The organism is Serratia sp. MMO-28, assembly GCF_037199905.1.
GTDB lineage: Bacteria > Pseudomonadota > Gammaproteobacteria > Enterobacterales > Enterobacteriaceae > Chania > Chania oryzae.
Genome location: NZ_JBBCVB010000014.1, coordinates 56,620 through 151,798, shown reverse-complemented (window position 1 = coordinate 151,798; position 95,179 = coordinate 56,620). Strand labels below are relative to the sequence as shown.

The window sequence follows — 95,179 nt, the reverse complement described above, 5'->3', positions numbered from 1 at the left end:
ATGAATTACTGCTTGGTCACTCTTCAAGACTTGATATTTTTGTGCTGCCGAAGCAGCTGGATATCGTCTTGTGAGTGCCCACACAGATTGTCTGATAAATTGTTAAAGAGCGTGGTTACCGACATGTTTCTCGGTAACGCGGGAGGCAGATAATACGCTTTCCCGCTGAAGAGTCAACCTTTTTTCTCTGTTGAGAACGGTGTTTTCACCGGGTTGATTCTTCCTGGCTAGGCGACCTTGTCAGTCGTTGTTCCCGGTCAGTGGAGGCGCATTATAGGGAGTTCCGCGCCGGCCGCAACCCCTAAATTCATTTTTTTTACTGACCGCCGAATGTTTAAGCAAAACGCATTTAAAGCGGCAATTTTTTCAACGATTTGAAGCCGTAAGCCTGTAAAACGGGCAATAAAGCGTCAGTATCTTCGTTCAGTGCCATGCAATAAGCCAGATTCTCTTCCTGGGTTGAGATCAGGCCTTCTTGCGCCGAGATAAGCCAGGCTGCCCGACGGGCGATGGCCGCACCGGAATCCACCAGCCGCGTTCCCTCTGGCAAGACCTGCATCAGCTCTTCAGCTAATAGAGGGAAATGGGTGCACCCCAGCACCACCGTATCCGGTGGTTCACGCATATTCAGCCATGGCTGCAAGATTTTCTTCAGCGCCGCCAGCGGTACCTCTTCACCATGCAGCTTGGCCTCTGCCAACTCCACCAATTCAGAAGAGCCCAACAGTTCGATTTTACAATCGGTCGCGAAACGGGAGATCAGATCATGAGTATAGGAACGCTGAACCGTACCCCGCGTCGCCAGCAGGCCAACAACACCATTGGCGGTTAATTTGGCAGCAGGCTTGATTGCTGGCACCACACCAACCACCGGAAAAGCAAAACGTTCACGCAACGCAGACAGGGAAACGGTGCTGGCGGTATTACAGGCGATGATAACAATCGCCAGAGGGTGGCGCTGCTGAACCGCACTGACAATTTCCAGTACCCGCTCAACAATGAACTCTTCGGATTTCTCACCGTAAGGAAATGCCACGTTATCGAAGGCATAAATATAGTGGAGATCCGGCAGCAACTGCCGAACCTCCTGATACACCGATAACCCACCGACGCCGGAATCAAATATCAGCACCGTCGGGCGTGGTGCCACGGTGCTTTTAGAAGGTATAGCTTCCAGTGAGGTAGTATTCTCTTCCTGGAGTAACGTACCCATAAGCCGTCTCGTAATCTTTATCAAACAGGTTAGCAATTCTACCACGAACTGTCAGATGAGATGTGACCGGATACGAAACTGCGAGATCCCACAGGCTGACCCCACCCAGTTTGACCGTGCGCATCGTAGAACCACTGTAATCGCCATCATAACGCTCACCCAGATACTGGTAAGTCACCGCCCAGTCGAAGTCTTTGAACTGCCAATCCAGTTGGTACTTGAGCTGCTGTTTGGAACGACGCACCAGCACCTCATTCGTCTTGGCATTGCGTGGGTCAACATAGTCATAGCTGATCTGATGGGTAAATAGCCCGGTATCCAAGGAAGCCGTAGCTTCAATGCCTTTAATCGTCGCCTGATCCACGTTGTAATAGGCAGGCACAACACGGCTGGAAGAATAACTGATCAGATTATCGATATCGTTACGATACCCGGTTACCCGCCAGCTAACTGGGCCGGTTAGCCCCTCAAAACCCCCTTCCCACTGGTGGCTTTCTTCCGGCTTCAATTCTGGGTTACCGCCAAAGTCACCGTATTGCTGCCCCAGCGTCGGCGCTTTGAATGCGGTGCCATAAGAAGCAATCGCCCGATAGCCCTCAACAAACTCCCACGCGGCGCTGGTTTGCCAGGTATTGTGCCAACCGAATTGCGAGTTGTCGTCACCACGCACTGCTCCTTCCAGGGTCACTGCATCAAGCTGCTGTTGTGCTGTCAGATACAGCCCGGTATTACGTTGACTCTTACTGTCGGTGATATAAGCAGTGCCCGGCTCCAGCTTCTGTTCTTGCCAATCCACGCCGGTGCTGATGCTGCCGTGAGCAACCTGGACATTGTTTCCCCACTGCACATTATATTGTGTCGTGTCATCCAGGGTTGATGACGCAGAGTGGCGGCCGTATTTCGGGTCGTAATTATAGTCTTTACTGTGGCTATAGCTGGCAGTTAACTGCGTGGCATAAATCCCTTCCCGATAACGCAGGCCGCTATCCCATGATTGACTGTATAGCTGACGGGTATCGGGTAACGCATCAGGATGCAGAGTATCTAGGCCGCTATAGCTACCGTCATAAGCCGTACGATTATCGTAACCGTAACCACGCACAAAGCCGCCCAACTGCTCGCTAAACTGGTGCTGCAGCTCGCCATACAGCGATTTGCTCATGAAGCCATCGCGATCGGGTTGCGCCGGATTACCTGAGCTATCTGGCAGGTTGGCCACCACGTCAAACCCTCTGGTATAGGTATAGTTACCCGCCAAGGTTGCGATGGTGTTTTGCCCCAGTTGCTGCTGCGTGGCAGCGTCGTACTCCTGATAACCGTGCGAGCCGACACCGGCAGAGAGCGAAGAGCCCTTCTTCTCGCGGGTAGTAATGATGTTGATCACCCCACCGATGGCGTCAGAACCGTAGACGGCAGAGCGAGAGCCGCGGATAAACTCAACTTTTTGCACCAGCGAAATCGGGATCTGGCTCAGATCGGATGAACCACTGATCCCCGCCTGATTCAGGCGCACACCGTCAATCAGTAACAGCACGTGCTTAGATTCCGTACCGCGGATAAAGACCGAGGAGCTCTGCCCCAAGCCACCATTTTGTGCGATATCCACTCCCGGCAGGCGACGCATGACATCCGCCACGCTCTTGGCCTGCCAGCGCTCAATATCATTACGGGTGACGATCGAAGTGGGTGCCAGCACGGAAGAAACCGGCTGCGGGAAGCGATTGGCGCTCACCACCAGGGTATCGCTGTCATTGGTTGTGGTGTTGTCTTGCGCCCAGCCAGAAATTGCCGTCACGGAGGAAACCACCGCCAGCAGAGTATTTTTTATCATTGTCATTAAGAAAAGCATCCAAACTTAATTGGCGGATGCCGCAGGATCACAGCCGATAATTCGCGACGGCTATGGATTTTGCGACGTACACCGGCAGGTTTTCGGGCTTAGGATTTGCAGATTGCCGTGGGCAACCGGCACCGGGCGATGACTTCCCATCCAGCAGTGGACAGTGTCTGCGTTAAAACGCTATCGCCGTGACTTCCCCATACCGCTGCGCGTCAGCTCCAGATTCACACTGGATTCCCTTTTCACTCGCTGCTTGAGGCCGGATGGCCATGCTACGATCAATGTAAATAGATTTCTAGACTGCCAATAAGGCTACAAACATAACAACACTGGACTTCACGGCTTGATTCCCTACAATCGCCGCAGATCTAATTGCCTGACGAGAAGAACCATGACGCCCGAGATTTTGCCCATTGAACGCTATGATGACCAACTGGCGGAGAAAACTGCCCGTCTGAAGACGATGATGTCACCGTTCATGGCACCCGAGCCGGAAGTGTTCCGCTCGCCCGTCAGCCACTACCGTATGCGTGCGGAATTCCGAATCTGGCATGATGCAGACGAGATGTACCACATCATGTTCGATCAGCAGACCAAACAGCGTATCCGCGTCGACAGCTTCCCGGCCGCCAGCGAGCTGATTAACCGGCTGATGCGCGCGCTGATCGCCGCTATCAAACCCAACCCGGTGCTGCGCCACAAGCTGTTCCAGATTGATTACCTCTCGACACAGAGCGGCAAAATCATTGCCTCGCTGCTGTATCACCGCAAACTGGATGAACAATGGCTGCAGGATGCCGCAGCCTTGCGTGATGCCCTGCGTGCACAGGGCTTTGATGTGCAGCTGATTGGCCGTGCGTCGAAGATGAAAATCATGCTGGATCAGGATTATGTCGACGAAGTATTGCCGGTTGCAGGCCGCGACATGATTTATCGCCAGGTTGAGAACAGCTTCACCCAGCCGAACGCCACAATGAACGTACACATGCTGGAATGGGCACTGGATGTCACCCAGGATTCGCAAGGCGATCTGCTGGAGCTGTATTGTGGTAACGGCAACTTTTCACTGGCACTGGCGCGCAACTTCAAGCGCGTACTGGCCACCGAAATCGCCAAGCCTTCCGTTGCCGCAGCCCAGTACAACATTGCGGCTAACCAGATCGACAACGTGCAGATCGTTCGCATGGCGGCAGAGGATTTCACCCAGGCGATGAACGGGGTACGTGAATTCAACCGGCTGAAAGGGATTGATTTAGCGAGTTATGATTGCGAGACGATTTTTGTCGATCCACCGCGCAGCGGGCTGGATGACGATACCCTGAAAATGGTGCAGGCCTATCCACGCATCCTTTATATCTCCTGCAACCCGGAAACGCTATGCGCCAATCTGCAAACCTTGCAGACCACCCACAACATCAGCCGCCTGGCGTTGTTCGATCAGTTCCCTTACACCCACCATATGGAATGCGGTGTGTTGCTGGAACGCCGCTAGCGGGTTATCTGGCGGGCTCCAAGCCCGCCCATTAAACATCGCTTTTACTGCGAGAGCGATTCGCGTTTCTTCAACTGGAACCCAATCCAGAACACTAACGCCACACAGATGATGGATGGCAGGAAGTTGGAGCCAATCTGCGGATACTCCACCCGCACGATCGTGCTGTATGCCAGGATCCCCAACAGGAAGCAGGCAGCGGCCAGCTTCGGCATCCCATCCGGCATTGGCCGGCTCAGGTAACGCTGATGCAGGCAATACACTGCCAGCACCAACGCAATCAATGGGAAGATTGAAAACGGCACCACCGAGCTGAACAGCGCGGCAAAAGAACCGTTAACGGACAGACCGGCAACCAGCGCCAGCAGTAAAGTACCATTCTCACGACAGGTTTTTTCCATCACTTTCACCTTTTTATACGCGGGATGCAGAGGTTTTTTCTTGCTCGCGGCGATACCAGTAGTAGACTCCTTTGGAAATCATCCGCAATTGCAGCACTAATCGCTCTTCCAGCTTACGCCGTTGTTCGAGATCAATATCCAGCGCTTCCGCACCGGCACTGAACACAATGGTCACCATCGCCTCTGCCTGTGCTTCGGTAAAACTGCGAGGCATGTGGTTTTCCAGCTCGAGGTAATCCGCCAGTTCAGCAATAAAATGTTGGATCTCACGCGCTACCGCCGCGCGAAATGCCGCAGAAGTCCCAGAACGTTCGCGCAGCAGCAGGCGGAACGCGTTGGGGTTATTACCTATAAACTCCATAAACGTGGATACCGACGTGCGGATCACGCTGCCACCCTTGGCAATACGTTGGCGTGCCTGGCGCATCAGTTGGCGCAGCATCAGGCCGCTTTCGTCGACCATGGTGAGCCCCAGTTCATCCACGTCGCGAAAATGGCGATAGAACGACGTCGGCGCGATACCTGCCTCCCGCGAAACTTCGCGCAGGCTTAGGCTGGCAAAACTGCGTTCGGCACTGAGCTGGCTAAAAGCCGCTTCAATGAGGGAACGACGCGTCCGTTCTTTTTGTTGTGCTCTGACGCCCATGTGCATATTCAGATAAATTCCATCCACTCAGTCTAACGCCGTAGAGCTGGCAATATAGCAAATTTATTGCAACAGCATTTATACAAACGCGCTCTGCGCGGTGCCAACGGCGCTTTATAGGGAGTTACTTAGGAAACGGCAAATATCCCGCGCCAACGCGTTTTCTGTAACAAGAGTGATGTTATACCTGATTTACCCTTCTGATTCGTCAAAATACCCGGTTACGCTACAGACAGTGCCTGGTGCTCCTGCCTACATTTACTGTCTACTGTCACCCATCATGCTTATAGGAACGACGTTAGGGGCGAAAAAATCCGCCCCTCTCAATTACTGCAATGCCTTTAAAATTTGCATCGCGGCTTTTACCCGCTCGGTATTCGGATAGTTTTTATTCGCCAACATAACGATCCCTACCTGCTTTTCAGGGATAAAAGCGACATAGGCGCCAAACCCACCCGTTGCTCCCGTCTTGTGAACCCACGACGCATCCACACGAGGATGTGATTGTGCATCCAGCACCTGCTGCGGCCCGATCGCGATCGCGTTATCGGCACCTTTCACTGCCATGGCGGCCTGAGCGGGCCAGTTAAGCATCTCCCAGCCCAGCCCCTGATATAAGGCCTCGGTGCGATAAAAACGCGTTTGCGCCAGATCCAACGCTTGCTGTAACGTCTTATCTGCAACCTGCTGCGGGTCCATATTCGCCTGCATCCAGCGCGACATATCTTTTATGGAGGACTTCACGCCATAGGATTCTGCATCTAGCATGCCCGGTGATACACGTACGGGTTTGCCATCGCGATAGCCCCAGGCGTAAGCATTTTTGACCGCATCCGGTACAGTAATAAAGGTGTGATTGAGCTTAAGCGGCGTGAACACGCGTTGTTGCATGGCTTGCTCAAAGGAAAGCCCGCTGGGTTTTGCCGCTAAAAGCCCAAAAAGCCCGATACTGCTGTTCGCATACTGACGCGTTTTTCCCGGTGACCACTGTGGTTGCCACTGTTGATAGAAGCTTACCAGCCCAGTCTCGTCAGTGACTGCGTCCGGAACCTGCAACGGCAGGCCACCTGCGCTGTAAGTCGCCAATTGCAGCAGAGTGATGTCGCGCCACTGCGGCGTGTTAAGTGCTGGCCAGTGTTTGCTGGCCGGATCGCTAAGCGCAATCTCGCCTTTTATCACGGCGACGCCGCCCAGTACCCCGGTGAAAGTTTTGCTCACAGAGCCCAGTTCAAAGAGGGTGTCTTCTTTCACCGGACGATGTTGTGCTTCATCAGCCATACCCCAGGTAAAGTAGTAAGGCTGGCCTTTGACGACGACCGCCACCGCCATGCCGGGGATACCTTGCTGCTGCATCAGCGGTTTTATTGCCTGATTCACGGTAGTTTCCACATCAGGAGTGGCTGCAATACTCATAGAACATACCGATGCCAATGCCGTCGCTATCAACGTTCGAGAAATTAATTTCACTGTGTTTAACCTTCTGGGTTGTTGTTTCGCGTGCAGTTTGCCCAGTTTGACAGGCCGCAACAAACTGTTAATTTTAGCGTCTGATAAAAGAAAATCTTACAGGTGAAATCGTGGTTCGCCCTTACATTCCGCTCAATGCGCTCAGATCTTTCGAAGCAGCCGCGCGTCATTTAAGCTTTACTAATGCTGCGATTGAACTGCATGTCACCCATGCGGCGGTCAGCCAGCAGGTGAAATCACTAGAGCAGCTACTGGGTTGCCAATTGTTTGTGCGTGTTTCGCGCGGGCTGATGTTAACCACCGAGGGCGAAAGCCTGTTGCCGGTGTTAAATGACTCTTTCGATCGCATTGCCAATACCCTGGATCGCTTCTCTGCCGGGCAAGTGCGCGAAAAACTCAAAGTGGGTGTGGTGGGAAGCTTTGCTGTAGGCCTGCTGTTGCCGCGTTTGGACGATTTCAACCGCCGTCATCCGCATATTGAACTGCAGCTCTCCACCCACAATAATCGCGTTGATCCGGCCGCCGAAGGCCACGATTACACCATTCGCTTCGGTAGCGGTGCCTGGCACGGCACAGAGGCGCTGTTTATTTGCGATGCCCCACTGTCTCCGCTGTGCACTCCAGCGATTGCCCAGCAGTTACAGCAACCTGCTGACGTGCATAAATTTACGCTGCTACGCTCTTTTCGCCGTGATGAGTGGAGCCACTGGTTGCAGAGCATTAACGAACATCCACCTTCGCCCGCGCACCCGGTGATGATATTCGACTCTTCCTTGACCATGATCGAAGCCGCGCTTTTGGGAACAGGTATCGCGCTCGCCCCCTGTAAGATTTTCAATCACCAACTGCAAACGGGGAGACTTATGCGCCCCTTTCCCGCTGAAATCAACCTTGGTGGCTACTGGCTAACGCGGTTGCAATCGCGAGCCGAAAGCCCTGCCATGACGGCGTTTTCCGCTTGGCTCAGCGCACAGTTTAGGGTGGGATAACGTGATTTCGCAGGCAACCGGTTGTTAAGCCTATCTTAAACTGGGCCTGGAGAATACGCGCAGCTGAATACCTGCCGGTACAAGAAACCGTCTTGAAAAGGCTACTGGTCATTGGGCACACAGCGCTATGATGTTAAGATACCGTTGTAATCTTGTATAAGAACAGGTCTATCCTACATGCAACAGCACTATCAATTTGACGCCATTGTTATTGGCTCGGGCCCTGGTGGTGAAGGCGCCGCTATGGGGCTGGTGAAACAAGGTGCCCGCGTGGCCGTGATCGAACGGTACAACAACGTGGGCGGCGGCTGTACTCACTGGGGCACCATCCCCTCAAAAGCCCTCCGCCACGCGGTCAGCCGCATTATCGAATTCAACCAGAACCCGCTTTACAATAACTCCCGCACCCTCAGTGCCACTTTCCCTGATATTTTACGCCACGCCGACAGCGTTATTAACCAGCAAACCCGCATGCGCCAAGGATTTTATGAGCGTAACCAATGCAAACTGTTTGCTGGCGATGCCCGCTTTATCGACGCCAACACCGTCAGCGTTAGCTATAAAGACGGCACTCAGGACACCATCCGCGCCGACCATATTGTGATCGCCTGCGGTTCACGCCCTTATCATCCGGCCAGCGTTGATTTTACGCATCCGCGCATTTACGACAGCGATTCCATCCTGGAACTGAACCACGAACCGCGCCATGTGCTGATCTACGGTGCTGGAGTGATCGGCTGCGAATATGCGTCGATCTTCCGCGGTTTGAACGTCAAAGTGGACTTAATCAACACCCGCGATCGCCTGCTGGCGTTTCTCGATCAGGAAATGTCGGATTCACTGTCTTATCACTTCTGGAACAATGGCGTGGTGATTCGCCACAACGAAGAGTTCGAGAAGATCGAAGGCACAGAAGATGGCGTGATTGTGCACCTCAAATCCGGCAAAAAAGTGAAGGCCGATTGCCTGCTGTACGCCAACGGCCGCACCGGTAACACCGATTCGCTGGGGCTGGAGAATGTCGGTCTGGAGTCTGACAGCCGTGGCTTGCTGAAGGTCAACAGCATGTACCAGACGGCGGTGGCCCATATTTACGCCGTGGGTGACGTGATTGGCTACCCAAGCCTGGCCTCAGCGGCATACGATCAAGGCCGCATCGCCGCGCAGGCCATTTCTTCCGGTGCCGCCAGCGGGCACCTGATCGAAGATATCCCAACCGGCATTTACACCATTCCGGAAATCAGCTCTGTCGGTAAAACCGAGCAGGAACTGACCGCCATGAAGGTGCCGTATGAGGTAGGCCGCGCGCAGTTCAAACACCTGGCACGGGCGCAGATCGCCGGGATGAACGTCGGTAGCCTGAAGATCCTGTTCCACCGCGACACCCTGCAGATCCTGGGGATCCACTGTTTCGGCGAGCGTGCGGCAGAGATCATTCACATCGGCCAGGCGATCATGGAGCAGAAAGGTGAAGGCAATACTATCGAGTATTTCGTCAATACCACCTTCAACTATCCGACCATGGCCGAAGCCTATCGGGTTGCCGCGCTGAACGGCTTAAACCGCCTGTTTTAAAGCAGAGCCGAGGTAATTCTGCATGTGCTCGCGGATCGCCTCGGCCAACTGCTCATAACGGCCACGCAGCGGGGAACCAGGGCGATACACCAACGCAATGGTGCGCTTCGGTTCCGGCTTGTAGCAATCGAGATAACAAACGCCATCGCGCTCACGTTCAGGTGGCACCGCCAGCGCTGGCAACAGCGTAATCCCACTGCCTGCTGCCACCATGTTGCGCAGCGTTTCCAGGCTGGTCGCGCGGAAATGGGTATCTTCATCTGCCCCGGCCTGGAAGCAAAAACCCAACGCCTGATCGCGCAGGCAGTGGCCATCTTCCAGCATCAGCAGTTTTTCCCCGGCCAAATCCGGCATTGCCACACGGTCACGCTGTGCCCATGGGTGATCGGCATACACCGCCAGCTTCATCGGTTCGTCAAATAACGGCACTTCGATAAAGGCTTCGGTTTCTTTTACCAACGCCAGAATCGCGCAGTCCAGCTTGCCGCTGTCGAGCTGTGCCAGCAGTTGATGGGTTTGCGCTTCATGCAGATACATTTCCAGCTTGGGAAAGGTTTTATGCAGCGTTGGGATAATCTGCGGCAACAGATAAGGCCCCACGGTAGGGATCAGCCCGATATGCAGCGGCCCGGACATGGCTTCGCCCTGCTGGCTGGCCATTTCCTTCAGAACTTTGACTTCGCGCAGCACGGTACGCGCCTGCTCCACCAGCAGCAAGCCCGCCTGAGTGAATAACACCTTACGGCTGGTGCGCTCAAGCAACATCACGCCCAGCTCATCTTCCAGCTTGCGGATCTGCCCACTCAATGTCGGCTGGCTAACATGGCATGAATCGGCTGCGCGCCGGAAATGGCGATGCTCGGCCAAGGCGATCAGATACTCTAAATCACGAATATTCATTATTTCCCTCCAAGCCATGATAGCTCATGGCGATAGATAAGATAGCAACGAGTGATTAGATCTATCAAGCCCGAGCAGGAATAATGTTCCGCAACGAAGCAAGACCGCACAGAATTAAAAAAATCATTTTTCTAATTAAGGGGTTAATCCATGTTTACCAGTCAAGAAGGCAAAAAAGTCCCGCAGGTTACTTTCCACACCCGTCAGGGCGACCAATGGATTGATGTCACCACCGATGACCTGTTTAAAGATAAAACTGTAATCCTGTTTTCTCTGCCAGGTGCGTTCACGCCAACCTGTTCCTCCAGCCATCTGCCGCGCTATAACGAACTCTACAGCGTGTTCAAGCAGCACGGCGTTGACAGCATTTTGTGTGTCTCGGTTAACGACACTTTTGTGATGAACGCCTGGAAAGCAGACCAGCATGCTGAAAATATTACCTTTGTGCCAGACGGCAACGGCGAGTTCACCAAGGGCATGAACATGCTGGTTGAGAAAGCTGACCTGGGCTTTGGGCCACGCTCATGGCGTTACTCCATGCTGGTGCGCAACGGCGTAGTAGAAAAAATGTTCGTTGAGCCCAACAAACCAGGCGACCCGTTTGAAGTGTCCGATGCTGACACCATGCTGAAATACCTGGCTCCAGAGTTCAAAGTGCAGGAATCCGTATCCCTGTTCACCAAACCGGGCTGCCCATTCTGTGCTAAAGCCAAACAAATGCTGCAAGAGCGCGGCATGCAGTACGAAGAGATCGTGCTGGGCCAAGATGCCACCACCGTAAGCCTGCGCGCTGTCAGCGGCCGCGCTACCGTGCCACAGGTGTTTATCGGCGGTCGTCATATCGGTGGCAGCGACGATCTGGAAGCTTTCCTGTCAGCCTAATCAAAAAAATACCCGACGGGTTTCATCCGGCACTCAACAATGTGCCGTTTGAAAAATACGTGAACTTTTGGCGGGCGCTGGCCCGCCCTTTTTATACCTGATGGGATACTCAGGGTATTCTGGAGTGGATATGAAACAGCTGAATGTTGATGTCGCGGTGATTGGCGGCGGCACGGCGGGATTAGGTGCCTATCGCGCAGCCAAACTCACTACCCCGAATGTTGTGATGATTGAAGGTGGCTCTTACGGCACCACCTGTGCTCGCGTGGGCTGCATGCCCTCCAAATTATTGATTGCTGCCGCGGACGCGGTACACCAGATTGAGCGCGCCCCGGGTTTTGGCGTACATCCTGCAGGCAAAACGATCGTCAATGGCCGCGAAGTGATGGCTCGCGTCAAACGTGAACGCGATCGCTTTGTCGGTTTTGTGTTGGAAGGCGTCGACAGTATCCCGGCAGCCGACAAAATTCAGGGGTATGCCCGCTTTATCGACGACAATACCCTGCAGGTGGACCAACATACGCGCATCGTGGCACAACGTATTGTCATTGCGACCGGCTCACGTCCAAGCTGGCCTGCGCCGTGGAACCAGTTGGGCGATCGCCTGATCGTCAATGACGACGTCTTCAACTGGGATGATTTACCGCAGTCGGTCGCCGTGTTCGGGCCAGGCGTCATCGGCTTGGAGCTGGGCCAGGCGCTGCATCGCCTTGGGGTAAAAACCAACGTGTTTGGCGTTGGCGGTGCCGTTGGCCCACTAACCGACAGCGCCGTGCGTGAATATGCCGCTAAAACGCTGGGGGAAGAGTTCACTCTCGATCCCGACGTGCAGGTAGACATCATGCAGCGCGAAGGCGAAAAAGTGTTTATCCGCTATCAGGATCAGCACGGTCAGACACAGGAAATAGCGGTGGATTACGTGCTGGCGGCTACTGGTCGCCGCCCGAATGTCGACAACCTCGGCCTGGAAAATACCAGCCTGGTACTCGATGCCAAAGGCGTTCCACAGGCAGATCGCCTGACCATGCAAACCAGCGTACCGCATATCTTCATCGCCGGGGATGCCAGCAATCAACTGCCGCTGCTGCACGAAGCCAGCGATCAGGCGCGTATTGCCGGGCAAAATGCTGGCAGCTACCCGGAAGTGAGCCCAGGGCTGCGCCGCAGCGCGATTTCTGTGGTGTTCTCCGATCCACAAATCGCCATGGTCGGCTCCACATTCCGCGAGCTGAGCCAGAAATTTAGCGCCTGTGGCTGCTTTGAGGTGGGTGAAGTGTCGTTCGAAAATCAGGGCCGCTCACGCGTGATGCTGCGTAACAAAGGTATTCTGCACGTCTACGGTGAGCAAGGCACTGGCCGCTTTTTAGGGGCTGAGATGATCGGCCCGGATGTGGAGCATATTGCTCACCTGCTGGCCTGGGCGCATCAGCAGCAGATGACCATCAACCAGATGCTGGATATGCCATTCTACCACCCGGTGATTGAAGAGAGCCTGCGTACCGCACTGCGCGATCTGCAAGCCAAACTGAAATTGGGTGAAGCCGAGGCGGAACGCTGCCAGCGTTGCCCTGGTGAATAACTGCAAGACATCAGACCGGGCCCCTGCGCCCGGTTTTTTGCGTAATGCCCCCCAGATTGCTCATCCTCTGGTTGCCGAAACCTTCTTCTACCGTCATTTTTATCCGCAGACAGCTTGAATGATACTATTAATGATACTATATTGAGAGCGCACGGATGAAAGAGCTTAGCGACGTCATAGTCAGTCTTCGCCAACGGCAGACCAATATCAAATTTCATGAACTGGTAAAAATCTGCAACCGTTGGTTTGGAGCCCCACGAATGAGTAGTGGTAGTCACAAGGTTTACAACATGCCCTGGCCGGGGGATCCGCGAGTTAACATTCAACGTGCGGACAGCGGTATGGCAAAGGTTTATCAGGTCAGGCAGGTGATAGCTGCACTGGTCAGATTGGAGGAAGAAAATGGCAATACATGAGCATTACACTTACCGGATCACCTGGTCAGCAGAAGACGGCGAATACGTTGGGCTATGTACAGAATTCCCCTCTCTGTCCTGGTTGGCATCAACCCGCACCGGTGCACTGGATGGCATTGAACAACTGGTGGCGCAGGTGGTGGCAGATATGCTTGCCAACGGCGAAACGCCACCGGAGGCACTCGCGGAGAAAAAGTTCAGTGGGAAACTGGTACTGCGCCTGACGCCAGAACAGCATCGGCGCCTGGCGATCAGCGCCATGGAGGAAGGTGTCAGCCTGAACCGCTACCTGTGCGCGCGGTTGGCTGGCTAGTGATACGGTATCAGTCAGGGCCGAGCCGGCTCGGCCCTGCTAAGCTCATCACGCCAGCCGCTTCTTCGCCTCATGAATCGCACTTGCGACCTGCTGCGGTGAAACACCCCCCTTGGCCGCGCGCTTATCCAGGCAGGACTGCAGTGCGAGAACCGGATACACGTCGTCACTAATCACCGCATTGAATTTCTGCAGGTCTGCCAACGGCAGATCTTCCAGCGGTTTGCCCTGGCGGATCGCTTCCACTACCGCTTCACCCACAATGTGGTGCGCTTCACGGAACGGTACGCCTTTAGCCACCAGGTAATCAGCCAGTTCGGTGGAGTTGGCATAGCCCTGCTGCGCCGCTTCCTGGCAACGTGGGCGCTTCACCTGAATACCATCCAGCACCAGCGCCGCCATCTGCAAGCAATCCATCCAGGTGTCGAGCGCATCGAACAACCCTTCTTTGTCTTCCTGCATGTCTTTGTTGTACGCCAGCGGTAGCCCTTTCAGGGTCATCATCATGCCGGTCAACGCACCCTGTACACGCCCGCATTTTCCACGGATCAGCTCCAGGGCATCCGGGTTTTTCTTCTGCGGCATCAGGGATGAACCTGAAGTCACGCGATCGGAAAGCTCAACAAACGCCGCCTCACCGCTGTTGAAGAAGATCAGGTCTTCAGCAAAGCGCGACAGGTGCACCATGCTGATGGCCGCGTTGGACAGCAGTTCCAGCACATGGTCACGATCAGAAACGCTATCCAGGCTGTTACGGGTGGCAGAGGCAAAGCCTAACCAGCCAGCCAATTGCTCACGATCGATCGGATAAGCCGTCCCTGCCAGCGCACCGCTGCCCAGCGGGCTGACATCCAGGCGCTTCAGCGTATCCTGCAGGCGGCTTTCATCCCGCGCCAGCATTTCGACATAGGCTAAACACCAGTGCGCGAAAGTGACCGGCTGCGCACGCTGCAAGTGGGTATACCCCGGCATCACCGCATCCTGATTGGCTTCGGCGGTTTCCACCAGCGCTTGTTGCAGTTGGACAATCGCCTGATGCAGTTCACTGACCTGGTGCTTGCACCACAGTTTCAGATCGGTAGCCACCTGATCGTTTCGGCTGCGGCCGGTATGCAACTTTTTACCCAGATCGCCGACTTTATCGATCAGCTTCTGCTCTACCCAACTGTGAATGTCTTCCGCATCGCTTTTGACGATCGCCAGCGGATCGGCCTGCACTTCTGCCAACAGCGCATTCAGTGCCTGCTCAAGCTGCTGCTGCTCTGCCGCCGTCAGCACATTGACGGTCACCAGCGCTTTTGACCAGGCAACGGAGCCCACTATGTCCTGTTCCGCCAGGCGATAATCGAAACGCAGAGAATCGTTTAATTGTTTGAACCGCTGATCCGCTGCCTGGCTGAACCGTCCGCCCCAAAGTGCCATAATCTTGCTCCTGAATAAGTATGCGAAAGGGCGCAGCATGCTGCGCCCCTCAAATTGACGCTAAACCAAGGTTACTTTTTCTTCTCGTTCAACGCGCGAATACGGGAAGAGAGCGAGAACAGGCGGATAAAGCCGCCCGCATGGCTGTGATCGTAAACCTCGTCTTCGCCGAAGGTCGCAAACTCTTCAGAATACAGGCTATTGGCGGATTTCTTCTGAATCGCCGTCACCTGGCCTTTATACAGTTGCAGTACTACTTCGCCGTTCACCTCTTCTGCCAGCGCCTGAGCGGCTGCCTGAATAGAACGGCGCAGCGGCGCAAACCAACGGCCATCGTACACCACGTAAGACATTTCCAGGCCTAACTGCTCACGCCACTTGAAGCTGTCGCGATCCAACACCAGTTGCTCGACGCCACGCAGCGCAGCCACCATGATGGTGCCCCCTGGGGTTTCGTAGCAGCCGCGAGATTTAATCCCCACCAGGCGGTTTTCCACGATGTCGATACGGCCAACGCCATGCTTGGCACCCAACACGTTCAGGGTTTCCAGGCACTTGTACGGGCTCATCGCTTCGCCGTTCACCGCCACCACACGGCCCTTCGCCACGGTCACCGTCACGTGCTCAGGCTGATCCGGCGCTTCCTGCGGATCGACGGTCCACACCCAGCAGTCTTTGTTCGGCGCATTCCACGGGCTTTCCAGCACGCCACCTTCGGTTGAGATATGCCAGGCGTTTTCATCACGGCTGTAGATTTTTTCCAGCGACGCGGTGGTCGGGATATTACGCTCTTTCAGGTAATCCAGCAGCGCTTCACGGGAACGCAGGTTCCACTCACGCCATGGCGCAACCACTTTCAGATGTGGAGCCAGCGCGGTATAGGTGGTTTCGAAACGCACCTGATCGTTGCCTTTACCGGTTGCACCGTGGCACAGCGCGTCTGCACCCACTTTCAGCGCCAGCTCAACCTGAGCTTTAGCGATGATCGGGCGCGCCATGGAGGTGCCCAGCAGGTAGCTGCCTTCATACAGCGCACCGGTTTGCAGCACTGGGTAAACATAGTCACTGATAAACTCTTCACGCAGATCAACCACGTGACATTCAGAGGCACCGGATTGCAGAGCTTTCTGCTCAACGCCTTCCAGATCGCTGCGCTCCTGGCCGATATCTGCCACGAAAGCCACCACTTCGCAGCCACCGTAGTTCTCTTTCAGCCATGGAATGATGGCCGAAGTATCCAAGCCGCCAGAGTACGCCAGAACGATTTTCTTGATGCCTTTGTTTTGCATTGTGTTATTCCTTTTTAATTCTAAATTTAAGCGAGGATCCGGGTGCCAATCGACACACCATTAAACAGAGCAGGAAGCTTTTCGGCATTGCGCCAGCTGGCGATATCCACCGGGCGACCAAGAGTACGGGCCGCATCCAGTGCCGCGTTCACCTTCACTACCATACCATCAGTAATGATGCCCTGAGCAATCAGTTGTTCTGCTTTTTGCGCCGTCATTTCCGCGATGCGTTGCCCTTTACCATCGAGAATGCCACTGACATCCGACAGCAGGATCAAATCCGCACCTAAGGTCGCGGCCAGCGCCGTGGCAGCCTGATCGGCATTCACATTCATCAGTTGGCCTTCGGCGGTAATACCGATGGAACTGATCACCGGCAGATAGCCCGCCGTCAGCAGCGTATTGAGCAGCGCAGGCGAGCCCGGCTGCGCATTGCCGACGTGACCCAACGCCGGGTCGAGCTGCGTCACCGTAACGCTGCCGCCGTCTGCCAGGCTCAGCCCAACCGCACTGATTTTATGTTTAACCGCCCACGCTAACAGCGTTTTGTTGGCGCTACCGGCCAGTGCACCGGTAATGATGTCGATCTGATCGGCAGGCGTTACGCGCAGACCGTTCTTCTTCACTACCGGCAGAGAGAGCTGCTTCATCAGTTCATCCACTACGCAACCGCCACCGTGGACGATCACCAACGGGCGCTGATGTTCCCGGCGATAGATATCCAGCGCGGTAAACAAGCGCTCCAGCGCTTCTTCGCTATCCAGTAACACACCACCGAGTTTAATAATTAATGGGTTCATCGCTTTGCTCACGGCTGTACCCTTCATCTTTCAAGCCGTAGCGTTGTTGGCTGTCTTCTTTCACCCCAGTCACTGGCTTGTGCAAGCTCCTGGAGATTCGTTCAATTGCCACCTAGCTACAACGTGAAAGCTTTTGGGTAAATATTAAATTAATGATTGGGTTTCCGGGAACCCAAAACGGATATTCAGGCACTGCACCGCCTGAGCGGCCGCACCTTTCAATAAGTTGTCTTCCGCAGCCACCGCGATCAGATGCTCGCCCTGCACGGCAAAACCGATATCGCAGAACGGCAGCCCCACCACCGATTTCAACGCAGGCACCCCTTTGTCGTACAGCCGCACCAGCGGTTTATCGTCGTAGGCCGCGTGATAGGCCGCCGCCACATCCTGCGCGGTAACGCCCGTTTTCAGGCGGCAGGTGATGGTTTCCAGAATGCCACGCGGGAAGCTGCCCAAGTGCGGCGTAAAGATCACCGGGATACCCAAGTGCGCGGAAATTTCCGGCTGGTGACGATGGTTGAACAGGCCATAAGGTTGCAGGCTGACTTCGCAGAAGCTGGTGGTGACGCTGGCTTTGCGCCCGGCACCGCTGACACCACTGACGGCGTTGATCACCGGCCATTGGTCCAGATTCAGCAGTTGTTTGTCGATCAACGGCTTCAGCGCCAACTGAGCCGCCGTTGGGTAGCAGCCCGGCACAGCGATCAATTGCGCTTCTTTGATTTTTTCGCTCTGCCATTCCGCCAGGCCATATACTGCCTTGGCCAGCCAGTCGGCATGCTGATGTTCAAAGCCATAATATTGGCGGTAAAAATCGCTGCCCTGCACACGGAATGCGCCTGAGAGATCGAACACCACGCAGCCCGCCGCCAGAAACTCCGGAGCGATGTCGTGGCTGACTTCATGGGCCGTGGCGAGAAACACCACGTCGATCCCCTTTGCTGCTTCCGCCACGTTCACCAGCGGCTGCAACGGCAGATCAACGATGCCTTTTAACTGTGGATGCAACTCAGAAAGCAATTTTCCTGCATCTGCACTTTGCGCTGAAACCGCTAAAGCGGTTATGTTCATGTGTGGGTGGCGATTCAGATAAGCCGTGAGCTCCGCTCCGGCGTAACCGCTGGCACCAACAATCAGCGTATTCAACATGTGGCCTTTCACCTTTTTGGCTTACAGTAGAGGCACTTGCGCCCCGAGAGCAGGGCTTGGTCGCGTTGTTGCGCCGTTCACCCACGTGGTCGAGCGTTGATGTTTTTATCAACATCCGGGGTTCGAGTTCCCTTACGCTCCAGCTTAATGTATTTTTATTCAAAATAAATGCATGAATATTGATACTATCCTAACCAAAGGCTGTCAACAGTGAAGATGAAATTACCTCCATTTATTGAGCTGTACCGGGCGTTGATCGCCATTCCGTCGATCAGCGCCACCGATGGTGCCCTCGATCAGAGTAATGAAGCATTAATCAACTTGCTGGCCAGTTGGTTCACCGATTTGGGCTTCCGCGTCGACGTGCAACCCGTACCGGATACGCGCAACAAATTTAACCTGCTGGCGAGCATCGGCACCGGCAGCGGCGGCCTGCTGCTGGCGGGCCACACTGACACCGTGCCTTACGATCAGGGCCGCTGGACGCGCGATCCGTTCACGCTGACCGAGCACGACAACAAACTGTATGGGCTGGGCACCGCCGACATGAAGGGCTTCTTCGCCTTCATTCTGGACGCGGTACGGGATATCGATGCCAGCAAACTGACCAAACCGCTGTACATTCTGGCCACCGCAGACGAAGAAACGACCATGGCCGGAGCGCGCTATTTTGCCGCTTCCACTCAAATCCGCCCGGATTTTGCCATTATTGGTGAACCCACCTCGCTGCAGCCGGTGCGCGCGCACAAAGGCCATATCTCCAACGCTATCCGCATCGTGGGCCAATCGGGCCATTCGAGCGATCCGGCACGCGGCGTCAACGCTATCGATCTGATGCATGAATCCATCGGGCATTTGATGGCGCTGCGCAAAACGCTGCAGGAGCGCTACAACAACCCAGCGTTTGCGGTGCCTTATCCCACCATGAACTTCGGCCATATCAGCGGGGGCGACGCGGCCAACCGCATCTGTGCCTGCTGCGAACTGCATATGGATATCCGCCCATTGCCAGGCATGACGTTGGACAACATCAACGAACTGCTGCACGACGCGCTGGCACCGGTCAGCCAACGCTGGCCTGGGCATTTGTCGATTGATGAACTGCATCCGCCGATCCCTGGCTACGAATGTCCAACCGATCATCATATGGTGGCAGTGATTGAGAAACTGCTGGGTTCGCGTACCGAAGTGGTGAACTACTGCACCGAAGCGCCGTTTGTGCAAGAGGTGTGCCCGACGCTGGTGCTGGGGCCGGGTTCGATCAACCAGGCGCATCAGCCGGATGAATACCTCGACACGGCGTTTATCGAACCCACACGCAAGCTGCTGGGGCAGTTGGTCGATCATTTCTGCCAGCAATAGAAAACGGGGCGATGCACTGTCATCGCCCACGCCCTTCAGGCGCAGAAAATAAAGCCGATAAGCTAAGCTGATAACCAGCGACGCGTAATTAAATTTCAGAAAATGCGTCGATTTTGATGTTTTTTTGCTAAAAATAGTGTCAATTAACGGTTGGGCAGGAACGTAGTGAGATAAAACCAGCAGTCTTTACCTAACACGTGAAATTTACTTACAAGATGAAAATCATGTACCCACGATTTCAATTTGTGGTTAACCATGCTGCAACGTTGATAACAGGGGTATACAGAGAACTGGGCCAGGGGTTATATGAACGAACAATATTCGGCAATGCGAAGTAATGTCAGTATGCTCGGCAAATTGCTCGGCGACACCATCAAAGAAGCGCTGGGCGAGCATATTCTCGATCGCGTTGAAACTATCCGTAAGCTTTCCAAATCTTCACGTGCTGGTAATGAAGCGCATCGCCAGGAACTGCTGTCGACGCTGCAGAACCTGTCCAATGACGAATTGCTGCCAGTCGCGCGCGCCTTCAGTCAGTTCCTTAATTTGACCAACGTGGCCGAGCAATATCACAGCATTTCGCCGCACGGCGAGGCGGCGAGCAACCCAGAAGCCCTGGCTCAGTTGTTTACCCGGCTGAAAGACAAACAGCTCAGCACCAAAGAGCTGCAAAACGCGGTGGACGACCTCTCTATTGAGTTGGTACTGACCGCGCACCCAACGGAAATCACCCGCCGTACCCTGATCCACAAACTGGTTGAGGTAAATACCTGCCTCAGCCAGCTCGACCATAACGATCTGGCCGACTACGAGCGCAATAAAATCATGCGCCGTTTGCGCCAATTGGTGGCGCAATCCTGGCATACCGACGAGATGCGCAAAAACCGCCCATCACCGATCGACGAAGCCAAATGGGGCTTTGCGGTAGTAGAAAATAGCCTGTGGGAAGGTGTGCCTGCGTTCCTGCGCGAATTTAACGAGCAGTTGGAAAACTCCATCGATTACCGCCTGCCGGTAGAAGCCGTGCCCATTCGCTTCACCTCCTGGATGGGCGGCGACCGCGACGGTAACCCGAACGTCACGGCTGAAATCACTCGCCATGTGCTGCTTTTAAGCCGCTGGAAAGCCTGCGATCTGTTTACCCGCGATATTCAGGTGCTGGTCTCTGAGCTGTCGATGACCGAATGTACCCCGGAACTGCGTGAATTGGCCGGTGGTGCCGACGTACAAGAGCCGTATCGCGAACTGATGAAACGCCTGCGCAGCCAACTGATGAGCTCCCAGGCGTATCTGGAAGGGCGGCTGAAAGGCGAACGCGTGCTGCGTCCGCACGATCTGCTGGAAAACAATGAGCAGCTATGGGAACCGCTGTACGCCTGTTATCAATCGCTGGTGGCCTGCGGCATGGGGATCATCGCCAACGGTCAACTGTTAGACACCCTGCGCCGCGTGCGCTGTTTCGGCGTGCCGCTGGTGCGCATCGACGTGCGCCAGGAAAGCACCCGCCATACCGAAGCCATCGCTGAACTGACCCGCTATCTGGGGCTGGGTGATTACGAAAGCTGGTCTGAAGCCGATAAGCAGGCCTTCCTGATCCGCGAACTGAACTCCAAGCGCCCGCTGGTGCCGCTGAAGTGGGAACCGAGTGCCGATACTCAGGAAGTGCTGGAAACCTGCCGCGTGGTTGCAGAAGCGCCACAGGGTTCGATCGCCGCCTATGTGATCTCCATGGCACGCACGCCGTCTGACGTGCTGGCGGTACATTTGCTGCTGAAAGAAGCCGGATGCCCCTTCGCGCTGCCGGTAGCACCGCTGTTCGAAACCCTCGACGATCTGAACAATGCCGATGACGTGATGACTCAGTTGCTGAATATCGACTGGTATCGCGGCTTTATTCAGGGCAAACAGATGGTGATGATCGGCTATTCCGACTCGGCGAAAGATGCTGGCGTGATGGCGGCCTCCTGGGCGCAGTACCGCGCACAGGACGCGTTGATCAAAACCTGTGAAAAAGCCGGTGTGGCGCTGACGCTGTTCCATGGCCGTGGCGGTTCGATTGGCCGTGGCGGCGCACCAGCCCATGCTGCTCTGCTGTCGCAACCGCCGGGCAGCCTGAAAGGCGGCCTGCGCGTCACCGAGCAGGGCGAGATGATCCGCTTCAAGTTCGGCCTGCCAGAAGTCACCATCAGCAGCCTGGCGCTGTACACCAGTGCAGTATTGGAAGCCAACCTGTTGCCGCCGCCGGAGCCGAAAACAGAGTGGCGTTCGCTGATGGATGAGTTGTCCGAGACCTCGTGCAAAATGTATCGCGGTTACGTGCGTGAAAACCCGGACTTCGTGCCCTATTTCCGCGCCGCAACGCCGGAGCAGGAACTGGGCAAACTGCCGTTGGGTTCGCGCCCGGCCAAGCGCCGCCCGAACGGTGGCGTTGAAAGCCTGCGCGCTATTCCGTGGATCTTCGCCTGGACGCAGAACCGCCTGATGCTGCCCGCCTGGCTGGGTGCCGGTGCAGGTTTGCAGGAGGCGGTGAAGGCCGGCAAGCAAGACCAGTTGGAAGCCATGTGCCGCAACTGGCCGTTCTTCTCGACCCGTATCGCGATGCTGGAAATGGTATTTTCCAAAACCGATCTGTGGCTGGCGGAATACTACGATCAGCGCCTGGTGGATAAATCGCTGTGGCCGTTGGGTAAACAGCTGCGCGATCAGTTGGAAAGCGATATCAAAGTGGTGCTGACCATTGCCAACGACGACAACCTGATGGCAGATCTGCCGTGGATCGCCGAATCCATCGCGCTGCGTAACGTTTACACCGATCCGCTCAACGTGCTGCAGGCTGAACTGTTGCACCGTTTACGCCAGCAGGAGCAGCCGGACGCGCGGGTTGAACAGGCGCTGATGGTGACTATCGCCGGCGTGGCCGCCGGGATGCGTAATACGGGTTAGTTATTCCACCGGTCGACAAAAAGCGCGGTGAATGCACCGCGCTTTTCAATAACTCTCAAAATATCAGGCAATTGCCGGACGAACCCCTAAGGTGTGGCAGATGGCATAGCTCATTTCCGCACGATTCAGCGTATAGAAATGGAAATCCTTCACCCCTTCGCGGCTGAGGATCTTCACCATATCCATCGCAATATTGGCACCAACCATTTTGCGGGTTTCCGGATCGTCATCCAGCCCGGCAAACATGCTGGTCATCCAGCTTGGCACGCGCACGTTGGTCATGGCGGCAAAGCGCTGTAACTGCTTGAAGTTGGAAACCGGCAGGATCCCCGGCACGATTTCCACGTCAATCCCGGTCGCCACGCAGCGATCGCGAAAACGCAGGTAACTCTCTACGTCAAAGAAAAACTGGGTAATCGCCCGGTTGGCACCCGCATCAATTTTGCGCTTCAGGTTGATCAGGTCCGCCTGAGCGCTTTTCGCTTCCGGGTGCACTTCCGGATAGGCCGCAACAGAGATGTCAAAATCGCCGACGTCTTTCAGCAGCGTGACCAGATCGGCAGCGTACATTTCCGGCTTGCCGCTGCCCGGTGGCAGATCGCCGCGCAGGGCAACGATATGACGGATACCGCTGTTCCAGTAATCGGCAGCAATATCCCGCAACTGCGCCGGGCTGGCGTCGATACAGGTCAGATGCGGTGCGGCATCCAGACCGGTACGCTCTTTAATACCTTTGATGATGCTGTGGGTGCGATCGCGCTCACCGGAGTTGGCACCGTAGGTCACGGAGACAAATTTAGGCTTGAGACTGCTCAGACGATCGATCGACTGCCACAGGGTGTCTTCCATTTCGCTAGTACGCGGCGGGAAAAACTCGAACGACACATTAATCTGGCCGCTTAACTCCGCCAGACTCTGATTCAGCGCTTCCCGCTGGTTTGCGTGAAAAAAACTCATACCCTGTCCGCCTCTTATCGATCACTATTTTGCTTTATTTTAGTAAGCGTCTATACGTTTAGACGTCTAGATAGAAAATGCCGTATGTGGCCTAAAGAGTCAACAGGAAAATGAGGGGGATACGATGAGTAATCCTCACCCAACATGAGAGAGTTTCATGATCGTGCTAACGGCGGGAAAAAAACCGGGCGCCGTATGCTGCGCCCGTTGAGGATTAAAGCAGTTGCGCCAGGCGGTTAAGATCCGACTGAATCGCACCGGCAGTCACATCGCGCCCCGCCCCTGGCCCACGAATGACCAGCGGGTTATCACGATACCAGCGGCTCTCGATGGCAAACACGTTGTCGCACGGCAACAGCGAAGCCAACGGGTGTTCTGGCCGCACAGCTTCGACGCCGACGCGTGCCTTACCGTTGGCGTCAAAACGCGCGACGTGGCGCAGCACCAGCCCCATTTCGCTGGCGGCTTCGAAACGTTGCAGCATTTGCTGGTTCAGCGCATCGCCGTTTTCAAAGAACTGATCGATGGACCCTCGCTCCGCTCCGGCAGGCACCAGAGACTCCACACGTACCTGATTCGGTTCAATGTCGTAACCCGCCTCACGCGCCAGGATCACCAGCTTGCGCATCACATCCTGCCCGGAGAGATCCACACGTGGATCCGGCTCCGTCAGGCCCTGTTGCCAGGCCTGCTCCACCAGTTCGGTGAACGGTACCGTGCCGTCAAACTGCAGGAACAACCAAGATAAGGTGCCAGAGAAAATACCGCTGATCGCCAGGATACTGTCGCCGCTGTCGCGCAGATCGCGCACGGTATGGTTCACCGGTAAACCGGCACCCACGGTGGCGTTATACAACCAGTGGCTACCGGTTTTAGCGAACGCATCACGGATCTGGCGGTAGTTACCACTGCCTGACGCCCCCGCCAGTTTGTTGGCACTGATGACGTGGAAACCGTAACTGGCAAAATCCAGATACTGTTCTGCCAGATTGTCACTGGCGGTCACGTCAAGCACCACCAGATCGTCAAACGGATGGGCACGCATCCACAGAAACAGCGACTCTTCATCCAGTTCCTGGGCTTCTTCTTCAAAGAACGCCAGCGCGCGGCTGGTATCCAGCCCCTCGTAATTCAGCAGGCTGCGGCGGCTATCCACCACGCCTGCCAATGTGAATTCAAAGCCGCTGCGCGCCGAGAGGTTTTTCTGCTCGCGGGCAAACAGTTCCAGCCAGCGTGAACCGATGTTGCCCTTGCCGAACAACACCAGACCAATGCGTTTTTCCGCACGGAACAGCGTCTGATGCAGGCCCTGAATCAGCAGCCCAGTCGGCCCCTGGCGCAGCACCGCCACCAGGCTGATGCCATCCTCTGCCTGCCAGATAAACTCCACCGGCTGATCGTTCAACTGCTGGTAAAAACGATGGCTGTGCAGCGGATTCTTGCACACGCCCGCCCCCACCAGCGCCACCAGCGCCAGCCCTTCACGCAGTTGCAGCTCACCCGGTAACACCGCCTCTTGCAGAATACGTAAGACGCTGTTCACCACTTCCGAGGTGTAGCACAGTTGGATCAGGTTACGGTCAGGATGGATACCCACGGCTAACGGTTTGACCTGCCCAAGCTTGAGCACCTGTTCCAACTCCTTCTGCGCCAGCTTGAAGTCGTGCCGCGGCGCCACGCTGAATTCAATCAGGCAAACGTCATCATGGCTGGTCACGATTTTGGCACCGGTACCCGAAGCCAGCACGCGTTCGATGCGTGTCGACCCTTGTTCCGGTTGGTAGCTGCAGCGCAGTTGCAGATCGATGTCACTGCCGGAAACCGGCTGCAGCGTGCGGGTATGCAGTACCGGCGCCGCCAGGCGAGCCAGTTCGCTGGCTTCATCCAGGCGCAGCAGCGGCAGCAGGCAGGCATCTTTCACCTTGCGCGGATCGGCACTGTACACCCCGGCGACGTCGCTCCAGATGGTGACGCGCGCCACACCGGCCAAAGCACCGATCTGCGTAGCCGAGTAGTCACTGCCGTTACGCCCGAGCAGCACGGTTTCACCGGCGTCGTTACGTGAAATAAAACCGGTCACCACCAGGCGTTTGCCAGGATGCTGTGCCAACAGTTGCTGCAATAAAGGGTAGGAGCGGCCTTCGTCCACCTGCGGTTGCGCCGCACGTTCAGCACGCAGAAAATCACGCGCATCCAGCCATACGGCCTGCATATCCTGCTTGTTCAACACGGCGGCCATCAGGCGTGCCGACCAGATTTCACCATGGCCGACCACTTCGGCGTACACCGCGTCATCGACTTTACCGTCCAGCAAGGCTGCCAGACGCTCAAGATCGTGAATGAATTCGGCAATCAATGGCTCGGCCGTTTCCGGTGGTAACAAGCCGCCGATCAGTTCGCTGTGATAACGGCGCAGCGTTTGCTGCACCTGATAGGCGGAAAGGCGATCGCTCTGGCTCAGCTTCAGCCAGCTAATCAGCTGGTTGGTGGTGCTACCGGCCGCCGAAACCACCATCATGTCACCGGCTTGGCTATATTCAGCCATAATCCCGGCGACCCGCAGATAACACTTCACATCAGCCAGGCTACTGCCACCAAACTTGTGCAGTTGACGCCCGTTCACCGCCCCTGCTACCGCAATTGCATTCATGCTTACCTCGTTGCCGCCGCCTGGAAGGCTTGTTCCAGATCGGCAATCAAATCATCACAGTCTTCAATACCCACGGAAATACGCAGCAGGCTTTCGGAAATACCGGCTGCCGCACGGGCTTCTGGTGCCATCCCGGCGTGAGTCATGGTCGCCGCGTGCGAGATCAGGCTTTCTACCCCACCCAATGATTCCGCCAGCGTAAACAGTTCCAGGGCCGACAGGAAACGCCGTAACAGCGCTTCGTCACCGTCCAGTTCAAAGCTGAGCATGGCACCAAACCCACGTTGCTGGCGGCACGCAATTTCATGGCCAGGGTTTTCTGGCAGAGAAGGATGATACAGCTTTTTGACCAGCGGTTGCTGCTGTAAATAGCTGACAATCGCCCCGGCGTTGTGCTGTGCCGCCTTGATGCGCGGTGACAGGGTACGGATGCCGCGCAGCAGCAGATAGCTGTCGAATGCACCGCCGGTAACACCAATGTTATTCGCCCACCACGCCAGTTCCACCGCCAGTTGCGGATCCTTGGCAATCACTGCGCCGGCAACCACGTCAGAATGGCCGTTGAGGTATTTTGTACAGGAATGCACCACCAGATCGGCACCCAACGCCAGCGGCTGTTGCAAGGCCGGGCTGAGGAAGGTGTTATCCACCACCGCCAGCGCACCGGCAGCATGCGCCGCGTTGCAGATGGCTGCAATATCCACCACGCGCAGCAGTGGATTGCTTGGGCTTTCGATCAGCACCAGCTTCGGCTTTTGCGCCAGCGCCTGCTGCAACGCGGCCTCATTCCCCTGATCGACAAACAGCACGCGATAGGCACCGCGCTTACTAAGGCTATCGAACAGGCGATAGCTGCCGCCGTAACAGTCGTGCGGAGCCACCAGCAGATCGCCCGGTTTCAGCAGCACGGTCGTCACCAGATGGATCGCCGACATCCCGCTACCGGTCATCACCGCGCCAGCCCCGCCCTCCAGTTCCGCCAGCGCACGTTGCACCACATCGCGCGTCGGGTTACCACGGCGTGAATAATCATGGGCACGGGGCTGGTTGAAATCGGTGAAATTATAAGTGCTCGAAAGGTGGATCGGCGGGACAACGCAGCCGTACTGTTCGTCGTCATTCAGACCGCTACGCACGGCAATGGTGGCTGGTTTACGCGTCATAGGGTGGCTCGGCTCTCGGAAAGTGGGTAAATGAGGCCTAAAGATTACCTGCGGCGCAAATAGACGTCAATACATCTGGACATCTAAACTTCTTTGCGTATAGATTGAGCAAAGCCGCAATACCCGCTAAAATTGTAGCGGTTTGTTATGGCGATAAGATGTTAAGGCAAAAATACCGCTGTAAAGGTTTAGCAAGAGTCGCAATTCGGTGAATCTTATCGCGCAGAATCGACATTTATTAGTGAGAACAGTGAAGATCGGGCATAATTGGCCGGTTTCTAGAATGTATACCCCAAATAATGCGGGTTGCTTGTCGGCGGCAAGCGAGTGAGTCCCTGGGCGCATAGCCGACGATGCAGCCAGGATGAACGCGTGCAGCCAACACCCAAGCAACGTGAAGTATGAAAGGTATAGTCATTTTTCTGACAATTTTTAAGGTATCCCATGGCTGAGTGGAACGGCGAGTATGTCAGCCCTTACGCTGAACACGGTAAAAAAAGCGAGCAAGTAAAAAAAATCACGGTATCCATTCCGCTGAAGGTCCTGAAGATCCTGACCGATGAACGAACCCGTCGCCAGGTCAACAACCTGCGCCACGCGACCAACAGCGAATTGCTGTGCGAAGCATTTCTGCACGCCTTTACCGGCCAGCCGCTGCCAAACGATGAAGATCTGCGCAAAGAGCGCAGCGATGAAATCCCGGAAGCCGCGAAAGTGCTGATGCGTGAATTGGGTGTGGATCCCGATACCTGGGATTATTGAGCCCGGCCTGCCCATGCAGGTAGCAGGAACGAAAAAAGGCGCCGAGGGCGCCTTTTTCATCTGACAGTAAGAAATCTTATTTCTTAGTGCCTGGTACGCTGAAACGCTTGTTGAAGCGGTCTACGCGGCCACCGGTAGCAACATCACGCTGCTTGCCAGTGTAGAACGGGTGGCATTCGCCACAAACGTCCAGGTTCAGATCGTGACCCACGGTAGAGCGGATTTTGATCACGTTACCGCAAGAGCAGCTAGCAGTAACTTCTTCGTATTTTGGGTGGATACCTTGTTTCATGGGAAACCTCAGTTAAGGCCGTGTCGCTATCCAGCCCTGTTCCGCCAGACACCACACGTGGTTGATAAATTTTGATACGGAATTATATCAAAGGCGGCAAATTATACAGAATTAAATGGACTGCGCAAACGGAACCGCACATTTATACCCGCCTTCCTGCAACGCGAATTATTTAGGGTATCGTGGCCTGCGGTGTAAACTAGCCAACACTTTTTTCTATCTGGATCGCCACATGCCCGTTGTACAGGTCGCTTTACCGGTTCCCCTCGCTCGTACCTTCGATTATCTGCTGCCAGAAGGTGTGCAGCCGGTCATCGGCGCGCGCGTTGGCGTGCCCTGGGGAACGCAACGGGCGATCGGGATTGTGGTCGGTTGCAGCGAAACCAGCGAACTGCCGCTGGAAAAGCTGAAACCCATCGACAGCCTGCTGGATAACGGCTCGTTGTTCTCCCCCAGCCTGTGGCGCATCCTGTTGTGGGCCAGCGAGTACTACCATTACCCGATCGGTGAAGTGTTGTTCCATGCATTGCCGATCCTGCTGCGTCAGGGTAAACCGGCTGAAACAGCCCCACTGTGGCAATGGTTTGCCACCGAACAAGGGCGTGCCACACCGCCGGAAAGCCTCAAACGCGCCCCCAAGCAACAACAAGCGCTGGCGGCATTGTTGCAACGCCCGATCTATCGTCACCAGGTCAGCGAACTGGCCTTAACCGAAAGCGCGCTACAGGCATTGCGTACCAAAGGGTTGAGCGATCTCCGTGCTCAAGCGCTGGCAACGCAAGACTGGCGGCCCGGCTTTGAGGTCCTCGGCGAACGGCTGCGGCTCAATACCGAGCAAGCCACTGCGGTCGGTGCTATCCGCAGTGAGGACGATCGTTTCGCCGCCTGGCTGCTGGCCGGGGTGACAGGCTCTGGTAAGACCGAAGTCTATCTCAGCGTACTGGAAAATATTCTGGCAAAAGGCAAGCAGGCGCTGGTATTGGTGCCGGAAATCGGCCTGACGCCGCAGACCATCGCCCGTTTCCGCGAACGGTTTAACGCGCCGGTAGACGTGCTGCATTCCGGCCTGAACGACAGCGAACGGCTGGCGGTGTGGCTGCGCGCCCGCAGCGGTGAGGCCGCCATTGTGATCGGCACCCGTTCGGCGCTGTTCACCCCATTTTCGCGCCTTGGGGTGATTATCATCGACGAAGAACACGACAGCTCTTATAAACAGCAGGAAGGCTGGCGCTACCATGCCCGTGATCTGGCGGTGTTCCGTGCCCATGAAGAAAACATCCCCATGGTGATGGGATCTGCCACTCCGGCGCTGGAAACGCTGCACAACGTGCAACTGGGTAAATACCGCCAGCTAAAACTGACTCAGCGGGCGGGTAATGCCAAACCAGCCAATCAACACCTGATCGATCTGAAAGGTTTGCCGCTGAAGGTCGGATTATCACAACCCCTGCTGAAAAGCATGCAGCACCATTTGAAAAACGGCAATCAGGTGATGCTGTTCCTCAACCGCCGTGGTTATGCTCCTGCGTTGTTATGCCACGAATGCGGCTGGATCGCCGAATGCCAGCGCTGTGACCACTACTACACCCTTCACCAGAATCAACGCCAGTTGCGTTGCCACCACTGCGACAGCCAGCGCCCGGTGCCGCACCAGTGCCCGCACTGTGGATCCACGCATCTGGTCTCGGTCGGCGTAGGCACTGAGCAATTAGAGAACGAGCTGGCGCCGCTGTTCCCAGAAACAGCCATTACCCGTATCGATCGTGATACCACCAGCCGCAAAGGTTCGCTGGAACAACATCTGGCCGATATTCACCGCGGCGGCCCACGCATCCTGATCGGCACCCAAATGCTGGCAAAAGGCCACCACTTCCCCGATGTGACGCTGGTTGCACTGCTGGACGTCGACGGTGCCCTGTTCTCCGCCGATTTCCGCTCTGCCGAGCGTTTCGCCCAGCTGTATACCCAGGTTTCTGGCCGGGCCGGGCGTGCTGGCAAACAGGGAGAGGTGCTGTTGCAAACCCATCACCCGGAACACCCTCTGCTACAGATCCTGTTGCAACAAGGCTACGATGCCTTTGCCAAACAGACGCTGGCGGAGCGCAACAGCGTATTTCTGCCGCCTTATACCAGCCACATTATCGTGCGTTCAGAAGATCACGATAACCAGCAGGCCCCGCTGTTCTTACAACAGCTGCGCAATCTGCTGGAAGCCAGCCCGCTGAAGGACGACTCGCTCTGGGTCATGGGCCCGGTTCCGGCATTGCAGTCGAAGCGTGGTGGCCGTTTCCGCTGGCAGTTGCTGCTGCAACACCCTTCCCGGCGTTTGCTGCAGCATCTGATGAAAACCACGTTGCCGCTGATCGGCACCCTGCCACAGGCACGGAAAGTAAAATGGATGCTGGATGTTGATCCCATCGACAGTTGAACCCGGAGCAATCTGATTCAGCCACTGGTGTGCAAACGTTTACCCTGGAAATTGCGAGCTAACGCGAAAAAACCTCCTTATGTCACACTTTTTATGAAATTTAGGTAACAAAAGCAGGCCGTAATCTGTTTAGAATGTCTGTGCGGGGATTTCTTTCACCCGAGCAACCTGATGAAAGCTTTAAACGTGGATGGCGCTAACAATAACAACACCACCGCACGCCAGAATGTATGAGTCAATCCCAGTTGTCGCGTTGGCATGTGGCTAACGCAAGGAGAAAGGCGTTGGAACACAAGAAAGAACTATCCATGGCCACCATGAAAGACGTCGCTGAAATGGCTGGCGTTTCAACGGCAACCGTGTCGCGTGCGCTGATGAATCCAGAAAAGGTGTCAACGCCGACGCGCCAGAAAGTGGAACAGGCCGTGCTGGCCGTGGGTTACTCCCCTCATGCCCTCTCACGCAACATCAAGCGCAATGAATCCCGCACCATCCTGGTGATCGTCCCCGACATCTGCGATCCGTTTTTTGCCGACGTGATCCAAGGGATCGAGCAAACTGCAGCACAACAGGGTTATCTGGTGCTGATCGGCGACTGCGCGCAACAGAATCAGCAGGAACGTACCTTCGTTAACTTGATCATCACCAAACAAATTGACGGTATGCTGCTGCTCGGTTCCAACCTGCCGTTTGACGCCAGCAAGGAAGAGCAGCGCAACCTGCCACCGATGGTGATGGCCAACGAATTTGCACCGGAGCTGGAACTGCCAACGGTGCATATCGATAACCTGACCGCCGCCTTCGAAGCCGTGCACTATCTGCACCAGCTTGGCCACAAGCAGATCGCCTGCGTGGCGGGGCCGGAACACATGCCGCTGAGCCACTACCGGCTGCAAGGTTACATTCAGGCACTACGCCGTAATGGTATTGGCGTTGAAAGCAGTTATATTACCCGGGGTGATTTCACCTACGAAGCCGGCGCTCAGGCACTGAAAACGCTGATGGCGCTGCCAAAACCCCCTACCGCCATCTTCTGCCACAACGATGTCATGGCAATTGGGGTGTTATATCAGGCTAAAAAGCTGGGCTTGCGGGTACCGCAGGATCTCTCCGTTGTCGGCTTTGACGATATCAAACTGACGCAGTATTGTGATCCCCCTTTAACCACGGTGGCACAACCGCGTTTCCAGATCGGCCAGCAAGCAATGTTGCTGCTGCTGGAGCAGTTGCACGGGCAAACGGTAAACAGCGGATCGCGCCTGTTGGACAGCGAATTGATTATCCGTGGCAGCACTGCGGCCCCGAAACGCTAGTCAAACATTTTTGGGTTAAGTAACATGGCGGACCCAAAGCCTATCAAATAGGTATAATTATTGTTGTGGTCGCGGCTGCCAAAGCATTCACTGCCCGGCAAGCATGACCCGTCAAACAGCCTAGAGGATAGGCTTTAACCTCATCAGAACACAGCGGAATTAGAGTGGCACAGAGAGACTATGTAAGCCGCGGGCGCTCAGGAGCAGCGCGGCGCAAGACCCCCAGCCGTAAAAAACGCAGTTCCCCGAAGGTATCCAAAACCGTGGTGGCGCTCGCTGTCGCCCTTCTGGTGGTCTTTATCGGTGGCCTCTATTTCATTACGCACAACAAGCCGGACGATGCACCGCTCCTGCCTGCGCACGGTATCCGCCCTGGTAACGGCCTGCCGCCGAAGCCGGAAGAGCGTTGGCGCTATATCAAAGAGCTGGAGAATCGCCAGATTGGCGTGCAATCACCCACTGAACCTACGGCCGGCGGTGAGATCAACTCTAAAACCCAACTGACCGACGAGCAGCGCCAACTGCTGGAACAGATGCAGGCCGATATGCAACAGCGCCCGACGCAGTTGTCTGAGGTGCCTTATAACGATCCATCGCAACTGCGCAATAATGGCCACCAGCAACAGATACCGCAACAGCCAGTGCAACAGCAGATGCAGCAGCAACCGGTGCAGCAGCAGGTGAACCCGCCGCGCAACCCGTTCAATAACGGTGTAGTACCGGTGCAGCAGCACCAACCGAAGCCGCAGACGGTCACGCCACCGGCCCCCACCCGGCAGCCAGAACCGAAACCGGAACCGAAGCCTCAACCAAAGCCGGAAGTGAAACCGGAGGCAAAACCGGAAACGGCCAAGCAGGAAACCAAACCTGAGCAGAAACAGAAGTGGATGGTGCAATGTGGTTCGTTCCGTGCTTCGGATCAGGCCGAATCGGTACGCGCGCAACTGGCATTTGAAGGCATTGAAAGCCGCATAACCTCAGGCGGTGGCTGGAACCGCGTGATGTTGGGCCCCTACAGCAGCCGCGCGGCCGCAGACAAAACCCTGGCCCGTCTGAAAGCTTCCGGCATGTCAAGTTGCATTCCCCTCGCCGTTGGGGGTTGAAAAGCGCCACCGCACCCCCAACTATACTCTCAATATATGCCCCGTTGTTTCTGCCTCGGCAGAGACAACGGGGTCTTCTTTCCGTCTGCAACGAGGGTCTGCTCGTGACAACAATTGTAAGCGTACGCCGCAACGGCCAGGTAGTGATCGGTGGCGATGGCCAGGCCACACTGGGCAACACGGTCATGAAGGGCAACGTCAAGAAAGTCCGTCGCCTGTATAACGATAAAGTGATTGCCGGTTTCGCTGGCGGTACTGCTGACGCCTTCACGCTGTTCGAGCTGTTTGAGCGCAAGCTGGAGATGCACCAGGGCCATCTGGTGAAAGCCGCCGTTGAGTTGGCGAAAGACTGGCGCACTGACCGTATGCTGCGCAAACTCGAAGCCCTGCTGGCGGTGGCGGATGAAAACGCTTCGCTGATCATCACGGGTAACGGTGATGTGGTGCAGCCAGAAAATGATTTGATCGCCATCGGCTCCGGCGGCCCTTACGCCCAGTCGGCGGCCCGTGCGCTGTTGGAAAATACCGAACTGAGCGCCCGCGAGATCGTTGAGAAATCCCTTAACATCGCCGGTGACATCTGTATTTACACCAACCATTACCACACCATTGAAGAATTACCTTCCAAAGCGTAAGGATCGAATACTATGTCTGAAATGACCCCGCGCGAAATCGTCAGCGAACTCGACAGCTACATCATTGGCCAGAACAAGGCCAAACGCGCTGTTGCCATTGCCCTGCGCAACCGCTGGCGCCGGATGCAGCTCAACGAGACGCTGCGTCACGAAGTGACCCCAAAAAATATCCTGATGATCGGGCCGACCGGCGTCGGTAAAACCGAGATCGCCCGCCGCCTGGCCAAACTGGCCAATGCGCCGTTTATCAAAGTAGAAGCCACCAAGTTCACCGAAGTAGGCTATGTTGGTAAAGAAGTGGATTCCATCATCCGCGATCTGACCGATGCCGCGGTGAAGATGGTGCGCCTGCAATCGATCGAGAAAAACCGTACCCGTGCCGAAGAAATGGCCGAAGAGCGTATTCTCGACGTGCTGATCCCACCGGCCAAAAACAACTGGGGCCAGCCAGAAGAACAGCATGAACCTTCTGCCGCACGTCAGGCATTCCGCAAAAAGCTGCGTGAAGGCCAGTTGGATGATAAAGAGATCGAAATCGATCTCGCCGCCGCACCGATGGGCGTCGAAATCATGGCTCCTCCGGGCATGGAAGAGATGACCAACCAGTTACAGTCGATGTTCCAGAACCTCGGCGGGCAAAAACAGAAACCACGCAAGCTGAAGATCAAAGAGGCTTTCAAACTGCTGGTGGAAGAAGAAGCCGCCAAGCTGGTGAACCCGGAAGAGCTGAAAGAGCAGGCGGTGGAAGCCGTTGAGCAGCACGGCATCGTGTTTATCGATGAGATCGACAAAATCTGTAAGCGTGGTGGCCAAAGCTCCGGCCCGGACGTTTCCCGCGAAGGCGTGCAGCGCGATCTGCTGCCGTTGGTGGAAGGCTGCACGGTGTCTACCAAGCACGGTATGGTGAAGACCGATCACATCCTGTTTATCGCCTCCGGCGCTTTCCAGACCGCCAGCCCTTCCGATCTGATCCCGGAACTGCAGGGCCGCTTGCCAATCCGCGTTGAGCTGCAAGCGCTGACAACGGAAGACTTCGAGCGTATTCTGACCGAGCCCAGTGCATCGCTGACCGAGCAGTACAAAGCGCTGATGGGCACCGAAGGCGTGACGATCGACTTCACTGCCGAAGGTATCCGCCGCATTGCCGAAGCCGCCTGGCAGGTGAACGAAAGCACCGAAAACATCGGCGCACGCCGCTTGCATACCGTGCTGGAGCGTCTGATGGAAGATATTTCCTACGATGCGAGTGAAATTAACGGTCAATCCATTACAATTGACGCCGATTACGTGCGCAATCACCTGGATGAACTGGTAGCGGATGAAGATCTGAGTCGTTTTATCCTATAATCGCGCTATCCCCAAGTGGCTTCACGTTGCAGGAAGACGGTCACCCCCCAGCAACGTGAAGAGCGATGGGTATATCACTGTCCTGTCGATCATTGAACATCACCGCCAGCCCTCTGGCTGCGTGAAAGATCAAGGATATGTGTGGGAGGCTCTGCCTCCCACATTTATTTCGAACGGACACCGCCTTTTGACTTACTGAAGCGAAACATGAGCTTATCAACCCCCACCACCCCTGCTAAAGCCTGGCTGGAAAGTTTACGACCGCGCACCCTGCCGTTGGCGTTTGCCTCCATCGTTGTCGGTTCCGCCATCGCCGCCTGGCAAGGCAGCCTCAAGCCGGGTGTCGCCCTGCTGGCGCTGCTGACCGCTGGCCTGTTACAGATCCTCTCCAATCTGGCGAATGATTACGGCGATGCAATAAAAGGCAGTGATAAGGAAGATCGTATCGGCCCGCTGCGCGGTATGCAGAAAGGGATGATCACCCAGGCTCAGATGAAGCGGGCGCTAGTGCTGACGGTTATTTTGATCGCCATCTCCGGCTGCTGGCTGATTGCTGTTGCCTGCGAAAAACCCAGCGATGTGGTGGGCTTCCTGGTCTTGGGTGGCTTGGCGATTGTCGCAGCCATTACCTATACCGTGGGTAATAAACCCTATGGTTACCTGGGGTTAGGCGATATTTCGGTGCTGGTGTTTTTCGGTTGGCTCAGCGTGGCAGGCTCGCATTACCTGCAGACGCATACCTTTGACAGCATCGTGATGTTGCCGGCGACCGCTTGTGGTCTGTTGGCGGCGGCAGTGCTCAACATCAACAATCTGCGCGATATCGAAAGCGATCGCCTCAACGGTAAAAATACCCTGGCGGTGCGCCTCGGGCCGCAGAAGGCACGCTATTATCATGCCTTCCTGCTGATTGCCGCAGTGGTGTGCTTCGCCCTGTTTACCCTGCTCAATCTGCACAGTCTGTGGGGCTGGCTGTTTGTGCTGGCCATACCGCTCTTGTTGCGCCACGGCCTGCGCGTGCTGCGCGATCCCACCGCCATCGGTATGCGCCCGATGCTGGAGCACATGGTGAAAGCGGCATTGCTGGCTAATCTGTTATTCGCCATTGGTGTAGTGCTCAGTTAAAAACTGATGATTTTGCCAACAGGGCGCATAAAGGGATATACTGATTATTCCAGCGGCAAACTGACGTAAAATCCTATGAAATACGATACTTCCGAACTTTGTGATATCTATCAGGAAGAGGTCAACGTAGTTGAACCTCTGTTCTCTAATTTTGGCGGGCGTACTTCATTTGGCGGGCAAATCACCACGGTGAAATGCTTCGAGGATAACGGCCTGCTGTTCGAACTGCTCGAAGAAAATGGCCGTGGCCGCGTGTTGCTGATCGACGGCGGTGGCTCTGTGCGCCGCGCATTGATCAACGCCGAGCTGGCGCGCCTGGCAACCCAGAATGAATGGGAAGGCATCGTGGTTTACGGTGCGGTACGCCAGGTGGACGATCTGGAAGAGTTGGACATCGGTATTCAGGCTATGGCGGCAATCCCGGTGGGGGCAACCAGTGAAGGCGTGGGTGAGAGTGATATCCGCGTCAACTTCGGGGGCGTCACCTTCTTCTCTGGCGATCACCTCTACGCCGACAATACCGGTATCATTCTTTCTGAAGATCCTCTTGATATCGAGTAACTGCAGAATATGAAGAAGGGCGCCTCGGCGCCCTTTTTGATCGTGGCTAACGGACGGTGTTAAACCTCTTCCATCTTGCCCAGCAGTGCACGCAAGCGTTCTTGCCAAATATGCTGTTCTTCTTTCAGTTGCTGATTCTCACGCGCCAGCGCTTCGTGGTTACCCGCAGCGTTCTGAACGTCTTGAGACAGGGCATTATTCTTCTCTTTCAGTTCTTCAATTTCCATCTGCAACAACGTGATGGTATCAATCGCCTGCTGAACTTTTGCTTCCAGTTTTTCAAATACTTCAAATGACATTCTTCAGTCCCCTCATGGTAGCAAGGCGTACATCTATAAGTAGCGCCGCAACGTCGGTTGCAGCTACTGCGAATATGCATCGCGCCAAATGACACGCGCTTATGGAAAACGCGCTTGTCTCAATAAAACGCTTCTTTCAATAAAAACGATTGTATGTAGCCTGCCTCCCACTGTCTAGCAACATACCGGCCCAACACGCAGTCTGTTGCAATTTTCCTGCCACCACTTGCAGAAAAAACTGAAAATCCACTTCTACTACTTCGCTGTTGTTAACAAACGGTAATCAAATCAGTGGTCAGATCACACTTTCATAGTTCATAAAAGACACCAAATAACGCGAATACGCTCAATTTTATGACGAGCCACACACATTTTGATTTCGCTATTTCTCGTTTATGTTCGTTAACGATAAATTCACATCACGTCCTCAACCAATAAGTGGACGAGATGAAAGACTACTGTACCCACAGGCTACAGCGCGCAACGTGCCAAGCCTGTATACCCAGCAGGGTATAAACCTATAACCGTCGTCTGCAGGACAATAATATTATGAGCCAAACTACCAGTCCGACTTTAAAGGGCCAGTGTATCGCGGAATTTCTCGGTACCGGCCTGTTGATTTTTTTTGGCGTAGGCTGCGTTGCAGCGCTGAAACTGGCGGGTGCCAGCTTCGGTCAGTGGGAAATCAGTATTATTTGGGGCCTGGGCGTTGCCATGGCCATTTATCTGACCGCCGCGATCTCCGGCGCACACCTGAACCCGGCAGTGACGCTGGCGCTCTGGTTGTTTGCCTGCTTTGACGGCCGCAAAGTGCTCCCTTACATCGTGGCGCAGATTGCCGGTGCCTTCTGCGCTGCGGCACTGGTCTACGGATTGTATTACAACCTGTTCTTCGATTTTGAAAATGCCCATCAGATGGTGCGCGGCAGTGACGAAAGCCTAGCACTGGCCGGTATCTTCTCTACCTACCCGAACGCCCACATCTCCGTCGGCCAGGCTTTCCTGGTGGAAACGGTCATCACCGCCATCCTGATGTGCCTGATTCTGGCCCTGACCGACGATGGCAACGGTATACCGCGTGGCCCATTGGCCCCACTGCTGATCGGTATTCTGATTGCCGTCATCGGTGCCTCTATGGGACCATTAACCGGCTTCGCACTGAACCCGGCCCGTGACTTCGGCCCGAAACTGTTCGCTTATCTGGCAGGCTGGGGCAACGTGGCGTTTACCGGTGCGCGCGACATCCCTTACTTCCTGGTACCGATCTTTGGCCCTATCGTCGGTGCTGGCCTGGGAGCCTTTGGCTACCGCGCCCTGATTGGTCGCCATCTGCCTTGTGACGTTTGCGTTGAAGAAGATCAGCCCACTGCCAAGCCAGAACAGCGTAATGCGTGATTGGCATAGTTCTATACCCAATGGATTTCAAGATGCAGGTAGGCGGCAACTGAGTGAATCCCGATGAGCTTACTCAGGTAAGTGATTCGGGTGAACGAGGGCAGCCAACAACCCTGCAACTTGAAAGACGACGGGTATAACGGTTAACAACAACAGGATTAAGCTCATGACAACAGAAAAAAAATACATTGTCGCTCTCGATCAGGGAACCACCAGTTCACGTGCCGTAGTGCTCGATCACGATGCCAACATTGTTGCAGTCTCACAGCGTGAATTTACCCAGATCTACCCTAAGCCAGGCTGGGTAGAACATGATCCGATGGAAATCTGGTCCTCACAGAGTTCTACGCTGGTGGAAGTGCTGGCCAAAGCCGATATCAGTTCGGATCAGATCGCCGGTATCGGTATTACCAACCAGCGCGAAACCACCATCGTCTGGGAAAAGGAGACCGGCAAGCCGATTTATAACGCCATCGTCTGGCAGTGCCGTCGTACCGCAGAGATCTGCGAACAGCTCAAGCGTAACGGGCTGGAAGAGTATATCCGCCACAACACTGGGCTGGTGGTTGACCCGTATTTCTCGGGCACCAAAGTCAAATGGATCCTCGATCACGTCGAAGGTGCCCGCGAGCGAGCCAAGCGCGGCGAACTGCTGTTCGGCACCGTCGACACCTGGCTGGTATGGAAAATGACCCAAGGGCGGGTGCATGTGACCGATTACACCAACGCCTCGCGCACCATGCTGTTCAACATCCGCCAATTGGATTGGGACGAACGTATGCTGGAGGAGCTGGATATTCCACGCGCCATGCTGCCGCAGGTTCGCCCGTCTTCCGAAATTTACGGCCAGACCAACATTGGGGGTAAAGGTGGCACGCGTATTCCGATTGCCGGGATCGCCGGTGACCAGCAGGCGGCGCTGTACGGCCAACTCTGTGTGCAACCGGGCATGGCGAAAAACACCTACGGCACCGGCTGCTTCCTGCTGATGAATACCGGTACCGAAGCCGTGCGCTCCAACCATGGCCTGCTGACCACGATCGCCTGCGGCCCGCGTGGTGAAGTGAACTATGCGCTGGAAGGCGCAGTGTTTATCGGTGGCGCTTCGATCCAGTGGCTGCGTGATGAGTTGAAACTGATCAGCGACGCGGCCGACTCCGAATACTTTGCCACCAAGGTCAAAGACAGTAACGGGGTGTATGTGGTGCCCGCCTTTACCGGCCTGGGCGCACCCTACTGGGATCCCTACGCCCGTGGTGCCATCTTCGGCCTGACGCGCGGCGTGAACAGCAACCATATTATCCGTGCGACGCTGGAATCTATCGCTTACCAGACTCGCGACGTGCTGGATGCCATGCAGGCCGATGCCAATACCCGCCTGCAATCGCTGCGTGTGGACGGTGGCGCGGTTGCCAACAACTTCCTGATGCAGTTCCAGTCTGACATTCTCGGCACCCGTGTTGAGCGGCCTGAAGTACGTGAAGTGACGGCGCTGGGTGCCGCTTACCTGGCAGGCTTGGCGATCGGCTATTGGAACGATCTGGATGAAGTGAAGAGCAAAGCCAACATTGAGCGTGAATTCCGCCCAGGTATCGAAACCACCGAGCGTAATTTCCGTTACAGCGGCTGGAAAAAAGCCGTGGCCCGTGCGCAGGCGTGGGAAGATCACGACTAAGCTCACTGGCTGTTTTATCCTGAACATGCGCTGCCCACGGGCAGCGTTTTTTTTGCCTGGCTCTGCCGCCGCCGCCCTGTGGTAAACTTTGCGGATATTTTCTTCCCTTTAATCACTCACAGGTTTGCCATGAAACGTGAATTAGCCATCGAATTTTCCCGCGTTACCGAGGCCGCCGCTCTGGCGGGTTACAAATGGTTGGGGCGCGGCGACAAAAATGCTGCCGATGGCGCTGCCGTCAATGCCATGCGCATTATGCTCAACAAAGTGGATATCGATGGCCGGATCGTGATCGGCGAAGGTGAGATTGATGAAGCCCCGATGCTGTACATCGGTGAGCAGGTCGGCACTGGCCAAGGAGACGCGGTTGATATCGCCGTCGATCCAATTGAAGGCACCCGCATGACCGCCATGGGCCAATCCAACGCACTGGCGGTGCTGGCCGTGGGCGATCGCGGGGCTTTCCTGCATGCACCTGACATGTACATGGAAAAACTGGTGGTTGGCCCGCTGGCACGGGGGGCTATCGATCTCAACCTGCCGCTGGCAGAAAACCTGCAAAATATCGCCATCTGCCTTGGCAAACCGCTGGCAGATCTGACGGTGATCACACTGGCAAAACCCCGCCACGACGCGGTAATCGCCCAGATGCAGCAGCTTGGCGTGAAGGTGTTCGCTATTCCTGATGGTGACGTGGCCGCCTCTATTTTAACCTGCATGCCGGATAGCGAAGTGGATGTGATGTATGGTATCGGCGGCGCGCCGGAAGGCGTGATCTCCGCCGCCGTGATCCGCGCGCTGGATGGCGACATGCAGGCCCGCTTGCTGCCGCGCCACCGGGTGAAAGGCGACAGCGCAGAAAACTGCCGTATCGGTGAGCAGGAATTGGCGCGCTGTAAAGAGATGGGCATCGAGGCCGGTAAGGTGCTGATTCTGGATGACATGGCCCGTAACGATAATGTGATATTTTCCGCTACCGGCATTACCAAGGGCGATCTGCTGGAAGGCATCACCCGCAAAGGCAACATCGCCACCACCGAAACCCTACTGATTCGCGGGAAGTCACGCACCATCCGTCGCATTCGCTCGACCCACTATCTGGATCGCAAAGACGCTACGCTGCACGAATTCCTGCTGTAACGCCCAAGGGCACAGGCCGTGCCCATACTCTCTTCTCTGTCTGGCCGTATGCCCTTGATATGCCATACGGCCAGATAGCGGCCAACAACAAACCCAGCCTCGCCATCAGAGCGAAACTGTCGCCCACTATTATTACCTTTGCTAATGTGTTCACTCATCATTACACCCATTTACAGAAAAAGTGCCAGAGATCAACCATAAAGCATCATCTTTACGCCACATGATCTAATAACTCTGAATTTTTAGCATATTTTATGCCGAGACTGATTCTCGTAAAACTGGCAGAAATGACCTGAAATTTCGTAAATTAAACTGTACGTATAATACAAAAGGGTTAAGAATGTCAGGATAAGTGCAGTAATCCGGCTTTAGCATTTAATCGATAATTATTTTCATCAACTTGAAATAATATGACTGCCACAGGGATTGGGTTTATGAAAACACCAGAACTGATTTTATTGCAGCTAAAAACCTTAGGCCCCCACTCTGCCAAAATGTTGGCTGAACAGCTTGAGATCACGCCGATGGGTATCCGTCAGCATCTGCAGTCCCTGGAAAAACGTGAGTTGGTTTGTTACGAGGAAACGCGCACTAAAGTCGGCCGCCCTACGCGCTATTGGTCGCTCACCCAGCAGGGCCATGCCCAGTTCGCCAATAGCCATGACCGGCTGGCGAAAACATTGCTGGAGTCGGCCCATGAGCTGTTTGGCGCCGAAGGTATAGAGCAGCTAATTCTGGCACGGGAAGAAAAGCTCTTCCGCCGCTATGCGGAAGAGCTGGCAGAGGAAGAAAACCCTCTCGGTAAGCTTTCTCGCCTGGTGCGCCTGCGTCAGCACGACGGTTACATGGCGGAACTGCTCGATCATCCACAGGGTAAGCTGTTGGTGGAAAATCATTGCCCGATTGGCGTGGCCGCCAATGCGTGCAGCAAATTGTGCAACTCGGAGTTGCAACTGTTCCATCGTCTGCTTGGCCAGGGGTACCAGATAGAGCGCACGGCCCATGCCATTTCCGGCTCACGACATTGTGCATATTTGATTCAAACGCAGGAGCTTTAAACAGTATGGCTGAATGGGTTAATGGCAAAGTCACGCAGGTCACACATTGGACGGATGGCTTGTTCAGCATCACCGTCAATGCCCCGATCGACAGCTTCACCGCCGGGCAGTTTGCTAAACTAGCGCTGGAGATCGACGGTGAACGCATTCAGCGCGCCTACTCTTATGTCAACGCCCCCAGCGATCCCAACCTGGAGTTCTATCTGGTCACGGTGCCCGAAGGGAAACTCAGCCCGCAGCTCCAGCAGTTACAACCGGGTGCAGAGGTGCAAATCACCAAAGAGGCTGCCGGTTTCTTTGTGCTGGAAGAAGTGCCGGATTGCGACACCCTGTGGATGCTGGCTACCGGCACCGCCATTGGCCCTTATCTGTCAATGCTGCAGGAAGCCCAAGGCCTGGAGCGATTCAACAACCTGGTGCTGGTTCATGCGGCACGCTTTGCCCGCGATCTCAGCTACCTGCCATTAATGCAGCAACTGCAGCAGCGCTATCACGGCAAATTACGCATTCAAACCGTGGTCAGCCGTGAAGAAGTGGCCGGATCGTTAACCGGGCGTGTGCCGGGCCTGATCGAAGATGGGCAGCTGGAAGCCGCGGTGGGGCTAACCCTCGATGCCGAAACCAGCCATGTGATGTTGTGCGGCAACCCGCAGATGGTGCGTGACACCCAGCAAATGCTGAAAGAGCGCCATCAGATGCGCAAGCACCTGCGCCGCAAACCGGGGCATATCACCAGCGAACATTACTGGTAATTCAGCGGAACTTTACCGGCTCGGGCTCCGGGCCGAAACGGTTCTCCCCCGGTGTGCCGACAAAAGCGCCGAGATCGAGCGCCATCATCACCATAATCAGCGAAGGGATAAAACGACCAACGCCCCACTGCCAGATCGGTGCCAACATCTGCCAATTCCCCGCCGCCAGTACCCATGCCAGGATCAGCAACAGTGCCCACCAGCCCGCCTTGTTGCGATCGTGCAGGCGTTTCACCAACACCGCCGCCGTTGGCCACAGCAGAACCACAATAAAAAAGGCAATCGACTGGATCGCGACCAGTTGATAGTTAGCCAGCGTAAAAGCAGCCGCCATCAGCGCCAGCCAGATACCGATCCAGAGCAAGAAATCACGCCGCCCAATGCGGCCCTTAAATGAAAAACACCACTGTTGTAAGGTCATTAATTCATACTCTCTTGGCTTATCCATCCCCTGATTACCCGAAGCGGTAACGCCAAGTCATCAGGGCATATATTCTGCGGCGCAGTGTACCATAGGCCCTCTCAGGTTGAGATTTCTGCCTGGTAGAAAGCGGGCCGTTGCACATGCAGCTTGAAGTATGACGAGTATATCGCTTTAATCGGAGTAATCCTTGTTACCGATGCCGCCTATCATGCTGAGAAAAATCATCGTTATTGCCTGCCTGTTATTCGGTCTCGGCAATGCTTGGGCCGATCCGCCGGATGCCGTTGCTGGTGCCCCACCAAACGTGCCTTATCTGCTGGCCGGAGCACCAACATTTGATTTGACGGTGGTGCAATTCCGCGAAAAATATAACCGCGATAATCCGGGATTGCCGATCGGTGAGTTCCGCGCTATTGCCTCACAGGAAGATGACTCCCCTCTGCTGACCCGCGCCGCCAGTAAGCTTAATGAAAACCTGTATGCCTCTACCGCGCTGGAAAAAGGCACCGGTAAAATCAAAACGTTGCAAATCACCCATTTGCCGGTGCAGGGTAATGAAGAAAAAGCCGCTCGGGCGATCGCGGTCAATTACATGGCCGCGCTGATGCGCCAATTTGAACCGGCGCTGACCGTGGAAGAAAGCATCATCAAGGTGAACAATCTGCTGGAAAAAGGTAAAGGCCTGCACTTTTATCAGCATCAGGTGGGGGCAATACGTTATGTGGTTGCAGATAACGGCGATAAAGGGGTAACTTTCGCTGTTGAACCGATTAAGCTAGCACTATCTGAGCCCTGATACCCCGGCAATTAATGACAAAAAGCAAAGCCTTTGCGCTTATTCATCTCTATACTGTTGGGCAGGTAAATTGCCGGTCCGGCAGTGGTTATTTCGACTCTCGCGTCTTTTTTTGGAGAAAAACACATGCGTCATCCATTAGTTATGGGTAACTGGAAGCTTAACGGCAGCACCAATATGGTCAACGAACTGATCGCTGGCCTGCGCAAAGAACTGAGCAGCGTTGACGGTTGTGGCGTTGCTATCGCACCTCCGGTGATGTATCTGGATCAGGCCAAACACGCACTGGCTGGCAGCCGCATCGCACTGGGCGCCCAAAACGTAGATGTGAATCTGTCTGGTGCCTTCACCGGTGAAATCTCTGCCGACATGCTGAAAGACATCGGCGCACAATACATCATTATCGGCCACTCAGAGCGCCGGACTTATCACAAAGAAAGTGATGCTGCGATCGCCGAGAAATTTGCCGTGCTGAAAACAGCAGGCTTGATCCCAGTGCTGTGCATCGGTGAAACCGAAGCAGAAAACGAAGCGGGTAAAACGGAAGAAGTCTGCGCACGCCAGTTGGATGCCGTGCTGAAGACTCAGGGTGCGGAAGCGTTCAAAGGCACCGTGATCGCCTATGAGCCAGTCTGGGCCATCGGTACCGGCAAGTCTGCCACCCCTGCGCAGGCACAGGCAGTTCACAAATTTATCCGCGATCATATCGCCAAGCAGGATGCTGCCGTAGCCGCTGAAGTGATCATCCAATACGGCGGTTCTGTAAACGACAAAAATGCCGCAGAACTGTTTACTCAGCCAGATATCGACGGTGCGCTGGTGGGTGGCGCATCACTGAAAGCCGACGCTTTCGCCGTGATCGTCAAAGCCGCTGCCGCAGCGAAAAAAGCCTGATTTTTCCGGCCTGAAATAGCAAAACCCCGGCTTGCCGGGGTTTGTTGTTTATACCTGCAACGAATTACCGTTTACTGATCTCATCAAACACGCCGCCGGTAGCAAAGTGGACCTTCTGGGCGTTGGTCCAGCCGCCAAAGGTATCATCCACGGTGAACAACTTCAGTTTCGGGAACTGCTCGGCAAATGTGGCGGCGACAGCCTCATCACGCGGGCGATAGTAATTCTTCGCGGCAATGGTCTGGCCTTCGGTGGAATACAGGTATTTCAGGTAGGCGTTAGCCACATCGCGCGTACCGCGCTTGTCGACCACTTTATCAACCACCGACACGGTCGGTTCAGCCAGGATCGATTCGCTTGGGGTAATGATTTCAAATTTGTCTTTACCCAGCTCTTTTTCTGCCAACAGCGCTTCGTTCTCCCAGGCGATCAGCACATCCCCGATGCCACGTTCAACAAAGGTGTTAGTGGCACCGCGCGCACCGGAATCCAGCACTTCAACGTTTTTATACAGGCTTTTAACGAACTCCTGCGCCTTGGCTTTATCGCCATTATTGTGGTGCAAGGCATAGCCCCAGGCTGCCAGATAGTTCCAGCGAGCACCGCCAGAGGTTTTAGGATTCGGCGTAATGACCGACACGCCTGGCTTCACCAGATCGGGCCAATCGTGGATCTGCTTCGGGTTACCTTTGCGTACCAGGAACACGATGGTGGAAGTGTAGGGGGCCGAGTTGTCTGGCAGACGTTTGATCCAGTCTTTCTCAATACGACCACGCTCGGCGATAGCATCTACATCATAAGCCAGTGCCAGCGTAACCACATCCGCCTCAATACCGTTAATCACCGAGGTGGCCTGCTTACCGGAGCCGCCGTGCGACTGGCGTACCGTCACCTTATCACCGGTCTGCTGTTGCCAGTATTTACCGAAGGCCGTGTTATATTCCTGATAGAACTCGCGGGTTGGATCGTATGAAACATTCAGCAATTGAATATCTTTCGCTATGGCACCGGATGCCAACAGCAGTAAAGCCACACCTACACCCCATTTACGCATTGCACACTCCCCCAGAAAAATGACCGCAACCTCAGCAGGTTGATTTAGCATTAACTGAGAGCCTGCCAGAAATTTCCTTAACCATTAAAGAATAAAAAATTTTTGGCTAGACCATTCTGGAATATGAAAGGCAGCGCATAAAAAAGCCTCCTGTGAGGGAGGCTTATTGGCAATCAACAGATACTTATCAGTACAGCTTTTTCGCCGTTTCCAGCCAGTCGAGGTGGAACGTACGCTTCATGTTTTCGATAGCATCAATAATGTCATGGTGCACCAGCTTCTCGTTCTGAATACCCACACAGCGGCCACCATAGCCCTGCAGCAGCAGTTCAATGGAGTATGCGCCCATACGGGAAGCCAGAATACGGTCATAAGCTACCGGTGAACCGCCACGCTGGATGTGCCCCAACACGGTGGCGCGAGTTTCACGGCCCGTTTCCTGCTCGATATAACGCGCCAGCTCATCAACGTCACAGACGTGTTCAGTGATCGCCACGATGGCATGTTTTTTACCTTTGGCAATACCGGCTTTGATCTCTTCAACCAGATCGTCACGGCTGAATTCAATTTCCGGCAGCACGATAAATTCACAGCCCCCGGCAATCGCGGCAGACAACGTCAATTCGCCACAGTAGCGCCCCATCACTTCAACAATGGAGATACGCTGGTGCGATGAAGAAGTGTCGCGCAGGCGGTCAATCGCTTCAACCACGGTTTCCAACGCGGTGAAGTAACCGATGGTGTAGTCTGTTCCCGCCACATCGTTATCAATGGTGCCCGGTAGACCAATGCAAGGGAAACCTTCTTCGGTCAGGCGTTTCGCCCCCATGTAGGAACCGTCACCACCAATAACCACCAGCGCATCAATGCCATGTTTCTTCAGGTTTTCAATCGCCTTGGCGCGTACGTTTTCATCTCTGAATTCAGGGAAACGCGCAGAACCCAAGAAGGTGCCGCCGCGGTTGATCATGTCAGACACGCTGTAGCGGTCCAATTTCTCCATGCGATCTTCGTACAAACCAAGGTAGCCATCGTGAATACCAAAAACTTCCAGACCTTCTGTGAGTGCAGCACGCACAACGCCACGGATGGCAGCGTTCATACCTGGCGCGTCACCGCCACTCGTCAGTACACCGATTTTCTTGATCATGACTACCTCTGAACTTGTAAAGAATTCTGTATTCGCCGATTGCCCAGGGCTCTTCCCAACCGGGGAAAACCAGCTTTCCGGCTTTTATTGCTGGATATTATAACAAAAAGAGTTAGCTGAATTGATTCAGGTCACGCATTGTCAAGGAAAAGCGGCGTATAGCACACCGAGCTAACGCGATCTTCCCGCAATCGCCCCCTTATTGACCCAATTCAACTAATTATAGTTCCCAATGGCCCTGCCGGCCTACCGGCACCACAGAGCAGGGATCCTGGTGAATAATCACATCTGCTCCTGGGAAACGGTGCAATAGCGCCTGCTCAACCTGCTCGGCCAGAATGTGAGCCTGCACTAACGGCAGCGAATCTTCCATTTCCAAGTGTAACTGGATAAAACGTGTCGGCCCGGACTGCCGGGTGCGCAAGTCGTGCGCCCCTCTCACCCCTGGCCAAGAGGATACCACGTCGATAATCGCCTTGCGCTCTTCATCCGGCAAGGCCCGATCCAGCAGGGATTGTACCGCTTCATACCCCATACGCAACGCGCTATAGAGGATATAGACCCCAATCCCCAACGCAAACAGCGCATCCGCACGGTGAAACCCGTACCAGCTTAGCCCGAGCGCCACAAGGATAGCACCGTTCATCAGGACATCTGACTGATAATGCAGCATATCTGCTCGTACCGCCTGGCTGCGCGTTTTTCTTACTACCCAGCGCTGATAGGTGACCAGGATCAGGGTGCTCACCAGCGCAATCAGCGTTACGGCCACACCAACACCGGGAGCGTTGAGCGGTTGTGGTGAATAAAGATGCTGAAAACCGGTCAGGAACAGGAACAGCGCAGAACCGGAAATAAACATGCTCTGCGCCAGCGCCGCTAATGACTCGGCCTTACCGTGACCAAAGGTATGCTCCTCGTCGGCGGGTTGCAGTGAGTAACGCACCACCAACAGGTTGGTTAACGACGCTGCGATATCGACCAGAGAATCCACCAGCGCCGCCAGCAGGCTCACCGACCCGGTTAGATACCAGGCAACGATTTTGATCAGCAGCAAGACAGAAGCCATCGCGGTGGCGGCTAAAGCAGCGGATTTCACCAGACGCGCATATTGCTGTTCCATAAAAAACCCCGACGAAAACTCATGGCGTTAGTATAACGGAATGTCGGGTAAAAAAAGCCCCGCCGTAAAGGCTTTCTTTTGCTGCCGCAGGCCAACCCATAAACGGATTAACCTCTATTAGCTTCATCCGTTTATGGGTTGTCAGGACTGATCTAGACTTAAATTAACATTAATGATAATTTATTTTTATCTGCTCTGGATATATGGAAAAGGAATTGATATGAGTGACATTAATGAAATAGCGTCACGTATTGCAGACGTTATTATACCCCCCGATACCGCGCTAGGGTTAATACACGAAATAATTTCAGTTCCCACAGATCTCGGTTATCTAGCATATGGATATTTGGATACGGGATCACGCTACTCACATGAAACTGAAAGAATAAGAATAGTGAGGGCTATAGATAACGGCATTCTTAACTATGACCGCATTCTTGATGCGATACAGACTGTGTTTAAACAATTTAATAAACATATTTCAGAAAGAGAACAAAATAAAATATATTCTAGTAGTGTTTCATCCGTCGTTGGCCGAGCGGCTACTAACTCTATAATTTCGTCTAGAATAGCGGCAGCTATTGCAGGGCAGGCGAGTTTTTGGGTAAGTATACGAGGCGGAGCTATTGGTAATATTTTACTGATAGGTGGAATGATGGAACGCTGTATAAGAACTTCGGAACAGTTGAGTTTAGATGAACCAGAAGTTTATCAGCTATTGCGAAGCAAGGATTACGACCTACTTTATTTTTTATTTGAACCCGCCCTCAAACCTTTTGTTGATGCTTTGTCTGTAAAACGAAAGCAAGGGACACCTACATTTAACAAAATATTAGAGTTAGTTGAAGATAAGGTAAATAGCCATCATGGAAAATAAAACCTCATGGATTAGAAGAAAAATAATAGACAATAGCATTACTATTCTTGGGGGACTTGTTGGAGGTGCTGCTGTATGGCTGTCATTATTTTTTATTTTCTACTTTGACTCTTGGGTAAAAAGAATTATTTCTATTTTAGCCATGTGGATATGCATCTATATTCTTGCTAAGTTTTTTGATAAGTTTAACTCAAAGCAAAATCGCAAATAACTTAATTCAACCTATAAGGAAATAATATATCAAATCCTGCTTATCTTTGGTTAGTTGATGCAAATGGCTCACCTATCGTCGGAGGTTCATTAGTGTCTGGCAGAGTTGGAGCTATTGAATTAAGAACGGTTAGCCATCATATGTTTATTCCTACCGATACTAATACAGGAAAACTTACAGGTACAAGAGTTCACGCACCGTTTTCTATGCAAAAAGAGTTCGATAAAACAACACCTATTTTATATCGATCATTAAGTGAAGGACACACTTTGAAGTCTGCAACAATAAAAATGTATCGTGTTTTAGATTCAGGTCTTGAAACTGAATATTTTAATATCATCTTAGAAAATGTTAAAGTAACGTCAATAGCACCGAATTTACATCCAAGTGGTCAGACAGGAACACACCTTGAAACCATTCAATTACGTTATGAAACTATTACATGGAAATATTGTGATGGGAACATCATCTATAAGGATTCATGGAATAATCGCGCAATAGCGTAATTTTTATAAAAATAACATCTGTAAACCGCCTCAAAATGGCGGTTTATTAAACACGTGCTACCCGATCGGCAACAGCCGATCGCCGTCTAAACGGAAGACATGGCCCGGCCCAAAGTTCACCACCGCCCCAGATAATCTAAACCCGCTTGGTGGGGGGGTTATCGGTATGACTACATTGACCACATGTTGACTACACCGATAATGCGGACTGCCGCTTACGGCGGCTATAGAGTATATTGATTTATAAGGTATTTTTTATAAGTACCTGATAAAAAAAGCCCCGCCGTAAAGGCGGGGAAGACAGGGATGGTGTCTATGGCAAGGAAAAAACAGGGGACTACTTTGTCGTACTCAACTTCTGGGCAGAAGTTTGTTGCAAACCAGAAATTTGTTGCTCCATCTGCTGCATGCGCTGCTGATGCTTCTGATCTAAAACACTTTTTTGTTCTGGCGTCAGCAGGTTATACATCTGGTTGCGGATGCGGGCCATTTCGACCTGGCGCTTAACCTGTTCCTGAGCCATCTTTTCCGCCTGAGCTTGCACGGCGGCTTCATCAAATTTGTCGGCAATCACCAGCCGGTGCATGGCTTCGATTTCCGTTAACGTAACACCAGGCAGATCGTCACGCGCCTGGCGCATTAAATCGCGCATTTGCTGGCGCTGCTGTTCGGTCAGGCTGACACCTTCAAACATATGGTATTGCCCGGGTGTTCTCATCATCGCATCATTAGCAGGAGACTGAGCAGTTTCCGGTGTAGTATCGGCAGCAAAGGCAGCGGAAGAACCTATCGCCAGCATTGATGCCATCACTACCGTGGTCAACTTACGCATTTGAACTCCTCAGCCATTCTCTCTTTGCGAATCAACGAGGAACAGTCTACTGCTGCACCTGCAAACATGCGTCAGTGCATGTAAAACTACGTAAAGTCATGGAATGTCAACAGTTGATGACGTATTTTGCGTCAGGAGGTAAATCATAATGAACAAAATTCTGTTAGTTGACGATGACCGCGAGTTAACCTCGCTACTGAAAGAACTGCTTGAAATGGAAGGCTTTAACATCGTTGTGGCCCACGACGGTGAACAGGCGTTGTCGTTGCTGGACAGCTCCATCGATCTGCTGTTGCTCGATATCATGATGCCGAAGAAAAACGGTATCGATACCTTGAAAGAACTGCGCCAACATCACCAAACCCCGGTGATCATGCTGACCGCCCGCGGCAGTGAACTGGACCGGGTACTTGGCCTGGAACTGGGTGCCGACGATTATCTGGCAAAGCCTTTTAACGATCGTGAACTGGTGGCACGCATCCGCGCTATTTTGCGCCGCTCCAACTGGAGCGAGCAGCAGCAGAATGTGGATACCAGCGCCCCGACTTTGGATGTGGACGGCCTGCAGCTTAATCCTGGCCGCCAGGAAGCCACTTTTGATGGGCAAGCTCTCGATCTCACCGGCACCGAATTTACCCTGCTCTACCTGCTGGCGCAGCATCTCGGCCAGGTTGTTTCACGTGAATTACTGAGCCAGGAAGTGTTGGGCAAGCGCCTGACGCCGTTTGATCGCGCCATTGATATGCATATTTCCAACCTGCGGCGTAAGCTGCCGGATCGCAAAGACGGCCACCCGTGGTTCAAAACCCTGCGTGGACGGGGCTATCTGATGGTATCAGCAGCATGATCAACAGTTTGACGGCACGCATTTTCGCCATTTTCTGGTTCACATTAGCCCTGGTGCTGATGTTGGTGCTGATGGTGCCTAAGCTTGACTCCCGCCAGATCACCTCGCTGCTGGACAGCGAGCAGCGGCAGGGGCTGATGCTGGAACAACACGTCGAGGCCGAACTGCAAAACGATCCGGCCAACGATCTGATGTGGTGGCGCCGCCTGTTTCGCGCTATCGATAAGTGGGCCCCTCCAGGCCAGCGCCTGATTCTGGTCACCAGCGAAGGGCGGGTGATTGGTGCCCAGCGCAACGAAATGCAGATTGTGCGCAACTTTATCGGCCAGTCGGATAACGCAGATTTCCCGAAAAAGAAAAAGTATGGCCGCGTTGAGCTGGTCGGCCCGTTCTCGGTACGCGATGGTGAAGACAACTACCAGCTCTACCTGATCCGCCCGGCGAACAGCCCACAATCCGATTTTATCAACCTGATGTTCGATCGCCCGCTGCTACTGCTGATCGTCACCATGCTGATCAGCGCCCCGCTGCTGTTGTGGCTGGCGTGGAGCCTGGCGAAACCGGCACGTAAGCTGAAAAATGCCGCCGACGATGTCGCCCGCGGCAACCTGAAACAGCACCCAGAATTAGAGTCCGGGCCGCAGGAGTTTCTCGCCACCGGTGCCAGTTTCAACCAGATGGTAAGCGCCCTCGAAAGAATGATGACGGCGCAGCAACGGCTGATTTCCGACATCTCCCATGAGCTGCGCACCCCGTTAACGCGTCTGCAATTGGCAACGGCCTTGATGCGCCGCCGCCACGGCGAAGGGCACGAACTGGCGCGCATCGAAACCGAAGCCCAACGGTTGGACTCGATGATCAACGATCTGCTGCTGCTGTCACGCGGGCAGCAAAAGAGCGAACTGGTGCGTGAACTGCTGAAAACGAACGAACTGTGGGCCGAAGTGCTGGACAATGCCCGCTTCGAAGCCGAGCAGATGGGTAAACAGTTGGAGGTCACCGCCCCTCCAGGCCCCTGGACGATTTACGGCAACGCAGGGGCACTGGACAGCGCGCTGGAAAACATTGTGCGCAATGCCCTGCGTTACTCCCATACGCGCATCACGGTGGCATTCAGCGCCGATAATCAGGGAGTCACCATCGTGGTCGATGACGACGGCCCCGGCGTCAGTGCAGAAGATCGCGAACAGATATTCCGCCCGTTCTACCGCACCGATGAAGCCCGCGATCGTGAATCCGGTGGCACTGGCCTGGGGCTGGCGATCGTCGAAGCCGCAGTCGCCCAGCATCGCGGCTGGGTGAAGGCCGAAGACAGCCCGTTAGGGGGATTGCGTCTGGTGCTGTGGTTACCGCTGCATCAGCGCTAATCGCCAGCGCGCCAAGAGTTTGTTATTCTGCGCCCCTCATCATGAGGGGCCTGTTACATGCTGAATATCGTTTTATTTGAACCCGAAATTCCCCCCAACACCGGGAATATTATCCGCCTGTGTGCCAATACCGGCTTCCAGTTGCACCTGATCGAGCCGATGGGCTTTCCGTGGGATGACAAGCGCCTGCGCCGCGCCGGGCTGGATTACCATGAATTTGCCAGCATCAAGCGTCATGCCGATTACCCCGCGTTTCTTGCCAGTGAAAACCCACAGCGGCTGTTTGCCCTGACCACCAAAGGCACCCCGGCGCACAGCGCGGTGAGCTATCAGGCAGGAGATTATCTATTGTTTGGCCCGGAAACCCGTGGCCTGCCCGCCAGCATCCTTGATGCGTTACCTGCGCAGCAGAAAATCCGCATCCCGATGCAGGCCCAAAGCCGTAGCATGAATCTGTCAAACGCGGTTTCCGTGGTGGTCTATGAGGCCTGGCGCCAGCTAGGTTACGTGGGCGCTCTGCTGAAAGAATAAACCCAGCCCCTCAAAGCGATGCCTGCCCTACAGGCATCGCGCTAAATCTGTGATCGTCGGCATACACACCCGCTGAATTTTGCCATGCTCTTGCCCCATCCGGCAGCCACCCGAAGGTTCCCTTTACCGCCTCTGTTTAGACTTCCTGTTCATCCGTGGTCTTACCGCGCCAATAACAACGAAGGATAACAAGATGAACAACGCCATCATGCTAGGGATATTCTGGCACTTAGTCGGGGCTGCCAGCGCCGCCTGCTTCTACGCCCCCTTTAAACAGGTAAAAAACTGGTCCTGGGAAACCATGTGGTCGATTGGCGGCTTTGTGTCATGGCTCATCCTGCCTTGGGGCGTCAGCTATGTGCTGCTGCCTGATTTCTGGCACTATTACGGCTCCTTCAGCGCTACAACCCTGCTGCCGGTGTTCCTGTTCGGTGCCATGTGGGGGATTGGTAACATCAACTATGGCCTGACCATGCGCTATCTCGGCATGTCGATGGGGATTGGTATCGCTATCGGCATCACGCTGATCATCGGCACGCTGATGACCCCGCTGCTGCAGGGCCGCTTTGAATTGCTGTTCGGCACCGCTGGCGGCCGCCTGTCACTGTTGGGGGTATTTGTTGCGCTGATCGGCGTGGTGATCGTCAGCTATGCAGGCTTGCTGAAAGAGCGGGCCATGGGCATCCGCGCCGAAGAGTTCAATCTGAAGAAAGGGCTGGCACTGGCGGTGATGTGCGGCATTTTCTCGGCAGGAATGTCGTTTGCCATGGACGCCGCCAAACCGATGCACGAAGCGGCCAGCGCATTGGGGATCGATCCGCTGTATGTCGCCTTACCAAGCTACGTGGTGATTATGGGCGGTGGCGCGCTGATCAACCTGGGGTACTGTTTTATCCGCCTGGCAACCCTGAACAATCTCTCGGTCAAAGCAGATTTCTCGCTGCCGAAGCGGCTGCTGATCAGCAACGTGCTGTTCTCCATGCTGGCAGGCCTGATGTGGTATCTGCAATTCTTCTTCTACGCCTGGGGCCATGCCAAGATCCCAGCACAATACGATTACATGAGCTGGATGCTGCACATGAGCTTCTACGTGCTGTGCGGCGGCATTGTCGGGTTGCTGCTGAAAGAGTGGAAATGCGGCACCAGAAAACCGGTTGCCGTTCTGTGCATCGGTTGTCTGGTGATCATTCTGGCGGCTAACATTGTGGGTTTGGGGATGGCGTCTTAACGGCTGGCCTCTTCCGTCACCACAAACCGCTGGCGATACTCGCGTGGGGTCATTCCCGCCTCACGCGCAAAGACCACAGAAAAATAGTTACTGTCCTCAAACCCGCAACGGGCCGCAATATCGCTGATGCGGAACTCGCTGCGGCGCAATAATCCTTTGGCCTGACATAGCCGGATCTGCCGCAGATAGTGGTTGATGGTCATGCCGGTCTGCTGGCGGAACAGCAGTTTCAGCGCCCGCTCGGTTAAACGGTGCTGTTGGCAAAATAGTCCCAGGTCAAAATGCCCGTCGATGCCGCTTTGCAGCGCCGCCATCAGCAAATCCAACTGTTCGCCATCCGGCAGCATATGCGCTTTGTCCACCGCATAGCGGTGGCGTTTCAGCACAATCGCCAGTTGTAACAGCAATACTTCGGTTAATTGCAATGACAGTGAATCGGTCTTGCGGCTCTCCTGCGAAAGCTGGGTGATGATGGGGCGCGCCTGTGCCATGCCCTGGGTAGAAAGCCGCCAGTAGCGCTCGTCTGCCGCAGCAAACGGCGGCAGCAAGCTTTCCCATTGGGCATTCAGCCGCAGGCGTTCAGGGCAGTAAATGATGTTATCCAGCACCAGATCGTGCACGGATTCATAGCTATGGCAGTCGCTGGCGCGCAGATAAAAAAGATCCCCACAGGTGATGCGATAAGGGCGATCGTTCAGCACATGCAGGCCATTACCGCGCCAGACGATGACGATCTCGCAAAACTGGTGAGTATGGGTGGCAAAACCCTCTTGGGGATAACGTTCCGCCACCGCCACCGGCATCTGCTCCGAGGGCAGATAGTCGCGGCTCTCCAACAGCAATGTTTCCCTCATCTGCACACCTTCTCTATTGCTCACCCTCCGTATTATTGCCGAACGTACATCGGGGAAAATTGATGCAGTCGCGATTTCCCGCCGCTAACGTAGCCCCCGCAGCGCACGGGGTGGGCAGGTAAACTCGCGCTTGAACAGCGTGGAGAAATGGTTGCTGTCACCAAAGCCACAGCGAAATGCGATCTCGGTAATACTGCTGTCGCTATGGCACAGCAGATGGCGCGCCTGCAGCAAGCGCAGGTGGGTCAGATAACGCTGCGGCGTCATATTGGTATGGTTCTTCAACTGCCGATGCAGCGTGCGCAACGGTATAGCAAAGCGTTCCGCCAATTCCGACCACTCAATCTGTTCGGCATAATGGCTTTGCAACCAATCCAGCAGTTGGTGTAAGCGCCCTTCCTGATCGTCGCTCTGCCGCGCCATGCACCCACGCCATAGCTGCACCAGTAGCTGCATAAACCAGCTTTCATGCAGCGCAATCTCTTCTGGCTGGTCACCTGCCGGTGCCTTCATCAGTAATGCAATCAGCTGTTTAACCTGCTGCAATACTTGGTGATTAATACGCCAATGTGCGGGATAAATACCGTCGCGCTCGCGGGGCAGAAATTGTTCCACGCCCGACAAAAAACGGAACGCATCTGGGGCACGGAACAGGATGTTGGTCAGGATTAGTCCGTCGGTCTGTTCAAACAGATGGCGATCGTGATCGCGCACAAAGCAGACACAACCACTGTTGAGGGTATAAGGATTGCCGTTGAACACATGAACACCGGCCCCCTGCTCAACAATCACGATTTCGTAAAAATCATGATGATGTTCTGGAAAAGCCTGCTGCGGCTCACGGGGCTCAATCACCACGGGTGCGCTGCAGGAAGGGAAAAAATCACTACTGTGTAATAGATTCATCTTACCCCCGTTCCTTGGCGCGGCGGGATTACCGCGCAACGTCGGTTAACGATAGTAAGAGAAGCAGCGCAGAGGAAACCTTAAGGTTTTGACCAAAAAACACGCTTAACCTGCACGTTTTTTAAGAAAGCCGCAGCAATGTTGAGAAATGCGTACAAGGTCACAACCCGCGACACAGCAGGCCGAATGGCAAACTGTGAGCTGCTTCGCCTTTACCTTTGCCATTTTGCCAACCCGCCCTCGGCACTGGCAGTAGCGAGAAGGCTTCGCTACCCGCAACTTTCTACACTGCCCGTCATCAAGCAACAACGGGCTTTCTCTCATGACTACACGCAACATTGCGGCCATCGATCTGGGCGCCTCTAGCGGGCGGGTGATGCTGGCCAGCTATCAACCGGAACAGCAACGCCTCCAGCTCCGCGAAGTCAGCCGTTTTGCCAACCGTTTACAACAGCGGGGTGGGCAGCATTGCTGGGACTTGGATGCGCTGGAGCATCACATCCGCCAGGCGCTCGATCGGTTCGATGAACAGGGCATCGTGCTCGACAGCATCGGTATCGACACCTGGGGAGTGGATTTTGTGCTGCTGGATGCGCAGGGCCAACGGGTTGGTGAGGCGGTCTCTTACCGCGATGCCCGCACCCAGGGCGTGATGGCGCCAGCCCAACGCACGCTCGGGCGGAGCGCTATCTATCAACGCACTGGCATTCAGTTTTTGCCCTTCAACACGCTGTATCAGCTGCGTGCACTGCGCGAACAGCAGCCTGAGCTGGTAAAGCGCGTGGCGCACCTGCTGCTGATCCCAGACTATCTGCACTTCCGGCTGACCGGGCAGCTTAACTGGGAATACACCAACGCCAGCACCACCCAGTTACTGAATATTGAGAGTGACCAATGGGATACAGAACTGCTCGCCTGGGCGGGCGTGCCTGCACATTGGCTGGGTAAGCCGACCCCGCCGGGTAACCGCGTAGGTTACTGGACCAGCGCTCGCGGCCAGCAAGTGCCGGTGATTGCCGTCGCCACCCACGATACCGCCAGCGCAGTGCTCGCCACGCCGTTGCAGGATGCCGATGCCGCTTACCTCAGTTCCGGCACCTGGTCGCTGATGGGCATTGAAAGCCCGGTACCGATTGTTAACCCCCGCTCGCTGGCGGCCAATATCACCAACGAGGGCGGTGCCACCGGTTATCGGGTGCTGAAAAACATCATGGGGCTGTGGCTGCTGCAGCGCACTACGCAGGAGCTGAATATCAGCGACTTACCGGCGCTGATCGCCCAGGCCGCGCAACAGCCTGCCTGCCGTTCGTTGGTTAACCCCAATGACGAACGCTTTATCAACCCGGTCAACATGTGCCACACCATTCAGGCCTATTGCCGTGAACAGGATATGCCGGTGCCGGAGACGCCTGCACAATTGGTGCGCTGCATCTTCGACAGCCTGGCCATGCTTTACCGCCAGGTAGCACAGGAGCTGGCCACCCTGCATGGCCGCCCATTGAGCCATTTGCATATCGTTGGCGGCGGCAGCCAGAACCATTTTCTCAATCAGCTGTGTGCCGATGCCTGTGGGCTGGCCATCAGCGCCGGGCCGATCGAAGCTTCTACGCTGGGCAACGTCGGCTGCCAGTTGATGGCGCTGGACGCCGTTACCGATATCAGCCAATTCCGCCGCATCGTAGCGCAAAATTTCCCACTGCAACATTTCACCCCTCGCGACAATCCCGACTTTGCCGCCCACTGGCCGCAATTTCAGTCGTTGAGTCAATGACCTAAGGAACTTTGTATATGAAAAGCTCTATTGAACAAGCCTGGGAACTGGCAAAACAGCGCTTTGCCGCCGTTGGCGTTGACGTTGAGGCCGCCATTCAGGCAATGGATACTCTGCCAGTCTCCATGCACTGCTGGCAGGGCGATGACGTGGCCGGTTTTGAAAACCCGGAAGGCTCGCTGACCGGCGGTATTCAGGCCACCGGCAACTACCCCGGAAAGGCGCGTAATGCCAAAGAGCTGCGGACCGATCTGGAGCAGGCGCTGGCGCTGATCCCCGGCCCAAAACGCCTGAATCTGCACGCGATTTACCTCGAATCTGAGACACCGGTGGCACGTAACCAGATTGAACCACGCCATTTCAAAAACTGGGTGGAATGGGCAAAACAACAGCGTCTGGGCCTGGATTTCAACCCTTCGTGCTTCTCGCACCCGCTGAGTGCGGACGGTTTTACCCTGTCGCACGCCGATCCCGCCATTCGCCAATTCTGGATTGAGCACTGCCAGGCCAGCCGCCGGGTATCTGCCTATTTCGGCGAACAGCTCGGCACGCCTTCGGTGATGAATATCTGGATCCCAGACGGTATGAAAGACACGCCGATCGATCGCTTAGCCCCGCGCCAGCGCCTGTTGAGCGCGCTGGATGAGGTGATCGCCGAAAAACTCAACCCGGCCCACCATATCGACGCCGTGGAAAGCAAGCTGTTCGGCATTGGTGCCGAAAGCTACACCGTCGGCTCCAATGAGTTCTACCTCGGCTACGCCACCAGCCGCCAGACCGCGCTGTGCCTGGACGCTGGGCACTTTCATCCTACCGAAGTGATCTCCGACAAAATCTCCAGCGCCATGCTGTATGTACCGCGTCTGTTGCTGCACGTCAGCCGCCCGGTGCGCTGGGACAGCGATCACGTGGTGCTGTTGGATGACGAAACCCAGGCCATCGCCAGTGAGATCGTGCGCCACAAGCTGTTCAACCGCGTGCATATCGGCCTGGATTTCTTCGACGCCTCGATCAACCGCATCGCCGCCTGGGTGATAGGTACGCGCAACATGAAGAAAGCGCTGCTGCGCGCCCTGCTTGAGCCAACCGAAATGCTACGTCAGATCGAGCAACGCGGCGATTACACCGCGCGCCTGGCGCTGCTGGAAGAGCAGAAATGCCTGCCATGGCAAGCGGTGTGGGAAACCTACTGCCAGCGTAACGATGTGCCAGCCGATGCCAGCTGGCTCGACAACGTACGCCGCTACGAACAACAGATTCTCAGCCAACGTTAAGGATACCGAGCAATGCAACAGCTAATTTCCTCCTGGTTTATCCAGGGCATGATCAAAGCCACCAGCGATATGTGGCTCAAAGGCTGGGATGAGCGCAACGGCGGCAATATCAGCCTGCGGCTGACGGCGGAGGACGTTGCACCCTTCCGTAGCGATTTCGTCACCCAACCGCGCTGCGTAGAGCTGACACAGCCGGCCAGCGAACTGGCCAACTGCTGGTTCCTGGTGACCGGATCCGGCAAATTCTTCCGCAACGTGCAGTTGGCCCCAGAAGAGAATCTGGTGCTGCTGCAACTGAACCACAACGGCACCGCCTACCACATCCACTGGGGGCTTGCGCAAGGCGGCCTGCCCACCTCGGAACTGGCAGCCCACTTCCAGTCGCACATTGTGCGTATGCGGGTCAGCGGCGGGAGCGATCGCGTCATCATGCACTGCCACGCGACCAATCTGATCGCGCTGAGCTTTGTGCTGGAACTGGACAACGCCCGCTTTACCCGCCTGTTGTGGGAAGGCAGCACCGAATGCCTGGTAGTGTTCCCAGATGGCATCGGCATTGTGCCGTGGATGGTGCCGGGCACCGACGGGATCGGTACTCAAACCGCCGAGCAGATGCAGGCACACAGCCTGGTGCTGTGGCCGTTCCACGGCATCTTCGGCACCGGCCCAACGCTGGATGACGCTTTTGGCCTGATCGACACCGCAGAGAAATCCGCCGAAATCATGGTGAAAGTGCTGTCGATGGGGGGCAAGAAGCAGACCATTTCAGGCAGTCAGTTAGCCGCACTGGCCCAGCGCTTTGGCGTTACACCGCTGGCAGCGGCGCTCAAGGATTAGCCCCGATAGCTTTCAAGTTACAGCTAGGCGGCAAGAACATGGAGCCCCAGGAGCTTCGCTAACTAAGTGACTGGGGGACATGTACGCAGCCAACAACGCTGTAGCTTGGAAGATGAAGGGGATGTGGGCGCATCACAATGCCTTCTCACCTCAGGAGTAATACATATGAGTTTCATGCTGGCATTACCGAAAATCAGTTTGCACGGCTGTGGCGCCATTGAAGACATGGTTAAGCTGCTGGCGCAAAAACAGTGGGGGAAAGCGCTGATCGTCACCGATGGTCAGTTAGTTGAGCTTGGTCTGCTGGCTGGGCTGTTCAGTGCCCTGCACCAACAGGCACTGCCCTACGCGATGTTCAGTGAAGTATTCCCCAATCCGACCGAAGAACTGGTGCAGAAGGGTTGGCAAGCGTTCAAGCAACACCAGTGTGACTACCTGATTGCTTTCGGCGGTGGCAGCCCGATCGACACCGCCAAAGCGATCAAAATCCTGACCGGCAACCCTGGTCCTTCCACCGCCTATTGCGGCGTAGGCAAGGTCAAACACGCAGGTGCGCCGCTGGTCGCCATCAACACCACTGCAGGCACCGCAGCCGAGATGACCAGCAATGCGGTAATCATCGACAGCCAACGCCACGTCAAAGAAGTGATTATCGACACCAACATCATCCCGGACATCGCCGTGGACGATCCGGCAGTGATGTTGAATATTCCTGCCAGCGTGACCGCCGCTACCGGCATGGATGCGCTGACTCACGCAATAGAAGCCTATGTTTCCGTAGGGGCGCATCCGCTGACCGATCACTCGGCCCTGGAAGCGATCCGCCTGATCGGCACTTGGCTACCCGCGGCGGTGGACGATGGTAAAAACCTGCAAGCGCGGGAAATGATGGCGTATGGCCAATATCTGGCTGGTATGGCGTTCAACAGTGCCGGGCTTGGCCTGGTGCATGCGCTGGCCCATCAGCCCGGTGCCACTCACAATCTGCCGCACGGCGTGTGCAATGCCATTCTGCTACCGGTGATTGAGGCATTTAACCGCCCCAATGCCGTGGCGCGTTTTGCCCGCATCGCGCAGGCTTTGGGCGTGGATACCCAGGGAATGGATGAAGAACAGGCCAGCCATCAGGCGATCGTCGCTATTCGCGCACTGTCGCTGCGCGTGGGGATCCCAAGCGGTTTCTCTGCACTCGGTATAAAAGAGGCCGATATTGAAAATTGGCTGGATAAGGCGTTAGCCGACCCCTGTGCCCCCTGCAATCCACGTCCGGCCGATCGCGAACAGGTGCGTGAGTTGTATTTAACCGCATTGTAATTCGGAGGAAATTCTATGATCCGTAAAGCCTTTGTGATGCAGGTTAACCCAGATGCTCACGCGGAATATCAACAGCGTCATAACCCGATCTGGCCAGAGTTGGCACAGGTGCTGAAAGATCACGGAGCGCACCACTACGCTATTTTTCTGGACGAAGCACGCAACCTGCTGTTTGGCTATGTGGAGATCGAGTCGGAGGAGCGCTGGAACGCTGTAGCTAATACGGATGCCTGCCAGCGCTGGTGGCGCTTTATGGGTGACGTGATGCCGAGCAACCCGGATCACAGCCCGGTCAGCTCGGCGCTACGTGAAGTGTTTTATTTGGAGTAACGATAGGGCGGCGGGTCAAATCCCGTCGCCGTACTCAAACCCGTGATTCACACCGTTGAAATACTGATTCATATCCATTGATGGCGTATCACTTTCAGGCCGCCCGACGATGCGTGCAGGCACCCCCGCCGCGGTGGTATGCGCGGGCACGGGCTGAAGTACCACCGAACCGGCACCGATTTTCGCCCCTTTACCCACTTCAATATTGCCGAGAATTTTAGCACCTGCGCCGATCATCACGCCTTCACGGATTTTCGGGTGGCGATCGCCGCTGGTTTTACCGGTACCGCCGAGGGTTACCGATTGCAGGATGGAGACGTTATTCTCCACCACCGCGGTCTCACCGATCACAATGCCGGTCGCATGATCGAGCATGATGCCACAGCCGATGGTGGCCGCCGGATGGATATCCACGCTAAAGGCAACAGAGATCTGATTCTGCAGGTAAATCGCCAAAGCCTGGCGCCCCTGCATCCATAGCCAGTGTGCAATACGGTAAGCCTGCAAAGCGTGAAAGCCTTTGAGATACAGCAGTGGCGTAGAGTATTTATCCACCGCCGGGTCACGCAGCCGCACCGCCAGAATATCGCGAGCTGCGGCAACAATCATGTGTGAGTCAGAACGGTAAGCGTCCTCCGCCACTTCACGCACGGCAATCGCTGGCATGATCGGGTTGGCCAGCTTGTTGGCCAGGATGTAGCTGAGCGCACTGCCCAGATTTTCATGCTTCAGCAACGTCGCGTGGAAAAAGCTAGCCAGCATCGGTTCACAATCAGCCAGTGCTCTCGCCTCTGATTTTATATTGCTCCAGACCTGCTCTAACTCTTCTGCTGACATCGCTTTCCTCTCTGCCTGACAAAACAAGCCATCTTGCCAGGGGGCGGGCAAGATGGCTCAATCCAATCCTGAGGCACAAGACACTCTATCTCGGGTCCTGAACCCTTCCTTAGGTCACGCGCTGTGTTTTTCGTCTTTTCTGGTGCGCCCCAGCAGGCTCAACGCTGCCTCGCGGGCATTTTTATTACAGTACAGCACCTGATAAATCTGCTCGGTAATCGGCATTTCCACACCATGGCGTTGCGCCAGCGCCAAAACCTCTTTGGTATTGCGGTAACCTTCTACCACTTGACCAATGCTGTCCTGTGCTTCCTTCACGCCCATACCTTGCCCCAGCATAATACCGAAACGCCGGTTGCGCGATTGATTATCCGTGCAGGTTAACACCAAGTCACCCAACCCGGCCATGCCCATAAATGTGGACGGATCTGCACCCAACGCGGAACCCAGGCGGCTCATTTCTGCCAACCCACGGGTGATTAACGCGGTGCGTGCGTTGGCACCAAAACCAATACCGTCGGACATGCCAGCGCCGATGGCGATAACGTTTTTCACCGCGCCCCCCAACTGCACCCCAATAAAATCCGGGTTGCTGTACACGCGGAAACTCTTGCCACAGTGCAGCAACTGCTGCAGATCTTCGGCAAACTGCTCGTCGGTGGCTGCCAGTGCGATCGCCGTCGGCAGCCCGGCAGCCAGCTCTTTAGCGAAGGTCGGCCCAGAGATCACCGCCAGCGGAATATTATCGCCCAGCGCTTCGCGTGCCACGTCCTGCAACAAGCGCCCGGTTTCTGCCTCCAGGCCTTTGGTCGCCCATACAACGCGGGCATCGGGGCGTAAATGCGGCTTCAACTGGCGCAACACGTCACCAAAGACATGGCTCGGCACCACCACCAGCACATCGCGGCTGGCCGCCAGCGCGCGGGCCAGATCGGCTTCGAGCAGCAAGGTATCGGGGAAAGCGACGTCGGGAAGGAATGCCTGATTGCAGCGATCGCGCTGCATAATCTGAATTTTTTCGGGGATATGCCCCCACAGTACGACCGGATGGCCGTTACGCGCTAGCGTAATCGCTAATGCGGTGCCGTACGAGCCGGCACCGATAACAGTCATTGAAGCATTGACGGTGTTCATCAGGCATCCTGATGTGATGCGGCACCTTCGGCTTCCGCCTGTTGCTGTTGCAAGTAGCTCATAAACAGCGCGTCAAAGTTGACCGGTGCCAGGTTCAGTTGCGGGAACGTGCCGCGGGAAACCAGGCTGGTGATGCACTCGCGCGCATACGGGAACAGGATGTTCGGGCAGTATGCACCCAGGCAATGCGCCAGCTGCGTCCCTTCGATACCGGCTACGGAGAAGATACCTGCCTGCTGAACTTCACACAGGAACGCCGTTTCTTCGCCCAGAGACGCGGTGACGGTTACGCGCAGCACAACTTCATACACGCCATCAGCCAATTGGCTGGAAGCGGTATCCAGATCAAGTTTAACTTCTGGCTGCCATTCCTGCTGGAATACTTGCGGAGCGTTTGGCGCTTCGAAAGAGATATCCTTGGTGTAGATACGTTGGATCTGGAAAGCCATCTCGGTGGTGTTTTGTTCTGACATGTGTGTATTACCCTTAGTTAAATATCCTTATTGACACTCAGTAACCGTTATACCCTTCATACTGCACGTTGCCGCGCAACACGTTGGTTATAACTGTCCGCTTAAAGCAGCGGATCCAGGCCACCACGAGCATCGAGTGCATGTAAATCATCGCAGCCACCCACGTGCTGGCCACCGATGAAAATCTGAGGCACGGTGGTTCGCCCACTGCGTGCAATCATCTCTTCGCGCTTCACGTTATCACCATCAATAGCGATCTCGTTAAACGCCGCCCCCTTACTGTTCAGCAACGCTTTGGCGCGATGGCAGAACGGGCAGGTTGCTTTGGTGTAAATCTCGATGTTAGCCATGGAAAAACCACCTTAAACTACCACTACGTGAACAAATTACTTGCCGCGAGCCAATGGCAGGTTTTCACCGCTCCAGCCCGCAATGCCGTCTTTCAGAGTGTAAACGCTGACAAAACCGGCTTTACTCAGGTTTTCTGCCGGATCGCGCGACGTGGTGCCGTTAGCACAAGCCACAATAACCGGCTGGGCTTTATGCTTTTCCAACTCGCCGAGGCTGCCATTTTTAATCTCACTCGCCGTCAGGTTGATGGCGTTGGCAATGTGGCCTTTACGGAAATCATCCCGGCTGCGGGTATCCACCACGACAGCATCTTCTTTATTGATCAAGCGAATAGCTTCGCCACGGGAGATCTCTTTTACCTTGGAGAAACGGCTCTTGAAGGTCATCACGATCACAGCAGCCAGCAATGCAACCCAAGCCAGACTTAGTATGGGATGCCTGCTAACAAATTGCATAATTTCTTGCAGCATGGGGTGTAACAACTCCCGTCAGTTAAGGGAAAATAAGTCAAGGTTTCAGAGTATACCTGCCGAATGCGGCAAATACAGCCAATAAGCAAACGCGAATGCAGAAACTGCGGTCTGCACCGGGAAATTAGCGCAATGACGCGAGAAAAGTCACCTTTGTTGCGGGCAACTTTGATCTTTCTAGGCTCTTTTTGCCCGGCTTTGTTGTAAAATCATTCGGTTCTGGAGGGTGAATAGCCATCATTCCAAATGGGTTGATGGCTATTCACAACTTAAGCGATCATAACGAGGTTATAGCAATGTCGAGTACGAAAAAGCCCATGGTTCTGGTGATCCTGGACGGTTATGGCCACCGGGAAGAACAGCAGGACAACGCGATCCTGAATGCCAAAACGCCGGTCATGGATCGCCTGTGGCAACAACAGCCACACACCCTGATTGCCGCCTCCGGCCTGGATGTCGGCCTGCCTGATGGCCAGATGGGCAACTCGGAAGTCGGTCACGTCAACCTGGGTGCTGGCCGCATCGTGTATCAGGATCTGACCCGTCTGGACAAAGAAATCAAAGACGGTGACTTCTTCACCAACGCCACCTTGACCGCCGCCGTAGACAAAGCGGTGCAAGCGGGCAAAGCGGTACATATCATGGGCCTGATGTCCCCTGGCGGCGTACACAGCCACGAAGATCATATTCTGGCGATGATCAAACTCGCCGCACAGCGCGGAGCCAAAGCCGTTTACCTGCATGCGTTCCTTGATGGACGTGATACTCCGCCGCGCAGTGCTGAAGGCACACTGAAACGTTTCAGTGATGAGTTCGCCAAGCTGGGCGCCGGGCGCATTGCCTCTATCGTTGGCCGCTACTACGCCATGGACCGCGACAACCGTTGGGATCGCGTGCAGCTGGCTTACGATCTGCTGACTCAGGCCAAAGGCGAATATACCGCCGATAACGCCGTTGCCGCGCTGCAAGCCGCCTATGCCCGCGATGAAAACGATGAATTCGTGAAGCCAACCGTGATCCAGGCAGCAGGCGAAGCCACTGCCGAGATGAATGACGGCGACGCGCTGATCTTCATGAACTTCCGTGCCGACCGCGCGCGCCAGATCACCCGCGCCTTTGTCAATGCCGATTTCGACGGTTTCCCACGGGCCAAAGTGGTGAAATTCGGTGATTTCGTGATGCTGACCGAATACGCCGCCGACATCCAGACCGCCTGCGCCTACCCACCGGCCTCGCTGGCGAACACCTTCGGCGAGTGGCTGATGAAGCACGACAAAACCCAGTTGCGCATTTCAGAAACTGAAAAATACGCCCACGTTACCTTCTTCTATAACGGCGGCGTCGAAGAGCCGTTCAAAGGCGAAGAACGTGTGCTGATCAACTCACCAAAAGTGGCAACTTACGATCTGCAACCGGAAATGAGTTCCGCAGAACTGACCGAAAAGCTACTGACCGCCATCCACAGCGGCAAGTACGATGCCATTATCTGTAACTACCCGAACGGCGATATGGTCGGCCATACCGGCGTTTATGAAGCAGCAGTCAAAGCGGTCGAAACGCTGGACCACTGCATCGCGCAGGTGGTTGATGCGGTGAAAACCGTTGGCGGCCAGTTGCTGATCACCGCAGACCACGGCAACGCTGAGCAGATGCGCGATCCGGCTACCGGCCAGGCGCACACGGCACACACCAGCCTGCCAGTGCCGCTGATCTACGTCGGCAAACCGGCCAAAGCGGTTGAAGGTGGCAAACTTTCCGACATCGCGCCAACCATGCTGGCCCTGATGGGAATGGAGATCCCGCAAGAGATGACTGGTAAGCCGCTGTTCATCGTGGAATAATCCTTCTCCATGAGGGAGAAGGCGAATTTTGCACTGGTCATCCGAGGCGCAAACTCAGGCAGCCAATCGCTGCCTGAACGCTCTGCGTTACGGAAGTTGACCACCGTTTGCGCCAGCGTGCTTTTCGCTGGCGCATTACTATTGCCGCTAGCCAGCAACGCGGCAGAAGACAACAAATCCCAGCTCAAAGACCTGCAACAGAGCATCGCCGAAAAAGAAAAAGCGGTTAAACAACAGCAACAACAGCGCAGCTCATTGCAAGAGCAACTCAAACTGCAGGAAAAAACCATCGCACAGGCCAGCCGCTCGCTGCGAGATACCCAAAGTACGCTCACCGAACTGAGCAAAGATATTTCTGGCCTGAATACCTCGATCGCCAAGCTGCAAAAACAACAGTCTACTCAGCAGGAAATGCTCGCCAAACAGCTCGACGCTGCGTTCCGTCAAGGGCAGCACAGCGCGTTGCAACTGATCCTCAGCGGTGAAGAGAGCCAGCGCAGCGAACGTATTCTGGCCTATTTCAGCTATCTGAATGAAGCGCGCCAACAGTCGATTGAACAGCTGAAACAAACCCGCGCACAGCTGGCCAAGCAGAAAGGCACGCTGGTAACCAAACAGGGCCAACAGAAATCGTTACTCGACGAACAGCAAACCCAGCAGCAGAAGCTGGAACAGGCGCGTAGCGCACGCAAGAAAACCCTAACGGCGCTGGAAGCCTCGCTGGAAAAAGATCAGCAGCGGCTGGTAGAGCTGCGCCAGAACGAAACCCGCCTGCGTGACCAGATCGCCCGCGCCGAGCGCGAAGCCCGTGCGCGTGCAGAACGCGAAGCCCGGGAAGCCGCCAAAGTGCGTGAACAGGTGCGTGCTAAAGAGCAGCAGGCGAAGAAAACCGGTACCCGCTATCAGCCAAGTGAAGGCGAACGTTCATTGATGGCGCGCACCGGCGGCTTGGGCCGCCCTGAAGGGCAGGCCATCTGGCCAGTACGTGGCCGCACCGAACATCGCTTTGGCGAACCGCTGCAAGGTGAATTACGCTGGAAAGGGATGGTGATCTCGGCAGCGGAAGGCAGTGAAGTAAAAGCCATCGCCGATGGCCGCGTTCTGCTGGCCGACTGGCTGCAAGGCTATGGCCTGGTAGTGGTGATCGAGCACGGTAAGGGCGACATGAGCCTGTATGGCTACAACCAGAGTGCATTGGTCAGCGTCGGGGCGCAGGTGCGCGCTGGCCAGCCTATCGCCCTCGTCGGCACCAGCGGTGGCCAGGGAACACCATCGCTCTATTTCGAAATCCGCCGCCAGGGTCAGGCCGTTAACCCACTGCCGTGGTTGGGAAGATAGAGTGCACTATTCCAAATTGCGTACTGCCGTCCTGCTGGGCTCCCTGTTGCTGGCCTGTTTCGCACAGGCCGGGAAACTGTCCATCGTGATTGATGATGTCGGCTATCGCCCGCACGAAGAAAATGCCGTGCTGCAAATGCCGACAGCCGTCTCCGTCGCCGTGCTGCCCAACGCCCCGCACGCGCGGATGATGGCAACCAAAGCCCACGGCCAGGGGCGTGAAGTGCTGATCCATATGCCGATGGCCCCGCTCAGCAAGCAATCGTTGGAACCCAATACGCTGCAACCCTCGATGAGCAGTGAAGAAATTCAGCGCCTCATCCGTAATGCGGTGAATAACGTGCCCTATGCCGTGGGCATGAACAACCATATGGGCAGCGCGATGACCTCCAGCCTGCCCGGTATGCAGCGGGTGATGCAGGCGCTTGACGGCTATCAGCTCTATTTTCTCGACAGCATGACCATCGGTAACAGCCAGGCGACGCACGCGGCAGCCGGCACCCACGTCAAGGTCATCAAACGTAAAGTGTTTCTTGACGATACCGCCAACCCGGACGATATCCGCCGCCAGTTCAACCGTGCGGTTGATTTGGCGCGCCGCAGCGGTTCCGCCATCGCCATCGGCCACCCGCGCCCGGCAACGGTGAAGGTGCTGCAACAGATGCTGGCCACGTTACCGGGCGATATCGTGCTGGTCAAACCCAGCGCTCTGCTGAATGAACCGCAGCAAAGCGCTGGCAGCTATGTTCCACCGCCGAAGCCACACACCACTCAGCCGAAGAATCCGTTTACCGGTGCCATCAAGCAGTGCAAGGTTAAACTGCCGAAAGAGAAAGTGGATGCCAGCCGAGTGCTGATGGTGATCGGGGAGAGCGTGGCGCAGTCACCGGTGGTGCTGTTGCTCAAACATCGTTGGCAGTATTGGTTAGGGTCGGAGCAATCTAAGCCGTAAGATTAATAGGCGGAGCACCAGCTCCGCCTATTACATTAGTCCCAGCTCAATACCACTTTCCCAGACTGGCCCGAACGCATGGCGTCAAAGCCCTGCTGGAAGTCATCGATCGAGAAACGGTGGGTGATCATCGGCGTCAGATCCAGACCAGACTGGATCAATGCCGCCATTTTGTACCAGGTTTCGAACATCTCGCGGCCATAAATCCCTTTGATAAACAGCCCTTTGAAGATCACCTGATTCCAGTCGATGGACATATCCGACGGCGGAATTCCCAGCATCGCAATACGGCCACCGTGATTCATGGCATTAAGCAGCGTGCGGAAGGCAGGCGGCGCACCGGACATCTCCAGCCCCACGTCGAACCCTTCGGTCATCCCCAATTCGGCCATCACGTCATTCAGGTTTTCTTTGCTGACGTTAACCGCACGCGTCACGCCCATCTTGCGTGCCAGATCCAGGCGATATTCATTTACGTCAGTGATCACCACATGGCGTGCACCCACGTGTTTGCACACGGCGGCGGCCATAATGCCGATCGGGCCAGCGCCGGAAACCAGCACGTCTTCACCCACCAGATCGAAAGACAGCGCGGTGTGCACCGCATTACCAAACGGATCGAAGATCGAGGCCAATTCATCGGAAATATTGTCGGGGATTTTGAACGCGTTAAAGGCCGGGAGCACCAGATATTCCGCGAATGCCCCAGGGCGATTCACCCCTACGCCAATGGTGTTGCGGCACAGATGCGTGCGGCCAGCGCGGCAGTTGCGGCAATGCCCACAGGTGATATGCCCTTCGCCGGACACGCGATCGCCAATGCTGAAGCCTTTGACTTCCTGGCCGATCGCCACCACTTCACCCACGTATTCGTGGCCAACCACCATCGGTACCGGAATGGTTTTCTGCGACCAGTCATCCCAGTTGTAGATGTGCATATCGGTGCCGCAGATGGCGGTTTTGCGGATTTTGATCATCACATCGTTGTGGCCCAGTTCAGGCTCTGGCACATCGGTCAGCCAAATGCCTTCTTCCGCTTTCAATTTTGACAATGCTTTCATGGGATTACCTTATGCAATAACGCCAAGTTCTTTACCGATACGAATAAACGCAGCAACGGCACGCTCAATCTGTTCCGGTGAATGATCAGCAGACATCTGGGTGCGGATACGTGCCTGGCCTTTCGGCACCACCGGATAGAAGAAACCCGTTACATAAATGCCTTCCTTGAGCAAGGCGTTGGCGAAATCCTGTGCCAATTTTGCTTCGCCCAACATCACCGGGATGATGGCGTGATCGGCACCGGCAAGCGTAAAACCTGCCGCTGTCATTTTTTCACGGAACAGACGTGCGTTGGCCCACAGGCGATCGCGCAGCGCATCCCCCTCCTCCAGCAGTTCCAGCACCTTGATCGACGCAGCGACGATCGCCGGAGCCAGTGAGTTGGAGAACAGATACGGGCGCGAACGCTGGCGCAGCCACTCCACCACCTCTTTCTTCGCCGCGGTATAGCCGCCGGAAGCCCCGCCGAGCGCCTTACCCAGCGTGCCGGTGATAATATCGACGCGGCCCATGACCTCGCAGTATTCGTGCGTTCCACGCCCGTTGGCACCGACAAAACCCACCGCGTGAGAGTCGTCCACCATCACCAGCGCGTTATATTCATCAGCCAGATCGCACACGCCTTTCAGGTTGGCAATCACGCCGTCCATCGAGAACACCCCATCGGTGGCAATCATAATATGGCGAGCGCCATCCGCCTTGGCTTGCTTGAGTTGCGCAGCCAGTTCGTTCATATCATTGTTGGCATAGCGATAACGCTTGGCTTTGCACAGGCGCACACCGTCAATGATCGAGGCGTGATTCAGCGCATCGGAGATAATGGCATCCTCCGGGCCGAGCAGGGTTTCAAACAGGCCACCGTTAGCATCGAAGCAGGAGGAGTAGAGAATGGCATCTTCCATGCCCAGAAAACCCGCCAGCTTCTGCTCCAGCTGTTTATGGCTGTCCTGCGTGCCGCAGATAAAGCGCACCGATGCCATGCCGAAACCATGGCTGTCCATGCCCGCCTTGGCGGCGGCAATCAGGGCCGGGTGGTTTGCCAATCCCAGATAGTTGTTGGCGCAGAAATTGATCACATGGCGGCCATCAGCGACGGCGATATCAGCCTGTTGCGCAGAAGTGATAATGCGCTCTTCTTTAAACAGCCCTTCGGCACGGGTAGTCGCAAGCTGTTGTTCCAGTTGCTGATAAAAGGACGTGGACATTCGGTAATCTCCAGAATAGGGTCGTTTTCAACATATTTTACTGATTTGCCAGCAAACTGACGACAATGAGCAGTAGAGAATATGAAAAGTGCAGCAGATATCACGGCAAATTATGGCATAGGCCCATCGAGCAGGATATTAAGAGCCGTTCCGCTGTTCCCAATGGCATGAAATGCTATTATAGGCAGCATATAGGGTGGGGCATTGTGCGTCACCGGGCAGAATACAGGGGTGAACCCAATGATTATCGTCACTGGCGGTGCCGGCATGATCGGCAGCAATATCATAAAGGCACTGAATGACACCGGGTATCGCGATATCCTGGTGGTGGATAACCTGAAAGACGGCACCAAATTTGTCAATCTGGTGGATCTGGATATTGCCGACTATATGGACAAAGAAGATTTCATCGCCAGCATCATGGCCGGTGACGATCTGGGTGATATCGACGCCATTTTCCACGAAGGTGCCTGTTCGTCCACTACCGAGTGGGACGGCAAGTACATGATGGATAACAACTATCAATACTCCAAAGATATCCTGCACTTCTGCCTGGATCGCCAAATCCCGTTCCTGTACGCCTCTTCTGCCGCCACCTACGGCGGGCGGACAGATAACTTTATCGAAGAGCGCCAGTACGAGCAGCCGCTGAACGTTTACGGCTATTCCAAATTCCTGTTCGACCAATACGTGCGTGAAATCCTGCCACAGGCAGAGTCACAGGTGTGTGGTTTCCGTTACTTCAACGTTTATGGCCCGCGCGAAGGCCACAAAGGCAGCATGGCCAGCGTAGCGTTCCATCTGAACAACCAGATTAAGCGTGGTGAGAACCCAAAACTGTTCTCTGGCAGTGAAAACTTCAAGCGTGACTTCATCTACGTGGGTGACGTTGCTGCGGTCAACCTGTGGTTCTGGCAGAACGGCGTATCCGGCATCTTCAACTGTGGCACCGGCCGGGCAGAAACCTTCCAGGCGGTGGCCGATGCGGTAGTGGAATACCACCAGACCGGTGCGGTGGAATACATTGAATTCCCTGAAAAACTGAAAGGCCGCTACCAGGCATATACCCAGGCCGATCAGACCAAACTGCGTGCGGCGGGTTACAGTGCACCATTTAAAACGGTCGCCGAAGGCGTCAAAGAATATATGGCCTGGTTGAATCGCACCGCTTAAGCGGAAGGAACCTGTAAAGGGTATGAAAATACTGGTGATCGGCCCTTCGTGGGTTGGCGATATGATGATGTCGCAAAGTCTCTACCGCACCCTGAAGGCCGAATATCCGTCGGCGGACATTGATGTGATGGCACCCGCCTGGTGCCGCCCATTGCTGGCGCGTATGCCGGAAGTCAACCAGGCGCTGGCGATGCCGCTGGGCCACGGTAAATTAGGGCTGGGCGAGCGCCGCCGTTTGGGGCACAGCCTGCGCGCCAAAGGGTATGACCGCGCCTACGTGTTGCCCAATTCATTTAAATCTGCCCTGGTGCCATTCTTCGCCAACGTTCCGCAGCGCACCGGCTGGCGCGGGGAAATGCGCTATGGCCTGCTCAACGACATCCGTGCGTTGGATAAAGCCGCCTTCCCGCTGATGGTGCAACGCTATGTTGCACTGGCCTATGACAAACAGCGGGTGCAGCGGGCCGAAGACTTACCACAGCCGCTGCTGTGGCCGCAACTGCAGGTGAGTGACGAAGAGATTGCCGAAACCACCTCCGCCTTTAACCTCAGCGACCACCGGCCGATTATCGGTTTTTGCCCTGGGGCGGAATTTGGCCCGGCAAAACGCTGGCCGCACTACCATTACGCCGCGCTGGCGCAACAGCTTATCGACCAAGGCTATCAGATCGCCCTGTTTGGTTCGGCCAAAGATCATGAAGCCGGTGAGCAGATCCGCGCCGCACTGGCCGAAGAGGCGCGGGATTTCTGCCGCAATCTGGCCGGGGAAACCCAGTTGGAACAGGCGGTCATTCTGCTGGCTGCCTGCCAGGCGGTAGTCAGCAATGATTCAGGATTGATGCACGTTGCCGCAGCGTTGAACAAACCATTGATAGCATTGTATGGCCCAAGCAGCCCAGACTTCACGCCACCGCTGTCCAATAAGGCAAAAGTCATCCGCCTGATCAGCGGCTATCATAAAGTCCGTAAGGGTGATGCCGATCAGGGCTATCACCAGAGCCTGATCGACATTCAACCACAGCAGGTGTTAGACGCGCTGACGCCGTTACTTGCCGCCAGCGAGGAATAATCATGCAGGTTCTGATCGTCAAAACCTCATCCATGGGGGATGTGCTTCATACGCTGCCCGCCTTGACCGACGCGATGCATGCCATCCCCGGCATCCGTTTTGACTGGGTGGTGGAAGAAGGGTTCAGCCAGATCCCCACCTGGCATCCGGCGGTGGATCGCGTAATTCCGGTGGCCATTCGCCGCTGGCGCAAAAACTGGTTCGGCCCCGAAGCCCGTCAGCAGCGTTGCGATTTCAAACGCCAGGTGCAAGAACGCAACTATGACATCGTGATCGACGCTCAGGGTTTGATGAAAAGCGCGGCGCTGGTAACCCGTATTGCCCACGGCAGCAAGCACGGCCCAGACTGCAAAAGCGCCCGTGAGCCATTTGCCAGTTGGTTCTATAATCATCGTCACCAGATAGATAAGCAGCAGCATGCGGTAGAACGTATCCGTGAGCTGTTCGCCAAAAGCCTGGGCTATGAAAAACCACAAAACACCGGTGACTACGCCATTGCTGCCCGCTTTCTCAGCCAACCGCCTGCGGACGCCGGGCAATACCTGGTTTTTCTGCACGCCACCACGCGTGATGAAAAACACTGGCCGGAAGCAAACTGGCGCGAATTGATTGAATTGGTCGCCGCTACCGGGCTGAAGATCAAACTGCCATGGGGAGCCACGCATGAGTATCAGCGCGCTTTACGGTTGGCGGAAGGGTTTGAACATGTTGAAGTGCTGCCGAAACTCAGCCTACAGCAGGTGGCCGAAGTGCTGGCCGGTGCAAAAGGCGTGGTGTCGGTGGATACCGGGCTCAGTCATCTGACCGCCGCACTGGATCGCCCAAATATTACGCTGTTCGGCCCTACCGATCCGGGGTTGATTGGGGGGTATGGGCGGAATCAGCATGTCTGCCGCCCTGAAGTAGGAAGCGACATGGCTGATATCGGCGCACAACAGGTTATGGGGGAGTTAACCCCTATCCTGACCCTAGAGGACATACGCTAATATGCCCACACAGAATATTCTGCTCAGCATCATTATTGCTGCACACAATAGCGCTAACTACCTGCGCGACACACTGCAAAGCCTGCTCGACGCGCTAGGTGAAAGCATCGTGAAGTGCGAGATCCTTTTGGTGAATGATGCTTCAACGGATAATAGCGGGGAATTGCTCGCCGATTTCGCCCAAGCACTTCCTCAAGCTCGTTATTTCAGCGTAGAATTCAAAAATATTGGTAAAGTACGTCATTTCGCCGTGGCACACAGTCATGGTGAATACATCACTATGCTCGACAGTGACGACCAGCTAAAAAGCGGCTCTCTGAATGAAATAAACGCTTTTCTAGGCAACAATAAGCCCGACCTATTGTTAACAAAGCTGCATGAGGTACGCGATCTTACCAAGGCAGATAAAAACTGGCACGGTTTGCAAACAGAATATCTGACCCGGGATGAAGCGATTACACGTTTCCTGCTCCATAAAGATTTTCAAGCACATTTGATTGGGCAGTTTATCAAGCGTACTCTCCTGCAAGCTAATCCGATCCCTGAGTTTACCTGCTACGAAGATTTTTATGTATTCCCACAAATTCTCACACAATCCCAACATATTGTATTCTCGCGCGCGAGTCATTATCTCTATATAAAGCGAAATTCAAGCCTATCGAATTCACCCTCAGCAGAAAAAATACATAATTTGTTTTTGTGTACTGAAAAAATGGACACACTGTTTGGTCCCAAGTTTCATGATTTGGTATTATGCCATTGGCTAGACATTGAACTAAAACAGAAAATTTGGATCAAACAAAGCGTGATGTTGGATACTTTGAGTAAAAAAGTACGTGAAACTCGTTGTCTTGGGTTTTTCATCAATCCAGCGATAAGATTCAGCTATAAGAGAAAAGCGGCAAAGTTATTATGGAAAAAATAGGGCAAAGATTGTACTTCATCAGTTTCATACTGGCCATTTTATCTATTGTTTTTACTTTGATTATTACGGCCCGTCAACGTGAGCTTTTCTATTTCTCGTTCTACGTTGCCATGTTTGGTCTTTTCGTCGAAAGAAAAAATATCCGCTTACCAAAGATGGATATTTCTTATGCTCTCATCATGATAGGGCTCGTTAAAATCATCTGGACACTGGTGCTTTATCGCCATACGCAGGGATATGGCTATGGCGATACACAGTTAGATGCAGGTAAAAAACTGGTGGTAGGTGGGGTGTTGATTTTTTATATAACCCAGTTCTCGCATTATTTAACTACGTTCAACTATCGCCAATATTTACTGGCTGCATTTACTATGGCTTTTGTACTAGCGACAAGCTACGGCCTCGTTCAGATTTATCATGGTATTGAGCGTATCGATCTCAGTACCAACCGAGCAACCATCGCAGCCTATATCTATTCTACACTTTCAATACTGCTTATCTATCTATTGATCAAGCTAAAACAGAATGCAGGCTATCGCATTGCAGTAGCGGCGATAATTATTAGCTCATTCCTGATTATAGTCATGACGGGAACACGCGCCGCGATACTCTCGCATCTGTTACTTATTCTACTGATGATGTTGTTCCACTTCCGCAAAATCCATCTTAAACCGCTACTGATTGTCATAGCCTTGGTGGGGGTTGTGGGTATCGCTTCCTACGGTAAATATATTAAGCCCAAGATCGAACAAACCAGTACCGAAATCATGTTGTATCAGAAAGGCAACGATGATTCATCGCTAGGTTCCCGTTTCTCATTATGGCGTGTCGGGCTAGAAATATTCTCACAACATCCTTTCGGTAATACCGTTGAAGCTCGCCAGAAGCAAGCGGCCGAAATTGTCGCTCATGATCCCAAAAATCAAACGGCTCTGGCCTATATCACCTCACACCTGCATGACGAACTGCTTGAGGCCGCCTCACTACAAGGTATTGTTGGCCTACTGACAGTGCTATTTTTCTACGGGTATATCCTCACAAAGTCGTTGGTTCAGAGAAATACCCCGTTGCTGATGATTGGCTGCTGCATGGTGGTTTATGGTTTAACAGATGTTTTGCTAATTAGTGCAGAATCATTACTGTTCTATATGGTATGTATCGCACTATTTGCAAGAAATAATCCAGTAACGCCAGAGTCATGATAATTTAGCCCGGTTCGGAGTTCCGCGAACCGGGCTAAATACTATTTCCCATGGTAACTTTTCAGGATACTGTCAAGAGCCTGTCTGAAATTCAAGTAGTAACTATCGTCGTAAAACTTAGCAATGGATTGTTTGATCTGTGCTTGGTTAATCATGATTTCCCCATTAACTAAGCCCTGCAAGATCTTCGTCAACTCAGCCCGTTGCTTGACCGGATACAAATGGCCGTTAATGCCATCAATAACGTCTGCAGGGCCCGTTGGGCAATCTGAACTCACGCAATACACACCGTGAGCCATAGCCTCCAGTAAGGTCATCGGTAACCCTTCAAACGCTGAGGTCAATACTAATGCCTTGAGATCGCCAATATTCGTTTTAGCGTAGAGCCAAGGCAGTGCTTGCCAGCCATGCCACAGAACTCGACCAGAAAGGCCTTTTTTTTCAGCATATTGCTGGCACTGGAGCAAATCCGCACCGCTCCCTACTATGTGCAGCCGCCAGTCTCCTTGCAAGGCTACCAGCGAATCCAGCAGGTCTTTCAACCGTTTTTGCCCTTCAAAAATGACACGGCCAATATAAATAAAATTAGCAGGTGAAACGCTAACTGGAATAGTATCCTCAGTTTTTTTCACCGGATTAAAAACGGTATAGATATCCCTCTCTTTTACCCCAAGCTCCCGAACTTGCTGATTAATACCGTTGCTAATCACCAAGTGCGCGTCGGCTTTGAGGATGTAAGTGTATTTGTAGAGATCATATAATGAGAAATGTAGCCAAGAAGCAATAGGATATCGGCCCAGACACAGTTTTCTAGAGACGTTGGCGATATAACAAGAAAGGGTGTCTAGGGCGATAACCAAGTCCGGTTTACTTCTACGCAGGAAACTGGATAAGGCAAATGCAAAATGCAGTCGCCTTAGCTTAGTGTTACGCACCGTTGAGGCAACCATCTGGACGTTTAATCCCGCATACCACTGCTCATCTACCTCTCCTTTTTCATTGAAGAAGACAAAATCAACCTTAGTATCAGGATTATTTACCGCAATCAGTTCAACCAATCTTTTACATACGGTTTCCATCCCACCGTAACCACTCAAAGCATACCCTGTAATCACAATGTTCATTTCAACCCTTCACTGTGTCAAAGCTATTCTTTGCCGAAGTAACACACATTTTTTCTAATATCCCATATACCTGATCCACGGGAATAATCGACAATGGCTGTTCAGGGTGCCTGCTCAACGCATGGTGGTGACTGCAGGAGAGATCGATCACATGATGTAATTCTTTATTTTGATAAGGGCCGGTAAATTTAGGGCTGGCGGTAACAAACAGACTGATGGTCGGTATTTTCAACGCAACGGCTAAATGCAGTGGACCTGTATCACCTGTCAACAGCACATCTAAAGAATCAATTACGCCAATTAATTGTGGCAACGAAGTTTTACCCACATAATTGCTCACGCGCTGCTGTTGAACACTGTTCAGACCGGCCAGTAAAGTATCAGCCAGCTCGCGATCAGCACGAGAACCAATGATCACGATCTCGCACTTATCATCATGAGAATCAATAAGTCTCTTAGCCAACTCGGTGAAGTAACTCACAGGCCAACAACGCTCTCGGGTTGAAGCGCCCATATTAAATCCGATCCGTATCCGCCCGACGGGTTTGGCCAACCTCTCAAATGAGCAGGGGATTTCCATTTCTATCTTGGAAGTATCCCCCCCAAGAAACTGCATCAAATCCAGTTTACGCTGAATCAGATGCCCACTAAAGTTCAATGAACAACTGATCACCCAGGAATCTAATTCCTTGGGCAAGGTCAGATAATTATCCCTCAGGATATATTGGCAACCCGCTAAAGCCGCACTGAGAATATCGTAAGGCAGATGGCCATGCAAAATAACCGCCAGTTCAGGTTTGTGCTTGCGGATTTTACACACGGCCTGCATCATATCCCGGAATTTATTATTCCAGAAAATAACCTCATCAAAACACGAGTAATCCTTTACCATCGCATAATTAACGGTACCCGCAACTAACGTAATATGGGCATCAGGGTAACGCTGGCGTAAAGCCCGCATCGTTGGGGTATTAAACATAAAATCCCCCAAGGCTGTCGTAGAATATACTACGATGCGTTTGAATGGATAGTCAGGACTCAACGATTTTTTCGGTTTTATATTGCCAAACAGCAAATTATAAACAGATAAAAACCAATGAGCATACTTCATTTTTCTGATTTTCATGTTAAGAACCAGTTTTCATCTGCTTTTGATAATATTCAGCCAACGTCATTCCCACCGTACGTTGCTGCAACCAACTAAAAAGTTGCTCCAAATCGCGATACAAGGCTTCAATATCCTGCTCGGTTTTAAACGTCGGGCTCCCGCCGGGCATAAACTCAGAGGAGTGCAGCATAAATTCAACGTAGTCATTGCCTTCGGCCAGCGAACGCTGCACAACCTGTTTCATTTGCTCCACATTGCCCCCAGCAGGGCGCAACCAGTGCACCGACGGGGAGCGTTTTTTCCCACGCAGGCTATCATAGCCCTGTTTTAGCGCATTCATCAGCGCCGAATGTTTATATTGAATACTCATCGGTACTTCTAGCAACGTCGAATGACCGGGTTTGGCAATATCTTGCGGATCGATAAAATAAGCCTGCGACGGGAAATGGCGATAATCAGTGCCCCCCTTACCCTGCGGATTACCCGGTGAGTATTGCCAGTTAACACGTGGCGTAACGGAACAATCGACCTGATAGCCATACTCCAGCAATAATGAGGCATAAAATTCGTTAAACGCCCAGCGCCCCGCTCGGTGGCTGAGCATTTTGGTCTGGAAAGCATCTTCCAGCAGCTTGGTCATATGATCAACTTTGGCACGGATCTGCTCAGCAGGATATTCAATCAAATAGGGCTTATGGCACCAGTCATCATCAGTGAGCGGCGTCAGCGGCGGGCTGTTCCAGGCATGCAGATGCATCCCCACTTCACCGGTTCCGCGAACAATCACATCACGAGCGAATTCAACGTATTCCGCATCCACCGCCATTTCATAGTTGGTGAGATAAACCGGCTTAAAGGCATATTTTTCGCACAGCGCCTGAAAGCGCGGTAGAAAACGCGTGTTCTCGGTCGAAATACGATCGTGGTTTTGCCACAGATTATCGCCTTCGGTATCAATCGTGATAAGAAACGCCGGTTTGGTCATAAATATCGAGCCTGATATCAACGGAATACATTATGTTACGCAGCCTGTTTAGCAAGGGCAAACAACTTTACTGCCTCGTTTGGACAACACAGTGCCGCATTTATCTCCAGAACCGATTATTTTTATGTGGCTGGCAAGAAAATCGAGCAACAGTAGCCACATGCGATCGGGTCATTTAGAATCAGTGATTGGTTTCCCTAAAAGCGACTGATGATGAACGATGCGCCTGCCCTAACGCCTGCCATGCCAGTGCAACGGATTTTGCTTATTAAACTTCGCCATCACGGCGATATGCTGCTAACGACACCAGTCATCAATACCCTGCGGCAAAACTACCCCAATGCGCAGATCGATATCCTGCTATACCAAGAAACACAGGATATGCTGGCCAGCAATCCGGCACTGTCACAAATATTGGTCATCGATCGCCAATGGAAAAAACAGGGAACCAAAGAACATCTCGCCCACGAACTGAAGCTGATCCGCCAGTTGAAAGCGCAACATTACGACCTGGTGGTTAACCTTGCCGATCAATGGCGTAGCGCACTCCTCGCTAAGCTGACCGGCGCACGTATCCGCCTGGGTTTTGACTTCCCGAAACGCCGCGGCTTTTTATGGCGCCATTGTCATACCCATCTGGTGCCAGTAGCCGACCATGCCCATCTGCATACCGTTGAACAGAACCTTTCGCTGTTGCAACCGCTCGGTCTGCCTACCGTTAGCCAGCAGGTAACCATGAGCTATAGCCCGCAGGACGAGCAAATCAGCCGGCAGCTTTTACAACAAAAAGGCATCACCAGTGCCTATATCGTGGTACAACCCACTTCACGCTGGTTCTTCAAGTGCTGGAGTGAAGAAAAGATGGCGGCAACCATCAGCGCACTGCAGGCCGATGGGCACCAATTGGTGATCACCTCAGGGCCAGACGCCAAAGAACAGCAGATGGTCGCTCGGATACTGGAACAGTGCCCAGCGCAAGGGGTGGTTTCTTTGGCCGGGCAGTTGACCTTGCGCCAGCTTGCTGCACTGATCGATCACGCAACATTATTTATCGGCGTAGATTCCGTCCCGATGCATATGGCCGCTGCGCTGCAAACCCCTTGCGTTGCGCTGTTCGGGCCGTCCAAACTGGTATTCTGGCGCCCCTGGCAGGCGATCGGCCAGGTTATCTGGGCTGGAGACTACGGTACATTGCCCGACCCTGATGCCATCAATACCGGTACCGATGAGCGTTATCTCGACCTTATTCCTACAGACGCGGTGCTTGCAGCCGCGCGGAGCACGCTTGCATGAAAGCATTTCGCTTGGCGATTGTCCGCCAAAAATACCGCCCGGATGGCGGGGCAGAGCGTTTCGTTTCCCGTGCCCTGGAGGCGCTGGAGCAACAAGATCTGGAGCTGAACGTCATCACCCGCGAATGGCAGGGTGATACCAACCCGAATTGGCATATCCACCTGTGTAACCCGATAAAGTTCGGGCGCATCAGCCGTGAACGCGGCTTTGCCGAAGCGGCCAGGGCATTGTGGCAGAAAGAAAATTTCGATCTGGTACAAAGCCACGAACGCATTCCCGGCTGTGATATCTACCGCGCCGGTGATGGGGTGCATCGCCGCTGGCTGCTGCAACGCGCACGCCTGCTGCCAGAGTGGCGGCGCAAATGGCTGTTTTCCAATCGCTATCATCGCTATGTGATGTGTGCCGAGCGCGCCATGTATGCCGCACCTGAACTGAAAGCCGTGATTTGTAACGCAGAGATGATCAAGCAGGAGATCGTTGACGATTTCGGCGTCCCTGCCGACAAAGTCACGGTGATCTACAACGCTATCGATAATCAGACATTTTTACCGGCCAGCGAACAACAACGGCAACAGCTGCGCACGCAATACCACCTTCCCCAGCAGGCGCATTGCCTGATCTTTGTAGGTTCAGGCTTTGAACGTAAAGGCCTAGCGGCAGCCATCCGCGCGATCGCCCCGACCGAAAGTTACTTACTCGTCGTTGGCAAAGATAAAGCGGAGAAGCGTTACCGCGCGCTGGCGCAATCGCTGGGCTGTAGCGATCGGGTACGCTTTATGGGGGTGCAAAAACACACGTTGCCGTTTTATCAGGCCGCGGATGCCCTGCTGCTGCCAACGCTCTATGATCCTTTCCCTAACGTGATTCTGGAAGCGATGTCATGCGGATTACCGGTGATCACCAGCACCACCTGCGGCGGTGCTGAATTTATCACGCCAGGGAAAAACGGTTTTGTCACCGATGCGCTGGATGTCAACGCCATCACCGACGCCATTCATGCTTTACCACAACAGGTGCTGGGCTCAAGCATGGCAGAAGCGGCTAGGTTGCGCATCATGCCTGCCACGCCAGCCCATCTCTCACAGCAATTGATTAATCTTTACAACCGACTTCTGGACTGATTATGCGTATCCTGATGATTATCGACGGTTTGCCCGGCGGCGGCGCAGAAAAAGTGGTGCTGACACTGAGCCAGGGTATGCAGCAAATGGGGCATGACGTTAGCCTGATTTCACTGCGTGACGTGTGTAACTACCCGATTCCCGCAGGCATCCATTATCAGGTAATGGCGGATACCAGCCGCAAACCCTGGCGTAAGCTGACCGAACTGAGGCGCCGTGCCAAAATGCTCGACCAAGCGATCGCCACCAACGAGCAACAGCATGGCAGTTACGATCTGGTGTTCTCAAACCTGCATAAAACCGACCGCATCGTCAGCCACAGCAAAGTACTTTCTTCTGAGCAGTTGTGGTTCTGTATCCACGGCATTCTCTCGACGTCCTACTTGGGCCACCGTACCGGTCTTGATCGCTGGCTGAAAAAGCGCAAGGTTGCCCGTGTTTATCAGGGTCAGAATATCGTTGCCGTCTCGCAGGCCGTGGGGAATGACCTGCGGCAAAACCTGTTGATTCAACCTAAGCAACTTGCCGTCATCAACAACCCGTTCGATATTGATGCGATCGCACAACAGGCGGCGGAACCCTGCCAGTTGGCAGGCCAAGAATATCTGATCCACGTGGGCCGTTTTCATCCGCATAAACGTCACGATCGCCTGCTGAAAGCCTATGCGCTTTCCGGCATCCAGGCTCCGCTAGCTTTGGTGGGAACAGGCGATGAACAGCACACCAATGCCATCAGAAAATTGGCCTTTGAGCTCAATATTGCCGATCGCGTGCTATTTCTCGGTTTTCAAGCTAACCCTTATCCCTTGATCAAACATGCAGCGATGCTGGTGCTCAGTTCAGACAGTGAGGGGTTCGGTAACGTACTGATTGAAGCATTGCTGTGTAATACTCCGGTAGTCAGCACCCGCTGCCCTGGTGGGCCAGAGGAAATTTTAGAAAATAATGGCATGGGTCATGCGTTGGCAGAGCTGAATGAACAATCACTGGCAGATAAAATGGTGAAGATCTACGCCCAACCACCGGAGATTAATCACCAGCAGTTGTTAAGCTATGGCCTGCAACCTATTTGCCAACAGTATTTGGCGTTAAAGAAATAACTAAAATGGCAGGACACTCCCTGCCATCAGGGGTTATTTCATCGCTTCAATGCTGTGCCACACTTCTTCGATGGGAATATCACTACAATCTCCCGATTCAGCCTGTAATATTTGGTACTTCCCTGACCATGGATGCCACTCTTCCTGACTCGTCTCACCGAAAAATACCACTTGGTTTTTATTCAGCGCGGCAGCCAAATGCATCTGGCCACCATCACTGCACAATACCAGATCGCAGAGATCAAACGCGGCTAACAACTCACGCACCGAAGTCGTGGGATAGAGCGCGACACGCCCATTCTGGCATTGCTTCAGTAGCAACTCAGCCCTTTTCTGATCGCCGATATCATCCGGTGCCAAAGCCCCCTGTGGTGACCAAAAAATCAGCACAGAGGTTTGCGGATCAGCAGTCAGACGGCGGATGATCTCGGCATAACGCTCCAAAGGCCACGTGCTCTTTTCTCTTCGATTACTGAAATGCACCGCATAAATATGCGAACTCTCTGGCAACAGAACGTTTAGACGCTGGGCAGCGGCCTGACGTTCATCCTCACTGAGATAAACACGCACGGGCGGAATCGGGATGGTTTTATCAGTAATCGCAGAAAGATAACTGAAGGCATATTCAACCTGATGTTTGCCATGAAAATCCTCCTTACGAAAAGCATGAGTGATTTCAGGCTTACCTAAATCAGCACCGATAATATGTTTCGCTCCAGCCATCTTTGCCAGCCGCAGGCTATATTTACAAGGGACAGGGTTGGCCAGAATCGCCGCATCAAACTTTATTTTTCGTAGCTGCAAAAATATCATTAAGCGTTCAAAATAAACGCCCAGCGTCGTTTCATGCTTTGCCTTGTGCTTTGCCTTTTTATAAACAAATACCTGCTCGATATTTGGGTTGTTTTTCACCACATCCTGACTGACTTTATTGATTAACAAATAAACTTTGGCCTCAGGATAGGCAATTTTTACCCCTTCAATCAATGGAGTGGTACAAACGAGGTCGCCAATGTTGTCGCGGCGAATAATTAAAATATTCTTCATTCCAAACCTTGCGGCGAAACTCTCGCCTGTTGTCCCAACCTGACACCCAGGTTACCAAATTAGCGCCTTTCCCTTACGGTTATGATACTATTCTGGGTAACCCATATAAATGAAATTGATAGAATGCTGCTCCGTTTATATCAGGTACTACTCTACCTTATACAACCCCTGATCTGGCTCCGCCTACTGCTGCGTAGCCGCAAAGCCCCAGCCTACCGTAAACGCTGGGCAGAACGCTATGGCTTCTGCGCTGGGAAAGTGGTGCCGGGTGGTATTATGCTGCATTCCGTTTCTGTCGGCGAAACGCTGGCCGCCATTCCGCTCGTGCGTGCATTACGCCACCGCTACCCTTATTTACCGATTACTGTGACCACAATGACGCCGACGGGTTCCGAACGCGTGCAGTCTGCTTTCGGTAACGACGTGCATCATGTCTATCTGCCTTATGATCTGCCCGGTTCTATGCGTCGCTTTCTCGATCAGGTGAATCCGAAGCTGGTTATTATCATGGAAACCGAGCTCTGGCCAAATCTGATCAATGCGCTACACCAGCGCCAAATCCCGCTGGTGATTGCCAATGCCCGCCTTTCAGCCCGTTCGGCCGCCGGTTATAGAAAAATCAGCGGTTTTATTCGCCATATCCTGCAGCGCATTACCCTGATCGCAGCTCAAAATGAGGAAGATGGTGATCGTTTTATCGAATTGGGCCTGAAACGTTCGCAGCTCACGGTGACTGGCAGCCTGAAATTCGATATTTCCGTTACGCCGGAATTGGCGGTACGCGCGGTGACGCTGCGCCGCCAGTGGGCACCGCGTCGCCCGGTGTGGATCGCCACCAGTACCCACGAAGGGGAAGAAACCATTCTGCTGGAAGCCCATCGCAAACTGCTGGAAAAGCACCCTGACCTGCTGCTGATTCTGGTGCCACGCCATCCTGAACGCTTCGCCATCGCCAAAGAGCTGACGCAGAAATCAGGTTTCAGCTACACCACGCGCAGCAGCGGTGAAATTCCTTCCAGCAGCACGCAGGTGGTGATTGGCGATACTATGGGTGAATTGATGCTGTTGTACGGTATTGCCGATCTGGCTTTTGTCGGCGGCAGCCTGGTGGAGCGCGGTGGACATAATCCGTTAGAAGCGGCAGCGCACGCGATCCCGGTGCTGATGGGCCCGCACATCTTCAACTTCAAGGATATCTGCGCCAAGCTCTCGCAGGCCGGTGGATTGATTGCCGTTACCGATGTGGATTCTCTGGTGAAAGAAGTCACAATGCTACTCACTGATGAAGACTATCGCCGCTACCACGGCCGCCATGCGGTTGAAGTGCTGTATCAGAATCAGGGAGCGCTGCAGCGCCTGCTGCAACTACTGGAACCCTACCTGCCGCCACGGAGCCACTAGATGAGCAGCCGCAAAAGCCTGTCGGTGGTGATCATTGCCAAAAACGAAGCCGAACTGCTGCCTGATTGCCTGCAATCGGTGGCTTGGGCGGATGAAATCATCGTGCTTGATTCTGGTAGCCAGGATGGTTCTGTCGCTTTGGCGGAAAGCCTGGGAGCTAAAGTCTTTACCGATACCAACTGGCAGGGTTTCGGCAAACAGCGCCAAAAAGCACAAAGCTATGCTACCCAAGATTACGTTCTGATGATCGATGCCGATGAACGCATTACGCCGGAGCTGCGCCAATCTATAGAGCATGCGCTGACCATAGCGGACGACAACGTGGTATACAGCCTGGGTCGCCGCAACCTGTTCCTCGGCCGCTTTATGCGCCACAGCGGCTGGTACCCTGATCGGGTTAATCGCCTTTATGCCAACCAACGCTATCGTTACAACGACGACCTGGTGCATGAATCTCTTAATATCAACGGGGCCAAAGTGGTGCCGCTGAAAGGCGATCTGCTGCACCTGACCTGCCGTGATTTTTTTGCTTTCCAGCGCAAACAGTTACATTACGCCGAACAATGGGCTGCCCAGCGCCATCAGGCCGGTAAAAACTGTGGTTTTATGTCTATTCTCACGCACACGCTAGGGGCGTTTTGCAAAACCTGGCTGCTACGCGCCGGTTTCCTCGACGGTAAACAGGGCTTGCTGTTAGCGGTGGTCAACGCGCAATATACCTTTAATAAATATGCCGCCTTGTGGGCGTTGGACCGTAATTACACTGAGAAGTGAATCATGAGCAGCAAAGCCATCTACCCAGGAACCTTCGACCCGATGACTAACGGTCATCTGGACTTGGTGACACGCGCTTCATTGATGTTTGACCACGTGATTCTGGCGATTGCCGCCAGCCCGAGCAAAAAGCCGCTGTTTACTTTAACAGAGCGCGTAGCATTGGCGACGCAGGTCACTTCACATCTGGATAATGTGGAAGTGCTTGGCTTCAGCGAGTTGATGGCGCACTTTGCCGCCCATCAGAACGCCAATATTCTGGTGCGCGGGCTGCGTGCAGTGTCTGATTTTGAATATGAATTGCAGTTGGCGAATATGAACCGCCATCTGATGCCTCAGCTTGAAAGCGTGTTCCTGATGCCATCCGAAGAGTGGTCATTTATCTCTTCTACGCTGGTGAAAGAAGTGGCGCGTCATGGTGGCGACATCTCGCCATTCCTGCCGGATGTCGTCACCAAGGCATTGATGGAAAAGCTCGCCGCAGAGTAATCAGTGCTGGCAGCTGCGGCAGAAAAAGGTGCTGCGCTGCCCGTGCTTGGCGCTTTCAATCAAGGTTCCACATACGCGGCAGGGTTCACCTGCTCGGCCATACACCTGCAATTCCTGCGCAAAATAGCCTGGTTTGCCGTCTGATTGCAGAAAATCGCGCAACGTAGTGCCCCCCTGCTCAATCGAACGCAGCAATACCGCCTTGATGGTCGCCACCAGCAGGTCTGCCTCCGCCTGACTCAGTGAACTGGCCTGGCGATCGGGCAGGATCCCGGCGGTAAACAGCGATTCACTGGCGTAGATATTCCCCACCCCCACCACCAGCTTGTTATCCATCAGCCAGGGTTTGATCGGTGTGCGTTTATTGCGTGATTTTTCATACAGATAGTTGCCATCGAACGCTTCGCTCAACGGTTCAGGGCCAAGATGGGCCAACACGCTGCTCGTTGCCAGATCTTCACACCACAACCAGGCACCGAAACGACGCGGATCGGTATAGCGCAGGATCATGCCGTTACTCATCACCAGATCGACATGATCGTGTTTGCCGGCTTCAGTTTCTTCCACCAACATACGCAAGCTGCCAGACATCCCCAGATGCACGATAATCCAACCGTAATCCAGCTCGATCAACAGATACTTGGCGCGGCGCTGCACGCTGCGCACCGGCCGATCGCTCAACGCCAGGATTTGTTCAGAGACAGGCCAACGCAGGCGGGCATTACGCACCACCGCATACTGGATATGATGCCCGACAAGGTAAGGTTCGATGCCGCGGCGGCTGGTTTCGACTTCTGGTAATTCAGGCATATCGCGCTCCCTTTCAGATACCTCAATCTTAGATAACAAAAAACCCGGCCTTGGCCGGGTTTTTATTAATCCACTAAAATTACTTGATTTTAGCTTCTTTGTAGATCACGTGTTGACGGACAACTGGATCGAATTTCTTCAGTTCCAATTTTTCCGGCTTAGTACGCTTGTTCTTCGTGGTGGTATAGAAGTGACCAGTACCAGCAGAAGAAACCAGCTTGATCTTCTCGCGAACACCTTTAGCCATGATTCAGTTCCTTTCCTTAATACTTCTCACCACGGGCACGCAGATCGGCCAAGACCGTCTCAATACCCTTCTTATCAATAACACGCATACCTTTAGCAGATACACGCAGAGTTACAAAGCGCTTCTCAGCCTCAACCCAAAAACGGTGTGAGTGCAGGTTAGGCAGAAAACGGCGTTTGGTCGCGTTCATTGCGTGGGAACGGTTGTTACCGCTCACCGGGCGCTTGCCAGTAACTTGGCAGACTCGGGACATGTCTATTCTCCAAAAATCAAATCAGCTCGAGCTTCGTATAGGGTATGGCCGCCTCGTCAGGCTTTTAGAGCCCATCTCAGCAAACTTCATACTGAGGAGACTCTCGTCATCAGGTCAGAAACTACACATCAGGTTAGAAACCTGCTGAGATAGGCTCTTAACGCCAAACCCAAGATTCTCAAAGGTGGCGTAGTATACGCTCTGAAGCGTAAGTGCTCAAGTCCCGAACAGCTAACGATCCCTCAAGGATCGCGAAAAAATAGCTTAAAGCCATCCGCGCTCGGCAAAAGAGACACATTCACCCCGGCCTATCACCAAATGATCGAGCACTCGGATCTCCAATAACCGGCAGGCATTCACCACTTGCTCGGTTATCAAACGGTCGGCGTGGCTGGGTTCAGCCTTACCCGAAGGGTGATTATGCGCCAGAATGATGGCGGCTGCATTAGCCTTCAACGCTTCACGCACAATTTCTCTCGGGTGTACGACGACGCTGCTGATGGTACCAGCAAACATCTCCTGATGGCGAATAACCCGGTGTTGATTGTCCAAAAACAACACTAAAAACACCTCACGTTCATGATGAACCAGCAAACTGTGCAGATAATGCTGGGTGACTTTCGGATTCAGCAACGCGTTTTCCAACAAATGCGGGCCAGAAAACAGCCGGAGAGCCAACTCCGAAATCGCCTGCAACTGCGCATAGGTGGCATTGCCCAACCCTTTCTGGCTGGTAAATTGTGCGTAATCTGCAGAAATCAGGTGGTACAGCGAACCAAAATGAGCCAGTAGGTGTTCTGCCCGTTGCAAAACGTGAATACCGGGTAAACCGGTGCGCAGGAAGATCGCCAACAGTTCCACGTCTGACAGCGCCGCCGCGCCGTCACGCATCAATTTCTCTCTTGGGGCCAATTCTCCCGGCCATAACGACATATCCTGGCTGCTCATCACCACCTCCCAGCAATCAGCCGAGCATGCCATGCGGCATTATGGATCGCGACAGGTGATTGATAACATTGCGAAGTATTGCGCAGAGTAGAATGTAACTGGCTGCATACACAGCAGAATCGCTCACCTCGCCAACGGTTATGCTAAAATGCCACATCTTTCGGTTTTCAAACGGACCATCATGATGACGGGACTTTCGGGCAAACATATTGTGCTTGGCATCAGCGGCGGCATTGCTGCTTATAAATGCCCTGAACTGGTACGCCGCCTGCGCGACAGGGGCGCTGAGGTGCGTGTCGTTATGACTGCAGCGGCAAAAGCCTTTATCACCCCGCTCACGTTGCAGGCCGTTTCTGGCTATCCGGTTGCTGATGATCTGCTGGATCCCGCCGCAGAAGCCGCCATGGGCCATATCGAACTGGGTAAATGGGCCGATCTGGTGATCCTGGCACCCGCGACTGCCGATCTGCTGGCGCGCATTGCCGCCGGTATGGCTAACGATCTGCTGACCACGGTCTGCTTGGCAACCGCGGCACCGATCGCCGCAGCACCGGCCATGAACCAGCAGATGTACCGTGCCGCAGCCACGCAGGCCAATCTGCAAACGCTGCAGGCGCGTGGTATGTTGCTGTGGGGGCCAGACAGCGGCAATCAGGCCTGCGGCGACGTCGGGCCTGGCCGCATGCTGGATCCGCTGGACATCGTTTCGCTGGCCAACGGCTATTTCTCTGCGCCACAGGATCTGAAACATTTAAAGATTATGATCACCGCAGGCCCCACGCGTGAAGCGCTGGATCCCGTGCGTTTTATCAGCAATCACAGCTCTGGCAAGATGGGTTTTGCCATCGCCCACGCGGCAGCAGCTCGCGGCGCACAGGTTACGCTAGTGGCCGGGCCGGTCAGCCTGCCAACGCCGCCTTGGGTAACGCGTGTAGACGTGATCAGCGCGCTGGAAATGGCGCACGCCGTGCAACAACATGCCGCGCAGCAGAACATTTTTGTCGCCTGTGCCGCCGTGGCGGATTACCGTGCAGCACAGGTTGCCGATGAAAAAATCAAAAAACAGGGTGATGAAATTACCCTCAAGATGATAAAAAACCCCGACATCGTCGCCAGCGTTGCTGCAATGAGCAAAAATCGTCCATTTGTTGTCGGGTTTGCTGCCGAAACCCAGAATGTGGAAGAATACGCGCGACAAAAACTGGCGCGGAAGAAACTAGATTTAATCTGCGCTAACGATGTATCGCTTGCAGAGCACGGTTTCAACAGTGATACCAATGCCCTGCATCTTTTTTGGCAGGATGGAGAAAAACGCCTTCCGCACAGCGACAAGGCACTCCTTGGCCAACGTTTACTAGACGAGATAGTCAGCCGTTATGATGAAAAAAATCGACGTTAAGATCCTCGACCCACGTATCGGTCAGGATTTCCCTTTACCAACCTATGCCACTCCAGGCTCTGCCGGGCTTGACCTACGCGCCTGCCTGGATAACGCGGTTGAGTTGGCACCGGGTGAAACCACCTTGTTACCTACCGGCCTGGCCATTCATATCGCCGATACCGATCTTGCCGCAGTCATCCTGCCCCGCTCAGGGTTAGGCCATAAGCACGGTGTCGTGCTGGGTAACCTGGTGGGGCTGATCGATTCAGATTATCAGGGCCAGCTGATGGTGTCCGTCTGGAACCGCGGTCAAAAATCTTTCACTATTGAACCGGGTGAGCGCATTGCACAGATGGTATTTGTGCCGGTGGTGCAGGCGGAATTCAATCTGGTCACCGAATTCGACAGCAGCGAACGCGGTGCCGGTGGTTTTGGCCATTCAGGCCGCCACTAAGTTCAACCCGTAATATTATGGCCAGCAGGAAATACTACCTGAACTCTTGCCGTGCCAGAGAGAAGGATGTCTCTATGGCACGGTTTGCCCGGTAACGAGAATACCGTACATCCGATCGCATAGAGAATAATGGTTGAAAAGACCATTGGCCCAAACACCATAACAAACGATGACATAAGCCGCTTAACGTTTGCTTTACAGCGGCCAGTGTTTGGGTTCTTAAGAATCTATACCCAATGGATTGCAACACAGGGGTATATACCGTTTTAGCAAAGGTCTAATCAAACATGGCAGAGAAAGAAAATACGAAAAGGAATCGGCGCGAGGAAATACTGCAGGCGTTAGCCCAGATGCTGGAATCCAGCGACGGCAGCCAGCGCATTACCACCGCAAAACTCGCCGCAAACGTTGGTGTCTCTGAGGCTGCCCTCTACCGGCATTTTCCTAGCAAAACGCGGATGTTTGACAGCCTGATCGAGTTTATCGAAGACAGCCTGATATCGCGCATCAATCTGATCCTGCAGGATGAGAAAGAGACGTTCAACCGCCTGCGCCTGATTCTGTTGCTGATTCTCGGGTTTGCCGAGCGCAACCCGGGCCTGACACGCATCATGACCGGGCACGCGCTGATGTTTGAACAGGACCGCCTGCAGGGCAGAATCAACCAGTTGTTTGAACGCATCGAAGCACAACTGCGCCAGGTACTGAAAGAGCGGAAATTGCGCGAAGGCAAAGGTTTTAGCGTGGATGAGACACTGCTGGCCAGCCAGTTATTAGCCTTTTGTGAAGGTATGCTGTCGCGCTATATCCGTTCTGAATTCCGCTATCGGCCGACACAAGATTTCGATGCGCGCTGGCCATTGTTGGCGGCACAACTGCAATAATTGCTAATGCAAGACGCCGGGTTATGCCCGGCGTCAGACTGCTGACAAAACCCGTTATTAGGGAGAGCGCCCCTCGGTGCGCTAGGCCCGAGAATCTCGGGTTCAAAAGCTACTTTGTCATCAACCTCGGCGTCGTCATCTTAAACACCGTATTGCTCGCGATACGCCCGCACCGCCGCCAGATGATCCGCCATTTCCGGCTTCTCTTCCAGATACGCAATCAAGTCCTTCAAGGTAATAATGGAAATCACCTTGCAGTGATAATCACGTTCCACCTCCTGAATTGCCGACACATCAGCACGGCCACGTTCCTGGCGATCGAGGGAAATCAACACCCCCGCCAGGCTGGCATTATTGGCGCTGATCACTTCCATTGACTCACGGATTGCCGTGCCCGCCGTGATCACATCATCCACCAGCATCACGCGCCCCTGTAAAGGGCTGCCCACCAGCAAGCCGCCTTCACCATGATCTTTGGCTTCTTTGCGGTTGAAGCAATACGGCACATCGCGATCGTGATGTTCTGCCAGCGCTACCGCGGTGGTAGTGGCAATCGGGATCCCTTTATAGGCCGGGCCGAACAGCACATCAAAATCAATGCCAGAATCGACCAAGGCTTCGGCATAGAAACGCCCCAACAGCGCCAGGTCACGCCCGGTGTTAAACAGGCCGGCATTAAAGAAATACGGGCTGACGCGGCCGGATTTCAGGGTAAACTGGCCGAATTTCAATACCTGTTTGTTAAGCGCAAACTCGATAAACTGGCGCTGATAGGCTTTCATTACTGCTTCTCCTCGTCTGGTCTGTTCTTCTTACTGCCGCCCGATCGCCGGGCGTAAAAAAGGCGACTTCTCCGTCGCCTTAAAAAATCAATCTGCCAGCGCCGCTTTCTGCGCTTGGAAAATGGTTTCGATGCCCCCTCGGGCCAGTGCCAGCAGCGCCAGCAGCTCATCATGGCTGAACGGCTCGCCCTCGGCGGTGCCTTGCACCTCGATCATGCGGCCATCTTCCATCATTACCACATTCATATCGGTTTCCGCGGCGGAATCTTCAACGTATTCCAGATCGCACAGCGCTTCGCCGTTAACGATCCCCACCGAAACCGCCGCCACCAGCCCTTTCATCGGATTGGCTTTCAGCTTGCCAGCGGCCACCAATGCGTTAAGCGCATCGGCCAATGCCACACAGGCACCAGAAATAGAGGCGGTACGGGTGCCACCATCAGCCTGCAACACGTCGCAGTCTAGGGTAATCGTGAACTCACCGAGTTTTTTCAGGTCTACTGCCGCGCGCAGCGAACGGGCGATCAGGCGCTGGATCTCCAGCGTGCGGCCCCCCTGCTTGCCTTTGGCGGCTTCGCGGGCATTACGGCTGTGGGTAGAACGCGGCAACATACCGTATTCTGCCGTGATCCAACCCTGCCCCTGGCCTTTCAGGAAGCGCGGAACGCCCTCTTCAACCGTGGCGGTGCACAAAACTTTGGTATCGCCAAACTCAACCAGCACTGAGCCTTCAGCGTGTTTCGTATAGTGACGGGTCAATGTCAGGGGGCGAACTTGTTGTGGTGCTCTGCCTGCAGGACGCATGGGCTCTCTCCGGCTTCTTATCAACGATTGGCTGCGCATTATACGGGCTTAGTGACGTTATGCCTATCTTGGCCGCAGGCGCAACGCTATAATCATTGCATCTTTTCCTATTACGGGTACGCATCAATGATCCGCAGCATGACCGCCTACGCCCGGCGTGAAATCAAGGGTGAATGGGGCAGCGCAGCTTGGGAGCTGCGTTCCGTTAACCAACGCTACTTAGAAACCTACATCCGCTTGCCAGAGCAATTCCGCAGCCTTGAGCCGGTGATCCGCGAGCGTATCCGTGGCCGCCTGACGCGCGGCAAAGTGGAGTGCAACCTGCGTTTCGAACTCGATCCCAGCGCGCAAAGCTCGCTGATTCTAAATGAAAAACTGGCGAAACAACTGGTTGAAGCCGCTAATTGGGTCAAGATGCAAAGCGACGAAGGGGAAATTAACCCGATCGACGTACTGCGCTGGCCGGGCGTGATGTCCGCTCAGGAACAAGATCTGGATACCATCAGTGCGCAATTGATGGAAGCACTGGAAGGGGCGTTGGATGATTTCATTGCCGCTCGCGAAAGCGAGGGTACGGCGCTTAAAGCCCTTATCGAACAACGCCTTGCGGGCGTGAGCGCCGAAGTAGCCAAAGTGCGGGCACAAATGCCAAACGTCTTGCAATGGCAGCGTGAACGCTTGGTCAGCAAGCTGG

The 95,179-nt window shown here is 54.3% G+C and carries 93 protein-coding genes and 1 riboswitch (1 of these 94 cut by a window edge); of the genes, 54 read left to right on the top strand and 39 right to left on the bottom strand.

Annotated features, from left to right (window positions below):
* Positions 1–349 precede the first annotated feature (349 nt).
* Positions 350–1,213, bottom strand: a complete 864-nt coding sequence (gene murI, locus WG891_RS14365; protein ID WP_337263200.1) for a glutamate racemase — start codon at positions 1,211–1,213, stop codon at positions 350–352.
* Positions 1,158–3,050 carry a TonB-dependent vitamin B12 receptor BtuB gene (btuB, locus tag WG891_RS14360; RefSeq protein WP_337263201.1) on the bottom strand — a complete coding sequence of 631 codons (1,893 nt, stop codon included), beginning with the start codon at positions 3,048–3,050 and terminating at the stop codon, positions 1,158–1,160. The genes murI and btuB overlap by 56 nt, the downstream gene beginning before the upstream one ends.
* Positions 3,051–3,119: 69 nt before the next feature.
* Positions 3,120–3,333, bottom strand: a riboswitch (cobalamin riboswitch).
* Between the two features lie 111 nt (positions 3,334–3,444).
* Here btuB and trmA point away from each other — a divergent pair.
* Positions 3,445–4,545, top strand: coding sequence for a tRNA (uridine(54)-C5)-methyltransferase TrmA (trmA, locus tag WG891_RS14355; RefSeq protein ID WP_337263202.1), 1,101 nt, complete (start codon positions 3,445–3,447; stop codon positions 4,543–4,545).
* Positions 4,546–4,589: 44 nt separating this feature from the next.
* On the opposite strand, the gene WG891_RS14350 is transcribed toward trmA, so the two are convergent.
* The 3 genes from WG891_RS14350 to ampC form a co-directional block, all read right to left on the bottom strand.
* Complete coding sequence (locus WG891_RS14350) at positions 4,590–4,946, bottom strand: YijD family membrane protein (protein ID WP_076944018.1); 357 nt, start codon at positions 4,944–4,946, stop codon at positions 4,590–4,592.
* A 13-nt stretch (positions 4,947–4,959) separates the two neighbouring features.
* Positions 4,960–5,592: an HTH-type transcriptional repressor FabR gene (fabR, locus tag WG891_RS14345; protein WP_156293277.1), complete on the bottom strand. Its 633-nt coding sequence runs from the start codon at positions 5,590–5,592 to the stop codon at positions 4,960–4,962.
* A gap of 327 nt (positions 5,593–5,919) precedes the next feature.
* Positions 5,920–7,005, bottom strand: a complete 1,086-nt coding sequence (gene ampC, locus WG891_RS14340; protein WP_337263203.1) for a class C beta-lactamase — start codon at positions 7,003–7,005, stop codon at positions 5,920–5,922.
* A 164-nt stretch (positions 7,006–7,169) separates the two neighbouring features.
* Here ampC and ampR point away from each other — a divergent pair, with 164 nt between their 5' ends.
* On the top strand, positions 7,170–8,048 hold the full coding sequence (ampR, locus tag WG891_RS14335; protein WP_337263204.1) for a LysR family transcriptional regulator AmpR: 879 nt from the start codon (positions 7,170–7,172) through the stop codon (positions 8,046–8,048).
* Positions 8,049–8,225: 177 nt separating this feature from the next.
* Positions 8,226–9,623 carry a Si-specific NAD(P)(+) transhydrogenase gene (sthA, locus tag WG891_RS14330; RefSeq protein ID WP_076944017.1) on the top strand — a complete coding sequence of 466 codons (1,398 nt, stop codon included), beginning with the start codon at positions 8,226–8,228 and terminating at the stop codon, positions 9,621–9,623.
* On the opposite strand, the gene oxyR is transcribed toward sthA, so the two are convergent.
* On the bottom strand, positions 9,606–10,523 hold the full coding sequence (gene oxyR, locus WG891_RS14325) for a DNA-binding transcriptional regulator OxyR (RefSeq protein ID WP_076944016.1): 918 nt from the start codon (positions 10,521–10,523) through the stop codon (positions 9,606–9,608). The two genes, sthA and oxyR, sit on opposite strands and share 18 nt — an antisense overlap.
* 150 nt (positions 10,524–10,673) lie before the next feature.
* On the opposite strand from oxyR, the gene WG891_RS14320 reads away from it, so the two are divergent.
* From WG891_RS14320 to WG891_RS14305, 4 genes are all read left to right on the top strand, one after another.
* A complete protein-coding gene (locus tag WG891_RS14320) occupies positions 10,674–11,405 on the top strand; it encodes a glutathione peroxidase (RefSeq protein ID WP_337263205.1) in 732 nt (243 codons plus the stop codon).
* Between the two features lie 130 nt (positions 11,406–11,535).
* The gene (locus tag WG891_RS14315; protein ID WP_337263206.1) at positions 11,536–12,984 is read left to right on the top strand and encodes a dihydrolipoyl dehydrogenase; all 1,449 of its coding nucleotides are present in this window, start codon (positions 11,536–11,538) and stop codon (positions 12,982–12,984) included.
* A 155-nt stretch (positions 12,985–13,139) separates the two neighbouring features.
* Positions 13,140–13,400, top strand: coding sequence for a toxin HicA (locus tag WG891_RS14310; protein WP_337263207.1), 261 nt, complete (start codon positions 13,140–13,142; stop codon positions 13,398–13,400).
* Entirely contained in the window at positions 13,387–13,713 is a 327-nt protein-coding gene (locus tag WG891_RS14305; protein WP_337263208.1) for a type II toxin-antitoxin system HicB family antitoxin, read from the top strand. The genes WG891_RS14310 and WG891_RS14305 overlap by 14 nt, the downstream gene beginning before the upstream one ends.
* 48 nt (positions 13,714–13,761) lie before the next feature.
* Here the strand turns inward: WG891_RS14305 and argH are convergent, their stop codons facing one another.
* From argH to argC, 4 genes are all read right to left on the bottom strand, one after another.
* The gene (gene argH / locus WG891_RS14300) at positions 13,762–15,135 is read right to left on the bottom strand and encodes an argininosuccinate lyase (protein WP_337263209.1); all 1,374 of its coding nucleotides are present in this window, start codon (positions 15,133–15,135) and stop codon (positions 13,762–13,764) included.
* A gap of 71 nt (positions 15,136–15,206) precedes the next feature.
* Positions 15,207–16,424 (bottom strand): argininosuccinate synthase, encoded by a 1,218-nt coding sequence (locus tag WG891_RS14295; protein ID WP_337263210.1) that lies wholly within the window; start codon positions 16,422–16,424, stop codon positions 15,207–15,209.
* A gap of 26 nt (positions 16,425–16,450) precedes the next feature.
* Positions 16,451–17,224: an acetylglutamate kinase gene (gene argB, locus WG891_RS14290; RefSeq protein ID WP_337263306.1), complete on the bottom strand. Its 774-nt coding sequence runs from the start codon at positions 17,222–17,224 to the stop codon at positions 16,451–16,453.
* Positions 17,225–17,368: 144 nt separating this feature from the next.
* Positions 17,369–18,373: an N-acetyl-gamma-glutamyl-phosphate reductase gene (argC, locus tag WG891_RS14285; protein WP_337263211.1), complete on the bottom strand. Its 1,005-nt coding sequence runs from the start codon at positions 18,371–18,373 to the stop codon at positions 17,369–17,371.
* Between the two features lie 216 nt (positions 18,374–18,589).
* On the opposite strand from argC, the gene argE reads away from it, so the two are divergent.
* Together argE and ppc are read left to right on the top strand one after the other, a co-directional pair.
* Entirely contained in the window at positions 18,590–19,735 is a 1,146-nt protein-coding gene (gene argE / locus WG891_RS14280) for an acetylornithine deacetylase (protein ID WP_337263307.1), read from the top strand.
* Positions 19,736–20,041: 306 nt separating this feature from the next.
* Positions 20,042–22,678 (top strand): phosphoenolpyruvate carboxylase, encoded by a 2,637-nt coding sequence (ppc, locus tag WG891_RS14275; RefSeq protein ID WP_337263212.1) that lies wholly within the window; start codon positions 20,042–20,044, stop codon positions 22,676–22,678.
* Between the two features lie 63 nt (positions 22,679–22,741).
* Here the strand turns inward: ppc and metF are convergent, their stop codons facing one another.
* From metF to metB, 3 genes are all read right to left on the bottom strand, one after another.
* On the bottom strand, positions 22,742–23,635 hold the full coding sequence (metF, locus tag WG891_RS14270; RefSeq protein ID WP_156293208.1) for a methylenetetrahydrofolate reductase: 894 nt from the start codon (positions 23,633–23,635) through the stop codon (positions 22,742–22,744).
* 214 nt (positions 23,636–23,849) lie between these two features.
* On the bottom strand, positions 23,850–26,285 hold the full coding sequence (locus tag WG891_RS14265; protein WP_337263213.1) for a bifunctional aspartate kinase/homoserine dehydrogenase II: 2,436 nt from the start codon (positions 26,283–26,285) through the stop codon (positions 23,850–23,852).
* 2 nt (positions 26,286–26,287) lie between these two features.
* Positions 26,288–27,448 (bottom strand): cystathionine gamma-synthase, encoded by a 1,161-nt coding sequence (gene metB, locus WG891_RS14260; protein ID WP_076944006.1) that lies wholly within the window; start codon positions 27,446–27,448, stop codon positions 26,288–26,290.
* Between the two features lie 444 nt (positions 27,449–27,892).
* Between metB and metJ the strand changes: the two genes are divergently transcribed.
* Positions 27,893–28,210 carry a met regulon transcriptional regulator MetJ gene (metJ, locus tag WG891_RS14255; RefSeq protein WP_024913974.1) on the top strand — a complete coding sequence of 106 codons (318 nt, stop codon included), beginning with the start codon at positions 27,893–27,895 and terminating at the stop codon, positions 28,208–28,210.
* A gap of 76 nt (positions 28,211–28,286) precedes the next feature.
* Here metJ and rpmE read toward each other — a convergent pair whose 3' ends face one another.
* A complete protein-coding gene (gene rpmE / locus WG891_RS14250) occupies positions 28,287–28,502 on the bottom strand; it encodes a 50S ribosomal protein L31 (RefSeq protein ID WP_076944005.1) in 216 nt (71 codons plus the stop codon).
* Between the two features lie 232 nt (positions 28,503–28,734).
* On the opposite strand from rpmE, the gene priA reads away from it, so the two are divergent.
* From priA to rraA, 7 genes are all read left to right on the top strand, one after another.
* Positions 28,735–30,930: a primosomal protein N' gene (gene priA / locus WG891_RS14245; RefSeq protein ID WP_337263214.1), complete on the top strand. Its 2,196-nt coding sequence runs from the start codon at positions 28,735–28,737 to the stop codon at positions 30,928–30,930.
* Between the two features lie 284 nt (positions 30,931–31,214).
* On the top strand, positions 31,215–32,243 hold the full coding sequence (gene cytR, locus WG891_RS14240; RefSeq protein ID WP_076944003.1) for a DNA-binding transcriptional regulator CytR: 1,029 nt from the start codon (positions 31,215–31,217) through the stop codon (positions 32,241–32,243).
* Positions 32,244–32,407: 164 nt separating this feature from the next.
* Positions 32,408–33,346 (top strand): cell division protein FtsN, encoded by a 939-nt coding sequence (ftsN, locus tag WG891_RS14235; protein ID WP_337263215.1) that lies wholly within the window; start codon positions 32,408–32,410, stop codon positions 33,344–33,346.
* A gap of 104 nt (positions 33,347–33,450) precedes the next feature.
* The gene (hslV, locus tag WG891_RS14230; protein ID WP_337263216.1) at positions 33,451–33,981 is read left to right on the top strand and encodes an ATP-dependent protease subunit HslV; all 531 of its coding nucleotides are present in this window, start codon (positions 33,451–33,453) and stop codon (positions 33,979–33,981) included.
* Between the two features lie 12 nt (positions 33,982–33,993).
* Positions 33,994–35,328, top strand: coding sequence for an HslU--HslV peptidase ATPase subunit (gene hslU / locus WG891_RS14225; protein WP_337263217.1), 1,335 nt, complete (start codon positions 33,994–33,996; stop codon positions 35,326–35,328).
* Positions 35,329–35,535: 207 nt separating this feature from the next.
* Entirely contained in the window at positions 35,536–36,453 is a 918-nt protein-coding gene (locus tag WG891_RS14220) for a 1,4-dihydroxy-2-naphthoate polyprenyltransferase (RefSeq protein WP_337263218.1), read from the top strand.
* Positions 36,454–36,528: 75 nt separating this feature from the next.
* Positions 36,529–37,014, top strand: coding sequence for a ribonuclease E activity regulator RraA (rraA, locus tag WG891_RS14215; protein WP_076943998.1), 486 nt, complete (start codon positions 36,529–36,531; stop codon positions 37,012–37,014).
* Between the two features lie 59 nt (positions 37,015–37,073).
* Here the strand turns inward: rraA and zapB are convergent, their stop codons facing one another.
* Positions 37,074–37,313, bottom strand: coding sequence for a septal ring assembly protein ZapB (gene zapB / locus WG891_RS14210; RefSeq protein ID WP_337263219.1), 240 nt, complete (start codon positions 37,311–37,313; stop codon positions 37,074–37,076).
* A 549-nt stretch (positions 37,314–37,862) separates the two neighbouring features.
* Here zapB and WG891_RS14205 point away from each other — a divergent pair.
* From WG891_RS14205 to fpr, 5 genes are all read left to right on the top strand, one after another.
* Positions 37,863–38,708, top strand: coding sequence for an MIP/aquaporin family protein (locus WG891_RS14205; protein WP_337263220.1), 846 nt, complete (start codon positions 37,863–37,865; stop codon positions 38,706–38,708).
* A gap of 166 nt (positions 38,709–38,874) precedes the next feature.
* A complete protein-coding gene (gene glpK / locus WG891_RS14200) occupies positions 38,875–40,383 on the top strand; it encodes a glycerol kinase GlpK (protein ID WP_337263221.1) in 1,509 nt (502 codons plus the stop codon).
* Between the two features lie 129 nt (positions 40,384–40,512).
* Entirely contained in the window at positions 40,513–41,523 is a 1,011-nt protein-coding gene (gene glpX, locus WG891_RS14195; protein WP_337263222.1) for a class II fructose-bisphosphatase, read from the top strand.
* 434 nt (positions 41,524–41,957) lie between these two features.
* Positions 41,958–42,581 carry a helix-turn-helix transcriptional regulator gene (locus tag WG891_RS14190; protein WP_337263223.1) on the top strand — a complete coding sequence of 208 codons (624 nt, stop codon included), beginning with the start codon at positions 41,958–41,960 and terminating at the stop codon, positions 42,579–42,581.
* Between the two features lie 5 nt (positions 42,582–42,586).
* Positions 42,587–43,333, top strand: coding sequence for a ferredoxin--NADP(+) reductase (fpr, locus tag WG891_RS14185; RefSeq protein WP_337263224.1), 747 nt, complete (start codon positions 42,587–42,589; stop codon positions 43,331–43,333).
* A gap of 1 nt (position 43,334) precedes the next feature.
* Here the strand turns inward: fpr and WG891_RS14180 are convergent, their stop codons facing one another.
* Positions 43,335–43,754: a DUF805 domain-containing protein gene (locus WG891_RS14180; RefSeq protein ID WP_337263308.1), complete on the bottom strand. Its 420-nt coding sequence runs from the start codon at positions 43,752–43,754 to the stop codon at positions 43,335–43,337.
* A 211-nt stretch (positions 43,755–43,965) separates the two neighbouring features.
* On the opposite strand from WG891_RS14180, the gene WG891_RS14175 reads away from it, so the two are divergent.
* Entirely contained in the window at positions 43,966–44,553 is a 588-nt protein-coding gene (locus WG891_RS14175; protein ID WP_337263225.1) for a DUF1454 family protein, read from the top strand.
* 126 nt (positions 44,554–44,679) lie between these two features.
* Positions 44,680–45,447, top strand: coding sequence for a triose-phosphate isomerase (tpiA, locus tag WG891_RS14170; RefSeq protein ID WP_076943990.1), 768 nt, complete (start codon positions 44,680–44,682; stop codon positions 45,445–45,447).
* Positions 45,448–45,511: 64 nt separating this feature from the next.
* Here the strand turns inward: tpiA and WG891_RS14165 are convergent, their stop codons facing one another.
* From WG891_RS14165 to fieF, 3 genes are all read right to left on the bottom strand, one after another.
* Positions 45,512–46,501 carry a sulfate ABC transporter substrate-binding protein gene (locus WG891_RS14165; RefSeq protein WP_337263226.1) on the bottom strand — a complete coding sequence of 330 codons (990 nt, stop codon included), beginning with the start codon at positions 46,499–46,501 and terminating at the stop codon, positions 45,512–45,514.
* Positions 46,502–46,688: 187 nt separating this feature from the next.
* A complete protein-coding gene (gene pfkA / locus WG891_RS14160; RefSeq protein WP_337263227.1) occupies positions 46,689–47,651 on the bottom strand; it encodes a 6-phosphofructokinase in 963 nt (320 codons plus the stop codon).
* A 220-nt stretch (positions 47,652–47,871) separates the two neighbouring features.
* Positions 47,872–48,774 carry a CDF family cation-efflux transporter FieF gene (gene fieF / locus WG891_RS14155; protein WP_337263228.1) on the bottom strand — a complete coding sequence of 301 codons (903 nt, stop codon included), beginning with the start codon at positions 48,772–48,774 and terminating at the stop codon, positions 47,872–47,874.
* Positions 48,775–48,994: 220 nt separating this feature from the next.
* Between fieF and WG891_RS14150 the strand changes: the two genes are divergently transcribed.
* From WG891_RS14150 to WG891_RS14140, 3 genes are read left to right on the top strand one after another with little or no spacing between them, the layout of a single operon-like run.
* Entirely contained in the window at positions 48,995–49,651 is a 657-nt protein-coding gene (locus WG891_RS14150) for a hypothetical protein (protein WP_337263229.1), read from the top strand.
* Positions 49,641–49,862: a hypothetical protein gene (locus WG891_RS14145; RefSeq protein ID WP_337263230.1), complete on the top strand. Its 222-nt coding sequence runs from the start codon at positions 49,641–49,643 to the stop codon at positions 49,860–49,862. Before WG891_RS14150 ends, WG891_RS14145 begins: the two co-directional genes overlap by 11 nt.
* Positions 49,863–49,888: 26 nt before the next feature.
* Complete coding sequence (locus WG891_RS14140) at positions 49,889–50,368, top strand: Hcp family type VI secretion system effector (RefSeq protein ID WP_337263309.1); 480 nt, start codon at positions 49,889–49,891, stop codon at positions 50,366–50,368.
* A gap of 337 nt (positions 50,369–50,705) precedes the next feature.
* Here WG891_RS14140 and cpxP read toward each other — a convergent pair whose 3' ends face one another.
* Positions 50,706–51,200, bottom strand: coding sequence for a cell-envelope stress modulator CpxP (cpxP, locus tag WG891_RS14135; RefSeq protein ID WP_337263231.1), 495 nt, complete (start codon positions 51,198–51,200; stop codon positions 50,706–50,708).
* A gap of 148 nt (positions 51,201–51,348) precedes the next feature.
* Between cpxP and cpxR the strand changes: the two genes are divergently transcribed.
* The 4 genes from cpxR (at position 51,349) to rhaT (ending at position 55,173) form a co-directional block, all read left to right on the top strand.
* Positions 51,349–52,047: an envelope stress response regulator transcription factor CpxR gene (cpxR, locus tag WG891_RS14130; RefSeq protein ID WP_337263232.1), complete on the top strand. Its 699-nt coding sequence runs from the start codon at positions 51,349–51,351 to the stop codon at positions 52,045–52,047.
* Positions 52,044–53,414, top strand: coding sequence for an envelope stress sensor histidine kinase CpxA (gene cpxA / locus WG891_RS14125; RefSeq protein ID WP_337263233.1), 1,371 nt, complete (start codon positions 52,044–52,046; stop codon positions 53,412–53,414). Before cpxR ends, cpxA begins: the two co-directional genes overlap by 4 nt.
* 57 nt (positions 53,415–53,471) lie before the next feature.
* The gene (trmL, locus tag WG891_RS14120) at positions 53,472–53,945 is read left to right on the top strand and encodes a tRNA (uridine(34)/cytosine(34)/5-carboxymethylaminomethyluridine(34)-2'-O)-methyltransferase TrmL (RefSeq protein ID WP_156293222.1); all 474 of its coding nucleotides are present in this window, start codon (positions 53,472–53,474) and stop codon (positions 53,943–53,945) included.
* Between the two features lie 193 nt (positions 53,946–54,138).
* Positions 54,139–55,173, top strand: a complete 1,035-nt coding sequence (gene rhaT / locus WG891_RS14115) for an L-rhamnose/proton symporter RhaT (protein ID WP_156293223.1) — start codon at positions 54,139–54,141, stop codon at positions 55,171–55,173.
* Here rhaT and rhaR read toward each other — a convergent pair.
* Positions 55,170–56,027, bottom strand: coding sequence for an HTH-type transcriptional activator RhaR (rhaR, locus tag WG891_RS14110; RefSeq protein WP_337263234.1), 858 nt, complete (start codon positions 56,025–56,027; stop codon positions 55,170–55,172). The two genes, rhaT and rhaR, sit on opposite strands and share 4 nt — an antisense overlap.
* Positions 56,028–56,111: 84 nt before the next feature.
* Complete coding sequence (gene rhaS, locus WG891_RS14105) at positions 56,112–56,933, bottom strand: HTH-type transcriptional activator RhaS (RefSeq protein ID WP_337263235.1); 822 nt, start codon at positions 56,931–56,933, stop codon at positions 56,112–56,114.
* Positions 56,934–57,255: 322 nt separating this feature from the next.
* Here rhaS and rhaB point away from each other — a divergent pair, with 322 nt between their 5' ends.
* From rhaB to rhaM, 5 genes are all read left to right on the top strand, one after another.
* On the top strand, positions 57,256–58,704 hold the full coding sequence (gene rhaB, locus WG891_RS14100) for a rhamnulokinase (RefSeq protein ID WP_337263236.1): 1,449 nt from the start codon (positions 57,256–57,258) through the stop codon (positions 58,702–58,704).
* A gap of 17 nt (positions 58,705–58,721) precedes the next feature.
* Positions 58,722–59,978 (top strand): L-rhamnose isomerase, encoded by a 1,257-nt coding sequence (locus tag WG891_RS14095; RefSeq protein ID WP_076943978.1) that lies wholly within the window; start codon positions 58,722–58,724, stop codon positions 59,976–59,978.
* 12 nt (positions 59,979–59,990) lie between these two features.
* On the top strand, positions 59,991–60,815 hold the full coding sequence (rhaD, locus tag WG891_RS14090; RefSeq protein WP_337263237.1) for a rhamnulose-1-phosphate aldolase: 825 nt from the start codon (positions 59,991–59,993) through the stop codon (positions 60,813–60,815).
* A 165-nt stretch (positions 60,816–60,980) separates the two neighbouring features.
* Positions 60,981–62,129, top strand: coding sequence for a lactaldehyde reductase (gene fucO / locus WG891_RS14085; protein ID WP_337263238.1), 1,149 nt, complete (start codon positions 60,981–60,983; stop codon positions 62,127–62,129).
* Positions 62,130–62,144: 15 nt separating this feature from the next.
* Positions 62,145–62,459 carry an L-rhamnose mutarotase gene (gene rhaM / locus WG891_RS14080; RefSeq protein ID WP_076943975.1) on the top strand — a complete coding sequence of 105 codons (315 nt, stop codon included), beginning with the start codon at positions 62,145–62,147 and terminating at the stop codon, positions 62,457–62,459.
* Positions 62,460–62,474: 15 nt separating this feature from the next.
* On the opposite strand, the gene cysE is transcribed toward rhaM, so the two are convergent.
* From cysE to WG891_RS14055, 5 genes are all read right to left on the bottom strand, one after another.
* Complete coding sequence (gene cysE / locus WG891_RS14075; protein ID WP_337263239.1) at positions 62,475–63,296, bottom strand: serine O-acetyltransferase; 822 nt, start codon at positions 63,294–63,296, stop codon at positions 62,475–62,477.
* A 114-nt stretch (positions 63,297–63,410) separates the two neighbouring features.
* A complete protein-coding gene (gpsA, locus tag WG891_RS14070; protein ID WP_337263240.1) occupies positions 63,411–64,430 on the bottom strand; it encodes an NAD(P)H-dependent glycerol-3-phosphate dehydrogenase in 1,020 nt (339 codons plus the stop codon).
* Entirely contained in the window at positions 64,430–64,903 is a 474-nt protein-coding gene (gene secB / locus WG891_RS14065; RefSeq protein WP_337263241.1) for a protein-export chaperone SecB, read from the bottom strand. The genes gpsA and secB overlap by 1 nt, the downstream gene beginning before the upstream one ends.
* A gap of 101 nt (positions 64,904–65,004) precedes the next feature.
* Positions 65,005–65,253, bottom strand: a complete 249-nt coding sequence (grxC, locus tag WG891_RS14060) for a glutaredoxin 3 (RefSeq protein ID WP_337263242.1) — start codon at positions 65,251–65,253, stop codon at positions 65,005–65,007.
* A 36-nt stretch (positions 65,254–65,289) separates the two neighbouring features.
* Positions 65,290–65,724, bottom strand: a complete 435-nt coding sequence (locus WG891_RS14055) for a rhodanese-like domain-containing protein (RefSeq protein WP_076943970.1) — start codon at positions 65,722–65,724, stop codon at positions 65,290–65,292.
* Between the two features lie 296 nt (positions 65,725–66,020).
* Between WG891_RS14055 and gpmM the strand changes: the two genes are divergently transcribed.
* Genes gpmM through WG891_RS14040 form a run of 3 tightly spaced genes read left to right on the top strand, consistent with a single transcriptional unit; the run spans position 66,021 to position 69,855 of the window.
* On the top strand, positions 66,021–67,565 hold the full coding sequence (gene gpmM / locus WG891_RS14050) for a 2,3-bisphosphoglycerate-independent phosphoglycerate mutase (RefSeq protein ID WP_337263243.1): 1,545 nt from the start codon (positions 66,021–66,023) through the stop codon (positions 67,563–67,565).
* A 9-nt stretch (positions 67,566–67,574) separates the two neighbouring features.
* Positions 67,575–68,903: a murein hydrolase activator EnvC gene (gene envC, locus WG891_RS14045; RefSeq protein ID WP_156293233.1), complete on the top strand. Its 1,329-nt coding sequence runs from the start codon at positions 67,575–67,577 to the stop codon at positions 68,901–68,903.
* A 1-nt stretch (position 68,904) separates the two neighbouring features.
* Positions 68,905–69,855, top strand: a complete 951-nt coding sequence (locus WG891_RS14040; protein ID WP_337263244.1) for a divergent polysaccharide deacetylase family protein — start codon at positions 68,905–68,907, stop codon at positions 69,853–69,855.
* A 35-nt stretch (positions 69,856–69,890) separates the two neighbouring features.
* On the opposite strand, the gene tdh is transcribed toward WG891_RS14040, so the two are convergent.
* Both tdh and kbl read right to left on the bottom strand, forming a co-directional pair.
* A complete protein-coding gene (tdh, locus tag WG891_RS14035; RefSeq protein WP_337263245.1) occupies positions 69,891–70,916 on the bottom strand; it encodes an L-threonine 3-dehydrogenase in 1,026 nt (341 codons plus the stop codon).
* Between the two features lie 9 nt (positions 70,917–70,925).
* Positions 70,926–72,122 carry a glycine C-acetyltransferase gene (gene kbl, locus WG891_RS14030; RefSeq protein WP_076943966.1) on the bottom strand — a complete coding sequence of 399 codons (1,197 nt, stop codon included), beginning with the start codon at positions 72,120–72,122 and terminating at the stop codon, positions 70,926–70,928.
* Between the two features lie 240 nt (positions 72,123–72,362).
* Here kbl and rfaD point away from each other — a divergent pair, with 240 nt between their 5' ends.
* From rfaD to WG891_RS14005, 5 genes are read left to right on the top strand one after another with little or no spacing between them, the layout of a single operon-like run.
* On the top strand, positions 72,363–73,295 hold the full coding sequence (gene rfaD / locus WG891_RS14025; RefSeq protein WP_076943965.1) for an ADP-glyceromanno-heptose 6-epimerase: 933 nt from the start codon (positions 72,363–72,365) through the stop codon (positions 73,293–73,295).
* A 22-nt stretch (positions 73,296–73,317) separates the two neighbouring features.
* Positions 73,318–74,364 (top strand): ADP-heptose--LPS heptosyltransferase RfaF, encoded by a 1,047-nt coding sequence (gene rfaF, locus WG891_RS14020; protein WP_337263246.1) that lies wholly within the window; start codon positions 73,318–73,320, stop codon positions 74,362–74,364.
* 2 nt (positions 74,365–74,366) lie between these two features.
* Entirely contained in the window at positions 74,367–75,350 is a 984-nt protein-coding gene (rfaC, locus tag WG891_RS14015; protein WP_337263247.1) for a lipopolysaccharide heptosyltransferase RfaC, read from the top strand.
* Between the two features lies 1 nt (position 75,351).
* Entirely contained in the window at positions 75,352–76,275 is a 924-nt protein-coding gene (locus WG891_RS14010) for a glycosyltransferase family 2 protein (RefSeq protein WP_337263248.1), read from the top strand.
* A complete protein-coding gene (locus WG891_RS14005) occupies positions 76,263–77,477 on the top strand; it encodes an O-antigen ligase family protein (RefSeq protein WP_337263249.1) in 1,215 nt (404 codons plus the stop codon). The genes WG891_RS14010 and WG891_RS14005 overlap by 13 nt, the downstream gene beginning before the upstream one ends.
* Positions 77,478–77,518: 41 nt before the next feature.
* Here WG891_RS14005 and WG891_RS14000 read toward each other — a convergent pair whose 3' ends face one another.
* Genes WG891_RS14000 through WG891_RS13990 form a run of 3 tightly spaced genes read right to left on the bottom strand, consistent with a single transcriptional unit; the run spans position 77,519 to position 80,694 of the window.
* Positions 77,519–78,601, bottom strand: a complete 1,083-nt coding sequence (locus tag WG891_RS14000) for a glycosyltransferase (protein ID WP_337263250.1) — start codon at positions 78,599–78,601, stop codon at positions 77,519–77,521.
* Between the two features lies 1 nt (position 78,602).
* The gene (locus tag WG891_RS13995) at positions 78,603–79,727 is read right to left on the bottom strand and encodes a glycosyltransferase family 9 protein (RefSeq protein ID WP_337263251.1); all 1,125 of its coding nucleotides are present in this window, start codon (positions 79,725–79,727) and stop codon (positions 78,603–78,605) included.
* Position 79,728: 1 nt separating this feature from the next.
* Entirely contained in the window at positions 79,729–80,694 is a 966-nt protein-coding gene (locus tag WG891_RS13990) for a polysaccharide deacetylase family protein (RefSeq protein ID WP_337263252.1), read from the bottom strand.
* Between the two features lie 210 nt (positions 80,695–80,904).
* Here WG891_RS13990 and rfaQ point away from each other — a divergent pair, with 210 nt between their 5' ends.
* The 3 genes from rfaQ to WG891_RS13975 are packed head-to-tail and all read left to right on the top strand — an operon-like array spanning position 80,905 to position 84,211.
* A complete protein-coding gene (rfaQ, locus tag WG891_RS13985) occupies positions 80,905–81,987 on the top strand; it encodes a putative lipopolysaccharide heptosyltransferase III (RefSeq protein WP_337263253.1) in 1,083 nt (360 codons plus the stop codon).
* Positions 81,984–83,111, top strand: coding sequence for a glycosyltransferase family 4 protein (locus tag WG891_RS13980; protein ID WP_337263254.1), 1,128 nt, complete (start codon positions 81,984–81,986; stop codon positions 83,109–83,111). The genes rfaQ and WG891_RS13980 overlap by 4 nt, the downstream gene beginning before the upstream one ends.
* 2 nt (positions 83,112–83,113) lie before the next feature.
* The gene (locus WG891_RS13975; RefSeq protein WP_337263255.1) at positions 83,114–84,211 is read left to right on the top strand and encodes a glycosyltransferase; all 1,098 of its coding nucleotides are present in this window, start codon (positions 83,114–83,116) and stop codon (positions 84,209–84,211) included.
* Positions 84,212–84,244: 33 nt separating this feature from the next.
* On the opposite strand, the gene WG891_RS13970 is transcribed toward WG891_RS13975, so the two are convergent.
* Entirely contained in the window at positions 84,245–85,258 is a 1,014-nt protein-coding gene (locus WG891_RS13970; protein ID WP_337263256.1) for a glycosyltransferase family 9 protein, read from the bottom strand.
* A gap of 123 nt (positions 85,259–85,381) precedes the next feature.
* Between WG891_RS13970 and waaA the strand changes: the two genes are divergently transcribed.
* Genes waaA through coaD form a run of 3 tightly spaced genes read left to right on the top strand, consistent with a single transcriptional unit; the run spans position 85,382 to position 87,922 of the window.
* A complete protein-coding gene (gene waaA, locus WG891_RS13965) occupies positions 85,382–86,659 on the top strand; it encodes a lipid IV(A) 3-deoxy-D-manno-octulosonic acid transferase (RefSeq protein WP_337263257.1) in 1,278 nt (425 codons plus the stop codon).
* Positions 86,660–87,433 carry a glycosyltransferase family 2 protein gene (locus WG891_RS13960; protein ID WP_337263258.1) on the top strand — a complete coding sequence of 258 codons (774 nt, stop codon included), beginning with the start codon at positions 86,660–86,662 and terminating at the stop codon, positions 87,431–87,433.
* Between the two features lie 3 nt (positions 87,434–87,436).
* Positions 87,437–87,922, top strand: a complete 486-nt coding sequence (gene coaD / locus WG891_RS13955) for a pantetheine-phosphate adenylyltransferase (protein ID WP_337263259.1) — start codon at positions 87,437–87,439, stop codon at positions 87,920–87,922.
* On the opposite strand, the gene mutM is transcribed toward coaD, so the two are convergent.
* The 4 genes from mutM to radC form a co-directional block, all read right to left on the bottom strand.
* The gene (gene mutM, locus WG891_RS13950) at positions 87,923–88,732 is read right to left on the bottom strand and encodes a bifunctional DNA-formamidopyrimidine glycosylase/DNA-(apurinic or apyrimidinic site) lyase (protein ID WP_076943950.1); all 810 of its coding nucleotides are present in this window, start codon (positions 88,730–88,732) and stop codon (positions 87,923–87,925) included.
* Between the two features lie 79 nt (positions 88,733–88,811).
* Positions 88,812–88,979: a 50S ribosomal protein L33 gene (rpmG, locus tag WG891_RS13945; RefSeq protein WP_004392084.1), complete on the bottom strand. Its 168-nt coding sequence runs from the start codon at positions 88,977–88,979 to the stop codon at positions 88,812–88,814.
* A 16-nt stretch (positions 88,980–88,995) separates the two neighbouring features.
* The gene (rpmB, locus tag WG891_RS13940) at positions 88,996–89,232 is read right to left on the bottom strand and encodes a 50S ribosomal protein L28 (protein WP_004931195.1); all 237 of its coding nucleotides are present in this window, start codon (positions 89,230–89,232) and stop codon (positions 88,996–88,998) included.
* A 264-nt stretch (positions 89,233–89,496) separates the two neighbouring features.
* A complete protein-coding gene (gene radC / locus WG891_RS13935; RefSeq protein WP_337263260.1) occupies positions 89,497–90,180 on the bottom strand; it encodes a RadC family protein in 684 nt (227 codons plus the stop codon).
* A gap of 181 nt (positions 90,181–90,361) precedes the next feature.
* On the opposite strand from radC, the gene coaBC reads away from it, so the two are divergent.
* From coaBC to slmA, 3 genes are all read left to right on the top strand, one after another.
* Positions 90,362–91,579 carry a bifunctional phosphopantothenoylcysteine decarboxylase/phosphopantothenate--cysteine ligase CoaBC gene (coaBC, locus tag WG891_RS13930; protein WP_337263261.1) on the top strand — a complete coding sequence of 406 codons (1,218 nt, stop codon included), beginning with the start codon at positions 90,362–90,364 and terminating at the stop codon, positions 91,577–91,579.
* Positions 91,557–92,015 (top strand): dUTP diphosphatase, encoded by a 459-nt coding sequence (gene dut, locus WG891_RS13925; protein WP_337263262.1) that lies wholly within the window; start codon positions 91,557–91,559, stop codon positions 92,013–92,015. The genes coaBC and dut overlap by 23 nt, the downstream gene beginning before the upstream one ends.
* A gap of 287 nt (positions 92,016–92,302) precedes the next feature.
* Entirely contained in the window at positions 92,303–92,899 is a 597-nt protein-coding gene (gene slmA, locus WG891_RS13920; protein WP_037400165.1) for a nucleoid occlusion factor SlmA, read from the top strand.
* Positions 92,900–93,039: 140 nt separating this feature from the next.
* On the opposite strand, the gene pyrE is transcribed toward slmA, so the two are convergent.
* Positions 93,040–93,681: an orotate phosphoribosyltransferase gene (pyrE, locus tag WG891_RS13915; RefSeq protein WP_337263263.1), complete on the bottom strand. Its 642-nt coding sequence runs from the start codon at positions 93,679–93,681 to the stop codon at positions 93,040–93,042.
* A gap of 87 nt (positions 93,682–93,768) precedes the next feature.
* Positions 93,769–94,485: a ribonuclease PH gene (gene rph / locus WG891_RS13910; RefSeq protein WP_076943943.1), complete on the bottom strand. Its 717-nt coding sequence runs from the start codon at positions 94,483–94,485 to the stop codon at positions 93,769–93,771.
* Between the two features lie 126 nt (positions 94,486–94,611).
* On the opposite strand from rph, the gene WG891_RS13905 reads away from it, so the two are divergent.
* On the top strand, positions 94,612–95,179 hold the 5' portion of the coding sequence (locus WG891_RS13905) for a YicC/YloC family endoribonuclease (RefSeq protein WP_076943941.1). Its footprint extends 296 nt past the window's final position; only the first 568 of its 864 coding nucleotides appear in the window; its start codon is at positions 94,612–94,614; its stop codon lies beyond the right edge, outside the window.

Coding starts and splice junctions, on each gene's coding strand:
- murI (WP_337263200.1), bottom strand. CDS start 1,213: ATGGGTACGTTACTCCAGGAAGAGAATACTACCTCACTGGAAGCTATA.
- btuB (WP_337263201.1), bottom strand. CDS start 3,050: ATGACAATGATAAAAAATACTCTGCTGGCGGTGGTTTCCTCCGTGACG.
- trmA (WP_337263202.1), top strand. CDS start 3,445: ATGACGCCCGAGATTTTGCCCATTGAACGCTATGATGACCAACTGGCG.
- WG891_RS14350 (WP_076944018.1), bottom strand. CDS start 4,946: ATGGAAAAAACCTGTCGTGAGAATGGTACTTTACTGCTGGCGCTGGTT.
- fabR (WP_156293277.1), bottom strand. CDS start 5,592: ATGGGCGTCAGAGCACAACAAAAAGAACGGACGCGTCGTTCCCTCATT.
- ampC (WP_337263203.1), bottom strand. CDS start 7,005: ATGAGTATTGCAGCCACTCCTGATGTGGAAACTACCGTGAATCAGGCA.
- sthA (WP_076944017.1), top strand. CDS start 8,226: ATGCAACAGCACTATCAATTTGACGCCATTGTTATTGGCTCGGGCCCT.
- oxyR (WP_076944016.1), bottom strand. CDS start 10,523: ATGAATATTCGTGATTTAGAGTATCTGATCGCCTTGGCCGAGCATCGC.
- WG891_RS14320 (WP_337263205.1), top strand. CDS start 10,674: ATGTTTACCAGTCAAGAAGGCAAAAAAGTCCCGCAGGTTACTTTCCAC.
- WG891_RS14315 (WP_337263206.1), top strand. CDS start 11,536: ATGAAACAGCTGAATGTTGATGTCGCGGTGATTGGCGGCGGCACGGCG.
- WG891_RS14310 (WP_337263207.1), top strand. CDS start 13,140: ATGAAAGAGCTTAGCGACGTCATAGTCAGTCTTCGCCAACGGCAGACC.
- WG891_RS14305 (WP_337263208.1), top strand. CDS start 13,387: ATGGCAATACATGAGCATTACACTTACCGGATCACCTGGTCAGCAGAA.
- argH (WP_337263209.1), bottom strand. CDS start 15,135: ATGGCACTTTGGGGCGGACGGTTCAGCCAGGCAGCGGATCAGCGGTTC.
- WG891_RS14295 (WP_337263210.1), bottom strand. CDS start 16,424: ATGCAAAACAAAGGCATCAAGAAAATCGTTCTGGCGTACTCTGGCGGC.
- argB (WP_337263306.1), bottom strand. CDS start 17,224: ATGAACCCATTAATTATTAAACTCGGTGGTGTGTTACTGGATAGCGAA.
- argC (WP_337263211.1), bottom strand. CDS start 18,373: ATGTTGAATACGCTGATTGTTGGTGCCAGCGGTTACGCCGGAGCGGAG.
- argE (WP_337263307.1), top strand. CDS start 18,590: ATGAAATTACCTCCATTTATTGAGCTGTACCGGGCGTTGATCGCCATT.
- ppc (WP_337263212.1), top strand. CDS start 20,042: ATGAACGAACAATATTCGGCAATGCGAAGTAATGTCAGTATGCTCGGC.
- metF (WP_156293208.1), bottom strand. CDS start 23,635: ATGAGTTTTTTTCACGCAAACCAGCGGGAAGCGCTGAATCAGAGTCTG.
- WG891_RS14265 (WP_337263213.1), bottom strand. CDS start 26,285: ATGAATGCAATTGCGGTAGCAGGGGCGGTGAACGGGCGTCAACTGCAC.
- metB (WP_076944006.1), bottom strand. CDS start 27,448: ATGACGCGTAAACCAGCCACCATTGCCGTGCGTAGCGGTCTGAATGAC.
- metJ (WP_024913974.1), top strand. CDS start 27,893: ATGGCTGAGTGGAACGGCGAGTATGTCAGCCCTTACGCTGAACACGGT.
- rpmE (WP_076944005.1), bottom strand. CDS start 28,502: ATGAAACAAGGTATCCACCCAAAATACGAAGAAGTTACTGCTAGCTGC.
- priA (WP_337263214.1), top strand. CDS start 28,735: ATGCCCGTTGTACAGGTCGCTTTACCGGTTCCCCTCGCTCGTACCTTC.
- hslU (WP_337263217.1), top strand. CDS start 33,994: ATGTCTGAAATGACCCCGCGCGAAATCGTCAGCGAACTCGACAGCTAC.
- WG891_RS14220 (WP_337263218.1), top strand. CDS start 35,536: ATGAGCTTATCAACCCCCACCACCCCTGCTAAAGCCTGGCTGGAAAGT.
- rraA (WP_076943998.1), top strand. CDS start 36,529: ATGAAATACGATACTTCCGAACTTTGTGATATCTATCAGGAAGAGGTC.
- zapB (WP_337263219.1), bottom strand. CDS start 37,313: ATGTCATTTGAAGTATTTGAAAAACTGGAAGCAAAAGTTCAGCAGGCG.
- WG891_RS14205 (WP_337263220.1), top strand. CDS start 37,863: ATGAGCCAAACTACCAGTCCGACTTTAAAGGGCCAGTGTATCGCGGAA.
- glpK (WP_337263221.1), top strand. CDS start 38,875: ATGACAACAGAAAAAAAATACATTGTCGCTCTCGATCAGGGAACCACC.
- glpX (WP_337263222.1), top strand. CDS start 40,513: ATGAAACGTGAATTAGCCATCGAATTTTCCCGCGTTACCGAGGCCGCC.
- WG891_RS14190 (WP_337263223.1), top strand. CDS start 41,958: ATGAAAACACCAGAACTGATTTTATTGCAGCTAAAAACCTTAGGCCCC.
- fpr (WP_337263224.1), top strand. CDS start 42,587: ATGGCTGAATGGGTTAATGGCAAAGTCACGCAGGTCACACATTGGACG.
- WG891_RS14180 (WP_337263308.1), bottom strand. CDS start 43,754: ATGACCTTACAACAGTGGTGTTTTTCATTTAAGGGCCGCATTGGGCGG.
- WG891_RS14175 (WP_337263225.1), top strand. CDS start 43,966: ATGCTGAGAAAAATCATCGTTATTGCCTGCCTGTTATTCGGTCTCGGC.
- tpiA (WP_076943990.1), top strand. CDS start 44,680: ATGCGTCATCCATTAGTTATGGGTAACTGGAAGCTTAACGGCAGCACC.
- WG891_RS14165 (WP_337263226.1), bottom strand. CDS start 46,501: ATGCGTAAATGGGGTGTAGGTGTGGCTTTACTGCTGTTGGCATCCGGT.
- pfkA (WP_337263227.1), bottom strand. CDS start 47,651: ATGATCAAGAAAATCGGTGTACTGACGAGTGGCGGTGACGCGCCAGGT.
- fieF (WP_337263228.1), bottom strand. CDS start 48,774: ATGGAACAGCAATATGCGCGTCTGGTGAAATCCGCTGCTTTAGCCGCC.
- WG891_RS14150 (WP_337263229.1), top strand. CDS start 48,995: ATGAGTGACATTAATGAAATAGCGTCACGTATTGCAGACGTTATTATA.
- WG891_RS14145 (WP_337263230.1), top strand. CDS start 49,641: ATGGAAAATAAAACCTCATGGATTAGAAGAAAAATAATAGACAATAGC.
- cpxP (WP_337263231.1), bottom strand. CDS start 51,200: ATGCGTAAGTTGACCACGGTAGTGATGGCATCAATGCTGGCGATAGGT.
- cpxR (WP_337263232.1), top strand. CDS start 51,349: ATGAACAAAATTCTGTTAGTTGACGATGACCGCGAGTTAACCTCGCTA.
- cpxA (WP_337263233.1), top strand. CDS start 52,044: ATGATCAACAGTTTGACGGCACGCATTTTCGCCATTTTCTGGTTCACA.
- trmL (WP_156293222.1), top strand. CDS start 53,472: ATGCTGAATATCGTTTTATTTGAACCCGAAATTCCCCCCAACACCGGG.
- rhaT (WP_156293223.1), top strand. CDS start 54,139: ATGAACAACGCCATCATGCTAGGGATATTCTGGCACTTAGTCGGGGCT.
- rhaR (WP_337263234.1), bottom strand. CDS start 56,027: ATGAGGGAAACATTGCTGTTGGAGAGCCGCGACTATCTGCCCTCGGAG.
- rhaS (WP_337263235.1), bottom strand. CDS start 56,933: ATGAATCTATTACACAGTAGTGATTTTTTCCCTTCCTGCAGCGCACCC.
- rhaB (WP_337263236.1), top strand. CDS start 57,256: ATGACTACACGCAACATTGCGGCCATCGATCTGGGCGCCTCTAGCGGG.
- WG891_RS14095 (WP_076943978.1), top strand. CDS start 58,722: ATGAAAAGCTCTATTGAACAAGCCTGGGAACTGGCAAAACAGCGCTTT.
- rhaD (WP_337263237.1), top strand. CDS start 59,991: ATGCAACAGCTAATTTCCTCCTGGTTTATCCAGGGCATGATCAAAGCC.
- fucO (WP_337263238.1), top strand. CDS start 60,981: ATGAGTTTCATGCTGGCATTACCGAAAATCAGTTTGCACGGCTGTGGC.
- rhaM (WP_076943975.1), top strand. CDS start 62,145: ATGATCCGTAAAGCCTTTGTGATGCAGGTTAACCCAGATGCTCACGCG.
- cysE (WP_337263239.1), bottom strand. CDS start 63,296: ATGTCAGCAGAAGAGTTAGAGCAGGTCTGGAGCAATATAAAATCAGAG.
- gpsA (WP_337263240.1), bottom strand. CDS start 64,430: ATGAACACCGTCAATGCTTCAATGACTGTTATCGGTGCCGGCTCGTAC.
- secB (WP_337263241.1), bottom strand. CDS start 64,903: ATGTCAGAACAAAACACCACCGAGATGGCTTTCCAGATCCAACGTATC.
- grxC (WP_337263242.1), bottom strand. CDS start 65,253: ATGGCTAACATCGAGATTTACACCAAAGCAACCTGCCCGTTCTGCCAT.
- WG891_RS14055 (WP_076943970.1), bottom strand. CDS start 65,724: ATGCTGCAAGAAATTATGCAATTTGTTAGCAGGCATCCCATACTAAGT.
- gpmM (WP_337263243.1), top strand. CDS start 66,021: ATGTCGAGTACGAAAAAGCCCATGGTTCTGGTGATCCTGGACGGTTAT.
- envC (WP_156293233.1), top strand. CDS start 67,575: ATGAGGGAGAAGGCGAATTTTGCACTGGTCATCCGAGGCGCAAACTCA.
- tdh (WP_337263245.1), bottom strand. CDS start 70,916: ATGAAAGCATTGTCAAAATTGAAAGCGGAAGAAGGCATTTGGCTGACC.
- kbl (WP_076943966.1), bottom strand. CDS start 72,122: ATGTCCACGTCCTTTTATCAGCAACTGGAACAACAGCTTGCGACTACC.
- rfaD (WP_076943965.1), top strand. CDS start 72,363: ATGATTATCGTCACTGGCGGTGCCGGCATGATCGGCAGCAATATCATA.
- rfaF (WP_337263246.1), top strand. CDS start 73,318: ATGAAAATACTGGTGATCGGCCCTTCGTGGGTTGGCGATATGATGATG.
- rfaC (WP_337263247.1), top strand. CDS start 74,367: ATGCAGGTTCTGATCGTCAAAACCTCATCCATGGGGGATGTGCTTCAT.
- WG891_RS14010 (WP_337263248.1), top strand. CDS start 75,352: ATGCCCACACAGAATATTCTGCTCAGCATCATTATTGCTGCACACAAT.
- WG891_RS14005 (WP_337263249.1), top strand. CDS start 76,263: ATGGAAAAAATAGGGCAAAGATTGTACTTCATCAGTTTCATACTGGCC.
- WG891_RS14000 (WP_337263250.1), bottom strand. CDS start 78,601: ATGAACATTGTGATTACAGGGTATGCTTTGAGTGGTTACGGTGGGATG.
- WG891_RS13995 (WP_337263251.1), bottom strand. CDS start 79,727: ATGAAAATCAGAAAAATGAAGTATGCTCATTGGTTTTTATCTGTTTAT.
- WG891_RS13990 (WP_337263252.1), bottom strand. CDS start 80,694: ATGACCAAACCGGCGTTTCTTATCACGATTGATACCGAAGGCGATAAT.
- rfaQ (WP_337263253.1), top strand. CDS start 80,905: ATGATGAACGATGCGCCTGCCCTAACGCCTGCCATGCCAGTGCAACGG.
- WG891_RS13980 (WP_337263254.1), top strand. CDS start 81,984: ATGAAAGCATTTCGCTTGGCGATTGTCCGCCAAAAATACCGCCCGGAT.
- WG891_RS13975 (WP_337263255.1), top strand. CDS start 83,114: ATGCGTATCCTGATGATTATCGACGGTTTGCCCGGCGGCGGCGCAGAA.
- WG891_RS13970 (WP_337263256.1), bottom strand. CDS start 85,258: ATGAAGAATATTTTAATTATTCGCCGCGACAACATTGGCGACCTCGTT.
- waaA (WP_337263257.1), top strand. CDS start 85,382: ATGCTGCTCCGTTTATATCAGGTACTACTCTACCTTATACAACCCCTG.
- WG891_RS13960 (WP_337263258.1), top strand. CDS start 86,660: ATGAGCAGCCGCAAAAGCCTGTCGGTGGTGATCATTGCCAAAAACGAA.
- coaD (WP_337263259.1), top strand. CDS start 87,437: ATGAGCAGCAAAGCCATCTACCCAGGAACCTTCGACCCGATGACTAAC.
- mutM (WP_076943950.1), bottom strand. CDS start 88,732: ATGCCTGAATTACCAGAAGTCGAAACCAGCCGCCGCGGCATCGAACCT.
- rpmG (WP_004392084.1), bottom strand. CDS start 88,979: ATGGCTAAAGGTGTTCGCGAGAAGATCAAGCTGGTTTCTTCTGCTGGT.
- rpmB (WP_004931195.1), bottom strand. CDS start 89,232: ATGTCCCGAGTCTGCCAAGTTACTGGCAAGCGCCCGGTGAGCGGTAAC.
- radC (WP_337263260.1), bottom strand. CDS start 90,180: ATGAGCAGCCAGGATATGTCGTTATGGCCGGGAGAATTGGCCCCAAGA.
- coaBC (WP_337263261.1), top strand. CDS start 90,362: ATGATGACGGGACTTTCGGGCAAACATATTGTGCTTGGCATCAGCGGC.
- dut (WP_337263262.1), top strand. CDS start 91,557: ATGATGAAAAAAATCGACGTTAAGATCCTCGACCCACGTATCGGTCAG.
- slmA (WP_037400165.1), top strand. CDS start 92,303: ATGGCAGAGAAAGAAAATACGAAAAGGAATCGGCGCGAGGAAATACTG.
- pyrE (WP_337263263.1), bottom strand. CDS start 93,681: ATGAAAGCCTATCAGCGCCAGTTTATCGAGTTTGCGCTTAACAAACAG.
- rph (WP_076943943.1), bottom strand. CDS start 94,485: ATGCGTCCTGCAGGCAGAGCACCACAACAAGTTCGCCCCCTGACATTG.